The 110804-nt window shown below is 52.7% G+C and carries 126 protein-coding genes, 1 other RNA gene and 1 pseudogene (2 of these 128 cut by a window edge); 47 read left to right on the forward strand and 81 right to left on the reverse strand.

What is annotated here, in order from left to right:
* Positions 1-1264: the 3' portion of a membrane-bound lytic murein transglycosylase MltF gene (gene mltF / locus M495_RS18440; protein ID WP_041415604.1), read on the forward strand. Its footprint begins 197 nt before the window's first position; the window shows 1264 of its 1461 coding nt (coding positions 198-1461); its start codon lies off the left edge, out of view; it ends in the stop codon at positions 1262-1264.
* Here mltF and tadA read toward each other — a convergent pair whose 3' ends face one another.
* A complete protein-coding gene (gene tadA, locus M495_RS18445) occupies positions 1265-1810 on the reverse strand; it encodes a tRNA adenosine(34) deaminase TadA (RefSeq protein ID WP_373976748.1) in 546 nt (181 codons plus the stop codon).
* A 151-nt stretch (positions 1811-1961) separates the two neighbouring features.
* On the opposite strand from tadA, the gene M495_RS18450 reads away from it, so the two are divergent.
* Positions 1962-3014 carry a DUF2157 domain-containing protein gene (locus tag M495_RS18450; protein ID WP_020828192.1) on the forward strand — a complete coding sequence of 351 codons (1053 nt, stop codon included), beginning with the start codon at positions 1962-1964 and terminating at the stop codon, positions 3012-3014.
* A 199-nt stretch (positions 3015-3213) separates the two neighbouring features.
* Positions 3214-4365, forward strand: coding sequence for an L-threonine dehydrogenase (gene yiaY / locus M495_RS18455; protein WP_020828193.1), 1152 nt, complete (start codon positions 3214-3216; stop codon positions 4363-4365).
* A 40-nt stretch (positions 4366-4405) separates the two neighbouring features.
* Here yiaY and yfhb read toward each other — a convergent pair whose 3' ends face one another.
* Genes yfhb through murQ form a run of 3 tightly spaced genes read right to left on the reverse strand, consistent with a single transcriptional unit; the run spans position 4406 to position 7345 of the window.
* On the reverse strand, positions 4406-5062 hold the full coding sequence (yfhb, locus tag M495_RS18460) for a phosphatidylglycerophosphatase C (protein WP_020828194.1): 657 nt from the start codon (positions 5060-5062) through the stop codon (positions 4406-4408).
* Positions 5063-5065: 3 nt separating this feature from the next.
* Positions 5066-6433 carry a PTS transporter subunit EIIC gene (locus tag M495_RS18465; protein ID WP_020828195.1) on the reverse strand — a complete coding sequence of 456 codons (1368 nt, stop codon included), beginning with the start codon at positions 6431-6433 and terminating at the stop codon, positions 5066-5068.
* Between the two features lie 18 nt (positions 6434-6451).
* A complete protein-coding gene (gene murQ, locus M495_RS18470; RefSeq protein ID WP_020828196.1) occupies positions 6452-7345 on the reverse strand; it encodes an N-acetylmuramic acid 6-phosphate etherase in 894 nt (297 codons plus the stop codon).
* Between the two features lie 168 nt (positions 7346-7513).
* On the opposite strand from murQ, the gene M495_RS18475 reads away from it, so the two are divergent.
* Both M495_RS18475 and M495_RS18480 read left to right on the forward strand, forming a co-directional pair.
* Entirely contained in the window at positions 7514-8362 is an 849-nt protein-coding gene (locus tag M495_RS18475; RefSeq protein WP_041414843.1) for a MurR/RpiR family transcriptional regulator, read from the forward strand.
* 602 nt (positions 8363-8964) lie between these two features.
* Positions 8965-9207: a DinI family protein gene (locus M495_RS18480; RefSeq protein ID WP_020828198.1), complete on the forward strand. Its 243-nt coding sequence runs from the start codon at positions 8965-8967 to the stop codon at positions 9205-9207.
* 264 nt (positions 9208-9471) lie between these two features.
* Here the strand turns inward: M495_RS18480 and M495_RS18490 are convergent, their stop codons facing one another.
* The 4 genes from M495_RS18490 to M495_RS18505 are packed head-to-tail and all read right to left on the reverse strand — an operon-like array spanning position 9472 to position 16604.
* A complete protein-coding gene (locus M495_RS18490; RefSeq protein ID WP_020828200.1) occupies positions 9472-10950 on the reverse strand; it encodes a phage tail fiber protein in 1479 nt (492 codons plus the stop codon).
* Between the two features lie 60 nt (positions 10951-11010).
* Complete coding sequence (locus M495_RS25950; RefSeq protein WP_020828201.1) at positions 11011-12348, reverse strand: phage tail fiber protein; 1338 nt, start codon at positions 12346-12348, stop codon at positions 11011-11013.
* A gap of 49 nt (positions 12349-12397) precedes the next feature.
* Positions 12398-13387, reverse strand: a complete 990-nt coding sequence (locus M495_RS18500; RefSeq protein ID WP_041414844.1) for a DUF6453 family protein — start codon at positions 13385-13387, stop codon at positions 12398-12400.
* A gap of 1 nt (position 13388) precedes the next feature.
* Positions 13389-16604: a host specificity protein J gene (locus tag M495_RS18505; RefSeq protein ID WP_041414846.1), complete on the reverse strand. Its 3216-nt coding sequence runs from the start codon at positions 16602-16604 to the stop codon at positions 13389-13391.
* A 173-nt stretch (positions 16605-16777) separates the two neighbouring features.
* On the opposite strand from M495_RS18505, the gene M495_RS25125 reads away from it, so the two are divergent.
* Positions 16778-17065 carry a hypothetical protein gene (locus M495_RS25125; RefSeq protein ID WP_020828202.1) on the forward strand — a complete coding sequence of 96 codons (288 nt, stop codon included), beginning with the start codon at positions 16778-16780 and terminating at the stop codon, positions 17063-17065.
* Positions 17066-17159: 94 nt separating this feature from the next.
* Here M495_RS25125 and M495_RS18515 read toward each other — a convergent pair whose 3' ends face one another.
* The 25 genes from M495_RS18515 to M495_RS18640 form a co-directional block, all read right to left on the reverse strand.
* Complete coding sequence (locus M495_RS18515) at positions 17160-17762, reverse strand: tail assembly protein (protein WP_041415610.1); 603 nt, start codon at positions 17760-17762, stop codon at positions 17160-17162.
* A 59-nt stretch (positions 17763-17821) separates the two neighbouring features.
* On the reverse strand, positions 17822-18283 hold the full coding sequence (locus M495_RS18520; protein WP_169534195.1) for a hypothetical protein: 462 nt from the start codon (positions 18281-18283) through the stop codon (positions 17822-17824).
* Between the two features lie 79 nt (positions 18284-18362).
* A complete protein-coding gene (locus tag M495_RS18525; protein ID WP_020828205.1) occupies positions 18363-19064 on the reverse strand; it encodes a C40 family peptidase in 702 nt (233 codons plus the stop codon).
* Positions 19065-19066: 2 nt separating this feature from the next.
* Positions 19067-19819 carry a phage minor tail protein L gene (locus M495_RS18530; protein WP_020828206.1) on the reverse strand — a complete coding sequence of 251 codons (753 nt, stop codon included), beginning with the start codon at positions 19817-19819 and terminating at the stop codon, positions 19067-19069.
* An 8-nt stretch (positions 19820-19827) separates the two neighbouring features.
* The gene (locus M495_RS18535; RefSeq protein WP_020828207.1) at positions 19828-20163 is read right to left on the reverse strand and encodes a phage tail protein; all 336 of its coding nucleotides are present in this window, start codon (positions 20161-20163) and stop codon (positions 19828-19830) included.
* Positions 20160-23477: a phage tail tape measure protein gene (locus tag M495_RS18540; protein WP_020828208.1), complete on the reverse strand. Its 3318-nt coding sequence runs from the start codon at positions 23475-23477 to the stop codon at positions 20160-20162. The genes M495_RS18535 and M495_RS18540 overlap by 4 nt, the downstream gene beginning before the upstream one ends.
* A 231-nt stretch (positions 23478-23708) precedes the next feature.
* Positions 23709-24074 (reverse strand): phage tail protein, encoded by a 366-nt coding sequence (locus tag M495_RS18550; protein WP_020828210.1) that lies wholly within the window; start codon positions 24072-24074, stop codon positions 23709-23711.
* A 9-nt stretch (positions 24075-24083) separates the two neighbouring features.
* Complete coding sequence (locus M495_RS18555; protein ID WP_236615015.1) at positions 24084-24338, reverse strand: immunoglobulin domain-containing protein; 255 nt, start codon at positions 24336-24338, stop codon at positions 24084-24086.
* Positions 24339-24343: 5 nt separating this feature from the next.
* Positions 24344-24799 (reverse strand): hypothetical protein, encoded by a 456-nt coding sequence (locus M495_RS18560; protein WP_020828212.1) that lies wholly within the window; start codon positions 24797-24799, stop codon positions 24344-24346.
* A gap of 34 nt (positions 24800-24833) precedes the next feature.
* Positions 24834-25226 carry an HK97-gp10 family putative phage morphogenesis protein gene (locus tag M495_RS18565; protein ID WP_020828213.1) on the reverse strand — a complete coding sequence of 131 codons (393 nt, stop codon included), beginning with the start codon at positions 25224-25226 and terminating at the stop codon, positions 24834-24836.
* Positions 25223-25612, reverse strand: a complete 390-nt coding sequence (locus M495_RS18570) for a hypothetical protein (protein ID WP_020828214.1) — start codon at positions 25610-25612, stop codon at positions 25223-25225. Before M495_RS18570 ends, M495_RS18565 begins: the two co-directional genes overlap by 4 nt.
* Positions 25599-25937 (reverse strand): phage head closure protein, encoded by a 339-nt coding sequence (locus tag M495_RS18575; protein WP_020828215.1) that lies wholly within the window; start codon positions 25935-25937, stop codon positions 25599-25601. The genes M495_RS18570 and M495_RS18575 overlap by 14 nt, the downstream gene beginning before the upstream one ends.
* Positions 25934-26260 (reverse strand): head-tail connector protein, encoded by a 327-nt coding sequence (locus M495_RS18580; protein ID WP_020828216.1) that lies wholly within the window; start codon positions 26258-26260, stop codon positions 25934-25936. The genes M495_RS18575 and M495_RS18580 overlap by 4 nt, the downstream gene beginning before the upstream one ends.
* 8 nt (positions 26261-26268) lie before the next feature.
* Positions 26269-26526, reverse strand: coding sequence for a DUF7210 family protein (locus M495_RS25880; RefSeq protein ID WP_020828217.1), 258 nt, complete (start codon positions 26524-26526; stop codon positions 26269-26271).
* Between the two features lie 48 nt (positions 26527-26574).
* Positions 26575-27795, reverse strand: a complete 1221-nt coding sequence (locus tag M495_RS18590; protein ID WP_020828218.1) for a phage major capsid protein — start codon at positions 27793-27795, stop codon at positions 26575-26577.
* Between the two features lie 12 nt (positions 27796-27807).
* Positions 27808-28662, reverse strand: coding sequence for a head maturation protease, ClpP-related (locus M495_RS18595; RefSeq protein WP_020828219.1), 855 nt, complete (start codon positions 28660-28662; stop codon positions 27808-27810).
* A 13-nt stretch (positions 28663-28675) separates the two neighbouring features.
* Positions 28676-29980 carry a phage portal protein gene (locus tag M495_RS18600; RefSeq protein WP_020828220.1) on the reverse strand — a complete coding sequence of 435 codons (1305 nt, stop codon included), beginning with the start codon at positions 29978-29980 and terminating at the stop codon, positions 28676-28678.
* Entirely contained in the window at positions 29980-31725 is a 1746-nt protein-coding gene (locus M495_RS18605) for a terminase large subunit (protein WP_071846570.1), read from the reverse strand. Before M495_RS18605 ends, M495_RS18600 begins: the two co-directional genes overlap by 1 nt.
* On the reverse strand, positions 31676-32143 hold the full coding sequence (locus M495_RS18610; protein WP_020828222.1) for a phage terminase small subunit P27 family: 468 nt from the start codon (positions 32141-32143) through the stop codon (positions 31676-31678). The genes M495_RS18605 and M495_RS18610 overlap by 50 nt, the downstream gene beginning before the upstream one ends.
* Positions 32144-32267: 124 nt before the next feature.
* Complete coding sequence (locus M495_RS18615) at positions 32268-32597, reverse strand: HNH endonuclease signature motif containing protein (protein WP_020828223.1); 330 nt, start codon at positions 32595-32597, stop codon at positions 32268-32270.
* 128 nt (positions 32598-32725) lie between these two features.
* Positions 32726-32944 (reverse strand): hypothetical protein, encoded by a 219-nt coding sequence (locus M495_RS18620; RefSeq protein WP_020828224.1) that lies wholly within the window; start codon positions 32942-32944, stop codon positions 32726-32728.
* A gap of 316 nt (positions 32945-33260) precedes the next feature.
* Positions 33261-33800 carry a hypothetical protein gene (locus M495_RS18625; protein ID WP_020828225.1) on the reverse strand — a complete coding sequence of 180 codons (540 nt, stop codon included), beginning with the start codon at positions 33798-33800 and terminating at the stop codon, positions 33261-33263.
* Complete coding sequence (locus M495_RS18630) at positions 33797-34231, reverse strand: lysozyme (protein ID WP_020828226.1); 435 nt, start codon at positions 34229-34231, stop codon at positions 33797-33799. Before M495_RS18630 ends, M495_RS18625 begins: the two co-directional genes overlap by 4 nt.
* Positions 34218-34565: a phage holin, lambda family gene (locus M495_RS18635; protein WP_041414854.1), complete on the reverse strand. Its 348-nt coding sequence runs from the start codon at positions 34563-34565 to the stop codon at positions 34218-34220. The genes M495_RS18630 and M495_RS18635 overlap by 14 nt, the downstream gene beginning before the upstream one ends.
* 74 nt (positions 34566-34639) lie before the next feature.
* Entirely contained in the window at positions 34640-35668 is a 1029-nt protein-coding gene (locus M495_RS18640) for a DNA-methyltransferase (RefSeq protein WP_020828227.1), read from the reverse strand.
* 357 nt (positions 35669-36025) lie between these two features.
* On the opposite strand from M495_RS18640, the gene M495_RS18645 reads away from it, so the two are divergent.
* Complete coding sequence (locus M495_RS18645; protein WP_020828228.1) at positions 36026-36955, forward strand: hypothetical protein; 930 nt, start codon at positions 36026-36028, stop codon at positions 36953-36955.
* A 129-nt stretch (positions 36956-37084) separates the two neighbouring features.
* Here M495_RS18645 and M495_RS25885 read toward each other — a convergent pair whose 3' ends face one another.
* From M495_RS25885 to M495_RS18685, 7 genes are all read right to left on the reverse strand, one after another.
* Positions 37085-37417 carry a hypothetical protein gene (locus M495_RS25885; RefSeq protein ID WP_020828229.1) on the reverse strand — a complete coding sequence of 111 codons (333 nt, stop codon included), beginning with the start codon at positions 37415-37417 and terminating at the stop codon, positions 37085-37087.
* Between the two features lie 92 nt (positions 37418-37509).
* The gene (locus M495_RS18655) at positions 37510-37869 is read right to left on the reverse strand and encodes an antiterminator Q family protein (protein WP_041415617.1); all 360 of its coding nucleotides are present in this window, start codon (positions 37867-37869) and stop codon (positions 37510-37512) included.
* Positions 37869-38447 carry a recombination protein NinG gene (locus M495_RS18660; protein ID WP_020828231.1) on the reverse strand — a complete coding sequence of 193 codons (579 nt, stop codon included), beginning with the start codon at positions 38445-38447 and terminating at the stop codon, positions 37869-37871. The genes M495_RS18655 and M495_RS18660 overlap by 1 nt, the downstream gene beginning before the upstream one ends.
* Positions 38431-39417: a toprim domain-containing protein gene (locus M495_RS18665; RefSeq protein ID WP_020828232.1), complete on the reverse strand. Its 987-nt coding sequence runs from the start codon at positions 39415-39417 to the stop codon at positions 38431-38433. The genes M495_RS18660 and M495_RS18665 overlap by 17 nt, the downstream gene beginning before the upstream one ends.
* Positions 39414-40937, reverse strand: coding sequence for a DEAD/DEAH box helicase (locus M495_RS18670; protein ID WP_041415622.1), 1524 nt, complete (start codon positions 40935-40937; stop codon positions 39414-39416). The genes M495_RS18665 and M495_RS18670 overlap by 4 nt, the downstream gene beginning before the upstream one ends.
* A gap of 495 nt (positions 40938-41432) precedes the next feature.
* The gene (locus tag M495_RS18680; protein WP_020828236.1) at positions 41433-41942 is read right to left on the reverse strand and encodes a YmfL family putative regulatory protein; all 510 of its coding nucleotides are present in this window, start codon (positions 41940-41942) and stop codon (positions 41433-41435) included.
* 66 nt (positions 41943-42008) lie between these two features.
* Complete coding sequence (locus M495_RS18685; RefSeq protein ID WP_020828237.1) at positions 42009-42242, reverse strand: hypothetical protein; 234 nt, start codon at positions 42240-42242, stop codon at positions 42009-42011.
* Between the two features lie 55 nt (positions 42243-42297).
* Between M495_RS18685 and M495_RS18690 the strand changes: the two genes are divergently transcribed.
* Positions 42298-43113 carry a S24 family peptidase gene (locus M495_RS18690; RefSeq protein WP_236615016.1) on the forward strand — a complete coding sequence of 272 codons (816 nt, stop codon included), beginning with the start codon at positions 42298-42300 and terminating at the stop codon, positions 43111-43113.
* Positions 43114-43709: 596 nt separating this feature from the next.
* Positions 43710-43916 carry a hypothetical protein gene (locus M495_RS25625; RefSeq protein ID WP_041415624.1) on the forward strand — a complete coding sequence of 69 codons (207 nt, stop codon included), beginning with the start codon at positions 43710-43712 and terminating at the stop codon, positions 43914-43916.
* On the opposite strand, the gene M495_RS25140 is transcribed toward M495_RS25625, so the two are convergent.
* Together M495_RS25140 and M495_RS18700 are read right to left on the reverse strand one after the other, a co-directional pair.
* Positions 43876-44322: an ECs1072 family phage-associated protein gene (locus M495_RS25140; RefSeq protein WP_071846572.1), complete on the reverse strand. Its 447-nt coding sequence runs from the start codon at positions 44320-44322 to the stop codon at positions 43876-43878. The genes M495_RS25625 and M495_RS25140 overlap by 41 nt on opposite strands.
* Positions 44323-44440: 118 nt before the next feature.
* Positions 44441-44752, reverse strand: a complete 312-nt coding sequence (locus M495_RS18700) for a hypothetical protein (protein WP_020828241.1) — start codon at positions 44750-44752, stop codon at positions 44441-44443.
* Positions 44753-44937: 185 nt separating this feature from the next.
* Here M495_RS18700 and M495_RS18705 point away from each other — a divergent pair, with 185 nt between their 5' ends.
* The 4 genes from M495_RS18705 to M495_RS26285 all read left to right on the forward strand — a co-directional run bounded on the left by M495_RS18705 (position 44938) and on the right by M495_RS26285 (position 47271).
* Positions 44938-45300: a hypothetical protein gene (locus M495_RS18705; RefSeq protein ID WP_020828242.1), complete on the forward strand. Its 363-nt coding sequence runs from the start codon at positions 44938-44940 to the stop codon at positions 45298-45300.
* Positions 45301-45335: 35 nt separating this feature from the next.
* A complete protein-coding gene (locus tag M495_RS18710) occupies positions 45336-46148 on the forward strand; it encodes a DUF2303 family protein (RefSeq protein ID WP_020828243.1) in 813 nt (270 codons plus the stop codon).
* 92 nt (positions 46149-46240) lie between these two features.
* Positions 46241-47056, forward strand: a complete 816-nt coding sequence (locus tag M495_RS18715) for a ParB/RepB/Spo0J family partition protein (protein ID WP_020828244.1) — start codon at positions 46241-46243, stop codon at positions 47054-47056.
* A complete protein-coding gene (locus M495_RS26285) occupies positions 47053-47271 on the forward strand; it encodes a ParE family toxin-like protein (protein WP_020828245.1) in 219 nt (72 codons plus the stop codon). Before M495_RS18715 ends, M495_RS26285 begins: the two co-directional genes overlap by 4 nt.
* Before the next feature lie 117 nt (positions 47272-47388).
* Here M495_RS26285 and M495_RS18725 read toward each other — a convergent pair whose 3' ends face one another.
* A complete protein-coding gene (locus tag M495_RS18725) occupies positions 47389-48156 on the reverse strand; it encodes a hypothetical protein (RefSeq protein WP_020828246.1) in 768 nt (255 codons plus the stop codon).
* Here M495_RS18725 and M495_RS18730 point away from each other — a divergent pair.
* Together M495_RS18730 and M495_RS25145 are read left to right on the forward strand one after the other, a co-directional pair.
* Positions 48155-48724 (forward strand): 3'-5' exonuclease, encoded by a 570-nt coding sequence (locus M495_RS18730; protein WP_020828247.1) that lies wholly within the window; start codon positions 48155-48157, stop codon positions 48722-48724. The two genes, M495_RS18725 and M495_RS18730, sit on opposite strands and share 2 nt — an antisense overlap.
* Before the next feature lie 16 nt (positions 48725-48740).
* Positions 48741-48956: a MerR family transcriptional regulator gene (locus M495_RS25145; protein ID WP_071846573.1), complete on the forward strand. Its 216-nt coding sequence runs from the start codon at positions 48741-48743 to the stop codon at positions 48954-48956.
* 128 nt (positions 48957-49084) lie between these two features.
* Here the strand turns inward: M495_RS25145 and M495_RS18735 are convergent, their stop codons facing one another.
* Together M495_RS18735 and M495_RS18740 are read right to left on the reverse strand one after the other, a co-directional pair.
* Positions 49085-50017, reverse strand: a complete 933-nt coding sequence (locus M495_RS18735) for a hypothetical protein (RefSeq protein ID WP_020828248.1) — start codon at positions 50015-50017, stop codon at positions 49085-49087.
* A 162-nt stretch (positions 50018-50179) separates the two neighbouring features.
* The gene (locus tag M495_RS18740) at positions 50180-51577 is read right to left on the reverse strand and encodes a tyrosine-type recombinase/integrase (RefSeq protein ID WP_020828249.1); all 1398 of its coding nucleotides are present in this window, start codon (positions 51575-51577) and stop codon (positions 50180-50182) included.
* Positions 51578-51792: 215 nt separating this feature from the next.
* On the opposite strand from M495_RS18740, the gene M495_RS18745 reads away from it, so the two are divergent.
* Positions 51793-52053, forward strand: a complete 261-nt coding sequence (locus tag M495_RS18745) for a YfhL family 4Fe-4S dicluster ferredoxin (RefSeq protein WP_041414859.1) — start codon at positions 51793-51795, stop codon at positions 52051-52053.
* A 63-nt stretch (positions 52054-52116) separates the two neighbouring features.
* Here M495_RS18745 and acpS read toward each other — a convergent pair whose 3' ends face one another.
* From acpS to lepA, 7 genes are all read right to left on the reverse strand, one after another.
* Positions 52117-52497 (reverse strand): holo-ACP synthase, encoded by a 381-nt coding sequence (acpS, locus tag M495_RS18750; protein WP_020828251.1) that lies wholly within the window; start codon positions 52495-52497, stop codon positions 52117-52119.
* The gene (pdxJ, locus tag M495_RS18755) at positions 52497-53228 is read right to left on the reverse strand and encodes a pyridoxine 5'-phosphate synthase (RefSeq protein WP_020828252.1); all 732 of its coding nucleotides are present in this window, start codon (positions 53226-53228) and stop codon (positions 52497-52499) included. Before pdxJ ends, acpS begins: the two co-directional genes overlap by 1 nt.
* Before the next feature lie 73 nt (positions 53229-53301).
* Entirely contained in the window at positions 53302-54033 is a 732-nt protein-coding gene (gene recO, locus M495_RS18760) for a DNA repair protein RecO (protein ID WP_020828253.1), read from the reverse strand.
* An 8-nt stretch (positions 54034-54041) separates the two neighbouring features.
* Positions 54042-54950: a GTPase Era gene (gene era / locus M495_RS18765; protein ID WP_020828254.1), complete on the reverse strand. Its 909-nt coding sequence runs from the start codon at positions 54948-54950 to the stop codon at positions 54042-54044.
* Positions 54947-55627 carry a ribonuclease III gene (rnc, locus tag M495_RS18770; protein WP_041414862.1) on the reverse strand — a complete coding sequence of 227 codons (681 nt, stop codon included), beginning with the start codon at positions 55625-55627 and terminating at the stop codon, positions 54947-54949. Before rnc ends, era begins: the two co-directional genes overlap by 4 nt.
* A gap of 182 nt (positions 55628-55809) precedes the next feature.
* The gene (lepB, locus tag M495_RS18775; RefSeq protein WP_020828256.1) at positions 55810-56787 is read right to left on the reverse strand and encodes a signal peptidase I; all 978 of its coding nucleotides are present in this window, start codon (positions 56785-56787) and stop codon (positions 55810-55812) included.
* Between the two features lie 32 nt (positions 56788-56819).
* Positions 56820-58619 (reverse strand): translation elongation factor 4, encoded by a 1800-nt coding sequence (lepA, locus tag M495_RS18780; protein ID WP_020828257.1) that lies wholly within the window; start codon positions 58617-58619, stop codon positions 56820-56822.
* Between the two features lie 542 nt (positions 58620-59161).
* On the opposite strand from lepA, the pseudogene M495_RS18785 reads away from it, so the two are divergent.
* Positions 59162-60000, forward strand: a pseudogene (locus M495_RS18785) (hypothetical protein).
* Here M495_RS18785 and rseC read toward each other — a convergent pair.
* The 4 genes from rseC to rpoE are packed head-to-tail and all read right to left on the reverse strand — an operon-like array spanning position 59997 to position 62688.
* Positions 59997-60473, reverse strand: a complete 477-nt coding sequence (gene rseC / locus M495_RS18790) for a SoxR-reducing system protein RseC (RefSeq protein ID WP_020828259.1) — start codon at positions 60471-60473, stop codon at positions 59997-59999. The pseudogene M495_RS18785 and the gene rseC sit on opposite strands and share 4 nt — an antisense overlap.
* Positions 60470-61429, reverse strand: coding sequence for a sigma-E factor regulatory protein RseB (rseB, locus tag M495_RS18795; RefSeq protein ID WP_020828260.1), 960 nt, complete (start codon positions 61427-61429; stop codon positions 60470-60472). Before rseB ends, rseC begins: the two co-directional genes overlap by 4 nt.
* The gene (gene rseA, locus M495_RS18800; RefSeq protein ID WP_020828261.1) at positions 61429-62082 is read right to left on the reverse strand and encodes an anti-sigma-E factor RseA; all 654 of its coding nucleotides are present in this window, start codon (positions 62080-62082) and stop codon (positions 61429-61431) included. Before rseA ends, rseB begins: the two co-directional genes overlap by 1 nt.
* 30 nt (positions 62083-62112) lie before the next feature.
* Entirely contained in the window at positions 62113-62688 is a 576-nt protein-coding gene (gene rpoE, locus M495_RS18805) for an RNA polymerase sigma factor RpoE (RefSeq protein WP_012146382.1), read from the reverse strand.
* Between the two features lie 213 nt (positions 62689-62901).
* Between rpoE and nadB the strand changes: the two genes are divergently transcribed.
* Positions 62902-64503 (forward strand): L-aspartate oxidase, encoded by a 1602-nt coding sequence (gene nadB, locus M495_RS18810; protein WP_020828262.1) that lies wholly within the window; start codon positions 62902-62904, stop codon positions 64501-64503.
* 42 nt (positions 64504-64545) lie between these two features.
* Here the strand turns inward: nadB and trmN are convergent, their stop codons facing one another.
* Positions 64546-65328, reverse strand: a complete 783-nt coding sequence (trmN, locus tag M495_RS18815) for a tRNA(1)(Val) (adenine(37)-N(6))-methyltransferase TrmN (RefSeq protein WP_020828263.1) — start codon at positions 65326-65328, stop codon at positions 64546-64548.
* 99 nt (positions 65329-65427) lie between these two features.
* Between trmN and srmB the strand changes: the two genes are divergently transcribed.
* The gene (srmB, locus tag M495_RS18820) at positions 65428-66753 is read left to right on the forward strand and encodes an ATP-dependent RNA helicase SrmB (RefSeq protein WP_020828264.1); all 1326 of its coding nucleotides are present in this window, start codon (positions 65428-65430) and stop codon (positions 66751-66753) included.
* Positions 66754-66811: 58 nt separating this feature from the next.
* Here srmB and M495_RS18825 read toward each other — a convergent pair whose 3' ends face one another.
* From M495_RS18825 to grcA, 3 genes are all read right to left on the reverse strand, one after another.
* Complete coding sequence (locus M495_RS18825; RefSeq protein ID WP_041414867.1) at positions 66812-67567, reverse strand: ankyrin repeat domain-containing protein; 756 nt, start codon at positions 67565-67567, stop codon at positions 66812-66814.
* The gene (locus M495_RS18830; protein WP_020828266.1) at positions 67560-68522 is read right to left on the reverse strand and encodes a DUF2974 domain-containing protein; all 963 of its coding nucleotides are present in this window, start codon (positions 68520-68522) and stop codon (positions 67560-67562) included. The genes M495_RS18825 and M495_RS18830 overlap by 8 nt, the downstream gene beginning before the upstream one ends.
* A 186-nt stretch (positions 68523-68708) precedes the next feature.
* On the reverse strand, positions 68709-69092 hold the full coding sequence (gene grcA / locus M495_RS18835; protein ID WP_020828267.1) for an autonomous glycyl radical cofactor GrcA: 384 nt from the start codon (positions 69090-69092) through the stop codon (positions 68709-68711).
* 346 nt (positions 69093-69438) lie between these two features.
* Between grcA and ung the strand changes: the two genes are divergently transcribed.
* A complete protein-coding gene (ung, locus tag M495_RS18840) occupies positions 69439-70122 on the forward strand; it encodes a uracil-DNA glycosylase (protein ID WP_020828268.1) in 684 nt (227 codons plus the stop codon).
* A gap of 51 nt (positions 70123-70173) precedes the next feature.
* On the opposite strand, the gene grpE is transcribed toward ung, so the two are convergent.
* Complete coding sequence (gene grpE, locus M495_RS18845; protein ID WP_020828269.1) at positions 70174-70746, reverse strand: nucleotide exchange factor GrpE; 573 nt, start codon at positions 70744-70746, stop codon at positions 70174-70176.
* Between the two features lie 124 nt (positions 70747-70870).
* Here grpE and nadK point away from each other — a divergent pair, with 124 nt between their 5' ends.
* From nadK to bamE, 3 genes are all read left to right on the forward strand, one after another.
* Entirely contained in the window at positions 70871-71749 is an 879-nt protein-coding gene (gene nadK, locus M495_RS18850) for an NAD(+) kinase (protein ID WP_020828270.1), read from the forward strand.
* Positions 71750-71835: 86 nt separating this feature from the next.
* Positions 71836-73497, forward strand: a complete 1662-nt coding sequence (gene recN / locus M495_RS18855; protein WP_020828271.1) for a DNA repair protein RecN — start codon at positions 71836-71838, stop codon at positions 73495-73497.
* Between the two features lie 113 nt (positions 73498-73610).
* Positions 73611-73949: an outer membrane protein assembly factor BamE gene (gene bamE, locus M495_RS18860; RefSeq protein WP_012146393.1), complete on the forward strand. Its 339-nt coding sequence runs from the start codon at positions 73611-73613 to the stop codon at positions 73947-73949.
* A 114-nt stretch (positions 73950-74063) separates the two neighbouring features.
* Here the strand turns inward: bamE and M495_RS18865 are convergent, their stop codons facing one another.
* Complete coding sequence (locus tag M495_RS18865; RefSeq protein ID WP_020828272.1) at positions 74064-74348, reverse strand: RnfH family protein; 285 nt, start codon at positions 74346-74348, stop codon at positions 74064-74066.
* Positions 74341-74775 (reverse strand): type II toxin-antitoxin system RatA family toxin, encoded by a 435-nt coding sequence (locus M495_RS18870; protein ID WP_020828273.1) that lies wholly within the window; start codon positions 74773-74775, stop codon positions 74341-74343. Before M495_RS18870 ends, M495_RS18865 begins: the two co-directional genes overlap by 8 nt.
* 161 nt (positions 74776-74936) lie before the next feature.
* On the opposite strand from M495_RS18870, the gene smpB reads away from it, so the two are divergent.
* Together smpB and ssrA are read left to right on the forward strand one after the other, a co-directional pair.
* Positions 74937-75419: an SsrA-binding protein SmpB gene (smpB, locus tag M495_RS18875; protein WP_020828274.1), complete on the forward strand. Its 483-nt coding sequence runs from the start codon at positions 74937-74939 to the stop codon at positions 75417-75419.
* Between the two features lie 49 nt (positions 75420-75468).
* Positions 75469-75832, forward strand: a transfer-messenger RNA (tmRNA) gene (gene ssrA / locus M495_RS25150).
* Between the two features lie 99 nt (positions 75833-75931).
* Here the strand turns inward: ssrA and M495_RS18880 are convergent.
* Genes M495_RS18880 through M495_RS18890 form a run of 3 tightly spaced genes read right to left on the reverse strand, consistent with a single transcriptional unit; the run spans position 75932 to position 78119 of the window.
* On the reverse strand, positions 75932-77068 hold the full coding sequence (locus tag M495_RS18880; RefSeq protein WP_020828275.1) for an HlyD family secretion protein: 1137 nt from the start codon (positions 77066-77068) through the stop codon (positions 75932-75934).
* A 6-nt stretch (positions 77069-77074) separates the two neighbouring features.
* A complete protein-coding gene (locus M495_RS18885; protein WP_020828276.1) occupies positions 77075-77425 on the reverse strand; it encodes a DUF3302 domain-containing protein in 351 nt (116 codons plus the stop codon).
* A 40-nt stretch (positions 77426-77465) separates the two neighbouring features.
* Positions 77466-78119: a DUF3313 domain-containing protein gene (locus tag M495_RS18890; RefSeq protein WP_020828277.1), complete on the reverse strand. Its 654-nt coding sequence runs from the start codon at positions 78117-78119 to the stop codon at positions 77466-77468.
* Positions 78120-78255: 136 nt separating this feature from the next.
* On the opposite strand from M495_RS18890, the gene M495_RS18895 reads away from it, so the two are divergent.
* Complete coding sequence (locus tag M495_RS18895) at positions 78256-79191, forward strand: LysR family transcriptional regulator (RefSeq protein WP_020828278.1); 936 nt, start codon at positions 78256-78258, stop codon at positions 79189-79191.
* Between the two features lie 190 nt (positions 79192-79381).
* Here M495_RS18895 and M495_RS18900 read toward each other — a convergent pair whose 3' ends face one another.
* On the reverse strand, positions 79382-80167 hold the full coding sequence (locus M495_RS18900; protein ID WP_048761091.1) for a MipA/OmpV family protein: 786 nt from the start codon (positions 80165-80167) through the stop codon (positions 79382-79384).
* 264 nt (positions 80168-80431) lie between these two features.
* Between M495_RS18900 and M495_RS18905 the strand changes: the two genes are divergently transcribed.
* On the forward strand, positions 80432-81103 hold the full coding sequence (locus M495_RS18905; RefSeq protein WP_020828280.1) for a winged helix-turn-helix transcriptional regulator: 672 nt from the start codon (positions 80432-80434) through the stop codon (positions 81101-81103).
* A 26-nt stretch (positions 81104-81129) separates the two neighbouring features.
* Here the strand turns inward: M495_RS18905 and M495_RS18910 are convergent, their stop codons facing one another.
* Positions 81130-81582: a GNAT family N-acetyltransferase gene (locus tag M495_RS18910; RefSeq protein ID WP_020828281.1), complete on the reverse strand. Its 453-nt coding sequence runs from the start codon at positions 81580-81582 to the stop codon at positions 81130-81132.
* A gap of 161 nt (positions 81583-81743) precedes the next feature.
* On the opposite strand from M495_RS18910, the gene M495_RS18915 reads away from it, so the two are divergent.
* Positions 81744-82478 (forward strand): class I SAM-dependent methyltransferase, encoded by a 735-nt coding sequence (locus M495_RS18915; protein ID WP_020828282.1) that lies wholly within the window; start codon positions 81744-81746, stop codon positions 82476-82478.
* A 104-nt stretch (positions 82479-82582) separates the two neighbouring features.
* On the opposite strand, the gene M495_RS18920 is transcribed toward M495_RS18915, so the two are convergent.
* Both M495_RS18920 and M495_RS18925 read right to left on the reverse strand, forming a co-directional pair.
* Positions 82583-83089: a DUF1543 domain-containing protein gene (locus tag M495_RS18920; RefSeq protein WP_041414871.1), complete on the reverse strand. Its 507-nt coding sequence runs from the start codon at positions 83087-83089 to the stop codon at positions 82583-82585.
* A 211-nt stretch (positions 83090-83300) separates the two neighbouring features.
* Positions 83301-83579 (reverse strand): GNAT family N-acetyltransferase, encoded by a 279-nt coding sequence (locus M495_RS18925; RefSeq protein WP_020828284.1) that lies wholly within the window; start codon positions 83577-83579, stop codon positions 83301-83303.
* 118 nt (positions 83580-83697) lie between these two features.
* Here M495_RS18925 and M495_RS18930 point away from each other — a divergent pair, with 118 nt between their 5' ends.
* Positions 83698-84111 (forward strand): DoxX family protein, encoded by a 414-nt coding sequence (locus M495_RS18930; RefSeq protein ID WP_020828285.1) that lies wholly within the window; start codon positions 83698-83700, stop codon positions 84109-84111.
* Positions 84112-84160: 49 nt separating this feature from the next.
* On the opposite strand, the gene smrA is transcribed toward M495_RS18930, so the two are convergent.
* Positions 84161-84733, reverse strand: a complete 573-nt coding sequence (gene smrA, locus M495_RS18935) for a DNA endonuclease SmrA (RefSeq protein ID WP_041415633.1) — start codon at positions 84731-84733, stop codon at positions 84161-84163.
* A gap of 173 nt (positions 84734-84906) precedes the next feature.
* On the opposite strand from smrA, the gene M495_RS18940 reads away from it, so the two are divergent.
* The gene (locus M495_RS18940) at positions 84907-85245 is read left to right on the forward strand and encodes an MbeD/MobD family mobilization/exclusion protein (protein ID WP_020828287.1); all 339 of its coding nucleotides are present in this window, start codon (positions 84907-84909) and stop codon (positions 85243-85245) included.
* Positions 85246-85311: 66 nt separating this feature from the next.
* Positions 85312-85758, forward strand: a complete 447-nt coding sequence (locus M495_RS18945) for a DUF1198 family protein (protein ID WP_020828288.1) — start codon at positions 85312-85314, stop codon at positions 85756-85758.
* Between the two features lie 27 nt (positions 85759-85785).
* On the opposite strand, the gene M495_RS18950 is transcribed toward M495_RS18945, so the two are convergent.
* Both M495_RS18950 and M495_RS18955 read right to left on the reverse strand, forming a co-directional pair.
* On the reverse strand, positions 85786-86124 hold the full coding sequence (locus tag M495_RS18950) for a DUF2002 family protein (protein WP_020828289.1): 339 nt from the start codon (positions 86122-86124) through the stop codon (positions 85786-85788).
* Between the two features lie 267 nt (positions 86125-86391).
* Positions 86392-87396 carry a helix-turn-helix domain-containing protein gene (locus M495_RS18955; protein ID WP_041415635.1) on the reverse strand — a complete coding sequence of 335 codons (1005 nt, stop codon included), beginning with the start codon at positions 87394-87396 and terminating at the stop codon, positions 86392-86394.
* Positions 87397-87534: 138 nt separating this feature from the next.
* Here M495_RS18955 and M495_RS18960 point away from each other — a divergent pair, with 138 nt between their 5' ends.
* The gene (locus tag M495_RS18960) at positions 87535-88575 is read left to right on the forward strand and encodes an alpha/beta hydrolase family protein (RefSeq protein ID WP_020828291.1); all 1041 of its coding nucleotides are present in this window, start codon (positions 87535-87537) and stop codon (positions 88573-88575) included.
* Here M495_RS18960 and M495_RS18965 read toward each other — a convergent pair.
* Entirely contained in the window at positions 88535-89431 is an 897-nt protein-coding gene (locus M495_RS18965; protein ID WP_020828292.1) for a LysR family transcriptional regulator, read from the reverse strand. The two genes, M495_RS18960 and M495_RS18965, sit on opposite strands and share 41 nt — an antisense overlap.
* Before the next feature lie 106 nt (positions 89432-89537).
* On the opposite strand from M495_RS18965, the gene M495_RS18970 reads away from it, so the two are divergent.
* Both M495_RS18970 and M495_RS18975 read left to right on the forward strand, forming a co-directional pair.
* Positions 89538-90920 (forward strand): MFS transporter, encoded by a 1383-nt coding sequence (locus M495_RS18970; RefSeq protein ID WP_020828293.1) that lies wholly within the window; start codon positions 89538-89540, stop codon positions 90918-90920.
* A complete protein-coding gene (locus M495_RS18975) occupies positions 90917-91297 on the forward strand; it encodes a hypothetical protein (protein WP_020828294.1) in 381 nt (126 codons plus the stop codon). The genes M495_RS18970 and M495_RS18975 overlap by 4 nt, the downstream gene beginning before the upstream one ends.
* Before the next feature lie 196 nt (positions 91298-91493).
* Here the strand turns inward: M495_RS18975 and asr are convergent, their stop codons facing one another.
* The gene (asr, locus tag M495_RS18980; RefSeq protein ID WP_020828295.1) at positions 91494-91970 is read right to left on the reverse strand and encodes an acid resistance repetitive basic protein Asr; all 477 of its coding nucleotides are present in this window, start codon (positions 91968-91970) and stop codon (positions 91494-91496) included.
* Between the two features lie 231 nt (positions 91971-92201).
* Here asr and M495_RS18985 point away from each other — a divergent pair, with 231 nt between their 5' ends.
* A complete protein-coding gene (locus M495_RS18985; protein WP_020828296.1) occupies positions 92202-92510 on the forward strand; it encodes a DUF883 family protein in 309 nt (102 codons plus the stop codon).
* Between the two features lie 66 nt (positions 92511-92576).
* Here M495_RS18985 and pdxR read toward each other — a convergent pair whose 3' ends face one another.
* Complete coding sequence (gene pdxR / locus M495_RS18990; protein WP_041414874.1) at positions 92577-94010, reverse strand: MocR-like pyridoxine biosynthesis transcription factor PdxR; 1434 nt, start codon at positions 94008-94010, stop codon at positions 92577-92579.
* Positions 94011-94106: 96 nt separating this feature from the next.
* Between pdxR and M495_RS18995 the strand changes: the two genes are divergently transcribed.
* The 5 genes from M495_RS18995 (at position 94107) to nrdF (ending at position 98575) form a co-directional block, all read left to right on the forward strand.
* Positions 94107-94538, forward strand: coding sequence for a carboxymuconolactone decarboxylase family protein (locus tag M495_RS18995; RefSeq protein ID WP_020828298.1), 432 nt, complete (start codon positions 94107-94109; stop codon positions 94536-94538).
* A gap of 281 nt (positions 94539-94819) precedes the next feature.
* Positions 94820-95056, forward strand: coding sequence for a glutaredoxin-like protein NrdH (gene nrdH / locus M495_RS19000; RefSeq protein WP_020828299.1), 237 nt, complete (start codon positions 94820-94822; stop codon positions 95054-95056).
* A gap of 8 nt (positions 95057-95064) precedes the next feature.
* Positions 95065-95469, forward strand: a complete 405-nt coding sequence (gene nrdI / locus M495_RS19005; protein WP_020828300.1) for a class Ib ribonucleoside-diphosphate reductase assembly flavoprotein NrdI — start codon at positions 95065-95067, stop codon at positions 95467-95469.
* Positions 95451-97595 (forward strand): class 1b ribonucleoside-diphosphate reductase subunit alpha, encoded by a 2145-nt coding sequence (nrdE, locus tag M495_RS19010; RefSeq protein ID WP_020828301.1) that lies wholly within the window; start codon positions 95451-95453, stop codon positions 97593-97595. The genes nrdI and nrdE overlap by 19 nt, the downstream gene beginning before the upstream one ends.
* 8 nt (positions 97596-97603) lie before the next feature.
* A complete protein-coding gene (gene nrdF, locus M495_RS19015) occupies positions 97604-98575 on the forward strand; it encodes a class 1b ribonucleoside-diphosphate reductase subunit beta (protein WP_020828302.1) in 972 nt (323 codons plus the stop codon).
* Positions 98576-98651: 76 nt separating this feature from the next.
* On the opposite strand, the gene M495_RS19020 is transcribed toward nrdF, so the two are convergent.
* Positions 98652-98864, reverse strand: a complete 213-nt coding sequence (locus M495_RS19020) for a DUF1289 domain-containing protein (protein ID WP_020828303.1) — start codon at positions 98862-98864, stop codon at positions 98652-98654.
* Between the two features lie 73 nt (positions 98865-98937).
* Positions 98938-99678, reverse strand: coding sequence for an SDR family oxidoreductase (locus M495_RS19025; protein WP_020828304.1), 741 nt, complete (start codon positions 99676-99678; stop codon positions 98938-98940).
* A gap of 123 nt (positions 99679-99801) precedes the next feature.
* Here M495_RS19025 and M495_RS19030 point away from each other — a divergent pair, with 123 nt between their 5' ends.
* A complete protein-coding gene (locus M495_RS19030; RefSeq protein ID WP_041414878.1) occupies positions 99802-100695 on the forward strand; it encodes a LysR family transcriptional regulator in 894 nt (297 codons plus the stop codon).
* Positions 100696-100700: 5 nt separating this feature from the next.
* On the opposite strand, the gene M495_RS19035 is transcribed toward M495_RS19030, so the two are convergent.
* Both M495_RS19035 and M495_RS19040 read right to left on the reverse strand, forming a co-directional pair.
* Positions 100701-101645, reverse strand: a complete 945-nt coding sequence (locus M495_RS19035; protein WP_020828306.1) for an MBL fold metallo-hydrolase — start codon at positions 101643-101645, stop codon at positions 100701-100703.
* A 134-nt stretch (positions 101646-101779) separates the two neighbouring features.
* Positions 101780-103135, reverse strand: a complete 1356-nt coding sequence (locus M495_RS19040; RefSeq protein ID WP_020828307.1) for a 2-hydroxycarboxylate transporter family protein — start codon at positions 103133-103135, stop codon at positions 101780-101782.
* 326 nt (positions 103136-103461) lie between these two features.
* On the opposite strand from M495_RS19040, the gene M495_RS19045 reads away from it, so the two are divergent.
* The 6 genes from M495_RS19045 to proX (M495_RS19070) all read left to right on the forward strand — a co-directional run bounded on the left by M495_RS19045 (position 103462) and on the right by proX (M495_RS19070) (position 110589).
* A complete protein-coding gene (locus M495_RS19045; RefSeq protein WP_020828308.1) occupies positions 103462-105060 on the forward strand; it encodes an ATP-binding protein in 1599 nt (532 codons plus the stop codon).
* Positions 105061-105071: 11 nt separating this feature from the next.
* A complete protein-coding gene (locus M495_RS19050; RefSeq protein ID WP_041415640.1) occupies positions 105072-105758 on the forward strand; it encodes a response regulator in 687 nt (228 codons plus the stop codon).
* A 406-nt stretch (positions 105759-106164) separates the two neighbouring features.
* Positions 106165-107367 carry a glycine betaine/L-proline ABC transporter ATP-binding protein ProV gene (gene proV / locus M495_RS19055; RefSeq protein ID WP_020828310.1) on the forward strand — a complete coding sequence of 401 codons (1203 nt, stop codon included), beginning with the start codon at positions 106165-106167 and terminating at the stop codon, positions 107365-107367.
* Positions 107360-108478, forward strand: coding sequence for a glycine betaine/L-proline ABC transporter permease ProW (gene proW, locus M495_RS19060; protein ID WP_020828311.1), 1119 nt, complete (start codon positions 107360-107362; stop codon positions 108476-108478). Before proV ends, proW begins: the two co-directional genes overlap by 8 nt.
* Positions 108479-108541: 63 nt before the next feature.
* On the forward strand, positions 108542-109537 hold the full coding sequence (proX, locus tag M495_RS19065; protein WP_020828312.1) for a glycine betaine/L-proline ABC transporter substrate-binding protein ProX: 996 nt from the start codon (positions 108542-108544) through the stop codon (positions 109535-109537).
* Positions 109538-109587: 50 nt separating this feature from the next.
* Positions 109588-110589: a glycine betaine/L-proline ABC transporter substrate-binding protein ProX gene (gene proX / locus M495_RS19070; RefSeq protein WP_020828313.1), complete on the forward strand. Its 1002-nt coding sequence runs from the start codon at positions 109588-109590 to the stop codon at positions 110587-110589.
* Between the two features lie 29 nt (positions 110590-110618).
* Here the strand turns inward: proX (M495_RS19070) and M495_RS19075 are convergent, their stop codons facing one another.
* Positions 110619-110804, reverse strand: partial view of a LysR family transcriptional regulator gene (locus tag M495_RS19075; protein ID WP_020828314.1) — the 3' portion only. The gene runs 693 nt beyond the window's last position; 186 of the gene's 879 nt are visible here — the last part of the coding sequence; its start codon lies beyond the right edge, outside the window — the gene reads right to left on this strand; it ends in the stop codon at positions 110619-110621.

Below are 110804 nucleotides of genomic sequence, written 5' to 3' on the forward strand. Positions count from 1 at the left end.
CGACTACGAGCTGGCGAAACGTTTCGCCAACTATCTGGGGGTGAAATTGGTGGTGATCCCGCATAAGAACATCAACGACCTGTTCGACGATCTGGACGATGACGATGCCGACCTGCTGGCCGCCGGCCTGATCTACAATCAGGATCGTCTCAGTCGCGCCCGAACCGGCCCTGCTTACTATTCCGTTTCCCAGCAGTTGGTTTATCGCCTGGGTACCGCACGCCCCAAAAGCTTTGCCGATATTAAAGGCAAGCTGGCGGTCGCCTCCGGCTCGGCCCACGTCAGCACGCTGAAACAGCTCAAACAAAGTAAATTCCCGGACCTCAGTTGGGAAGCTTCCAGCGATCTCACCTCCAAAGAGCTGCTCGAGCAGGTCGCCGACGGCAAACTGGATTACACCCTCGGCGACTCCGTGACCATCGCCCTGCTGCAGCGCATCCATCCGCAGCTGGCGGTGGCTTTCGACGTCACCGATGAAGAACCTGTCACCTGGTACCTGAAGCGCGGCACCGACGACAGCCTGTACGCGGCCATGCTGGATTTTTACAGCCAGATGGTGGATGACGGCACGCTGGCGCGACTGGAAGAGAAATACCTCGGCCACGTGGGCAGTTTCGATTACGTTGATACCAAAACCTTCCTGTCGGCGATAGATTCGGTACTGCCCACCTTCCGTTCGCTGTTTGAAAAATACGCCAGCGAGATCGACTGGAAGCTGCTGGCCGCCATTGCCTATCAGGAATCGCACTGGAATCCGCAGGCCACTTCACCCACCGGCGTTCGCGGTCTGATGATGCTGACGCGGGCCACCGCCGACGGTCTGGGGGTTAACGATCGCCTCGATCCCGAGGAGAGCATTCAGGGGGGCGCACTCTATTTACAGCGGCTGATGGCCAAGGTGCCCGACAGCGTGCCGGAAGATGAGCGTATCTGGTTTGCGCTGGCGGCCTACAACATGGGCTGGGGCCATATGCTCGACGCCCGCAAGCTGACCAAAATGCAAAAAGGCAACCCGGACAGTTGGGTCGACGTCAAACAGCGCCTGCCAATGCTCAGCCAGAAGCGCTACTACCCGCAGTTGACCTACGGCTATGCGCGCGGACGCGAAGCCTATAACTACGTGGAAAACATCCGCCGCTATCAGGTCAGCCTGGTGGGGTATCTGCAAGAAAGGGAAAGAAAGGCGGCTCAGGAAGCGGCCGAACAGGCGGAGCTGGGGAAAGGCTATCCGGCCGTGGCGCCGGAGTTGGCACTTAACTTCTGATTATTCGGGATCCTTATCTGCCTGCGCGCGTTGCGCTTGCTTCAACGCCTTTTGCTGTTCACGGCGCATGCGGAAAAAGTTGCTCAAGGTAACTGCGCATTCCTCGGCCAGCACGCCGGAGAGGATCTCCACCTGATGATTCATACCGGGATGGCGTAAAATATCCACCAGCGATCCCGCTGCCCCGGTTTTCACATCGGCAGCACCGTAAACCAATCGACGAATGCGGCTATGCACCATCGCCCCCGCACACATCACGCACGGCTCCAGGGTCACGTACAAGGTCGCATTCAACAGGCGGTAATTCTGCAACACGGCCCCGCCCTGCCGCAGCGCCATGATTTCTGCATGCGCGGTCGGATCGTGGCGGCCAATCGGCCGGTTCCAGCCTTCGCCAATCACCTGATTGTCCAGTACCAACAGCGCCCCGACCGGCACCTCTCCCTCTTCCTGCGCACGCAGGGCCAGCCGCAATGCCTGACGCATCCAGTATTCATCGTTATATTCAGTCATTGCATCATTCCTCGTGCACTTTGCGGCGGGCATTATACACAGTAGGGGCGATGCTTGCTGCGCCTGTGTTAACCGGGGTGAATATATTTGTCCCCCAGAAAACGGCGGCAGTGCGACTTTCTATCGCTTGAAATTCAACCGGTATATACTTGTCTATTAACAGTGTTTTTCAAGGATAGAAAACATGAAATTCAGCAAGAAGAACGCCACCATCGTGCGCAAAGCACTGGACGGCTGGGTAGATGAAGGTGCGCTAACGGCGCAACAGCAGCAACAGCTGCTGCAACTCGTTGAAGTACAGCCCTTCGACTGGCGACGGCTGGCACGTTATGCATTTCTCGCCGCGCTGGCTTCGCTGGTGATTGCCATAAGCAGCCTGTTCGCCGACAGCATGTTACTTTACCGCTTGGGTGAATTGTTCCGTTTCGATGCGCCGGTACGTATGATAATTGCCGCCATGTTAGCCGCTCTTTGCTATGTCTGGGCGCTGAACCGTCGCAGTCAACATCCGGAGAAACGCTATGGTAATGAAGCCGCCTTGTTCGTTGCCGTGCTGTTCACCGCCTGCGCCCTGTGGCAAATGGGGGTCTGGCTGGATAACGGCAGTGGCCGAGTTTCATTGCTGCTGATGTTCGCCGCGCTGCTGTATGGCGTGATTGGCTGGTGCGGCCGCTCAGGGCTGGTATGGTGGTTTGCCCTGCTGTCGCTCGGCAATGCTTTTGGTGCCGAGACCGGCTATCTGTCCGGATGGGGCGCTTATTGGCTGGGCATGAGTTTCCCGATCCGCTTTATCGCCTTTGGCGTGGTGCTGATCGCCGCGGCGCTGCTGTTGCAACCACTGCTCGCTCGCCGTGGACTGGAGCGAGTTTCGCTGGCGATGGGCTTGCTGTATCTGTTCATCGCGCTGTGGCTGTTGTCGATCTTTGGTAATTATGGCGATCTCGACAGCTGGTATAACGCACGCCAGATTGAACTGCTCCACTGGAGTCTGTTGTTCGGCATCGCCGCCGTCGGGTGCATCTGGCTGGGGCTGAAACGCGACGATGCCATGCTGCGTGGGTTTGGATTGACCTTCCTCGGTATTAACCTTTATACCCGCTTCTTCGAATTTTTCTGGAACGCCATGCCCAAGGCAATTTTCTTTGTGGTGCTCGGCCTGAGCCTATGGGCGCTGGGGCATTACGCGGAAAAAGTCTGGCAATTGGGCCGTAAGCCGCACGACCAAACCGATGATTGAACCCATGCGGTTTTAACGGTAAGAGTTACTGCTGGGTTTGACTCTAATCGGGTTAAACCCACAAAGTGTAAATGGTTAAACTAAAACTAAATCAATCACCTGACCTAACCACCTTGATGTTGCGATAGATCATGATGACTTAATAATTAGCGGAGTAGTGTTTGAGGCAAGCAATAAAGCTTTTATCCAGGAGTGATTTATGGCTGCCTCAACTTTCTTTATCCCTTCCGTCAATATGATTGGCTCCGGCTGTCTGGACGAAGCGGCAAAGACCATGAAACAACAGGGGTTGCGCCGAGCGTTGATCGTGACCGACAAAGTGTTGAATAACATTGGCGTAGTGGCTCAGGTTCAACAGTTGCTGACCGCACAACAGATCGAAAGCTGTGTTTATGACGGTACTCACCCTAACCCCACCACGTCGAACGTGAAACAGGGACTAGCGCTGCTGCAGGAGCATCAATGCGACTGCGTGATCTCCCTGGGGGGCGGCTCACCGCACGATTGCGCCAAAGGCATCGCGCTGCTGGCCACCAACTGCGGCGACATCAAGGACTATGAAGGCGTAGACCGCTCTGCAAAACCGCAGTTGCCGATGATCGCCATCAATACCACCGCCGGCACCGCCTCTGAAATGACCCGTTTTTGCATCATCACCGATGAAGCACGCCACATAAAAATGGCGATTGTCGACAAACACGTTACGCCGATCCTGTCGGTAAACGATCCGCATCTGATGGCCGGGATGCCGAAAGGCCTGACCGCCGCCACCGGGATGGATGCCTTAACCCACGCGATTGAGGCCTACGTTTCCAGCGCCGCCAACCCGATTACCGACGCCTGTGCGTTGAAGGCCGTCACCATGATCGCCGAATCGCTGCGCGACGCCGTTGCCGACGGCAGCAATATGCAAGCGCGCGAAAATATGGCCTATGCCCAATTCCTGGCTGGGATGGCCTTCAACAACGCTTCTCTCGGTTATGTACATGCGATGGCTCACCAGCTCGGCGGTTTCTACGATCTGCCGCATGGGGTGTGTAATGCGGTGTTGCTGCCACACGTGCAGGAATTTAACGCCAGCGTTTGTGCGTCTCGCCTGAAAGATATCGCCGCCGCCATGGGGCTGGATGTAAGCTACCTTAATGACCAGCAGGGTGCCGCGGCCTGTATTGCAGCCATTAGATTACTGGCGCAAGACGTTGGCATCCCGGCCGGGCTGCGTGATTTGCAGGTGAAAGAACAGGATCTGGATACGTTGGCCACCAACGCGCTGAAAGACGCTTGCGGCTTCACTAACCCAATACAGGCCACTCACGCGCAGATTGTCGCCATTTTCCGCGCGGCAATGTAAGCCATCAAAAACGGCAAAGGGCGGAAAATCCGCCCTTTGGTTATTCCAACTGCTGCAGCTCACCCAGTTTACTGACTCGCCAGCGGTGCTCGCAGAAATACAACAGCGGGTTATCCTGCTTGCTGTCGCTATAGCCGCTATACAGCTTGAGCGGCGTGCCTAGACGTTGTTCCAACTGCGTCACCTTCTGGACACCCAGGCAACGTAACGCCAGCACCCAACCACCGTAACGCCGCAGGATGCGGCTGCCCACCAAGTGAATCTGCGGCAGAAAGGCCGAATCCTGATACACCTGCTCCACCAGCCGTTCCGGTGAACCGGTAATCAACCATACCTGCGCATCATGCGCCTCGAGGTACTGCCGCAAACGCATTTGCACCACCGGGAAAGCGGTCACCTTATTGCGGAAATAAGTCACAAAACGCTGCTCCAGCGCCTTTAACCTGGCCTCCGAACGCCCAAAGGTGATCGACCACAGCAGTACGCTCATTGGCCAACGGGCTGCACGGCCCATCACCAGCAGCGCCAACCCGACAACCGGCAGCAGCGGTACCACCAGCAGCAGATTCAACGGCAGATGGCGCAGCAAAAAACGCAAGAAACTGCCAAACATGTCTTCCTGATGCAGCGTGCCGTCCAGATCAAAGAACACCACGCGGCGGCCTTCCCCGGCCTGCTGGCTCTGTTTCTCGCTCAAGGGCTACTCCTCAGGATCGTTGAATCCCATTATCCAGGTGAAAATAAATCCAGCGGCAATGGTAATCACCAGGCCGGTCAGATACAACATCACCTTACCCGAGACGATGGTTAACGCCAAAGGTAAACCCGAGATGCCAAAGGTAATCACCGTTGCCACTTTCCAATAGCTGATCAGCGCACCGCCCACCGCACCGCCGAGACAGGCGGCAATAAAAGGTTTGCCCAGCGGCAGGGTGACACCAAAAATCAAGGGTTCGCCAATACCGAGAATGCCGACCGGCAACGCCCCTTTGATGACCTTTTTGAGGCGCGCATTGCGGGTTTTCATTAATACCGCCAACGCGGCCCCAACCTGCCCAACCCCGGCCATCGCCAAAATAGGCAATAGCGGGTTGGAACCATGCGCCTGAACCAGTTCGACGTGGATCGGCACCAGGCCCTGATGTAAACCGGACAGCACCAGCGGCAGAAACAGCCCGGACAGCACCGCGCCCACCAGTAAGCCACCTTTATCGATCGCCAGATTGGCGCCGTGAGCAATCACGTCTGAAATATAACCGCCCAACGGCTGCAGGATCACAATAGCCAGGGATGCGGTCACCAAGGTGGTGATCAGCGGGTTGAGGATCAGCTCTATCGACTCTGGCAGCCAGTTGCGCAGGCGTTTTTCGACCCAGCACATCAACGCCACCACCAACAGCACGGCAATCACCCCGCCACGCCCCGGCTGCAGCGCTTCGCCGAACAAAGTAATCTGCGCCAAAGCCGGGCTTGAGAGAATACCGGCCATCACACCGCCCATCGCCTGCGAACCGCCAAACACCCGTGCGGCGTTAACCCCCACCAAAATATTCATGATGGCAAACACCGCGCTGCCGAAAATGGCCAGCAGCCCGAGCACGTTGGGGTAATTCACCGCCAGTTCGCCGGCAATGTCCGGCCGCTTCAACAGGTTGATGATGCCGGTAATCAGGCCAGAGGCGATGAAAGCCGGGATCAAAGGGATAAAGACATCGGCCAGCTTTTTCAGCGCACCGCTCATCGGCGCGGCATATTTCTGCTTGGCCTGTGCCTTGTTGCGGGCGATGTTGTCCCCGGCAGCCGCAACCGCAGGGGCCCCCGTGAGCAATGAGCGCATCGCGTCCACCACTTTGGCGGCGGCGCCGGGCCCGACAATGAACTGATGCTGTTCGCCCTGTTTGATGTAGCCCTTGACGCCTGGCAACTGCTTGAGCGCCGCCAGATCAAGGCGTTGCTCGTCGCTAACCTCGACGCGTACCCGTGTCATGCAGTTCTCCAGCCGGAGGATATTCCCTTCCCCACCAATGCCTGCCAGAATCTGTGTTGCCAGTGCCGTTGTTTTGTCCATCGCCCGCCCCAGGTGTCGTTAGCGCGTCAACGCCGCGCGTAAATAGCCGTCGTGCTGCTTTAAGCGCAACTGCGCCTCTTCAGCGTCAACGCCGGCCAGAATCATCAGGATTGCCGGTTTAACCTCAAAACCGGTCTGTGTCAGCGCCGCTTCGGCCTGACTGCGTTCAGCACCGGTGGCCTCCACCACGATGCGGCAGGCACGATCCACCAGTTTGACGTTGGTGGCTTTTACATCCACCATCAGGTTTTGGTAGACCTTCCCCAGTTTGACCATCGCTCCGGTCGACAACATGTTCAGCACCAGCTTCTGCGCGGTGCCCGACTTTAGCCGAGTGGACCCCGTCAGGGCCTCTGGTCCCACTACTGGCGAAATCGCCACCTGCGCCTCATGGGCGATCGGTGAGTCCGGATTGCAGGAGATTGCCGCCGTCGGGCAGCCCAGTTGTCGCGCATAGCGCAGCGCACCAATCACATAAGGGGTGCGCCCGGACGCCGCCAGCCCCACCACCATGTCGGTCGCGGTCAAATTCAGTGCGATAAGATCGGCTTCACCCAACGCCGCATCATCCTCCGCGCCTTCTACCGCTTTGAGCAACGCACCCGGACCGCCGGCAATCAACCCGATGACCATGCCATGCGGCACGCCGAAGGTTGGTGGGCATTCAGAGGCATCCAACACGCCAAGGCGGCCGCTGGTCCCGGCACCGAGATAAATCAGCCGACCGCCCGCCTTCAATGCCGCCGCAGCCAGGTCCACTGCCTGTGCGATAGCCGGCAACACCTTTTCAATCGCCTCCGGCACCTTGCGGTCTTCCTGATTGAAGCAACTCACCATTTCCAACGTTGTCATCTCGTCGAGTCGAAGCGTGGCCGGGTTGCGGCTTTCGGATACTAATGCGCCTAAATTCATCTCTTCACCTTTGAATTTTTAATTCACAAACTGAAATCATTATTTGAATATTTTATTCAACAAAGCGAGCGCTTTTTGCTATTTTAAAGTCTCGCTCACAAAAAATTTTCACCGCGCGTTTTCACCTCCCACGTGGCAGAATGGCCGCTGGCCTCAAGGGAAAAATGAATGAGTACCCTTCTTCGTATTCGCCAGATGTATCCAACGCTGGCTCAAAATGACCGCAAGCTGGCGGACTTTCTGCTGCATAACGCGGAGCAGGCACGCCATCTCAGTTCGCAGAAGCTGGCTCAACTGGCTGGCATCAGCCAGTCGAGCGTGGTGAAGTTTGCTCAGAAGATGGGCTACAAAGGCTTCCCGGCGCTAAAATTGGCGCTGAGTGAAACGCTAGCCCAGCCGCAAAAGGAACCTGTGGTCACGGTGCATAACCAGATCCTCAGCAGCGACTCGTTGAAAGCCGTCGGCGAAAAACTGTTGGTGGAAAAGCAGGCTGCACTGCGCGCCACGCTGGATATCAACAGTGAAGAGCGCCTGCATCAAGCGTTGGAAATGCTGCGTCAGGCGCGGAGGGTTATTTTATTGGGGATCGGCGCTTCCGGATTGGTCGCCAAGGACTTCTCATACAAGCTGTTGAAAATCGGCGTTATTGCCGTAGCCGAGCAAGATATGCACGTTCAGCTGGCGGCGGTTCAGGCGCTGGATAAGCGGGATTTATTGCTGGCAATTTCGTTCAGCGGTGAACGGCGGGAAATCAATCTGGCGGCGGAAGAAGCCCGCATTGCCGGCGCAAAAGTGCTGGCGCTCACCAGTTTTTCACCCAACGGCCTGCAGCAACGTGCCGATCACTGTTTATATACCATTGCCGAAGAGCCCAATACCCGCAGCGCTGCCATTTCTTCCAGTACCGCTCAATACGCCCTCACCGACCTGCTGTTTATGGCCTTAATTCAGCACGATCTCGATCGCGCCCCCGAACGCATCAAACACAGCGAACAATTAATGAAAAAACTCGTCTGAGCCGTATGGTGTCCGCGTCACAAACACCAAGGTATAAAAACGCAGCTTTTTTAGGTTCCGCACAGCGCCTTCGCATTTATCAGTCTGTTTGCCTAACAGGCAGGCATGGTAGCGACATATCCGCAGCTTCATACAGCAGCAACTGGTACGGGTGAGCGCTCCATCTTCAATGGTCAGGAAATGGTTGATTTCGATCAGTTGGCCAATGACCCGCCAGAGTTATTATGACGGCCATCTCAAGGGGTGAGCGCTCTGCAGCAACGCATTGGCGGGCGCCGGTGGAAAAACGCCTAATAAAATGGGTTTTATGATAGATTGCGCGCCTGTTCGTGTGCACCGATTAAAAGATAACTGAAATGGCACTGCTGATTACCAAAAAATGCATCAACTGCGACATGTGCGAGCATTGATATTTTTACATTGTTAATCAGCAGCTTATTAATTCGTGTTATTAATTGCGTTGCTGAGTTTTATCCTCATTTTTCCCATTCTGCACCATCAGTAACACAAATCCTTCAAATTTCAGCATGCCGCTACTTGATCAAATGCCAGATCAGAGCCGATAATACTGGTTATATATACAGCATGAATTGAGGCGTGAAATGTTTGTAGAACTGGTTTTTGATAAACGTAATGTTAATGGCTTGCCTGACGCTGAAGAGATTATCAAAGCAGAATTGACTAAGCGAGTGCATCGGATTTTCCCCGATGCCGATGTGAGAGTGAAGCCAATGCAGGCAAACGGCCTAAACTCCGACGCAAACAAAAGCGACAGAGAAAAGCTGAACCGGATGCTGGAAGAAATGTTTGAAGAATCGGATCAGTGGCTTGTCACTGATGTCTGATGGGCAGTCTTAAAATAAATGGAAGGCAGATTTTCCTTCTGACAGAAAACGACCGGTACCCGTCACCAACGATCAACAGCCCTCCCATGTTCGCCTTGCGTGAAGATGAAGAAGGTAAGTTCTGGGTCTACTTTCTGCATAAAGGGCGCTGGCCTCTGATATCAGAAACTCCATTCACAACCCAAGGAAAAGCTGTTGAGGCTGCGATGGATTACGATTATTACAAACTTTTTAAATAGCCGGCATTCACCCCGGCTTTTAAATTTATAATTCTACCTGGTCAACTTGCGTCCCATTGGTCATAAGTTCCTGCACATCTGGGGTCGGCTCTTCAACCACTCCTCGCACAGGCATTTCAAGCCGTAGGTCAATCCAGCGACCGTCTGGAATATCCATCGGATCACCAGCCACAATCGCGGCTGTATCAATGTCAAAGCGGCGTTTGCTGACCTTCACATAGATTGTGCCGTCCTTGCCAGTGCTGGTTTCCACAAAGCACAGGCGGTTACCGTTAACGTCTTGGGGTACTTCGATGTTCCAGCCTTCCTCAGCGAAGCCTACCGCGCCAGTGACCTTATAGACCCCGATAGACACTCGCTCCGCAGTTACCCCTATAGCCTCACTGTTCACGGCAACGCTACCAGCCAAGGTAAATCCTTCCAGGTAATTATCGGCCATTTTTTCAGGTGCACCTGACAGCCTAGCGATCGGTGATGCTTTCTTGATGAAACCGTTACTGTCTACCGTCGTATTAGCCTCAGACCAAAGCCAGATCCACGGTGTGAAAATTGTGCCATTCCAACTGCGGACCGCAATTTTCCCTACACTTGTCGCGCTTGCCCCATAACCATAGCATGTCTGTATGGTCCGATAACTATCATCGGTCCCCGTTTGGGTAACAGCCCACGACCGCGTATCAAGGAAGTGTGTACCGGTATCTTTAAATGGATTTCCAATAGGGTCGGTAGCAACATAACCTCGCCGGCTTTGCATTTGCGCGTTGTAGTTGCCTTTGGAAGCTGCCGTTACACCCTTACTCAATCCCCAGTCTTTGAGGTTTGAAATATCGTTCACCGTAGGAAGGTCGGATGTGCTGAATAACCGTGACCATATAATAGTTGAAGGCGCGGCAGTGTTTGAACTACCAATCCATGCCTGTCGCGAAACAGAAGTAGCAAAATACGAGCAAGATGGCCCACCGTCTATGGGTAGCGTTAATAATCCGCCGCTGGTGTTTGCTGGCCTGTTCGCCGTCGCATTTGTGAACCGCTGTATTGCGGATTTATTGTCTTTAGAAAACGCATCAGCAGTATGAAGCGGGCCAGACCCAAAACCAGCAGCAACAACGGGCTTAACGTTATCAGCAGAGATCTGTTCACTCACTTTTGCGGCTGCTGCTGATTTAGCAGCATCAGCTCTCATGGCATCAACGGTTTGAATAATCTCTGGCGTGATGTCGCTTTCACCAGGACGGCGCAGGAAATCATTGAGCGTACCCGTTAGTGAGTCCGCATAAACCTCTATCGTGCCTACTCGCTCAGGCTGGGCACCATAGACAGAAATAATAACTTCATAGACTCCAGGCTCAACATTAAGCGAATACCGACCTGTATCATCGGAAACAGATTGTGACTTTGCCAGGTTAAGCACCGTTGACGATGTTTTCAGAGATCGCATCGTAATGGTTACGCCAGCTCGAGGATCGCCATAAGGTCCTTTTAACACACCGCTAATAACCGTCATATATTAACTCCCATTATAAAACCCGCTCACCACGGACTATGTTTATATGATATTATTAATTCACTCAACATCAGATTCGTTAAGTAGTTGAGAAATTGAGTCATCTGGCACATATTCAGGAAACTGACTGTTTGGCACATTTAAGCGAACCATCAGAAATTTTCCATCAGGTATATCAACCGGATCTCCATTACTATAACCATCAATATTATTTTGCAGGGATTTTATTGGGCTATCGTTAAGTCTATGATATGTTTTAAATAGAATCGAGCCATCATAATTCACTTTATAATCAACCCAGACAAGCTGATTTCCATTTTCGTCTTTTGGCACTTCAAATTTCCAACCATTATCATTATAAAATCCGAGACATCCATCAACATAATAAACACCAACATCAAGACGTTTACATGTAACATTTTCGGCCTCTTCATTATTTGAATAGGTTCCATCACGAAAAATACTAGTTACTGGCGATGCCTTTTTTATAAATCCATTGCCATCAACAGTAGTGTTTCTGCTATGCCAAATGACTTTATGTATACCCCAACCAGTTCGAAGACTTCCGCATGATACCGATAGATGATTTTCAGTAGATGCCATATTAAAAATAGCATAAACGTCTTCTGTTCTACACCATATTGACGGCCCCCACGCTGGGGTAATCCAATCTGGGCCATTATCACTTATTGGTGAATTATTTCTTAATGCTATGATGCCGCGTTCACCTACTTGCGGAAGAATATCATTTATATTCCGGGTATCTACTTGTTTATATCCTTTATAGCTACCACCAAGCCCCCACCCTCCGCCTATCATTACTTCGTTTTGGTTTGCCCCGATAGTCCCTAAAGCCGCAGTTCCAAGACCCAGATTGTCGCGGGCCTTTTCCTTCGTCGTAGCGCCCGTGCCTCCCTGCTCAAGGGTAATGGCCGTTTTCAGGCCTGATAATGCTGTAATGTCACTATTATTTCCTTTATTGGCTTTATTACCTAAAGCGGCTGTAAAGCTATTCCAAGCAGGGCCGGTAAATTCGCTGCCGTCGGGTAACTTAATAGTAATATTTCCGGTGCCGCTGAATAATTGCTGCCAATTCTGTTTATCATAATTCAGGCTGCGCAGGGCCTTGGCTGTCTCGGCCGCCAGTTGGGCGGTAATGGCATTCAACGTTTCGCGCGGTACTGCTGACCATGAAGCGCCAGCCTGCGTTGGCCCATCATAGGCTTTAATCAGCGTGGCCTGCGTGGCGCTATCAACAGTTTTCACTGGCAGCGTATAGGTTACGCCGCCGACAACGCTCACAATCATATCCCCGGCTTTCAGCTCGGTATTGAATGCCGTTCCTGCGCCCTTCACTACGGCTGAATTATTGGTAAGGGTTAGAGTGCCTGCTGGCATGATGCTCTCCTGAATTTTTGCATTAAAAAACCGGCTCAATGGCCGGTTGTTAGAAGTAGTGATCAGCGTTTATAACCATGAGTGGCATTTGTGATGAATACCATCGCGTTGACACATTCCATTTCGTTTGTATTTTACGCCCTGAATCAGCGCGCCAAAATTGCACCGCCGAGCCGTTAAATCTATAACCACAGCTGTAATAGTTATAATACCCCCCGCTCATTTGCGAGTTACCACGCATGAATGCATTTACAGCAAGGGGTATCATGGGCCTCGCAATGCCTGTATCGACTAAATCGTCCGGATTAGCCCCAACGTTTACTGAGCGCCAATCCCAAAGCAAAGGTTCGCAATCACTCGTAAATGTATTATTCCCCGCAGCATTTTTAATCACCATGCCGTAACCATTTGGTGTTGGGGGGTAATATCCACTATTCATAATTACTACCTGTACGCTAGCAGTAGTTCGGAAAGGTTCGCCACTTCCATTATCACGCGATACCGTTAATTCGTTATATTCAACTGAGTGATACACCGACACGTCTGGATCATCACATCGAACATACACAACTTTCGTATTGTCATTTTGAACAGTGGGCAAAGTCCATTGCCCGTTAATTGTCACTACCCCTTTCCACGCAACAAAACCAAGCCGCTGCGCACTGTTTATACTCATCCAGTCAACTGAGTTTTGAATCATTATTCCGTAAGTCCCGGAAACTGATTGCGGAGTTTGAACCTGATATATACTGAACTCTGTAAAAAATGCCTGATTGTTTGCCGAGGAAAAATCAACAATGATTCTATTCCCATCAGTCCGCCAACCAGTGATCCCTCCGTAAAAAGGTGGATTGGTCGAGCTACCAAAGATATAGCCAGTCTGCCCAACGATAAAAACCGGGTTCCCAGGAATATAATCCGGTGGTGTATATATCTTTTGCCTGTTACCGTCGGCCCAGGGTTCTTTATCGTTGGCTAACAGCGATGGGCTATTCACTGCCGCCAACTCTTTTCCATTCACTACAAACCCAAAGGCCATATTAAAGTTTCCCCATTCGCACCCTCAGATTTCCACCAGCGTCATAAACGTTAATCTGATCGCCGCGTATCTCCATGCGTCCACCGCCGTCGCCGCCGTTGATTTGTATCTGGCCGGCACCGGCGCCACTTTTATCAAGGCGCCATCCATTGGTAGCGCTGAAATTGTCAGACTGAATAAATCCGCTGATTTTGGCGTTGGTTATGGCCGCATCCGCAATTTTTGCCGACGTGATAGAGGCGTTCTGAATGAATGCATCGCTGATAAACACCTGGCCATTGATGACAGCAAACGGCGAATACTGCTTGTCACCACTGCCGCTCATTAACACAAACTGATTGGCGTTGAAGCCAATGCGGGTAATTACCGGTTTGCCGGTTTCCGCCAGGACAGCGATCGACATGCCCGCGTTGTAGAACACACCGTTCACCCGGACTCCGGCTTTAAGTGTGTGGATGGCTGTTGCGCCGTCAGCGTCAACCGTGGCCGTCAGCTTATCCTCCAGTACTGCGGTAACATCATCGATTTGCGCCTGCACCTGGGTAGACATCTCGGCCAGCGCCCGATCAACTTCTGCAATCGTGGTCTTCACAATGAGAATATCGGCGTGCACCGCCCCATACTGCACCCACTGGTGCTCTACCGTTGCGTTATTGGCCAGGGCGTTCTGCAGTATGGCCTCAATGTTTGTATCGATGTCACCCGTCAGCCGATCGCCATCTTTGTCCGTCAGGAATCCATCACCAATGCTCTCAAGGTAGTCGTCAGCGTTAGCGTTGGATTGCCCCTTAATCCAGCCGGTCCAGTCCCCGGTATTCCCGGTCCTGTCCTGCAGACGTGCACGGAACCAAAACTCTTGCCCCGCCTTCAACCCGGTCATGGTGTGGGTATGGAGCGGATACGGAATATCGGCCAGCAGCATCGCGTTGTTGCCGGCAGCATTGTCCGCGTACTGTATCTCGGTCTTCAGCGTGTCCTCTGCGCCGTCAGGGAAGCCCCAATCCAACTGTATACCCCAGAGCAACGGAGAAGCCCTGAACCCAACCGGCACCGGAGGTTTGCCCTCCTTACCCTTCAGCACAGTTTCCGGCGCATTCGCCCAAACACTGGAAATTTCCGCAGCGTTAACAGCACGCACACGGGCCTGATAGCGACCAGCATAAATACCTGGTACTTCGAACCCCTGACTTGATGTTCGTGCCGCCGGTATCCAGTTGCCATTATCCCGGCGCCACTCAGCCTCGTAGGCAATAGCGCTTTCTGCCGGATCCCAGGTCACACGCAGTGTGGTTATCGCTATGTTTTGGTTAATGGTCGAAAAGCTGCTGATCGTTACGTTCTTCGGTGGCGACTGCACACCCGGAGGAATGACTGTGATCGGGCGGTCCTCGATGCGAGCACCGGTATCAATGCGAGCGTATTTGTTCGGGTCATGCTCAATGGCCGTTATGTCAAAAGACACGCCGTCTTCATTCTCGGTTACGCCGGTTACCCGGAATAACTGAATAGCCAGGTCGGATGCATCCACCGCCCATACACACTCCGCCACGGGTGTTTCACTGTATGCGGTAGTTACCGTAACAATACGGCCATTTACTGCCTGTATGGTTCTCGCCTGCGACTTACCCGATGGAAGGTTAACGATCAGTCGTTCGCCCACGGCAGCCGAAGATTCTCGGTCGAGAGTGATGTTGCGACCAGAAACGGCACTGATGCGGCCACCAAGCGGACGGCCAGCCAGCGTTTCATCCGCTACACCGATAATGTAGCCAGGTAAGGGAATATTGCCGTCCATCCCCACGGTGAAATTGATCACCCGGTCTTTGTCATTCGTCAGCAGCAGCCACCGCCCACGGCGGATCGCCTCCGTCTCACGGGTGCAGCCAATCGCCGTAATTTCGGCCTGCTTAATGTTGTATCGGCGGATCAGTGAATTTTCAAACACCGGTGCCACAGCGTCCTGGTACCCGTTCGCCGGGTCGGCCCAACTGACCATCGCCATGCTGTAATGCGTCTTTTCGCTGGCGCTAGAGTCGCGAAACTCGCCATCTTTCACGTTGGCGCGGGTGTAGGTGTAATCCAGATCGCGCGGCATATCAGCCAGCGCGTTCATACTGTTCTTAGCCCAGTAGGTCATGCCACGAAAGATGTTGGCGAAATCGCGCAGAACCGTCCAGGCTTCTTCCTGTGACTGGATATAAGCATCACAAAGGAATCGAGGCTCCTGGCCGTCACCGCCCCGCCCGTCCGGCACCAGTTGGTCGCAATACTGAGCAATGGCGTACAAGTCGAATTTCGTCATTACCAGATTTTCGGCTTTGATACGTTCACCGATGCTGTAGCGGTCATTGACCAGCAGATCGTAAAACACCCAGGCAGGGTTATTTGTCCAGGCCCATTTAAACGAGCCGTCCCATGTACCGGTATATGACCGAGTGATCGGGTCGTAGGTTGTAGGAACACGCACGATGCCCATTTTCGGTTCGCACGATACTGCCGGGATATTCTGGAATTGCTTGGCGTCGAACTGCACGAACAACAGTGCAGTTTCTGGATACCTCAGCTTTACATCAATCAGTTCGGTGATGGACTCAATCACCATTTTATCGGCAATGCGGTTACTGGTGCTGTTGGGCGTCAGACGCCGTACACGTACCTGCCAACCAGTGGTGGCGACGGGCAGATCGATGCGATGGCTGCGTTCATATTTCGTTGTTGTCTTCCCGTCGATGGCTGTAGGGTACATTTGCTGATAAGCGCCGCCATCGGTCGCCACGTCGATCGCGTATTCAATCCTGTAGCCGACCACATCACCATTATCCAGTTGCTGCTGCAGCTGCTGCCAGGAAAAGCGCAGACGGAACGCCGATAACTGGGTATTCGTCAACGAGCGAACCCACGGGGTCTGGCCGGTTAGCTCTGTGCCTACAGTGATCTCATTCTCAACATCTGGCATACCCTGAATGTATTCCTGATCGGGCGTGCCTGGGCGAAACTCCCAACGCACGCCGGGGAAGTTCTGCGTACCGTCAGCGGCGACAATAGGCGTTCCATCAAGAAAAATGTTTGTGCCGTCCAGACCGCCTTCCCATTCTCCCTCACCCAGCGCCAGCAAGATTTTGGCGTAGGACGTGGATTGTAGGGAGTCAGGCGATTCTGTAGGGGTCGTGGTGTTACTTGCGCCGCCCTTGCGACCTTTAATCATTACATTTTCCATATTGCACCAATGAAAAAAGCCGCAGAAGGCGGCATTGGGAACATACTGATCAAATATCAGGGTTTACTGATTGTTTTCATGCTCTATCTTGTAGAGACTCAGCCCATCCATGTAGAAGCGTGGGTGCTTGAAATCAGAGGGATGGCTGATCAACTCTGTGATTGGAGATTAAATTGGAAAGGCAAATACAAACAATCATTCGCCAGATCGAAGAACTAAAAAGAGAAAATCAAAAGACAAAATCAGCTGCAAATTTCCTCTTATATAGCATTGTCGAACTACTTGATGAACAAAGCGGAGAGGGGGGATTCAGTAGTGCATTAAGAGATAAATTAAACTCAGAACTTGGAAAAATCACCATGGGAGGTGCGCCAATAATTAAGAGTGCAATAAATGAATTAATGCAACCACCTGTTAAAATGTTTTTCTCCCAAGAGAAATCTGAGCCATTCTTAAAGTAAAGGTCACGCCATTGCTTCTGGTAAATATAAAAAGCAATGGCGTATTTATATATAACCCATGATTAATAAGCCAACAACCGCTGATACTATCGCACTACTGCTGATCCTCGGCATAGATGCCAGCTGAAATAATTGCGCCACCAACCCGGCGTTTTCCGTAACCAATTGGAACCGGGTTGCCCTGCGCAATGGTATTAACCGGGCCGCCGAATGCATAGCTGGGTTTGTTGTCCGGGTCTTGTCTCGATGCCAGCCCCCCCTGCATAGGGGATAACATTTGGATTACGCCACCGATCATCATCGAGGCACCTGACATCATAAGCCCCGCAGCGAATGGAGTCGCTGTACCACCAGACATAATTGTCATTACAGCGCCGGCAGCCACTAGTACCGCACCTAATATTGTCTGAAATACCCCGGCCTTCTTACTGCCAATAATCACCGGTGCAATTCTAATATCTCCACGGCCAGTAAACTTAATTTCATCAAACCCGATATTCTTTTTACCGTTAAATACTGCGAACGTTAGCCCCCTCCCTTTTGCCGTTTGCAAAAAACGCTCAAATCCTGGAATGGTTATTGATAATGCCTTAATCGCCTCCCTGGGTGTATCGATAACAAGACGGTGGACGCGGCCAAAAGTAACACCCAATACTCCATAGAGTCGTACTGTTCTATATTCATTATTTGATGTCATGATAACTCCAAAAAAAAAAGCCCCTATCATGGAAGGAGCCTGTATAGCGAGGGGGTTAGTTAGTTTAAATTTTCAGTATATACTCTAAAGAATACTTCTTTTTGAGATGCATCCATTCCTGAAGTTATCCTGTCTACTTCTACCTTAAACAACTTCTTGGCAGATAATATTGAACCTCCCTTTTTATTAACATCGTTAATAAAATCGTTGTGCAACTTAGCTATACTCTCCACCTTTGGATGGGAAACAATTACTCCACCTTTAGCTATAACATCACTACCATTCCATTTTCTAACTTCATCAAGATAAAATGAGCTTACTTGTTTCCCTTCGCCTCCTGATAAAATCTCAGACTGTAAAACAAGTTGATTTAGTATTTTATTTTGCACAGCAATCAGCTCATTAACCTTCACCGCCTTACGTATCAATACAAATAAAATCACACAACTAATAACGACAACTGCAATCCAAATAATTAAAATTCCGATTAGTGAAAACCCAGAGTCATAAGTATTATACACGATACCCTCCTGTATCATTTCCAATATGCCAGCAGGAAGAAAGTCTAATCTCTTAACATTGAAAACTAAACAATTTATTTTACCCACTATACCTAAGTGTGACGATCGTCCGTGCCAACCAGTAGCCGCCATAGGGCACGCGCTGGCTCATATGGCCATACATGTGATGGACCATGACGCCATCACCCAGGTAAATCCCCGCATGGTTTGGATCATCAGCTCGCACTTGCATAATGATTACGTCGCCGATCTGCATCTCACCGGATGCTGCTTCAAAACCCGCCTCGGCGTAGAGTTTCATGTAGAGGTTTTCACCACGATCCCACCAGCCATCCTCACGCGGGTAGTTCGGCAAAGTGATTTCTCGCTCGAGCTGATACCAATCCCTGATGATGGCATAGCAGTCCCAGAACCCGTGCACAAACGGGCGGCCAAGCAACGGCTTGATACCCTCAGTGGGCATTACCTCCCGGATATCCCCTTCCGGCCAACTGGCGATAATCCACGGCAACTGTGACAAGTCACACTGAGCAAGATCAAGCTGACTGGGCTGCGTCGTTGCATCCGGGTGGCTATGGACAATAGCGACAATATCGCCGCTATCTTCCGCCTCGGCGTAGTCCTCCGGTGCCATGCTAAATTGTTTCGTAGGCTCAGGTGCCAGATTTCGGCAAGGAACATAACGTTGCTTGCGTCCGTTATGTACCACCAGCCCGCAGCACTCGTTTGGATATTCAGCTTCAGCATGCGCCATAATGGCGCTGATAATGTGCTTTCGCATGGTTACCTCTTCAGCAGAGCCGAGCCAGGGAACCCACCGAACGGAAGCGGATTACCCTTCCCCCATCGCGGCTCACAGCCGGTAGACAGCAGGCCAGAGCATTCATCTTTAGACGGGTCATCGGTTGGGTTGCCATCGGCATCAAAATACGCGGTACCGGTATAACCGCACGATGCGCCGCGATACTGGCCGCGCATACACCAGGTACAAAGGCTGTGAATTTGCCTCGTGGGGATCATGAGCCCTTCAAGGTCCGCAGGCGAAGACAGCGCAAACTCAACGACCTTGTTATTGCCATTCATTTTGTGATCGATGTACCAGACCTCAACGTCTTCTTGTGAAGGATCGGCCTCCGGGTTGCCTTCAGGGAAGTTGCGGGCATCAAGGTAATGTGAGTACGTTTTCCGTATCGTCACCTTGGCCTTTGCCATGTTCTGGAAATACAGGCAGAGGGAGGCGATCGTCCCATCGATATTACTGACGGACAGCGTAGGGCTCGGTGCTGAGCCATCACTGGTCACCTCCAGCCCTTCAATCTTCACCGGCCATGGCTTGTATTCCTGCCCCTGCCACCAGATTGATTTTGCCAGCAGTTTGCCGGGGTCATCGCCGGCGGCTTCCAGCTCATCTTCAGAATGCGGGATGGTGTGGCTGTGAAAGTACAGTTCCGGCCCGTTAAACTGAGTGCCATCCACGACAAACAGGCGCACTTCACTCCCAGGCTCAAGACGCTGGTGATCGGTGTTTATCGACATAATTTTTCCTATGGGTGATAGGCGCGGGTAAATGTAACGGAGAGGGAGAAATAAGCGCCGCTGGCTTGCACCGTGAGCTTACCGGCTTGATAGAGGCCCAGCTCAAACATCGGGTTTCTCCATTTAAAGGAGCGGTACCCTCTGTGCTCACGCAGGAATTTGACGATAGGCTTTATCTCATCCCAGACGCCAACAAACACCAACGGCCAGCTTTCATTCTCACTGTTGATGCCGTCACCGGTGCTCTGAGTGTATCCGTCGCCAAATTGGGTTGTTCTCACCACTGGCTCTATATCGCCGGATGTTCCTACCCGCGCCGGGAAATTGAACGTTTCTAATTTCATCGGCTCCCCTTGATTGCCCGGCTAAGTGTCCCGCCCTGGCTCATGCTCTTGTTCAACAATACGCGGAAACGCTGATCGACATAGTTGGCAATGTCATTGCCGGCCGACTCAAACCCACTTGTCGCTTGCACCTGGCTGGAGCCGTCGGAGCTAATGGTGATATCGACGTTTATCAACGTCTGATTGCCCGCGTCGCCATTTGCCTGCACACCAAGTGAGCCATCAGCGCCACGCTTGAGCGGCATGATAGCTTCTGGCCCAGCCTCCCCCATCAAGCCGGCGCCTTTGGCAAACGCAAACGTTGTGGGTTGGCTTACCACCTGGCCACTGTAGGCACTCAGGGACGGTGACGAGTAAACGCCACCCTTGGCGTTTGCGAACATCGGAACATTGCCAGGGTTATTACCACCGCCAGCCGCTCCACCGCCAAAGCTCATAAACGTAGATAAAATGGTTTTGGTCAGCAAAGCCTGAGCCGCCATTTCTATCAGGTTCTGAACAATGGACTGCGTGAGGGAGGAAAACAGACCCACCATGCTGTCTTTGAAGGTCTGGGTACCGGTAAGTAACCCGGTCAGCATGTTGGTGGAGCGTTCCCGCATCGTATCAATCAGCCCAAGCTGCAGCTTATTGACCTGGCTCTGCCCAGCATAAAGTTTCATTGCCTGCTGATATTGCGCGTCAGTTGATTCCTGTGTTGACGCCTGCATCAACTGCTCATAGCGCTGTTTGTCGATGTACCCTTGCTGATAATACGCCTGATATTGAGCTTGCTGCTGCGCCAGTTGGTTGCTCAGTTGAACAGAGGGATCTACATCGCCGGCGATGTTCTGCCGTGGTGCCGCAATGGCATCAGCCTCTGCCTTTAACCTCTCGCGGGCCATATCCTGCTGCAGGGTATGCCGGGCGACCAGGTAATCACGCTCCGTCAGCAAACGTGCGTCATACAACGCTTTCAGCTCTCTGCTGGTTTCCTGCTCCTTACGTACTGTCGCCTGACCCGGCGCATACTGTTCAGCCAGTTCTAACCGTTGTCGCTGGTAGTTCTCGGCATTCAGAGACATGACGCGTTGTACATCTGCCTGACTGGCGCCAGCAGCTTTAGCCGTGGCGATCAGTTTGGCCTGTGAGTTCCGTTCTTCCAGGTCAATTTTGGCAAGGCTTGTCGAGTGGGCAACCTCAATTTCCTGACGCAACTGCTGATATTGCTTGAGCCCCTGCTGGCCTTTTTTATCTGCCTTGGCCGGGTCTTCACCACCCCAAGGGCTTTCAACCGACGAACCTGCAGCCCCCACTCTCGCAATGGCATTGTTAACCACATTAGCGTCAGCAATACCACTCAGCATCATCTCGCTGAACCCAGATTTCACATAGTCCTGGGCAGCTTTTACTCTTCCCATAGAGTCAGTCAGTGTTACGAGACCGGCCTGAGCATTCTCCAGATCAGCAACCGCACGTTTACGATTGCCTTCAACACCTTGTGCTTGCCCGAAAGGGTCAAATCCTTTGAGGCTACTCAGCCGACTGTCTGCGTCAATGATTTCCTTTTTCAGCTGGTTAACCTGCGTAACCTGGTTTTTGTACTGATCATCCAAATCGAGCGCTTTCACATCCAGCTGCTTTGACGACATCGCCACAAGCGCCTGTGTTGTTTCCTGAACGGCATCTTTAAGGTTCAAGGCAGACTGTCGAGCCAGTTTGTTCTGCTCATGGAAATACAGTATTGCAGAACCGGCCAGCATCGCTGCCCCGAAAGGCCCACCAATCAACCCCAATGCGCCACGGGCAAGCCCGGTAGCCACCGATGCTGCGCGGGCTGATACTGACAGGCGTTTATTTGCCGCATCCAACTGATTTTTACCGACAGTTGCTGCACGCGTCGCCTCGGTTTCCTCACGAATAAGTCGGTTGTAGTCCGCGGTATAACTGACATTCAGGCCGTATTGCTTGGCCGTTTTTTCCATTGCACGAACGCGGCCGAATTCAGCGTTATTCTGCTGCAAGGTGGCGTTAGCAGCGTCGATCGTCTTCTGTGCCATGCGGGCCTGATCCAGCGTGGCAGCCTTAACAGCGACCTGCTGATCACGCCATGCCCCGATGCTTTCACGAATACCGGCGGTTAGCTTGGTGGACATCACCGGGATCAGCGTATATAACGCCACGCTGGCCACCATGTTGAAGTTATCCGCCAGACCGTTAATCGCCTCAGTCACACTCTGTACGCCGGTGCGCAATGGCCCGCCGCTGGCTTGCCCGACCTTGATGATCAACCCTTCAAAAGCACTGGTTAACCCCATCAGATCGCCGTTGAGGTTATTGACGCGGATCGCTGCCTGTTCGTGCGCTGTCTGGGTGCCAGTCAGGGATTTTGTCAGGTCATCTAGCTTGCTGCGGTTACTCACCAGGATAGAAGCGGCGTTAATGTTCTCCAGGCCAAACAGCTTGACCGCCTGCGCCGTGGAGAGGTTTTTCTTCGACAGGTTTTCCAGTGCAGTGCTTAGCCCCACAATGGAGGGCTTAAGCGTTTTATCCGTCCCTTTTTCAAGGTTAAGGATAACGTTACGCAACCCGGTGCCGGCCTCACCACCTTTAATTTCACGCTCTGCCAACACCTGAATCGCCGCGTTCAACTGCTCAAAGCCGATCCCGGCCTGCGCCGCTGCCACACCGCCATTCTTTATCGCGGCTGCCGTATCGGCAATTTCAGACGAACCATACTTAGCCCCGGCAGCCAAAACGTTAATGTAGCGATCAGCCTGGCTGGCGCTGGCGCCAAACTGGTTAAGCGAAAGAGCCAGCGTCTTTGTCGCATCCGGCAACGTTGTACCCGCTGCCTGCGCCAGAATCAGCGCACTGTTGGTAGCCGTAGTCAGCCCGTCCGCCGTTTTCAGCAGTTCGGGTTTGGCGCTGGCCATCAGCTTTAATGCTTCCGCCGCCTGGCTGGCACTGTACTCGGTGGTGCGCCCCATCTGCTGTGCGGCTTCATCGAATTGCTTCAGCTGCGCCCCGGTGGCCCCGGTGATAGCGGAAAGGTCAGATAACGCCTGACCATACTGCCGGGTGGTAGTGATAATACTTCCCAGCGAGAATCCCAGACCGGCAACGCCAGCCAAACCCGCCAGCGTCCCTTTCAAACTACTGACCGTTTGACCGACACGCTGATAAGCCTCGTCGGTCTTTTTCGCATCCTGCTGGGCCTGGCGGTTAAACTTGCCGGATTGGTCGCCGGCAGTGCGGTACGCAGCCACCAGCTTGTTTCTAAAATTGGCGTCATTCAGGTACAACCCGACCGCCAACGATGCTACATCAGCCATTTCCAAGCACTCGCATAACGTCAGCACACTGCGCATCAAGGGTACTTTGCACAGGCTGAGCGGGTTGAAGAACAGGGGCATCCTCCGCAGTGTCGGCTGTAATGCCCTGCAGCTTGAAGTATGCCCGCCAGTGATTCAGGACTTGCGCCGGTAACGCGGCGATTTTGCGAGGGTCCGACTCACCCCAGCGATCGGCCAACTGAAAAATCAGCATCAGCCAGGGTGAGTCAGTCAGTTTTTTTCCGCGTCTTCCAGCGTGCCGACGGCATGACGTTTGACGGTACTGATCGCCTCAACCAAAGTTGGGTTGTCGTGGGCCTTCAGCAGTTCATCCACGCTGGGCAACGCACTCGTCGGAATGCGCTTACCGTCCGGGGTCATAAAACAGGACAGCAGCAACTCAACGTTGAGGCGAGCGGCCTTATTCATATCACCGGCCTCGATGGCATCTTTCATACCATCTTCATTATCTTGCAGCTCGGATGCCTTCAGACGGCGGATAAAGGTTTTCGCGCCAAACATCGGCACTTCAAGCACGTGATCGTCAGATTTCAGCAGTGCTGCCTTGAGCGCCTTCAGGTCGTATTTCTCGGTCATCGGTGTTCCTTACTTAACGATTACTGTGGCCGCAGCGCTGTTGAGGGTGTCTGCACGTTCTGCGGACAACACCACGCGATACGTACCGGCATCAGCCGCCAAAACTGAGTTTTTGGTGTAAGTAGCAGCGGTGGCGCCGTTTATGTTGGTGCCGTTCTTCTGCCATTGGAATTTAACGGGCTTGCCGTTACTGGAGGTAGCCGCAACAGTCAGGGACAAATTGCCCCCGACCGCCAAATCAGCGTTTTTCGGCTGGGTAGTCACGCTGATCACACCTTTGGGGCCACGGCTCCCCAGGTGTTGTTGTTCTGCTTGCCTTGCACGGTGATCTGAATCACCTCGCTCGCTGGCGCGGTGATCTCATTCATCTTCCAGCCAGACAACGAAAGGATGGAGGTTGAGGTGCGGCCGTTCGGCAGCTCGACATAAAACTGCACGGTTTCGCGGTTGTCTGCGGCTGTAAGGAATGCCGCAAAATCTTCATTGGACGGATCATCGATAAATCCGATCGACTTCTCAGCGCCTTCAGGAAGGTCAGAAATAAACTGCTTTGTGGTGTCGATCAGGGTGGTGCAGTCAACAAAACTGCCGGTCTGCCCCATCTCACCGACCGCCTTACAGTTAGTTAGCGCCTTCATAGTAGCGGCAGCAGCGCCGACTGCGCCCCATTTCACAACAGTGCCAGCCGGAAGCATGGCGTATTCTGGCGAAGTTTTATCAACCATAATGTCTCTCTCTTAATGATTGTGGCAGCGGTCGCTACCGGTTTTCGATGCCGTAGCGGATTTCTGCCGCCAGGATGCGTAACACTTGGGTTTTGTTGTAATCCAGGGCGGGCCGGATGAACGGATCACCTACCTGTTTCACCGTCCCGAACTCCTGCGCCAGCGCCTTCATCTGGTGCGCTTTGCTTGGACCAACACGCAGTGTTACCTGCGCACGGCCTCGAGTGGTCGATCGGATAGTAATGCTGTCTCGCATGTGCGGACCGGGGGCTGTATCGCCATACCCTGCGTGCTGCTGCATATCTTCCAACACCGGTGCCAGGGCGGCGTGACCGGCATCACGCAGAATTTTGGTGGAGACATCCCGCCCCAGCGATTCCAACTGACGCGCCAATTCATCTATGCCGGTGATATTAATACCGATCATACGGCGTCCTCCGGGTAGCAGATGACGTAATCGCGCACCAATCGGTATTGGGTGCTGTTGTTGGTCAGCGTGGTTGCACCTTGCAACATCGTGCCACGCGTTACCGTCTGAACCGGCCAGCGGCCAATATACCCATGCTGGATACCTTCCCAGGTTGTATAGATAGCCTTATCCAATTCAATCAGGCGGGCGTAATCGTCGATCACGTACAGTGAAACCTGAAAGCGGCCCTGCACCAGCGCGGTGCTGGCCAGTCCGGTATCAAATTTCGGATCAGTGATTTTCTGATAAGTCACCCCTTCCTGTTCTGGGTCGGGCAGCAATAGCGGATAGGCCGGCAGACTGGTTAACGCCTCCAACGCCGCTTTGATTTCATACTCGATCATGACGAATATCTGCCTCCGCCGTAATTAACAACCGGTCTGACTGCGAGCGGTCAGGGGCGCGGACGGTAAAGGTTCGCTTTTGGAAGACCACTTGCCAATCAACGGTGATTTCATCACGCGGACGCAGCGTGAAAAGCATGGTTTCCACCACTTGCTCTTGCTCACCGGTACGGATTTTGCGGTTAGAAATCGGCTCGGCGTCCGCCCATACCTCCGCGACAAATTCGAAGGATTTCACCGGCGAGCCGGTTTGCTCATCGCGAATGGTGACGGGACGAAAAATCCCGATGCGAAAACGAAGCTGCCCCGCGCGTAATGATTTCATAGCCCGTAAATCCGATAAGGTTGAAGTAGAGACTCGACGGCCAACGGCAGTTTGGATGCTGATGCTCCGACTACAGCCGCCTCCCGATTGGCATACCAATGCCCGATACAGAGCAGCATGGCTGTACGAACGTCATCATCCAGCAAAAGCCGATCTTCATCGTCCTCATAACCAGGGTCTGATTTACTGGCGTAGAGGGTACGGCGGGTGTACATCTCAACATGCTTTTTCGCCGCACCAATGAATATGCCAATCAGCTTGTCGTCCACACTGAAATCAAGCTCCAGCCGGCAATGCTCTTTCACCAATTCCAGCTCTAACATGGCTCACCTTACTTTTTGGTTTTCTTGCCTGCTTCTGGCTGCTCTGGCTGCTCTGGCTGCTCTGGCTGCTCTGGCTGCTCTGGCTGCTCTGGCTGCTCTGGCTGCTCTGGCTGCTCTGGCTGCTCTGCAGGATTGTGTTCATCCACCAGCTCGGCATAACCTTTTTTGATCAGCTCGCGACCGTGCAGCTCCTGCGTATCGAATGACTCACCGTCATTGACCACCCGGCTACCGAACAAAATCGGCACAAGTGCTTTAACTTTCATGAATATCTCCTGAAAAAGCGGCCCAAAGGCCGCCATATGTGGAAGCCATTAGCCGCCGGTTGGTGGAGTTGGAACAGTGAAGGCACCCGTAACGAACGCTTCAGGACGTTTTACGGCCAGCGCTACACGCTCTTCGCAACGAATGGAGATCATGTTTTTCTCGAAGTCGTCGGCGTTTTCGGTACTGATCACCACGTTGGCCTCTTCACGGTCGAAGAGTTGCGCACCTGCACTGAATGCACCGGTCAGGAATTTACCCAGGAATGCGGAGGCTTCCGTCGCCACAACCGGCAGGCCCCAGAGCGTCGGGCCAACGAGCGCTGATGGGTTCGCGAGGATATAGCGGCCTAGCGTATCCTTGAGCAGCTCAATTTTGGCCCAGTCAGTGAAATGCAGCACATGGCCCGTTGATGGGAAGCGGGCTAACTGGGCCTGTAACATCGCCAGACGCAGATCATCAATGCCGTTTTGCATCGCCACTTCGAACGCCGCTTTATACTTCGACGCCTGCGGCATGATGCCCTCCAGGTGAGCACCGGTACCGTCACCGAACAGAATCTCCTGCTCTTCGACATATTTCAGGCCAAAGCGCAGTTCTGCATCCACCGTCGATTGCAGCTGCGCAAAGTCGTCCAGGATCTGCTTGGACGCCTTGAACATGTGCGCCAGGGTGCGAACCGGTGTGATTTTCTCCGCGAACTGGATATCGCTGTACGGTTTCGCCGTGTTTTCAGGCACTGCGGCGGCCTTGTTGGTGAAGCCGGTTTGCTGCACCCAGTAAATGGTGCTGGAACCCGTTTTGCCTGGTGCGATCAGGTCGCGGATAAACAGGCGTTGTTTCGGGGCAGTATCAATCCCCGGCAAGCGCTGCGGCGCCACAATTTGCCCCGGCACATCGGTAGAAATCAGTGCGGCATTCACCGGGATGCTGAGGCGTTGGTTACCTTGAATACCTGAAGCAAAATCCTTTAGCGCAGACGCAGAAATCACCTGCTGGCCAACGGATTGAATAACCGCTGCAGCATGACTTAATGGCATTTGCGCCACATGTTGCTCCAGCTCACCCAAGGCAGACTTCAACGTTTTCTCTGCTGCCTTCATGGCATTCAGCTCGGTGGCCATTTTATCAACGGCATCTTTTGTTTCTGCCGAAAGCTCGCCGGACTTTTTGGCCTCTTTCAGTGCATCCTCAGCTTTGGCATTAAATTTACTGCTCGCATCTTCGATAGAGGCGGTGACTTTTTTCAGGATTTCATTTACTTCAGACATAGTTTCTCCAGATTATTGGCATGCCGAAACCAGCCCACTTAATGCGGCGTCCAGTTTGGCTAAGGTTTCAGGTGATGCTTCGGCAGCGCTCGGCGTGCCAGTTGGATCGGTAACAGCGCCCGGCGTGTTACCCGTAAGGGCTTTCAGAAGTTTGCGGCGTTCTGACCGTGGGGTGTTCGCCTTGGCCAGTAAAGAATCCAGCTTGCGCAGAGCCGCTGCGGGTGACTCATCGTCACTGGTGACGGAATCGGAGGAAAGCAGGCCATCAGCCAATCCCTTCTCGATAGCATCACTGCCACCAATGTAGGTTTCGCTATCCATCATCTGCTTGATGGCATCACTATCGAGACCGGAGCGGGCCGCGTAAATATCGGCCATCGCGTTATCGAAAGGCTCCAGATAGTCCACCATGGCGGCAAAATCATGGCGGTTACCTATCGCCACTACCCAGCAGTTGTGGATCATCAGGAAGGCCCCGCGACCGATCTGAATGTCGTCGCCGGCCATCGCAATGATTGATGCTGCACTGGCAGCCAGACCCAACACTTTTACGGTCACCTTTCCCTGGTAATCGTGCAGCAGGTTATAAATCGCCAGACCTTCGAATATATCGCCGCCCGGCGAATTAATGTTTACGGTGACGTCGGCACCATTCATTGACCGCAACGCACCTGCAATACGCTTCGCCGTAACCCCTTCCCCCCAGTAGTCCTGCCCGATAACGTCAAATACAGAAATCGTATTATCGTCAGAGGCTGCGGCTTTCAGACCGCCATTCCAGCGATCAAGCGCTGAGGGTAAAGGTTCGCAGGTGACACCCGCGCAGGGGCGCCCCGCCGGCGCTGCCGGAAGTTGTTTTTTTGTCATGGGGGAGTTGCTCCTACGCCGCTTTTTTCAGCGGTGATTGGTCTTCAGGAATGTCAGGGAAAAGGTAGTTATGCAGCTTGGTAATGCTGCTGGCCTGAGCGCCGAGGTTATTCTGTTTCAAATCCTCCAGTGGGGTCAGGTTAAGCTGCACGGTGTAAATATCTCCACCCGGTATTGGCGGCAGATTTTCAAGCCTGCGGACATCGTTGCGGCTCATCCAACCATTTTGCAGCGCGGTGGTGTAATACGCAGAGCGACCGACGCTATCAGCACGCAGCAAGCCTTCAACCGAGAACTCAGCAAAGTAATCCTCGTCACCATCCAGGAGGCAGCGAGCTATTTCCTGCTCGATGTTCACCAACAGTGGGCGCAAGGTATTGGTCAGGAATATCAGGTTCATGCCCTCAACGCTTGACGCCCAACTACTCTGCTTCGTGACGTGCCCCACCATAAACGGGGGCACCCGAAACCAGCGGCAAATCTCTTCGATACTGAAAGCGCGACTTTCCAGAAGCTGTGCAGCCTCTGGATTCATCGTCACGTTCTGGTAGGAAAGCTCATTTTCCAGCACCATCAACTTACCGGCATTTTTTGAGCCGATAAACGATTGCAGGCTTTTACGCAGACGCTCTCGCTGCTCTTTGTTCAATGCCGTTTTTGACGATAAAAAACCGGTGCTTTGAAGGCCGTTTTCGAAAATCTTTGCTGCTGCTTCATCCACGGCCATTGCAGCGCCGAACACATCGCGTCCAGAACTCAAAGGCATCATGCCGCACACGCCATCCAGGCCAAAGCCGCGGATATGCATCATACGGTCAACAGGGATCACTCGCTTGGTTCCGTTCTCGGTATACGTATATTCAAGCTTGCCCGTCGGTAGGCGTTTAACCACCATGTTTTGTGGCAAGAGCGGGTCCAGCGCCACCAGCTTGCGGCCTATCATTTTCTTTTCAACGAACGCATTACCCCGCAAGCAAATGCTGGCCACCACCAGCAACATGAACCGCGATGGCGTCATTTCCAGATTGGGCCGCCGGCACAATACCTGGTAAGCAGGATGATCCTGAGCAAGCTTGCGGGAGCCATCCGCCTCACGCATATACACTTTTAGCGGCAGCGTGGAGATCGACTCACTGAGCAGGCGAATACAGGCCCAGACAGAGGAAAGCTGGATTGCCTTGTCGGCAGTGACCACCTTGCCGCTGCTACTGGTGCCAAACCATTCTTGCCAAAATGTCCCGGTGGTGAGACTGATCGGGACACCAAGCCAATTTAAAAGGGCGCTTTTCACGCGCCCCGGTTGTTTGTTTTTGTCCATCAGATACCCACTATGATCGGATCATCAAAAAAGCCTTCTAAATCGCTGTCGTCTTCCTGTATGTCTTCTGCTGCCCCCACGGACATTGCCAGCGCAACAATACCGTCTATACGCCCATTGCTGCGGCGCTTGCTGAACACCCGGTTTTCACTTTTATCGGACTCGGTCACGGCGTTGGCCGCATTCCAACGAAGGCAGGGATTAAACAGAATGGTGATTTTCTTATCGATAATGAGTTTTTCTAACAACTCGATAGAGTGCGGCATCCAGAGCCCAGACTCTTTGGATTTACCGAATCCCTGCCCGTGCGGCACAAGAGGAACGGTGATCCCTTCATCTATCAGCTCCGGCTCTAAGTAGTCCATGTGATAACGGTCAAATGCGATGGACTGCATATCAAACTGCGCCGCCAGTTGGGCGATGCGTTTTGACACTGCGCCATAATCGATAACACTGCCGACGGGGGCGTGAACGTATTCCTCACGCACCCAGGCGTCATAAGGAACACGGTCATTTCTGGCCCGGTCGAGTAACGTATCCTTCGGCGTCCAGAACTCAACGAATGCCGTTCTTATCTCTGGGAAATACAGTGATAGCGCGGTTAAATCTCGCTTGCCGGACAAATCCAGGCCGCCATAGCACATACGGCCCTGCAGTTCGGCAATATCGAATGTCTTTTCACAGGCCATCCAAACATCGCCGCCAATCCACGGATTCTCAGCATCCACCCACTCGCAGAAGTTAAGACGCCGCACCAGGCTCTCTTTGGACGGCATGCCCCGCGCATCTTCCACCTGCTCGCGTAAATACTCAGGCTGGAAGGTCTGCCCCATGGAGGGGTTAGCTTTTGCCCAACATGACTCATCCTTGAACGGATCGTCGCCCTCATCCAGCGAGCAGATAAACGCGAAGAAGGCGTCGTTTTTTTTCTGGCCGGCGGCCAACTGCTTGCCGTACTGGTGATATTCGTAACAGACGCTGGTTTTATCGTGACCACTGTTCGTGATCATGAAAATCAGTGCCTGCCGCCGGCCTTTGGTACCGGCACGCATCATCTCGACGGCTTTGTTATCTTTGTGCTCATGCACCTCGTCAATCAGTGCGCAGTGGGGGCGCGGGCCAGACTGACCATCATCGGAACTGATGGGCCGAAAGAAAGAGCCGGTCTGCAGAAATGCCAGGTTCCATTCTTTTCCTGCACCGCCAGAAGGATCGATACGCTGCGACAATGCGGGCGACTGATTAACCATCGCCACTGCGTCGCGAAACAAGATCATCGCTTGGTCTTTTTTCGTCGCTGCCGCATAGACCTCGGCGCGAGGCTCCTTGTCTGCCATCAGGCAATACAGACCAATCCCCGCTGAAAGTGGCGACTTGCCCGACCCTTTGCCAGACTCGACATACGCCGTGCGAAAGCGGCGAGAGCCGTTCGCCCTTTTCCATCCAAAAATGGAGCCGACAACGAAAGCCTGCCAGGGCAAAAGAATAAATGGTGCCCCTTCATGCTCCCCACCATTCAGCTTGAGCACTTTGGCAAAGAAGTCGATCACGCGGCTAACGGCTTCAACATCCCAGTGAAGCCCCCGGCTTTCTCCCTCAACTAAATCATTAAGGTGACGCTGGCAGGCATTACGTATGTCGGGACCGGCGAGGGTCCTGCCCTCGGTGACATCCAGGGCATACTGTGTTGCCGGATCAGGTGCCGAAGAATTCGTCGAGCGGGTCCGTTTCTTTTTTTCCACCATTTACATTTACCTTTGACCTGGCCGCTGGCGTCAGACCGAATTCCACCAAATAGCTTTTGAAGCGCCGATCTGCATCCGCCAACATGGAGACAGCAGGGTTAGCCTTAATCAGAAACCCACCCTCGGTTTGAACTGTATAGGTGCGCCCCTCATCGGTGATGGTGTTTCGCAACTGGAGGATGTCGGCATAAATATCGCAGAGGCGCTCAAGCGCAAAAGTATCAGCAACGGTCAAAACGCCCATGCCGTCGAGAAGAACGGTCATTCGGCCCCAGGCTGTTTTCCCCCAGTCGGTGAGATGCGCAGGAGGGCTAGGAATTTCGCGTGCCGGCATCGGCTCTTTATCATTAAGTTTTCTTTTGCCCGGATTGCCGGTTACCACTTTTAGGTGGGTCGGTTTCGGGCGTCGTCCTGCCATCGGAACCTCCCAGAAAAAAACTTTTCATTTCGCGGTTGTGCGCACAAATGACTAGCGGCGGTCTTTAAAAGCGAGAGGGATGAACTCTTACCCCGCCCCTCCCCATCGTGTTCAAAACCCGCTATCAGCGGCTCCAGTGCGACGCTGGGTCAAGCGGCAGGCCATCGGGCGTGCACCCTATTACCTTGCCTGTCTTCTCCATACGCTGCTTTGTGGAGTCATGGTGAGGTTTGCAGAGACCTTGCCAGTTCTTGCGGCTCCAGAATAGGTGCTGGGCCTTCTTCATTTCCTCTGGCGTCTTCGCTTCTTTCATTCGGTGCGGCTCTATGTGGTCGACCACAGTCGCCGCTTCAATACGGCCCATCTGCTGACACATGACACACAGAGGATTGGCACGCAAGAAAACCAAGCGTTCAGCCTGCCACTTGCTGCCATACGGCTTCTTGTTGCTCATGAGTACCTCCAATAGAAAAACCAACAGCAAGGTCTAAGCAAAGAGCGCTAACTACCAGGCAATAAAAAACCCGCCGCAGCGGGTCCTGTTACCTTAGCTGGCCATCTACAGCCATCTAATAGGTTTACTTATTCTGCATCCATATATGCCTGGATAGCTTCGGCTAATGTCGCAACCTCTTGGGCTGCGTACTTCAAATCATTTTCGACCTTGTCACTTCTAATGCAAGCGGTTTGAGCCGCCGCAGAAGCTTTTGCAACTTCTAACGCTGCATTCATCGCAATAATTCTTTTGTGTTGTTCGTCAGATACTCTGTTATCTGTTGACTTGAAATAACCTTGCAACATAAAACCTCCTTATGTAATCGGAGATTTAAGATTACCCCTATGTTTTTCAAGATTAAAGGAATATCTATAGCATTATCGATGGCACTCATTGAATACCATCTGTAATGCTAATCAGAACTGCAGGAGCCTGAATCGTTGCAGCCACTATCCGAACTGTTGGTGCTGTAATCATTACTGTAATCAGCACCAACGAATACCGGGCTTAGTGGGTTGAGAGGGTTCAGTAGGTCACTGCCAGTTCCAGCAGCACTCTGTTCTTCCCTACGGCGGCGCTCTTCTTCCTGACGGCGACGGCGTTGCTCATAGAAATATCTGCTCATGGTTTCTTCCTTTCATCATCAAGCTGACGAATAGCCAGCAGTTGGTTGTTCGCCTTATCGATGGCAGCAAGCAACGGGTCAATCCACAATACCGCCTGGCAATAGGTCAGCGTGCTGGCGGCAGTGGTGCCAGCACTGGCTGTGTAAGTGTTGGCGGTATCACCTGACATTGCGCCGGAACGTAAACGGTGCGTGTAGTCGAGCAGCCCACCAGCAATAGCAGCGGGAACAACCAGATCACACGTCGGCTGATTCTTGAGGATCGTACGGTATTCAATTTCTTTCCCCTGGGTGGCCGCGTTTGTGTTGATGCCGTACTGGCTTGCGGCGGCGCTGATTTCGTTAGCGCGGTGGAACTGAAACGCCTGAGTAGCAATGGTGGTCGTCTGCAGGCTGTTATCGCTTTGAAGCTGTTTAATCCTCCCGCCAGCCTCAACCGCGTTTGCGTGGAAGTAAAACGCCAACCTGCTGACGACAATCAAAGCCACCAGCAGCAACCCGATCGCCATCGTGCGCAAGCTGAATGCAGTGCTCATGACAAAAACACTTCACGTTCGCCCGCGCGGCGCTTCACAAGACCAGGCATTACCTTGCCATTACCAAATTTCCAGCGAGGGAACTGGTCAGCAGCCCCCTGAACATCACCAGCGTTGAATTTCTTCACCAGAGTTGAGCCAGCAAACGCTGGTCCGCCAATGTTGAACGCCAGCGAAACCATCGCGTCGAACTGGTTCTGTGTCATAGGGCGCTTAATGGCGCTGCTTACCGTCAGCTCAAACACGGCCAAGTCATCAGAAAGGAATTGCTCTGCCTGCTCTTGTGTGATGCGGTCGCCCTGCTTAACCCCCTTGGTATGGCCCCAGCCAATAGTCCAAGGCTTGCCGCCGGTGCCGGGGTCTGGATAAGCCACCAGCTCAAGGGACTCGAACCCTTTTATAAAGTTACGGCCCTTGTTACTTGTTCGCATCCTGATTACCTCCACCAAAGCGATTGCCTACGTACCCAGACAGGAATGAGCTGAGTTTTTTCACGCCTACGAACCCGATAAAACCACCGATGCCGACAGTGAGAGCTTTAGGCACGTCGAAATAATCCAGTGCGGAATACGTCGTTAGTGCCAGGGCACCACACATCAGCCCTTCAAAAATGGTTTCTTTCCAACCACTGCCGGAGTAAGCCATCCGCAGTACAGCCATCACTACAGCCATAATCACGCCGCCAATCGGCACATCACCGCGCCACCAGCTCGCAAACATTTCACTGAATTCCGTCCAGCCATGCGGATTGTTTGGCATTCTCATAACCTCCCCCTGCCGGGGCTGTGCCCGATCGTCGGGTGGTGGAAACAAAAAGCCCCGGCAAATGCCAGGGCGACTTAGTTACTCGGGAATATTTCCCGCTGTGTTTGTTCGAATCGGTCTGGTTCCAACTCAACCCCCAGCCCAATGCGGCCCAGCTTGATAGCCGCCTTAATCGTTGAGCCAGACCCCATGAAGAAGTCAGCAACGACATCACCTGGGCGACTGCTGGCACTAATGATGTGCTCCATCATTTCAGCAGGCTTTTCGCATGGATGTTTACCGGCATAGAAAGTCACCGGCGAATACGTCCAGACGTCGGTATAAGGCACCGCAGCAGTTACCGTGAAGGTACGCCGCAATGATTTATATTCTTGGCACAAGTCCAGATATTCGCGGTTGAGAGTTTTGTATTCCCTTACCAGCTCATGATGGGGGCGATTCAACCCACCAGCCCGATGCTTCTCATTGGCTATGCGGTCAAATAGTGCCTGAAGCTTGTGATATTGCTCTTCGCTCGGTAGCTGCCACTGACTCTCACTAAACCAATGGCTGGCCATCTGCTTACCTGTCGCCGCGTTGATGTCCTTCGTAGTGACACCAAGAGACTGCCGGGCAGATTTGAAGTAGTCGATCAGCGGCTTGAATACGTTCTGTTTCAGCTCTACGCACTTCACAGCGTAGCCGTCAATCTTGGGTTGTAGAGGCCCAGCATAGTGACCGGCGAAAATGATCCGCTCGGTAGAAGGGAAGAATACGCGTAACCCTTCTTTATGCTGACGTCTCCATGCACCTGACGGTTTCGCCCAAACGATATGGCTCAGTACGTCGAAGCGCTGGCGAACCAGCAGCTCAGTATCAGAGGCCAAACGGCTACCGCAAAACATATATAGACTGCCGTTCGGCTTGAGCACCCGCCAAAATTCCACCAGCAACGAATCCAGCCAGGCTAAATATTCAGCCTCGGTTTTCCATTGGTTATCCCAGTCGCAAGACTTCACCCGGAAATAAGGCGGGTCAGTGGCAATCAGGTCGATGCAGTCATCAGGCAGGGTTTTGATGTATTCGAGTGTGTCAGCGTTGACAAGACTTGTGCTGGATATCATAAGCGCCCTTGTTTGATAGGCTCGTCCTGCTGTTCGCAGCACGGGCAAAGGTTCGCTTGTGACCATTGACATGAGCAAACTGGTGAATAGGGTGTTACCGCACTCTATTCGCCGCCCATTCCACAAACATTAATGCACTCATGCCAAAAAACCGCCATTGCTGGCGATGTTTCGATGATAAGCTATGTGACGTAGTAACCACTCTTAGCAGATTACAACTCTTTTTGCGTACGCGTTAGTGAAAAAAAACAAAATTTTCCGTATTCTTATTAGATGGCTAGGTTACAAGTTTCCTTAAAGCCCCGCATACTATCAAACTTAAATTATCACGCATGTATATTATTTGGATTAAATTAAATGAATATTAAAAGCATTGGCTTTTCCATTGACAACTTGAATAAAAACATAAACACATCGGATATAATTAGTCATCTAATAAAGTGTTCCAGCAATGAAATTAAACGAACGGACTATGTGAGAAAGCTTCTCATTTCCAATGACAAGGACTTTTATACAGGGTTAGTGCTAACATTCAAAAACCAAAAGAAAAACTGCAAATCGACAGTCAAAAATGGGAATTTTGTAGTAAAGGTTGAAGACTTGAAGGGTGATGAAAAATTAGTTCATTTCAATTTTTTCTGTTTGAAAAAAGACACATTAAAAGGCTTGTACCTTTATTACCATGGCTCATGCTCGCTTAATATGCTGTTCTCTCACCTACAAACATCCTCTAATGAATACATTAGAAACCTTCAAGAAAAAGAAATTAAAGCTCTCGGAGAAAAACCTGACAACAAGAAAATAAAAATAATAAATAAAAAATATTCTGAAAGGCTAAATTTTTCAGTAATTCTAAATAAAAGCAATTTAGAAAAGATTTTAGCTGACTTTAAAGAAATAAAATCAGCAACATTTAGGTTCAGCAACATTGCTTTCAATCAAGCAGAAATGGTGGCTACAGAAGCATATACAAAAAATACCGACATTACATTTAATATAGATCCAACTGAAAGAAAAAAGACATCTCCAATTGCAAGGACAGTAAATGGGGTTTTAAAGGGAATGGGAAACTCTATAACCAAAGGGAAAGTGGTTGCTACAGATTATAATAACAACGAGAAAATAGTTGATTTTTTCAAATGCCCAACGTTTTTTGATAATTATGATTTTGATGAGATGGCTAATAAAGTTGATGGACTATCCAATGAAAACTTCACAACAAACGGAATCATAGCTATAATAAAAGAACAAATATTAAATGGTAAGAACAAAAATGAATTTAATTAATTATCATATATCTACATCAATGAAAGCACAGTTCGCTGTGCTTATTATCATATCTATTCTTTTTATTTTAACCACATTCATTATCTATAATGACGATCCTAGTGTAGGTGGGGATTTTTATGATTTTTATCAAAAAAATTTACGCGGATACTTGTTTTCTGGTTTTATATCTGTAGGTTCATTTCTGTTATCTTTGCATACATTTGTAATCGTCAATCTGAAAGACAAGCTATTTTCAACCGAATCATATAAAAACATATTTGCCCAATCGAACGGTATCGAAGTATCAGAAATAAATGAATCCCAACTTTTCAAACCTTTAGATAGACTCTCATGTTTTTTAAATGCATCGATATGGTTATCAATAATTACAGCCGTGAGCCAATTTACTATCGGTTTGGCTAACTTTTCACCGGCATCCATAGTTTGCATATGGCTTGCGATATTAACTATATGCTTCATGCTTAACTCATTGATTTTAATTAGAGAGAATATTAAAAAAATGCTGAATCAGAGTGTCCGCTAAGGCCGAGCAGTGCTCGACCTATTGTTAGCTAATTAATTTGAAGAGTTACGTTTAATACAGCCAAGCACCCTCCTATAAATCCTTCTGCGGTTTGCATTTCTTTTCTGACTGTACCATCCGAACATTTGCGGCTTTTAGCTATCTTACGCAGCGATACACCGTAGATATGATGCAAGACAACCAGATCATACTCATCGGGTTTGTACTTCTTTAATCTAGCTACGCAGCCATCAATCATTAAGCCGTCATCATCGCAGCAAGACTGTTTCCCAGTAGACGTTGGTGGCAACAATCCTTTAAATCCAGCAGCAATAGGTGAGTAACCAATGCCGCTATCTTGGCGAGCCCAGACCCCCCAACGGGATAGAAGTTCGTACATATCACACATCATGCTGCTCTCTCCTGCTTCAATGCTTTGCGCTTGGCTTTATATGTATCGCGGATACGTTCGTAGTCACTGCGGGTTAACTTGTCTGCTTTCGGCGGTGGGCCTATCAGCCGGTCAAATCTCACCTGACCTATCTTGGCTATCAGGTTAGGCCGGTATTCGCTCAGGTTCGCTGATTTGAAGTTGTTACAGACAGAGCACTGCTTATGGCAATTATCTTCATCAAAGCGCAGCTCTCGATTGCTCCCCACTGTGCGGTAATGCCCGGCGTGATACTGGCCTTCGTGATAGCGTCCACAACTGATGCAAGGCAGGTCAGCGTCACGTTCACGGATGTAGGCGTTAAATTCGGTTTGTGCCAGGTTGATGAAGTACTGCAACGGCTTAACGGCCAGCTTGCGAATCTTCAATTTGGCTTTGCGTTCCCTTTCAGCCAGGCGCTTACGTGCGTCACGCTGGTATGCCATAGCGCAGAACGGGCCGCAGACTTTCTGCAGGTACTTCTCCGGCGTGAATGTCGTTCCACACTGAGCGCAGACCTTATCCTTGTACTGCTTGGGCTTAGTTGGCTTTTTCATTTTTTCCCTCACGGTGGAATATCCACTCGTAGACCTCTGAGCCGTTAAGCAGCAGATCGTTGAAGTCGCCGGATTTAGGCCAGCGGACTGAGACTTGTTGGAGATCGTTTTTTGCCAGCAGATTGGCGCGGGCACATTCAAAGGCAGCAGCATGGCCAGTAGCAGACGCATCAGCGTCGGCGAAGATAATCAGGCGCTGTACTCCACGGGGTACGCGGAATTTCTTCATGAATGTGGCGTTCAGAGTCGCCCAGGTGTTGCACTGGGTGATTTGGTGACAAGACAGCGCGGTCTCTATACCTTCGGCGATGCCCAGCGTGGCGGACGGCGGAAACATGCGAATGGCCACTGATGCGGCATGTTCAAGGTAACTATCCTCTTGCAGCTTCATCATTTTCTTCGGTGCGCCAGCAACAGTGGCTTTCTGGTCACCGTCCAACAGAGTGCGGTGCAGGTAACACAGTTCGCCTTTGTCGTCCGTTGCCAACGCATAAATAGACTGGTACTCGCCACCGGCTGCGCGTTGACGTTCACAAAAACGCACGTTCTCGATCGGCAGGCTGGTGATGCCCCGCTGTTTCAGGTACTGGTCTGCGCCGGTACCGCGCAACCCTTTTAATCCCGCAAATTTGCAGCTTACGCGCTGGCGTTGGGAAGCTATGCCAGAAGAAGGCCCACCAGCCTGATAGTTCTCTTCGGGTGAATAAGTCCGGCCCACCAGAGTATCGACCTCTGACGCCAGTGTTTTGAAGTCCTTCCCGGTGGCTCCGGTCAGCAGCGCCCAGCCGTCACCGGCACCACATGAACAAATGTATGAGCCGGTACCGTTTTTGTCGTCACAACGGAACTTGCCCTTACGCCCACATAACGGGCACTCCCCTTTAAAATGATTTTTCCCTGTTACTGGAGGTAAGCCGTAAAATTCGAGTATTTTCGGCCAGTGGCCGATAGCTGCCTGTTTGGTATTCATGCGGCTTTCCCCTGCTTAGATTTTGCGTAGGCAATCTGTGTTGATTTAATGAAGTTGCTCACCACCGGCGTAATAGCCATTGGCGTTCTGTGCAGCCCGTTTGGCCATGTGTCGAATTTTTTGCGGTAGACGTGCGAGCACCAGCCGTCGCTTACAGGCTTGCCCTGGGCGCTACGGGTGCGTTGGTAATAGAGAATTTGACTCCACCAGGCTTGTTTCACCGCTGTGGTGACCACTTCCTTGGCTTGCTTAACTTTCTTGAGGCTGCGTGTCTTGTCGGTGTCGATGTCTTCACCGGCGATAGGCTTGAATCCACATTTCGGGCAGATGTAAATGCCGACCGGCTTCACGTAATGACATTGGGTGCATTCTTTCGGCAGGCGCTCTGGCTGTTCGGTTTTAACCACACGGGCCGGGGCATCTTCCATCCCGTCAGAGGTGGCAGGCAGGTAGTCATATTCGATATCGTCGGGATAGCCCATCTGATGGACAGTGCCGGTGTGGTCGAAGATGATGCAGTGATCTTTCCCAGGCGCAGGGCGAAGGCCACGGCCCAGAATCTGTATCCACCGGATTTCTGATTTAGTCGGGCGGGCAAAAATGATGCAGCGGACGTCACTGTCAAAGCCAGCCACCAGCACCCCAACGTTGATGATGATCTTAGTGATGCCCTGTTCAAAGCGGCTGAGCGTCAGTTGGCGTTCTTCATGGGGTGTTGATGCCGTCATAACCTCAACCATTACACCCGCCCGGCTGAATTCAACGGTCACGTAATTGGCGTGGGCCACGTTGACGCAGAAACAGATCGTCGGGCGGTCTTCGCCATTCTCCAGCCAGTTTTTGACGATATCGCCCACCAACGTCGGGTCACTCATGACCTCGCCGGATTGCGTTTCGTTGTAGTCCCTGCCATAACCTGCTTGTACCGACGTTTTCACATCGCTCATGTCAGGGTGTGAAGGGGCGTAAAATTCGTATTTGCTGAGTGCGCCAATTGCGATCAGCTCTTTCATCGTGGTCGGTTTGATCAGCTTCTGGTAATACGTCCCAAGCCAGGCGGAGAACGGTGTACCGGACAGGCCGATAACCTTCACGTCGGTGTTGCTCGTCAGGTGGTTGATGATTTCCAGAATCTTTTTGCGCTTCAGGTGGGCTTCATCAATGATCAGCAGATCGATGTTTTCCGGGAAGTCACGACGGATAAGCGTATCGGCAGAGGCAATTTGAATAAGGCGGCTCGGGTCATAGGCCGGGTGGTCACGCCAGATATAGCCAATCTCTTCAGCAGGCAAGCCGTACTCAATGAAGCGGTTAGCTGTTTGGTCAAGCAGGACGGTGTACGGGGCCACAAACATTATGCGCATGTTGCGGCTGATGAACCCGCTGGCGATAAGCGCAGCGATTGCCGTTTTGCCGAACCCTACCGGCGCATACATCATGAATGAGCCGTGTTGCTTCCATGCCGAGCGCAGCATATTCAGTGCAACAATCTGTTTTTCGCGTGGCTGGATAGTAAGCATCATCGTTTCATTCCTCGTTTTATCGTCTAGCCGTCTAAATTTCCGTTTGGCGCTTTTTAACAACTCGATCCCTTAAAGATCTTCCCTCTGGTAAAGCCTGTTCCTGCCCCCACACCCCAACCCGATCACCCCCCTTTCCCCCCTCTTACCCTTCCCCTCTCCCCCGTTTAAAAAAAAACCGTTAAAAATTTTCATGCCGCTTTTCCGTTCTGCCCCACCAGCGGTGGCGTGGTAGTTAATCCCTGGCCTGCCCGTGAATACCGTTCGACGAATGTCCTGAGCCGTGTATTCGCTGCCCTGCGGCCTGCGTTGTCCTGCTGGTATGAAATCTCGGCTAGGACAAACGCGGCCTGGTAAGCCTCCGCGTATGCAAGCGCAATCTTTCCACGTTGCGCAGGCGGTAACATGCCAAGCTGTTCTTGAATCCATACGGCATCCTCACGGCAAAACACCGTGGGCATGACGGTTCGAACAAACGTTGCAGACTGCATATGCTTACCTCACGGGTTTAGGTTCCTCTGCGGGGCAGAACACGCTGTAAAGCAAGATGACGTGCTCCTGGAACGTTGCCATCAGGCGGTGAGTGTTCTCGTCCAGCGCCTGACGTTCAACGTCGTCAATCTCGCCGTCTTCAGTGAATTTGCGGACTAATTCGGAGTGCTTGCCGATGTACTCGATAGCTTCCATCAGCTTGCTGTTGATATCGTCGCGGTCGACGTCTTCCACCTTAGGCAGAGGTACGTTCACGCTGTGCGATTGACGGGATACGGCGTCGGCAAAGTGGGTATTTCCACCAGCACGCTGCAACACCATGAACCAGCCAATCGGAAAAATTTGATTGCTGTTTGGGCGAAGACGGTTAAACAGCGCGTCCTCAGTAACTCCAAGCCAATTAGCTGCCTCTGCATAACCGCCAGGCAGACCAGTGATAATTTTACGGGCGGCACTGATCACCCATTCAGGCTGTTTCTCTGCCTGCCAATCCGGCGCTTTTTGCTGTGACACAGTTGTATTCCTCGGGCTGTGGTTACATCGTGCAGACCTTTAGGCCATACTTCGATACATCAGGTGTTAGGCGGCTTTCTCTTTCAGAATTGCAAACACCAAAACTTCTTTTGAAACAGGCTCAATGCCTGAAAACTTACGGGTAGCCTTCTCAATTCTCTCGGCCATATCGGGAGAGGCACGTCGATTGCTATAAGCGATCTGGTCCAGGTACCCGGTAGAGGTTCGAGAGAGCTGAGCAAGACTTTTCCAGTCGGCTTTTGAAGCTGACTGCCTCCAGCGGAGTAAATCGTTGCTCATTAAAATTTACCTTCGTGGTTAAAGATAAAGTGAGTTTATCTTTGTGATAAATTTTATGCAAGACGAATTTATCATTGCGCATATTTATCATTTTGCTAATAGATGGGAACATCTAGGAATGGAAACTAAAGACATACGCCGCAATAACTTGCGCGACCTGATGGACAGCTACGTTCAGGCAGGTAAAACGAAGGCCGAGTTTGCAGAGATGGCAGGATTGCCACCAGCACAGCTAAGCCAGCTAACAAGCAGAACACCGGCACGCAATGTCGGTGATATCGTTGCGCGTAGAATAGAGAAGAGTTTGTCATTACGTCATGGGTGGCTTGACGTGCCGCATGATGTTACAGAGGCACCACACAACAAAGAATCAGGGCAGGTACCCTCCCCGACTAATAATTACAGCTTAAATACTGTCGGAAACAATTATACTGATCATCCATACAGGATAGAGCTGTTGGATTCGGAACATAGTTGTGGGGTCGGCCATATGAATAATGATTATCCTGATATAGTTCAGTCCATTGAGATTGATCCTGAATACGCAAAGAGGATGTTTGGCGGCAGGCCTGCAGAGTCATTGAAGATATCAACTGCATCAGGTGACAGTATGAAAGGGACTATATCGCCAGGTGAACTGGTAGTTATCGATGTTACGGTCCATTCTTTCAAAAGTGATGGGATTTATGCGTTTACGTACGGCGCTGCATCTCATATCAAGAGACTTCAGATGGTCAAAGATAAGCTGGTAGTTATCAGCGACAACACCTCTTATGAAAAATGGGAAATTGATCGTAGCAATGAAGATCAGTTCCGCATAGAGGGTTTTATCGTTGGCAAATGGCTTATGGAATATTCCCGCTTAGGCTAAAGCGTCCCCCTCCCCCCATCCTCCACATCAAAAATGCCAGCTTTTAGCTGGTTTTTTTTCGTCCATGTCAAAAATTGATAAATTAATTTATCATTGAATATCAAAAAGTTAATCTGAAATCCCTTCCAGCTCACTATTTATTTATCATTTTGGTATTTACCATTATTTATCTTTGAGATAAATTAACTCCCATCAACACCGCAACGCCACCAGCAAACCACCGCCACAAACGTTACGGGAATGGCAGGAAGCCAACAGGAACACGCATCAGGTGAGCGACGTAATCACCCACAGACCCCGAGAGGGACCGACCTGTTTCGTTCTTTAAGGAGAAAGATTTGGGACATAAGCAAGGGAGCCTGACCCAGCATGTGAACAGGCAGACAACTGGAGGGCCGCATCATGTAGTGAATGAACGGGACGACCGTTCCCCCGGCGACGTAGTGAGGGAAAAGAGGCATAAAGCATCACGTAGGTCCGGCTGGCGACCGGTTAACGCATCAATCAGCCTAAAAATGAAGAGTGGATTTACCCTGCCGCTGCCAATGCGGGGCGGTAGGCATAAGACCACTGTAAAACTGACAAAGGAGCAAGAAATGGATCAGAGAGAGCCAAAAATTTTTGCTGATGGGATGACTAACGAGGCAATTTTGGAATGGATGAAAAACAAGGTTAGCGCCGCACGAAGATTACAAACAGCGCTTGCAGAGCGTGAAATCCGTAAGCAAGCGCTTGCTGAACTAGACAACCAAATCGAAGAGCTTACCAGCGAGGCGACTCTGGAAGTTCGTCAATCAAGTTAGGGTCCCATTCTTCTTCAAGAATATCTGGATATAGTTGCTTTGCTCGATGCGCACCAAAAAGAGTGATCATTTGTCTAGCTGAATCCGGCAGGGCATCGGACGCTAACTCCTCTTGAAGTAGAAAGATTGCATCTTGAAGTGACAGACTTCTTATTTCACTAAGCGGCCATTTGTATTTTTTAAGTATCAAATGTTCCAAAGCAGCCTTGCCCTTTAATGGGTTTCCTAGAGTTGCAAACTGATTCCGATGCCCCTCTAAGACACACTCAAGACTAAATATAAGTGCAGCTCTATTTTGAACTTGGTTGTAATCAGGCTGCTGTATAGCCCCGCTTAAAGTTACACCACGTACTTTACCAACTTTTTGTAAGACGAGATGGTAAAAATCTTCACTGATTACTGTCATGTGTATTCCCTTCTTGGCTGTGTGAGAACTACCAAGATACCACTGCCGCCTGAGACGGTGAAGCGTAAGACCACACTGCTCCCACGGACAACCAGCAGGACACCCCATGAAAATTACCTTAACCAAGCGCTGCCGCCGCAGGGCTCGGCGGGAAATACGCACTCAGCGCCGGAGAGCAATCAAGGAATTCGGCCATTGCAATGGTACCAGCATGCTCAACTGTTACGCCCGCTGGTACTTCTGAATTAAATAGCCCCGGCTGCAGACGCCAATCTTTGCCGGGGCCTGACCAGTAGAACGGAGATTCAACATGATCAACCACAATGCTAACACAATCGTTGTAGACGTTATGCGCGTCGCTCCATCCGTGCAGGCCGTTCGCCTCACCTTCTTCGCCCGCCTGCGCAAAATCCTCTGCCAGAAAGGCCACCCGCTCTAATAGCTTTGCTGTGTGTAGTCTTTGGCGACCAGGCCGAACTTCAACCCATGAGAGGTGAAGATAATGTTCATAGGCTGGTCGCCCTTTTTCATAGAGAAAAGAACTTAGGCATCTACTAACCGTGGAGGGCGTCACCCAGCCTGAGTTCTTCTCTGTATGTGACGAGGAGAAATATCATGTCAGAAAATAAAAGCACCCCATTTAGCCAACAACTGGCTTATATCAACCGTGGCGCACTCGACGCCGAACTTACCGAAGCGCTCGCCGAGGTAATTAAACAAGTCCGCGAAACTGGCAAGAAAGGCGCTATTACTCTGACGCTTAATTGTCAAATGTTGAACACTCGCGACGAAAACACAATGAAGATCACCCCCAACGTCAAGAAGTCAATTCCTGAACTTGATCGGGCCGACACCATTATGTTCTCAACCGCTGATGGCGACTTAATGCGTGATGATCCATCGCAAGTGCAGATGGATTTGAAAGTGATTGATACCAAGCCTGCCGCTGCGCCTATTAAATTAGCGCAAAACAACTAACCCTCGAAACCACCCATAACTGGAAAGGATATTTAATGGACATTACCAACAACAATAATGAAACAGTTAAGCAGATTGCCGAATTGGCAGTAGCAAACAGCTTAATTAAGACTGATATTCCGTATGCTATCGTGCCGGACAGTCACTCGGTAAAATCCCTGAAAGACTTTATCGTTGATGAAACACAAGTTAAACAGGCCGTAACCGTTATCTCGCCTTCTTCTCTGATCGGTTATGTTTCCCGTTTCAAAGACGAGCGCAGTGTTATCTTCGCAGATACTGAAAAAACACGTTTTTGTGCAGTATTGGATTATCACTTGGACGGAAAAACTCCTTTCAAAAATACGCACGTCGTAACGTATGACTGCCCACTGTCCGATGAGTGGAAGGCGTTTTCTCGTTTTGACGCTGAAAAAATGGATCAGGTGACGTTTGCAGAATTTATTGAGCAGTATATTAACTGTATTGCGCCAGCCTCTGATTCAAACCTCACATCAGGCAACGCACTTTTAGAAATGGTGCTGGCCTTCCAGGAAACACGCACATCTGAATTTAAAGCGGTCACTCGTCTGAATGATGGCACCTATCAAATGGCTTTCAGTAACGAAAAAACTGGCAGCGGCAATACGCAACTGCCGGAAAGAATCGCTCTGGCCATTTCACCATTCCATAACGGTACGCCATATCAGATTGATGCTCGCATTCGCTACCGTCTCCGCGAAGGGAAGCTGGCTCTCTGGTATGAGCTGATCGACCCGAAAAAAATCATTGAGCATGCGTACAACGAAATTCTGGTCGACCTGCAAAACCAACTGCCGGACGTGCCTCTTTTCGAAGGCCGCATTTAACCCTGATTAAATCCTAATAAAGTGAAGCCTTATGCGCCGCTGTGTGTGGCGCATAGTGAAGCATTTTCCCCCCTCAGAATGGAACGATAAATATGGCAACTTTAAGTCAGCGCTATGCAGCGCGTGAAAGTATTGGCTCTGATATTTCCACACGCAAAACCTTCCTGGTGCCTCTAAATGAAATTTATGCAGAAGAAGGCTATAACGTTCGCGAATTAAACCAGGTGCACGTGGAAGAGTTTAGAGACGCATTTATTGCCGGTGAGTTTATTCCTCCTCTCGCTGTTGAAATAACAGAACAGGGTGTGAAAGTGATCGACGGTCACCACCGCTACCACGGTGCGTTACTAGCGTCTGCCGCCGGTCATGAAGTGCTGCGCCTTGAATGTAAGGATTTCGTCGGTACTGAGGCGGATAAAATCGCCTTCATGGTCACCAGTTCACAAGGGCTGGCACTTTCCCCAATCGAACGTGGCGCAGCTTACCAGCGGCTTGTGAATCAGGGCTGGACCAACGCAGAGATCGCCAAAAAAGTTAAGCGATCTGAGTCTGACATTCTCCAGCACCTTCAATTGCAGGAATGCACCCCATACGTTAAAAGCCTGGTTCGCACCGGTTCAATGAATTACGCCCTGGCAATCAGCATCAACCGAGAGCACGGCGTCTATGCTGACAAAGAAGCCGCTAGATTAATGAAAAAGGCAGAGGACGCTGGTAAGACGAAAGTAACTAAGAGTATCGCCCAGCCGCAATTCAGCGCAAAAAAAGCCCGCAGGATGCTAGAGCTGCTCTTTGACGCCGTTCCCATTGTTAATGGTGATAGCGACATGCTTATGCTTTCCAAAGGCAGCAAAGACGAGGTGATGCAGATAATCAGTGATTATCGCAATGAAGCCCACCAGCAATGAGCGTCAATTTGAACAACGCGCCTTCGTGGATAACCGCCAAGGCACTGGAAATATTAAACCAGTTCAGTGCCTGTCAAATATTCCCCAGAAAAAACCGTGGTAAAAAATACTTCACCTTCCAGGTTAATAAGCGTTGGCGGTTACTTTCAAAAGATGACAGCCAGAATTTGCAGTTGCTTACCCACAATGATTACAACTCAGAGATCAATATATAACCGCCAGTCATTGAGAAGCTAAAATCCTGGATAAACCCCTTCTTATCGGCCACCAAGTAAATAGCTAGCGTAAAAACCGTCTATCATTAAGTGATAATTTATAATAATTTCATTTAATTATAAATCGTCACTCATAGATCTTCTGAAACAGATCTTCAATTGTTCTGACTCAATTTTGCTAACTTTTTTCAAAACCATAGGTTCATCCTGTTTCGTAATTGAATATTCAGAGTTCTCTTTTAAACACTTCCCCCAAACATATGTATCTCCATAGCTAGCAAGAAGAACCTTATCACCACCTAATTTAAACATACCATTTGAGTTGTTTGCTGATATCCAGCCAGAACAGTAAAACGCAAAAACCAAAGCGGTTACAGTAAAAATAGCGTGATACACCCCCGTAAATGATAATTTATTATCCACAAAAGAACTCAAAGAGAAAAATAAATAAAAAACCAAAATCGTAAGAACCAGTGCCATCAGTAAGTATTTTTTACGTCCATATTTAAATAAATAAGGTGAATTATGAAAAATCACAAACGGCAACAAAACGACAATAAAAACAAGAACGTAAAAACAAACCACTTTCCATTTATCTATTCGCTTATAGTCTATCTTTGCATTTAGAATTGCTGCAAATGAAATAATAACAACAAAGAACTGAAAACTTGTTCTCAAAAGAAAACTAACATCAATTGATATAACTTCAGAAGGATACCCATAATACTCTGCATAACCCAGACTAAATATATACCCACCGATGTATAAGATCACCAAAAAAATAGAGGCTATAGATATTTCTTTATTTATCATAAATTCCACTAAATATATTATTAGTCTGTCTAAACCAGTTTTAACACAAGTTACTTCAATAGGATTGTGCATGCAACATTTAATGCTTGACCTGGAAACCATGGGTAAGAAGCCCATCGCTCCTATCGTAGCCATCGGGGCCGTATTCTTTGCGCCACGCACCGGCGAACTAGGTGAATTGTTCTATACCCCCGTTGACTTGCAAAGCTCTATGGCCGGTAAAGCGGCACCTGACGCCGATACCATCATTTGGTGGATGAAACAAAGCAGTGAAGCCCGTGCGGCTATCTACGTTGACGGTGCACCGTCGTTGCTGTCTGCATTGTATGACTTGAATAAGTTCATCCGGGCCAATGTCGCCAATCCTCGTGGCCTGCGCGTATGGGGTAATGGGGCCGTTTTCGATAACGTGATCTTGCGTGAGTCCTACCAGCGTGAATGCGTTCCTCTTCCGTGGGAATGGTTCAACGACAGAGACGTACGTACTATAGTTGAGCTTGGACGTGAAGTTGGTTTTGACCCTAAACGTGATATGCCGTTTGACGGCGAACGCCACAATGCTATATCCGACGCAATTCACCAAGCTAAGTATGTTTCCGCAATTTATCAGTGTTTGTTTTTAGCTCACCAGCAAGATTAAAAATAAGGGATATTACATGAGTAAAAAAAGTGAAGGTGCTGAGCTGGATTTACTAACCCCTGAAGAGGTTTGTAAATTGATTGGAGGGGTTACTACAAAAACGTTGAGGGCATGGAATATTACTCATCGCCACCGAAAAATTTTGGCACCAATTCGGTTTACGCATAAAGTAGTCCGGTATGAGCGCCAAAACGTTTTAGACTTTATTGCTAAATGCAGAAGCGCTTATTAACTGCATTTAACCAGATCTGAATAGTTGGTCTGATTTGTAAGATGGCGGACAATATATCAGAAGAAGAAACATCCATGAATCGCCTATGTACTCATGATGGATCTAGGTTCTACTAAACGCCTTTTTACTCAAAACTCACTCTCTACATCCGGTAAAGCATTGTTTAAGCTTTCGTAAAGTTTATTGGCAAGTGACGTTGCATAATCTAGCAATTCTTCTAATTTTTGTTCTGTAACATTTACTGAATTTCCGTCTTTGTCCTTGCCACCTCGATGTACTAAGTGATTACGAAGGAGTGTTGCGGCTTCAATCTCTTGCGTCGGCCAGTCATTTCTCGTTTGGATGTTAAATGCAGCCTTGTAACGCTTTATAACCTGATCTATATTGTGCCAGCTTGCACTAATCAAGTTTTCTTTAATTGATTTTATTAACTCCATCCTTAGTTGCTCAATGGATTCACTTTTAAACGGCAAAGATAAAGTATCTTTACTCCATTTGAACTCCGACTTACCTTTTTCTATTAAATCCAATATATAAGACTGGTTTTTATCTAATGATTTTATGAACAATTCAACATAAAGTGTCTCTAGAGCAGTTATAACGTTGGTAAATAAGATATTAAGTAAGTGTCTTTTTTGATCTTCTTTGTATATACCACTAACCAATGATCTTATTATATGAATGTTTTCCTCAAACTTAACCATTGGTTCCTCTGAAGAGGTTACTGCACTATACAGGTCATCGTCGTACCAATCATCCATATTATTAGAGTTACCTGACCAGTCATGACACTCATCTTGCAATTCGTCTGACAATTCCTCAATATAATTATCTTTTACGTGCCCTTCAAATATCATTTCCAGCTCTTCTCGAGCATTAAAGGGGCCACCATAAATGTAAGCATATCCACCTTCACGGCCATTATAAGGACAAGAATGCACTGGATTTTCGTAGTTTTCTAAAAACCAACTTCGCATTACTTCTAGTTGATCATCTTTACTTTTGTACTTCAAGGATTGACGCGGTACCATTTTCCCTTTTACATTAAAAAGCATTTTCATAACAGAAACATTCCTTTAATCAACCAGAGGAATTTTTACCAACCTCTGAAACTTTAATCTAACGAAACCATAATAACGTCTAACTCTGGCTTAGAGCTGCCTAAAGGATTAATTTTAGTCCTGTTCCTTAACTATGCCAATAAAATTTTGTACTGAAAAATATTAACTTTTACGCCTTAATAGTGATACTTGCGCAAGTATGCTGGTCTCATGGGCTTCAAAGGCCAGTCGCTTTAATGCCATTTCTTCGTTTAAAATCTCATCTGAGAAATCATAAAACTCCCCCATCGGGTCTGATTCCTTATCAGAGTGATGCATGCAAAGAATGCTAATTTCTTTCGAGTCTCTACGAGAATGTCCCTTGTAACGCATCGCAGCAATGATATTGCTCTTGAGGAATTTACGGCACATTGTATTAAATGCACCTTCCTTTCCCTTCACAGTGCCATCATGCCTAACACCCTTCACCGCGTTCTCTGGGCTGTACGTTTTTATAAGCTTGTCCAGAGAGCGTTTGGCGAAAGGCTTCGCCGGGTCACGCGGCTGAAGGAAAACATATTCCTTATTACACCCCTCTACCGAGTCCCTCCATTTCTTCTGCTCTTCAAGAATTTGTCTGATACCAGACGTAATTGGGAGGCGGAATTCCTTCTGCGTTTTCATCGCCCCCCTCATACCAATCACCCCTGCTGGGTAGATAATCTCACCAGCCTCTTCGTTAACAAAACTCCATCGCAAATTGCCAACATTAATCGGACGAACTCCCGTTAAAATCATATACCGCATAGCGTTTTTTTGGTGCACAGATGTGGCTGCAGCTATGTTTAGCCATAAGCCTGCGATCGACTCAATATCGGTGTATAGGCGGGTCGGTGTCGGCTTCTGGACTCGCGACGAGATATAATCACTTGGTAGGCTTGCGGCAACGTTACGGCCATTGCAGTAACGAGGCGCACCGAACTTCCAGAAACGCCGAAGTTCTGCCGACAACTCCAGCGCCTGGTTATTGGACTTTGTTTCAATCCAGAGGTCGAGAACCTCAAGCAGCCTGTTGTACGTTATATCGCTGAAAACTTCACGCTCACCAAATGCGGCGGCGATCTGCTTTGTCCTGGTGCAGTAAGTTTTATAACTATCCTGACCCAGCTTTTGACGCTCAACCTTCGCCTGTAAATCCCCTTCATATTCTTTGATGGCCATCTGAACTGACTCAGCCTTCAAGCCATTATCCGCAATATCCTTCGCCTTTTCCCTGGCAATCTGAATAGCTAATTCTGGCCACTCCCCTAACTTTTTACCCTTCAAACCCATCTTTTTAGGGAATTCAGCATAGAACGTTACCTTGCCTGCTTTGCTAAAATCTATGCGGAGGTAGCTGTCCTTTTCGTACTTTGAACGCCGGGCCTGTCCGACCTGCGCCAAAATGATTTTGGCAGCAGCAACACAGACCCTTATGTGTGAGCTTGCGTAGGGCGGCTTGCAGTCTTCCCAACGGGCTGATGCGGCTAAGAACTCATCATTATTGGGGTTATCCTGCTTCTGTGTTACAGTGCGCGGCATTGATATTTCCTTGTATCAGAGGCCACCAGCATGAAGCTCACACATGAGGTTTTATCTGGAGGCTAAAAAGGGCATGTGTTGCCATTCTGTGTTGCTGAACATGGTTTTTCAATGTTTGAAACACTGTATAAATATACATATAGTGCGGAATCGTGCGCAATAGGAAATGCAGATAACTGCATGATTTGAATAGAATAAAAGCGTAAGTGATTGATATGGCATTACTAATTACAAAGCGGTGCATCAACTGCGACATGTGCGAACCGGAATGCCCAAATCAGGCCATTTCGATGGGCGATGATATCTACCAGATCGATACCGATCGCTGTACCGAATGCGTCGGTCATTACGATATCCCAACCTGCCAGCAGGTGTGCCCGATCGACAACACCATTATCGTCAATCCAGAGCACCGCGAAACCAACGAACAGCTGTGGGACAAATTTGTGGTGCTGCATCATGCCGATCGGCTGTGACACAGAAATTCAGATCGACAAGGGCGCCAACAGGCGCCCTTTTTTTCATGGCCGATCGCCGGCTTACCCTTCGATAATCACCGTCGCGCAAGCATAACGGCGTTCATCTGCCAGCGAAACGTGAATGGAGGTCACCCCCATTTGCTGCGCCAGCTCGGCGGCGCGAGCATGCAAGCGGATATTCGGCTTGCCGAGACCGTCGTTGAACACTTCAAACTGATTGAACGCCAATCCGTTTCGTATCCCGGTGCCGAAGGCCTTGGCGGCAGCTTCTTTCACTGCAAAACGCTTGGCAAGAAAGCGCACCGGCTGCTGATGCTGCTGATACACTTCCCATTCGGCATCGCTCAGTACGCGACGCGCCAGGCGATCGCCGCTGCGCTCTACGACCGCTTCGATGCGCGCCATTTCAACGATATCGGTGCCCAGCCCCAGCACGGCCATTAGCGGCGCGCTTCACGCATCAGCAGTTTCATATCCGTCACCGCCGCCGGCAGGCCGCACATGACCGCCTGGCCGATAATCGCATGACCGATATTCAGCTCATGCATTTCCGGCAGGGCCGCGATCGGCTGAACGTTATGGTAAGTCAGGCCGTGGCCAGCGTTAACCTTCAGGCCTTTCTCTGCGGCGTAGGTGGCGGCTACGGCGATACGATGCAGCTCGGCTTTGACCGCCAGTTCGCCTTCAGCTTCCGCATAGGCGCCGGTATGAATTTCAATGTAAGGGGCACCCACCGCGACCGCTGCATCAATTTGGCGATGATCGGGATCGATAAACAGCGAAACCAGAATACCGGCCTGCGCCAAGCGTTCAACGGCGATGGCCATTTTGTCCTGCTGCCCGGCAACGTCCAGCCCACCTTCGGTCGTCACTTCTTCGCGCTTTTCCGGTACCAGACAGCAAAAGTGCGGTTTCAGCTCAACGGCGATATCCACCATTTCATCGGTCACGGCCATTTCCAGATTCATGCGCGTCTGGATGGTCTGGCGCAAAATGCGAACGTCGCGATCGGTGATATGACGACGGTCTTCGCGCAGGTGCACCGTGATCCCGTCAGCCCCTGCTTGCTCGGCAATAAATGCCGCCTGAACCGGATCCGGATATTGGGTTCCGCGCGCGTTACGTAACGTGGCGATGTGATCGATATTGACGCCCAGCAGCAAATCAGCCATGACAACCCTCTAAAAAACGATTTTCAGTGGCGGTAGTTTACACGCGGGTGCAGTAGCGCAAAAGGAGAAAAGGTCAGGCGTCGTCGACCGGCGTATCCGGCTGTTTACGGACAAACTGACGGAACAGCTCGCGGCTCTTGAGCGGCTTACCGCCCAGGTAGGGTTTTAGCGCCATGCGGGTAAAGCGCTTGGCGGCACGCAAAGTTTGCACATCAGGGAACTGACGCTCCGCCAGCGCGCGTAATTCGCGGCCGGTAAAGCTGTAGTGATCCACCACCAGACTGGCGATAAAGCCTTTTTCCTCACGGTAGCGGTAGGTCATGCCATCATCGACCGGCAGACCACTGCCGGCGCAGTGCAGGAAGTCCAAGCCGTAACCCAGGTGATTCAGCAAGGCCAATTCGAACTGGCGCAGTGCCTGCTCCGGCGAAACGTCTTCTGCCGCCAGCGCCTGCAAACATTGCAGATAGTCGAAGAACAATACCGAGTAGTTGGCTTCTTGCTCCAGCACCCGTGACAGCAGCTCATTCACGTAGAGGCCGCTGTACAGCATCATGCCGCTGAGAGGTAAACCTAGGGACACCGCTTCGGCGTTACGCAGCGTTTTGACTTCGCCACGACCGCCCCAGCGGACTAACAGAGGGGTAAAGGGCTGCAGACAACCCTTCAGATTAGAACGACGGCTGCGCGCGCCTTTTGCCAGCAAGCGCACCCGTCCATGACCTTCCGTAAACATATCCAGCATCAGGCTGGTTTCACTGTACGGTCGTCCATGCAGGACGAAAGCGCGCTCCCAGCCGTCCATTGGAGAGGTTATTTCAGATCGTCGGTATAGCCCAGGCTACGCAACGCACGTTCGTCGTCCGCCCAGCCCGATTTCACTTTCACCCACAGTTCCAGATGCACTTTGGTTTCAAACATCTGTTCCATGTCCTGACGGGCTTCAATACCGATGGTTTTGATCTTCGCACCTTTGTTGCCGATGACCATTTTCTTCTGGCCTTCGCGCTCAACCAGGATCAGACCGTGCACGTTGTAACCACCGCGCTCGTTCGGCACAAACTGTTCGATCTCAACCGTCACCGAGTAAGGCAACTCTTCACCCAGGAAACGCATCAGCTTTTCACGGATGATTTCCGACGCCATAAAGCGCTGGGAACGGTCGGTGATGTAATCGTCCGGGAAGTGGTGTTCCGCTTCCGGCAATACCTTGCGCGCGATAGCGGCAATGGTATCAACATTCATACCTTTCTCCGCAGAGATTGGCACCACATCGAGGAAGTTCATCTGTTGGCTGAGGAACGCAATGTGCGGCAACAGCTTGGACTTGTCGGTGACGTTGTCGACCTTGTTGATCGCCAGCACAACCGGGCATTTCAGGCTGCGCAATTTGTTGACCACCATTTCATCGTCGGCGGTCCAGTTAGTACCTTCAACTACGAAGATCACCAGCTCGACGTCGCCGATTGAGCTGCTGGCGGCGCGGTTCATCAAACGGTTGATGGCGCGCTTTTCTTCGATGTGCAGACCCGGGGTGTCGACGTAGATCGCCTGATAGGCGCCATCGGTGTCGATACCCATAATACGGTGACGGGTCGTCTGCGGTTTACGCGAGGTGATGGAGACTTTTTGCCCCAGCAGTTGGTTCAGCAACGTGGATTTGCCCACGTTGGGACGACCGACTATCGCAATAAAACCACAGTATTGTTTTACTTCGCTCATTCAAGCTCCAGATTTTTCAGCGCTTGTTCCGCTGCCGCCTGCTCGGCTTTACGACGGCTTGAGCCGGTACCCATTACGGGCTCGCTCAAACCACTCACCTGACAGTGGATAGTAAACTCCTGATCGTGCGCCTCACCGCGAACCTGCACCACCAGATAAGAAGGTAACGGCAGATGACGACCTTGCAAAAACTCCTGTAAACGGGTTTTGGGGTCTTTCTGCTTATCACCGGGGCTGATTTCGTCCAACCGGCTGCGATACCAGTCCAAAATCAGTCGTTCAACAGTTTGAATATCGCTATCCAGGAACACGCCGCCAATTAAAGCTTCCACCGTATCCGCCAGGATTGATTCGCGGCGGAATCCACCACTTTTCAACTCACCCGGCCCGAGGCGAAGACACTCGCCCAGATCGAACTCGCGCCCCATCTCCGCCAGCGTATTGCCGCGCACCAGCGTGGCACGCATGCGGCTCATATCACCCTCGTCTACGCGAGGAAAACGATGATAGAGCGCATTGGCGATGACAAAACTAAGAATAGAGTCACCCAGAAACTCAAGACGTTCATTGTGTTTACTGCTGGCGCTACGGTGAGTTAACGCTTGCAGCAAGAGCTCCTGCTGTTGAAAAGTGTAGCCCAGCTTCCGCTGTAGCCTATTTATTACGATGGGGTTCATGAGTTACCAATAGATCAAGAATGCGTCAAAAACTTGCAGCATACGGAACAGGCCTGCTTCGCCGAAAGCCAATCCAAAGCTGTTTCGTTTGCAGTGGCTCCCAACAGGGAGCCAACTTTTTATCGCTCGAGCCGGTATTCTACAACGAGTGGAAATATAATGCTGCGTTTATAGACGCCTGATTAATGAATTCCACCGATGCGGCTAAATCTTACGCCGGTAGGCCATTCGCCTTCCTGCTTTTCAAAACTCATCCAGATAGCCGTGGCTTTACCCACCAGATTTTTCTCCGGTACGAAGCCCCAGTAACGGCTGTCGGCGCTGTTGTCGCGGTTATCACCCATCATGAAGTAATGACCCGCTGGCACAACCCATTCCGCCAACTGTTTACCCGGCTGCTGGTAGTAAGCGCCCACCTGATCCTGCGTGCCTGGCACGGTCAGAATATGGTGAGAAACCGAGCCCAGCGTCTCCTGGCGTTCACGCAGACGGATACCGCCCTGCGGCACGTTGTCGCTCAGTGGGATCTGGTAAAAGCCATTGCTGGCTTCGCCCATACCGCTGCGGCTGAACAATTGAACAAAGTCGCTTGGCTGCGCATCGTTGTAAGTCACCGCTAACGCGGTATCGCATGACTGACCGCTATTACAGGATGGCTGAACGGTTACGCGCTTATTGACCGGATCGTAACTTACACGGTCGCCAGGCAAGCCGACTACGCGTTTGATATAATCCAGTTTCGGATCCAACGGATATTTAAATACCGCAATATCACCGCGTTTCGGATGACCGGTTTCAATTAGCGTGGTCTGGGTAATAGGATCTTTAATGCCGTAGGCATATTTCTCCACCAGAATAAAATCGCCAATCAACAACGTCGGCATCATCGAACCGGACGGAATCTGGAAAGGTTCGTAAATAAACGAACGCACCACAAAGACCAGCAGCAACACCGGGAACACCGACGCGCCAGTTTCAATCCAACCCGGCTGCTTTGCCACTTTCGCCAGCGTTTTATCGTCCACGGCGCCCGCAGTTTGTGCATTGACCGCCGCAATCTTGGCGCGGCGGGCAGGCGCCCATCTAAAGCGCTCAAAGGCCCAAATGATCCCGGTTGCCAACGTTGCCAGCGCCAGGATCAGGGCAAACATATTCGCCATGCAAACTCCCTAGTTACGCGAACTTATCGCTCTTACTTACTGTCTTTGCCAACGTGCAGAATGGCCAGGAACGCTTCTTGCGGCAACTCTACGTTACCGACCTGCTTCATACGTTTCTTACCGTCTTTCTGTTTCTGCAACAGCTTCTTCTTACGGCTAACGTCGCCGCCGTAGCATTTTGCCAGAACGTTTTTACGCAGCTGTTTCACCGTGGAGCGCGCGATGATATGGGTGCCGATCGCCGCCTGAATGGCGATGTCGAACTGCTGACGCGGGATCAGCTCTTTCATCTTCTCCACCAGCTCGCGGCCACGGTATTGCGCATTGTCGCGGTGGGTAATCAGCGCCAGCGCATCCACACGCTCGTTGTTGATCAGCACGTCAACACGCACCATGTCAGAGGTCTGGAAGCGTTTGAAGTTGTAATCCAGCGACGCATAACCGCGTGACGTAGACTTCAGACGGTCAAAGAAGTCGAGTACCACTTCCGCCATCGGGATTTCGTAAGTCAGCGCAACCTGATTGCCGTGATAAACCATGTTGGTTTGCACGCCGCGTTTTTCGATACACAGCGTGATGACGTTACCCAAGAATTCCTGCGGCATCAGCATGTGACATTCGGCGATCGGCTCACGCAACTCTTCGATATTGTTCAGTGGCGGCAGCTTGGACGGGCTATCAACGTAAATCGTCTCTTTGCTGGTTGTTTCCACTTCATACACTACCGTCGGTGCGGTGGTGATCAGCTCCAGATCGTATTCACGTTCCAGACGTTCCTGGATGATCTCCATGTGCAGCAGGCCGAGGAAGCCACAACGGAAGCCGAAGCCCAGCGCGGTGGAGCTCTCTGGCTCATAGAACAGGGAGGCGTCGTTCAGGCTCAGCTTGCCCAACGCATCGCGGAAGGATTCATAATCGTCGGAGCTGATCGGGAACAGGCCCGCATAAACCTGCGGCTTCACTTTTTTGAAGCCCGGCAAGGCTTTGTCCGCCGGCTGGCGCGCCAACGTCAGGGTATCGCCCACCGGCGCACCGAGGATGTCTTTGATTGCGCAGACCAACCAGCCTACTTCGCCACAGTTCAACACGTCGCGATCGACACGCTTCGGCGTGAAGATACCCAGACGATCGGCGTTGTAGGTTTGGCCGGTGCTCATGACTTTAATCTTGTCGCCCTTGCGCATGGTGCCGTTTTTAACGCGCACCAGGGAAACTACGCCCAGGTAGTTATCGAACCAGGAGTCGATGATCAGGGCCTGCAGTGGCGCATCCGGATCGCCTTGCGGCCCCGGGATATCGCGCACCAGGCGTTCGAGCACTTCCGGCACGCCAACACCGGTTTTGGCGGAACAACGCACCGCGTCGGTCGCGTCGATGCCAACGATATCTTCAATTTCCTGCGCGGCGCGGTCAGGATCGGCAGCCGGCAAGTCAATTTTGTTCAGTACCGGCACCACTTCCAGATCCATATCCAGCGCGGTGTAACAGTTAGCCAGAGTCTGAGCTTCTACGCCCTGCCCGGCATCGACCACCAGCAGCGCGCCCTCACAGGCGGCCAGTGAGCGCGAAACTTCGTAAGAGAAGTCAACGTGCCCTGGGGTGTCGATAAAGTTGAGCTGATAGGTTTGACCGTCCTGCGCCTTATAATCCAGCGTGACGCTCTGCGCTTTGATGGTAATACCGCGCTCGCGCTCCAGATCCATAGAATCGAGCACCTGCGCGGCCATTTCACGTTCGGTCAAGCCACCGCAAATTTGAATGATGCGGTCGGACAGCGTCGACTTACCGTGGTCAATGTGGGCAATAATGGAGAAATTTCGTATATGCTTCATTATAAAAGTTTTTCTGCCTTGGTATTTCTGAATTACTCGCCTATAGAAACCCGCATGGACCTAAAGCGACAGTGAATGGGTTCGGCCGTCTTGCGCCTGAATCGCTGCATTCTACATGTCACAACACTGAAAACCTAGCGATCGGTGCAGTGAAGGCATTCTATTATGTGCACTTTAATGTTACAGAGCGCCCCGGGTTATGAAAGCTGATGTTAACAAAACTCAGCGTGCTCACAACACCGCGTTGCAACAGCCGTTGCCCTCTGCATTTCTTTCTCCGCCATCGGCGGGATCCGGCAGTAATACATAACCGCCAATAACGCAATAAACCCTCTCCGAGTTATTGATTAAATAATATCTGGATCAATATCTTAGAATTGCAGTCTACCCCTCCGGCTTTAGGAAAAACCCCATATACGCCTCCCGGTAGCTTCTATAGAAATGGAGGTGAACACCGTGACAAAACATAATTCAGGGCACTACATCGGCATGCCCACCGGGGTTCACCAGCATATCTCTACGTATTGATTGGAAGGTGCAAAATGATCGATAAAGGGCAAATGCTGAGCCGGCACGATTTTTCTAAGGTCAATTGGGGCATTCTGACGGCAGCGGCGCTGCTGTTAACCATTGGTGCGGCGCTGCTGTTGCTGCCGCTGCTGAGCAATATGGATGAAAATGCAATACTGACCCTACTGCAAACCGGCGCAGCCACTATTGTACTCGGCTGTATTCTTCTGGCGCTACGCCACTATCTGCGGCCAGCGGTGACTTACCGTCTGTACGAACATGGCGTTAGGGTGATTAACCAACATAGTCACAAAGAACGCTTTATCCCCTTTGAAAAAATTGGGGATATTTATCGTTTTCGCGGCGGGCGACTGTTTGGCGGGCTATTCGACGTAATGGCATTTCGTGCCTCGGCTGAACACCCTTGGTACCCGGTGTTCAGCAACCTGTCTCACTCCTGGCGGCTGGCTGATACCATTATTAATCAGCAGATCCAGCAACGTGGGCCGCTGGCGCTGAATGCGTTGTATCAGGGGGAAGTGCTGTCGTTTCACTATCTCAGCTGCGGAGCTCGTTGGCTAAATCATTTATTGCCCGGAAACCGACAAGGAAAACAGGTTCAAACGCTACAGTTGAGCGCAACGGCGCTTATCACGGCACAAGGATCAATCCCGATTGAACAGATCCGTGAACTCGAGAATAATCCACGACGTGGCACCATTCGACTGCTGGATAACCAGGGGAATGCGTTGTTTACGATAGGGTATTTTTCGCTGCTCAGCGCAGACCTGTTTGTCGCACTGTTAGAGCATATGATCTACAGCCGCATCCCCGCCTACCATAACCGGCGGTGATGCGGCAGCAGTTTTAACGCAGAGGTTCGTTTTCCGTCTGCAGGCGCATGGCCCCAGGCGGTAAACCAATTTGCAAAACGACAGGTTGGTAATTGGCTTGCTCGCCGAGACGATGAGCCAGACCACGCGCCAGAATAAAAGCCAGGCCACCGCCAAGCAATGCACCGAGCGCGGCAGAAGCGTCAGTACCCAGCCAGTATTGCAACAGGCTGCCACCCAGCATCATTCCCACCAGCGGCGTCAGATAAACCAGCATCGCTGAACGCAGCAAGCTGCCTTCTGCAATGCCTACTTCGACGCGTTGACCCGGCTCGAGCGGCTGCTCAATGCGCACCTGCAGTTGGTGTTCGATTTCCGGCACCAATTCGTTTAACGCGCGCGCACCGCATCCAGAGCGAGCAGTGCAGCTGCCGCATCCGGCTTTAGGTTCACAACGCAACAGCGCTACGCCCTGTTGCCACGAAACGACCGTGGCCCACTCTTTCATCATTGTGGTGATACCTTGAAGGAAATACTGTCTGCAATACGTTTGGCCGTTGCCGGCGGCAATTCGCCAACAATGGTAATCTCATTACCGTTACGCACTTCGGTTTGAATCGTGCGTCGACCCTGACGATAATACTGCTGGCCCGCACCGCTGCCCGCAGGGCTGATATTGACCGAGAAGCTGAATAAACCATCGCTGTAAAGCCGTGACTCTACCGGCTCTGTCACATTCGGCAGTTTACGGCGATTACGCGCCACCTCGTCCACCCCAGCCGGTAACCAGCCCGTGCTCCAGCTCAGCTTGATTTTATCTACCGCAGGCAGCGACAGCAATGGTGGCAGGTTAGCTTTGATCAGCCCTTCCATCACGCCCTGCACTTGCGGCCCGACCACGAACGAAATCACCCGATATTGCTCCAGCGTTTCGCCGTCGCGATCGATCAGATCCACCCGCAGTGGCAGCTTGGTATCTTCGTCCATCCAGACTATATAGCTATAGCGCGAGCCATCACGCGCAACCACGCGGATCACTTCGCAGGGACGATCGGAAATACGAGTGCTGCCAACGGAGATGAAATCGTAATATTTCGCCAGGCGGCTGAAATCGGCATAAACAATCGCCGGCAACGCATCGACGATATGATCGCCGGACAGCGTAAAGGGTTCCAAACCGGGTTCGAAATAGCTGATCCCGCCGCCGCGCTGTAACACTTCACGACGTGGACCATCCATATGCAGCAGTTGACCGAGAGGCAATTGATCGATCACCGCATGACGATAACGCAGCGATTCAATCCCCTGCTTGCTGATGCTGATATAGGCGAGTTCATAATTGAGCGAACGGCTGGCACTGCTCATCTGTTGCAACAACGCCCCGGACGCAGTGGGCTGCGCCGGGGCGATGCTTGAGTAGAGCAGGCTGCCCGTCAATAGACAGACGGAGAACCAAATTTGCTTCATTACTGCTGTTGCATTCCTAAAGACTGAGTTCCGGGAACCTGAACAGCAGCCTGCTGTGGTGTGCTTTGCTCAAGCTGCAGCTGATCAGAATGCAAACGACGTTGCAACTCATAATCTTGCAGCATAGCGTTAATGCGTTTGCGCTGTTCCTGCACCTGCTGCTGTTGTCCGCTGCCGGTAGAGAAACTGTCTGCCGGCACACCAAGGCTAACCGGTGACGCCTGCCCCATGATTGGCAATGTGGTGAATGCAGGTGATTCTGCAGCACCCGATTGGGCAGCTGGCTGATTGTACTGCTGTACGCCGACAATCACCGCTAACGACACGCAGGCCGCCATGCCAATCTGTGTGATCTGGCTGGCCCAAGGACGAACTTTGTCCCAGAACGGCATTTTTTGCCAGGTATGTGGTTGCGGCTGAGACTCAGGCACGGCAGAAGGAACCAGACGTGCGGGTTCTTTCTCAAGTGCAGCAGCAACACGATCTGCGATATCGAAATGCATGACTTGCCCGATATCACCCCGTAGTGTGTCACGTATCAGGTGATAGCTCTGCCAGCTTTGTTGAAGCGCCCTGTCTTTAGACAATGAACTCAGTAGCTCGCTGTCGAGCGATTCTCCATCCATCAGAGCGGAAAGCTTTTCTTTCTGCATGCCTAAGTACCCTTCCTGTGTCCGCCATTGCTAACGTTGAATCAGCGGTTGAACTTTATTATCGATAGCCTCCCTGGCGCGGAAAATACGCGAACGTACGGTTCCGACCGGGCAATCCATGATGGCAGCTATCTCTTCGTAGCTTAGACCATCCAGCTCCCGCAGGGTAATCGCCATGCGAAGATCCTCAGGGAGAGACTCAATGGTACGGAAAACTATCTGTCTCAGCTCTTCTGACAACATTAAGTTCTCAGGGTTCGAAATTTCTTTCAGTGCACCCGCACTTTCGTAATTTTCTGCGTCGTTGGCATCCACATCGCTGGATGGCGGACGACGTCCCTGGGCAACCAAATAATTCTTTGCCGTGTTCACGGCGATTCGATACAACCAGGTATAGAAAGCGCTATCCCCACGGAATGATTCCAGTGCGCGATAGGCTTTAATAAACGACTCCTGCACCACATCCGGCACATCGCCCTGCGGTACATACCGGGAAACCAGACTCGCAACTTTATGCTGGTAACGAATTACCAGTAAGTTAAACGATTTCTGATCGCCCTTTTGGACCCGCTCAACCAGAACTTGATCCGTTAACTGCTCGCTCATCCGAGGTAAACTCTCCCCAAATCCGTCTCCACGCGTAAAATTGTACTGCCAGCCATACATTATTTTCCTGAGCAAGCACTCGCTTGGAGTTCATACAGAACGCGAAGTTCCGTATTGCCATTGTTTTTTATGTTGATGTCACCCATCCGTGGCTTTTGCCCGGACAATTAGGCTAACATGAATTTCACTCTTCTTCTGCACACATCATACGTTATGCAACCATCATCTGAACATGTTAGCGATGTACTGATCGTCGGCAGCGGTGCTGCGGGCTTGTCACTGGCGTTGCGCCTGGCGCAGCATTGCAAGGTTACCGTACTCAGCAAGGGGCCGCTCAACGAAGGCGCCACATTCTATGCCCAAGGCGGGATCGCCGCGGTTTTCGATGAAACGGACAGTATTGCCTCACACGTTGATGACACTTTAATTGCCGGAGCCGGCCTGTGTGACAGAGACGCCGTTGAGTTTATCGCTGGCAATGCCCGCCACTGCGTGCAGTGGTTGATTGACCAAGGGGTCTTGTTCGACACCGAAGTCAACGCTCAGGGCGAAGAGCATTACCACCTGACGCGGGAGGGGGGGCACAGCCACCGCCGTATCCTGCATGCCGCTGATGCTACAGGTAAAGAAGTAGAGACCACACTGGTAGGGAAAGCAAGCGCCCACCCCAATATTTGCGTGATGGAACGCCGCAATGCGGTCGATCTGATCACCTCCAACAAAATTGGCCTGCCGGGCACCCGCAGAGTCGTCGGCGCCTACGTCTGGAACCGCGAACTGGAGCAGGTAGAAACCTATCGTGCCAAAACGGTGGTGCTGGCAACCGGCGGTGCAGCCAAGGTGTATCAATACACCACCAACCCGGATATCTCTTCCGGAGATGGCATCGCCATGGCCTGGCGCGCAGGATGCCGGGTCGCCAACCTCGAATTTAACCAGTTTCACCCGACCTGCCTGTTCCACCCGCAGGCACGTAACTTCCTGCTGACCGAAGCCTTGCGCGGTGAAGGGGCTTATCTGAAGCGCCCGGACGGCAGCCGCTTTATGCCCGATTTTGACCCACGAGGCGAACTGGCACCACGCGATGTCGTTGCCCGCGCCATCGACCACGAAATGAAGCGCCTGGGTGCGGACTGCATGTATCTGGATATCAGCCATAAACCGGCTGAATTCATTACTCAGCATTTCCCAATGATCCATGAAAAACTGCTGACGCTGGGTTTCGATCTGACTACGCAACCTATCCCTATCGTACCCGCCGCGCACTACACCTGCGGCGGCGTAATGGTCGATCAGCATGGCCGTACCGATCTGGATGGGCTGTATGCCATTGGCGAAGTCAGCTATACCGGCCTGCATGGCGCCAACCGCATGGCGTCCAACTCGCTGCTGGAGTGTTTGGTTTACGGCTGGTCAGCAGCAGAAGACATCAAGATGCGTCTGCCGTTTATCAAGTTGGCGAAACAGCTGCCGCAATGGGATGAGAGCCGGGTGGATGACGCGGATGAACGAGTGGTCATTCAGCACAACTGGCATGAGTTGCGGCTATTTATGTGGGACTACGTGGGTATTGTGCGCACCACCAAACGGTTGGAGCGTGCACTGCGCCGCATCAATACGCTGCAGGCGGAAATTGATGAGTACTACGCCAACTTCCGTATCTCCAACAATTTGCTGGAGCTGCGAAATCTGGTGCAGGTGGCGGAATTGATCGTACGCAGCGCCATGGCGCGTAAGGAAAGTCGTGGGTTGCACTTTACGCTGGACTACCCCGATATGCTGCCGGAAGCGCTGCCGACCATACTGCAACCCTAGCAGCGACACCGCAAGGGCGCCCACTGTGGCGCCCTTTTCATTTCAATAGAACAAGTAGAAATCGGTAATCAAACGGCGGAACGCCTCGGTGTAACTGCCATCAGCCAGCTTGATCGCCAGGCTTTGCGCCGCTTTTTCTTCCGTCGGTTGACGGGTCAGGGCCAGCAGCACGCGATGTAACGGCGTATCGGCGCGATCGCTGACGTTCAGCCGTTGCGCAGTATGCCATCCATGGCGTTGTGCATTACTTTCAAAGGCCTCACCAATATCATGCGGCAGCACTACGCAAAAAGTCCCCTGTGGGGCAATCAACCGTTCCGCGCTTTCCAGCAAGGCGTCGTGGGTAAGCGTTTCAGTATAACGCGCGTTGTGACGAGCCTGGTCCCGGCAGGCGACAGCCGGCTCAAAATATGGCGGGTTGCTGACGATCAGGTCGTATTGGCCGGCATGGTGCTGGGCATAATGATGAATGTCCTGCGCATGCACCCGGATACGCTCAGGCCAAGGCGATTCCTGAGCGTTGTCACGCGCCTGCGCGGCGGCAGCCTCGTCCAGCTCCACGGCGTCAATCAGCACGGACTCGGCTGAACGCTGTGCCAACATCAGCGCGATCAGTCCGCTACCGCTGCCGATATCCAGCACGCGTTGCGCCTGCGCCAAGGGCGCCCATGCGCCGAGCAGCACGCCATCGGTGCCCACCTTCATTGCACAGCGATCGTGAGCAACAAAAAACTGCTTAAAGGTAAAACCACCGCGACGCGGGGTGAAATTTGCTTTCGATTGAGTACTCACAATAACCACCTGAAGACAAAACTGGCGTAGCATAAGGCAATCTGATTTTTGGGAAAAGAGATGCTTTCCGCTTAAATAGGTGAAGAACGCGGCCAACCCGTCTATAATCGGCGCCCCAAGTAGAGGTAGACCATGACAGTAACCAATTTTTCCGAACTCGAACTCGATGAACGCCTGATAAACGCCCTGCGCGATAAAGGCTACGAACGCCCAACCGCCATTCAAGCCGAGGCGATCCCGCCTGCGATGGATGGGCGCGACGTATTGGGTTCGGCGCCAACCGGCACCGGCAAGACCGCGGCATTTTTGCTGCCGGTATTGCAACATCTGCTCGACTTCCCACGTAAGAAGTCCGGCCCACCGCGCGTACTGATCCTGACTCCGACGCGCGAGCTGGCGATGCAGGTAGCCGATCAGGCTCGTGAACTGGCTGCTCATACTTCGCTGGATATCGCCACCATCACCGGCGGCGTAGCCTATATGAACCACGCGGAAGTCTTCAGTGAAAACCAGGACGTGGTGGTCGCGACCACCGGCCGCCTGCTGCAGTATATTAAAGAAGAAAACTTCGACTGCCGCGCAGTAGAGACGCTGATCCTCGATGAAGCCGACCGCATGCTCGACATGGGCTTCGCGCAGGACATCGAAACCATTTCCGCCGAGACCCGCTGGCGTAACCAGACCCTGCTGTTCTCCGCGACGCTGGAAGGCGATGCCATCCGCGAATTCGCCGAACGCATTCTGAAAGAACCGGTAGAGGTCGAAGCCGATCCGTCACGCCGCGAACGTAAAAAGATCCTGCAATGGTACTATCGCGCCGACGACGTACAGCATAAAACCGCCCTGTTGGTGCACTTGCTGCAGCAACCGGACGTGCAGAAATCCGTTATCTTCGTGCGCAAACGTGAGCGTGTGCATGAGCTGGCCGGCTGGCTGCGCGAGGCAGGCATCAACACCTGTTACCTCGAAGGCGAAATGGTGCAGGCCAAGCGCAACGAAGCGGTAAAACGTATGATGGACGGCCGTGTGAACGTGCTGGTCGCAACCGACGTTGCCGCCCGTGGTCTGGATATCCTGGATATCACCCACGTGTTCAACTTCGACATGCCGCGCACCGCAGATACCTATCTGCACCGTATCGGCCGTACCGGTCGTGCCGGGCGTAAGGGCACCGCAATTTCGTTGGTTGAAGCACACGACCACCTGCTGCTGGGCAAAGTGGGCCGTTATCTGAACGAGCCGCTGAAAGCACGCGTGATCGATGAGCTGCGTCCATCAACCAAAGTGCCAAGCGAAAAGAGCAACGGCAAGCCTTCGAAGAAGGTACTGGCCAAACGCGCGTCAGACAAAGAAAAGAACAAAGAAAAAGCCAAGGTGAAAGTACGTCATCGCGATGCGAAAAACGTAGGCAAACGCCGCCAGCCAAAGGCCAAGCCTGAGGGCAGCGGCGCGAAGTAATACCGCCGCAGTGAAAAAAAACCGCCTCCTTTTCCGCAGGCGGTTTTTTTATGCCCCGTTACTGCTGTCCGTATTGCGCCGCCTGTTGATGGGCTTTCAGCCAGGCGTTCAGTTGACGATAGCGATCGCGCATTTCTTCATTCTGCAATGCCGTCGGCGTCTGCGATAAATAGAACTGGAAGGCCACGCCTTGCTGATTGCGCGCTTTGGCGTCCGCCCCCGCCTGCAACAGCATCAGCGCCAACTGCGGCGCATTGATTTTTGCCGCCAGGTGCAAAGGCGTATCCCCCAGCCGATCGATAAGGGTGACATCGGCACCGGACACCAACAGCAGCCGTACTTGCTCCTCACGCCCCGCCAAGACTGCCGCGGCCAGCGGCGTAGCACCGGTCACCGCATTGCGCGGATTCAGCGGCACTCCGTGTGCCAACAGCAATCGCAGATACTGCGGGTCCTGCACCGCAGCGGCGGTATGCAACGCGCTATTGCCATCCAGGCCCGGAGTGGTCGCATCGGCCCCCAACGCCAGCAGCGAGCTTAGGCTTTGCGTTTGCTGCGACAGTATGGCCCATTGCAGCAAAGTAACCTGACGGTCCCCCTGTTCATGCAGGCGCGCCTCAGTTGCCTGTTCGGCAATCCCGTTGCTATCACCACGCGCCACTGCCTGAGCCAGTGCCAGATTGCTGCGCCCGTTAAACGGAGAAATTTCCTGATTCATCTGTTGTTCCTTAGCCATCATCAGCAAACCGGCGATCGCGATTACCGCCAGCGTGGCGACCATTAACGTCTGCCATAGGCGCCGCCGTTCAGGCATTGGCCTTCATCTCCCATGGCTTTTGCTCCGCCATCGAGCCGATCACCTTATCAATCCCATGAGCAGTCAGGCTGCGATCCAGGTGTTTGCTAGGGCGCCAGTCGTCAATGCCGCTCAGGGTGTCGTTATTGGCCAGCGTGATTTTATGCCCAATGGCATCCGGGATCAGCGAAGTGGATTCCTGCGTGCCGGTCAGCATGTCGTATTGCTCGCTGTAACGGCGGATACCACCGGCTTGTGCATCCTGCTTCGCCGCTGCCGGATCGATCCCCATACGATTCAACGTATAGTCGGAAACCCCCGCAGCGTTAAAAGTCACCGCCACCGTGCCCGTTGCCAGCGCTGCCGTAGCCGCCAGACCGCCGCCAAGCGAATGACCGGTGATCACCAGCGCATCACCAAAGGCTGCCTTGGCGCTTTTCGCAAGGGATACCGCCTGATTGTACTGCACATCGTCATAGCCGGTCGCCTGGCGCACGTTGCTCAACCAGTCGCGCATATCATTGGTGCCGGCGAAGGCCAACACATACTGCTGATTATCACTGTAAATCCCGGCCTGAAAACCCGACGCTGCATCTTGCAGACTGGCAGGATCAATGCCAACCCCCAGCAAAGCATCGGCACTCAACCGATTGAATCCTTCGACGCCCTGACTGCCGGTGCTGTAAACGTCTTTAGCCAGTAACGCCAGCGTATAGTCCCCCTTCTGTGGCTGCTGACCGCGTGTCACACCCTGATTCGCCGCCGCCGGCGCTGCTGCCGACAAATCGCTGACCAGCGTGTTCAGCAGGTTCTGGGCATTCAGGCTATTCTGGGAAAGCGTGGCCGCGGGGGCCTTTGATGCCGAGGGTTCAGTAGGCTGGGAAGGATCCAAACGCTCTGGCAACGAGCGCGTTGCCGGGGGCTGAATCGCCGCAGGGCTGACCGCAGAGGTAAAACTCAAAGACATACTCATGCCGACTCCTTGTCGATAGACTTATCAATGCCGCACCTCATTGGGTGCTGATGTAGCTATCGGCAGGTCGGAGCAGTTCTGTAATGAGAAGAATTATCTTTGCGAGGAATGTGATCCGGATTCACTTTCTGGCCGTTGCGGCAAGAAAAAAGGGAGCCGAAGCTCCCTTATTAAGCGTGCGTAAAATTACAGACTTTCTGTAAAAGTACGTGTAATCACGTCACGCTGCTGTTCTGGCGTCAGCGAGTTGAAACGCACTGCATAGCCGGACACGCGGATGGTCAGCTGCGGGTATTTTTCCGGATGCTTTACCGCGTCTTCCAGAGTTTCGCGACGCAACACGTTCACATTCAGGTGCTGACCACCTTCTACGCGAACGGTCGATTGCATTTCCAATGGCACTTCACGGTACTCGATCTGGCCCAGTTCGCTGACCGGTACCACCTGATCTTCCGCATAGTTGGCTTTAGCGCAAACGCAGCGGGCTTCTGATGTTTCGTCGTCCAGCAGCCAGAAAGAGTTCACCAGCGCCTGGTCGTTCGCTTTAGTGATTTGAATACCAGTAATCATTTTGTTGCCTCCGTACAAGGGCGAAAAATTCTACTTCGAAAGAAAACCCAATGTTGGTTTCGGCCATTTGGTAAAACCATTGTTGTCTTGTTGTTCTGTATACCAGTCTGGCCGGGGCAATTCTTTGATTAAAGTCAATTTTCACGGGGTACCCACAGAGCGAGAATGGGCAAGTTTATGTTTTATGTCAATTTTCCCTGTAGAGCACATCGCAATTATTTTTGTAAATTTTAAAAAATATTTATATGCAGGAGCGCGGCGGAAAAAGAAAAGCAGGTTTCGCTGCGTGGCACTAAACGGTAAGCTATGCCCAGTGAATTGTTAACGAAAACAAAGGAGAGCGTTTATGTCCACCTCCCTCACCTGGCATGATGTTATCGGCAAGGAGAAAGAGCAGCCCTATTTTCATGAAACGCTTGCCTTTGTTGCCGCTGAACGCCAGGCCGGTAAGACCATTTACCCACCGCAAAAAGACGTGTTCAACGCCTTTCGTTATACCGAGCTAGCGGACGTGAAGGTGGTAATCCTCGGTCAGGATCCCTATCACGGCCCGAATCAGGCCCACGGGCTGTCCTTTTCGGTGCTCCCTGGCGTACCCGCTCCCCCTTCGCTGGTAAACATGTACAAAGAGCTGGCGACGGATATCCCGGGCTTTGAGCGCCCCAGCCATGGCTACCTGCAAAGCTGGGCGGAACAGGGTGTGCTGTTGTTAAACACGGTATTGACCGTTGAAGGCGGCCAGGCGCACTCCCACGCCAAACTGGGCTGGGAAACCTTTACCGACAGAGTGATCGCCGCGCTGAATGAAAACCGCGAAGGCATCGTGTTCCTGCTCTGGGGATCGCATGCGCAGAAAAAAGGCAACTTTATCGATCGCAACCGCCACCACGTGTTGAAAGCGCCACATCCATCGCCGCTTTCCGCCCACCGTGGGTTCTTGGGCTGTCGCCACTTTTCGCAGACCAACCAACTGTTGGAACAGCAGGGGCTGGCGCCTATCGACTGGCTACCGCGACTGCCGCAGGCATAACCTAGACGCAAAAAAGGCACCCGCAGGTGCCTTTTCCTTATTGAATTCGGCTTAAGCCTTGGCTTTGGAAACCGCCACCATCGCCGGGCGCAGCAGGCGACCATTCAGCGTATAGCCTTTCTGCATCACCATCATGACGTGGTTCGGCTGGTGATCGGCAGATTCCATCAGGCTCATTGCCTGGTGCACATCCGGGTTGAACGGCACGTTAATATCACCAACGATTTCAATCCCGTACTTACGCACAACGTCCTGCAGGGACTTCAGCGTCAGCTCGATGCCTTCAATCATCGCCGTCAGTTCCGGATTGTTTTTATCCGCCAGTTCCAGCGCGCGCTCCAGGTTATCCAGCACCGGCAGCAGATCACCGGAGAACTTCTCCAGCGCAAATTTGTGTGCTTTTTCGATATCCAGCTCGGTGCGGCGGCGGACGTTTTCCATTTCCGCTTTGGCACGCAGCAGGCTGTCGCGTTCATGCTGCTGGGCTTCGGCCAGTTGAGCTTCCAGCTCAGCAATGCGCTCATCCCGCAGATCGACGCCCTCAGCCGCTTCCGGCAAGACTTCCTGCTGTTCCATTTCTTCCGAGACTTGCTCGTTTGGCGTCTTCTGTTCTTTACTACTCATGAATATCTCCGCGTTTTAGCATTAATCTCGCAACTTGGCTTATTATGGGGATCAAAACCGGGGTTTCAAGTCAACCGGTCACAATGTGGGGCATAAACTGGTCCCGGTGAGGAAAATCACAACAATGAATAAAAAATTCGCCTGTATTGGCATTGTTGGCCACCCGCGTCACCCTTCGGCGCTGGCAACGCATGAGATGTTGTTTCACTGGTTAGTCGCCCGAGGCTATTCAGTGATGATTGAACGCCAAATCGCTCAGGATTTGGGGTTAAAAGATGCGGTTACCGGCAGCCTGGCGGATATTGGCCAAAAGGCCGACCTGGCGGTAGTGGTCGGCGGCGACGGCAATATGCTCGGCGCAGCCCGCGTTCTGGCCCGCTACGACATCAAGGTGATCGGCGTTAACCGCGGCAATCTCGGCTTTCTGACCGATCTTGACCCCGACAACGCACTGCAGCAACTGGCCGACGTGCTGGAGGGCGAATACATCGATGAACAGCGCTTCCTGCTGGAAACCATCGTGCACAAAGAGAACCAGCAGTGCCGCATCAGTACTGCTATCAACGAAGTGGTACTGCATCCGGGTAAAGTGGCGCACATGATCGAGTTCGAAGTGTATATCGACGATCGCTTCGCCTTCTCGCAACGCTCTGACGGTCTGATTATCGCTACCCCGACCGGTTCGACTGCCTATTCGCTTTCTGCCGGCGGCCCGATCCTGACGCCATCGCTGGAAGCCATCGCGCTGGTGCCGATGTTCCCGCATACCCTCTCGGCCCGCCCGTTGGTGATCAACGGCAACAGCACCATTCGCCTGAAGTTTTCGCAGATCGGCAGCGATCTGGAAATCAGCTGCGACAGCCAGATCGCACTGCCTATCCAGGAAGGCGAGGAAGTATTGATACGCCGCAGTGATTTCCATTTGAATCTTATTCATCCAAAGGACTACAGCTATTTCAACACGTTAAGCACCAAGCTGGGCTGGTCTAAAAAATTGTTCTAAAAATATCGCCAGCCCCTTTACTGTATATAAAACCAGTTTATACTGTATGAAACTACAGTTATGTGTTTATACACAGGAAGGTTCCCATGCTGGCGCAATTGACCATCAGCAATTTTGCTATCGTTCGTGAGTTGGAAATTGATTTTCAACCGGGTATGACGGCGATTACCGGTGAAACCGGCGCCGGTAAATCTATCGCCATCGACGCGCTGGGGCTGTGCCTCGGCAACCGCGCCGACGGTAACGTCGTCAGGCTGGGAGCCGCCCGTGCCGATATCTGCGCCCGTTTTTCACTGGCAGATACCCCTTCTGCACGCCAATGGCTCGAACAGAACCACCTGGACGACAGCAATGAGTGCTTGCTGCGCCGGGTCATCAATGCAGACGGCCGCTCACGCGGCTTTATCAACGGCACTTCCGTGCCGCTTTCGCAACTGCGCGAACTCGGTCAGTTGCTGATTCAAATCCACGGTCAGCATGCCCACCAGTTGCTGCTCAAGCCCGATCACCAGAAGCAACTGCTCGACGCCTATGCCGACGAACCTGCCCTGTTGGCGCAGATGCAACAGGCTTATCAGCGTTGGCACCAAAGCTGTCGCGAACTGGCCCATCATCAGCAACAGTCCATCGAACGCGACGCACGCCAACAGTTGCTGCAATACCAATTGAAAGAGCTGAACGAGTTTGCGCCCGTGGCCGGTGAGTTCGAACAGATAGATTCGGAGTTCAAACGCCTGGCCAACAGCGGCCAATTGCTGACCATCAGCCAGCAGACCCTGCAATTGCTGGCTGACGATGAAGAAAACAACATGCTGAGCCAGCTTTACACCGCCAAACATCTGCTGGTTGAGCTGGTCGGCATGGATGAGAAACTCAGCGGGCTGCTGGACATGCTGGAAGAGGCGTCGATCCAAATCAGTGAGGCCAGCGACGAACTGCGTCACTATGCCGATCGCATGGATCTGGACCCCAACCGCCTGCAAGAACTGGAACAGCGTCTGTCGCGCCAAATTAACCTGGCGCGGAAACATCACGTTGCGCCAGAGGAACTGCCACAGCTGCACCAACAGATGCTGGATGAGCAGCAGTTGCTGTCGCAGCAAGAGAACGACCATGAACACCTTAACGAGGCGGTCACTCTGCATCATCAGCAAGCGCTGCTGTTAGCGGAACAATTGCACCAGAAGCGCCAGCACTATGCCGCAGAGCTGACCACGTTGATTACCGACAGCATGCAGGCCCTCTCCATGCCGCACGGCAAATTTAATATCGACGTTCGCTTCGAGCCGCAGCATTTGAGTGCTGAAGGGGCCAGCCGCACCGAATTCTGTGTGTCCACCAACCCAGGCCAACCGCTGCAAGCGCTGGCGAAAGTGGCCTCCGGTGGCGAACTGTCCCGCATTGCGCTGGCTATCCAGGTGATTACCGCTCGCAAGATGGAAACCCCGGCGCTGATTTTCGACGAAGTGGACGTCGGCATCAGCGGCCCGACGGCCGCCATTGTTGGGCGCCTGTTGCGTCAACTTGGAGAATCTACCCAAGTCATGTGCGTCACCCACCTTCCACAGGTGGCCGGTTGTGGGCATCAGCACCTGTTTGTCAGCAAGCAGACTGACGGCACGGAAACCGAAACGCAGATGTCACCGTTGGATAAACGTGCTCGTTTGCAAGAATTGGCGCGCCTTCTTGGCGGCAGTGAAGTCACCCGAAACACCCTGGCGAACGCAAAAGAACTGCTTGCTGCATAGAAAAGCTCAACTTTTTTACTTTCCTGAGGTCATATTGGGGCCCTGTAAAGGTTTCCAACTGCTGCAAGGTCTATTATCATCGGCATCCTATGCCCTAAAGGAATGTGATTACTATGCGCTGTAAAACGCTGACTGCCGCCGCTGTGGTTCTTGTGATGCTGACTGCAGGCTGTTCTACTTTTGAGAAGGTGGTTTACCGGCCTGACATCAACCAAGGGAACTACCTGACGTCAACCGACGTAGCTAAAATCCAAAAAGGTATGACCCAGCAACAGGTCGCTTATACATTGGGAACCCCAATGCTGCAGGATCCGTTCGGTACTCAGACGTGGTTCTATGTGTTCCGCCAGCAGCCGGGTCATGAAAATATCACCCAGCAAACTCTGACGCTGACCTTTAACAGCGCGGGCGTATTGACGGATATTCAGAACAAGCCTGCGCTGACCAAATAATCAGTACAGGAACTATCGTCCGGCCCGTGAGGGACGAATCAAGTTCTTCATGACAGTCACAGGCTGCAACTCGGAAGATAAAATTCTGATAAAAAATAAGGCGCACTCAGCGCCTTATTTTTTTGCCTTCTCTGCCCGTTGACGGCGCAGTTCTTTGGGATCGGCAATCAATGGGCGATAGATTTCCACCCGGTCGCCATCATTGAGCACATCGCCCAACTTGGCCGGTCGGCTATAAATGCCCACCTTGTTACTTTGCAAATCAATGTCACTGCGCAGTTCCAGCAATCCGGAGGCCACAATCGCCTGCTCAACATTGCTGCCCTCTGCCAGTTTCACGTTGCGCAGATACTGACGCTCCGGCAAGGCATAAACCACCTCAACCCGTATCTCAGACACTGTAAACCTCTTTCGCCCGCTGGGTGAATGCCTGCACCATATTGCCGGCCAACTCTTTAAATACCTTGCCGAACGCCAACTCGATCAGTTTGTTGGTAAATTCGAAGTCCAGGTGCAGCTCAACCTTACAGGCTTCCGGACTGAGCGGCGTAAAGTGCCAGCCCCCCATCAACTTGCGGAACGGGCCGTCAACCAGTTGCATATTGATGCTCTGGTTATCCAGCAGCGTATTGCGCGTGGTAAAAGTTTTGCTGATACCGGCTTTGGCAACGTCCACCGCGGCGGTCATTTCATTGTTGGACGCGTTAATCACCCGGCTACCGGTACAACCTGGCAGAAAATCGGGATAAGAATGAACATCGTTAACCAACTGATACATCTGCTCGGCGCTGAACGGCACTAACGCAGACCGACTGATCTGGGGCATATCATTTCCTGTGAGACACAAAACATACAAATCATACCATTTATCTATCGGCAAACAAAAAATCTGCTATGCAAGACAGGAGCCAAAAATGCGAAAAATTGCGCAGGTGCTGAGCGGTAAAGGATTTCTTTCGCTGACGCATCCAGTATAATGAACGCACTATGACAAAGAAAAAAGCTCACAAACCTGGTTCAGCCACCATTGCGCAAAACAAGCGAGCACGTTTCGAATACTTCATTGAAGAAGAAATCGAGGCGGGCCTGTCCCTGCAAGGGTGGGAAGTCAAATCGTTGCGTGCCGGCAAAGCCAACCTCAGCGACAGCTACGTGACCTTCCGTGACGGTGAAGCCTATCTTTTTGGCGCCACCATCACGCCGCTCAGCGTGGCTTCATCGCATGTGGTCTGCGACCCGACACGTACCCGCAAACTGCTGTTGAACAAACGCGAGCTGGATTCGCTGTTCGGCCGCGTTAACCGTGAAGGCTATACCGTTGTAGCCCTGTCCATGTATTGGAAAAATGCCTGGGTCAAGGTCAAAATCGGCGTAGCCAAAGGCAAGAAAGAACACGATAAGCGCGATGACATCAAAGATCGTGAGTGGCAGACGGCGAAAGCCCGTATCATGAAGCACGCCAACCGATAAGCCTCTGGCTTAACGGGTTAAACTTCTGGTATACTGCACAAAGTTACTTGGGGCTGATTCTGGATTCGACGGGATTTGCGAAGCCCTAGGAGCATGCCGAGGGGCGGTTGGCCTCGTAAAAAGCCGCAAAAAAATAGTCGCAAACGACGAAAACTACGCCCTAGCAGCTTAATACCCTGCTAAGAGCCCTCTCTCCCTAGCCTCCGCTCTTAGGACGGGGATCAAGAGAGGTCAAACCCAAAAGAGATCGCGTGGATGTCCTGCCTGGGGCTGAAGCGTTAAATCCAATCAGGCTAGTTTGTTAGTGGCGTGTCCATCCGCAGCTGACCGGCGAATGTAAAGATTGGACTAAGCATGTAGTGCCGACGGTGTAGTAATTTCGGACGGGGGTTCAAATCCCCCCAGCTCCACCAAATAGGTCACCGGTGACCCCAGATAGATCCGGTGGCAATAACGAAAAAGCCCGCAATTCACGTTGCGGGCTTTTTTGTGTCTGTAGCGCAGACTGGTCGTTAGTGATCCAGATAGAGATAATGCAGCCAGCTGGTCATGCGCAGCAGGACTTTGCGCATGATGGAAAGATGCTCAAAGTGCTCGGTGTAGACCGCAGCCTGTGCGGTAACCCCATCGGGCAATTTGTCCAGCGCGGGAACAGGGTCTAAATCGATCATTACGTAAACCCCCTCCTGCTGAGCACCAACGTTTAGCCCTTGCATAACACCACTGGCCTGATAGCTGCCGTCGGGGACTATCGGCAGTACCCGCGTGACCGAGCCGCCATAGATTTTCCCCGGCAAGCCGTTAAATACCACCTCGGCTTTATCGCCCTGGGTTAAACGCAGGATCGAGTTTTGACGGAATACCGCCACCACCTGCCGTTTTTGCTGCGGAATAAAAATCATCACCGGCTTGAACGGCAAGCGCACTGCGGTGGTGCCAGGCCGAGCCAGCACCTGGGTAACATAACCCTCGCTGGGTGCTCGAATGGTCGTTTGTTCCAAATTGTAGGTCGCTTCCGCAATCTGTGATTTCAGGCTGGCAATGCGGGCGTCCTCACCATTGTAGTGGCCCGAAAGCCGCTCCTGCGCCTGCTGATGCTGAGCTTTGGCAGCCTGCAGCGCTGCAGATTGCGCTTGATACTGCTGCCGGGCATGACTGATGTCTTGTTCAGAAAAAGGGTTAACTGCCATTGCCGCGCCTTTGGCGTAACGCTGATAATCCTGGCGCGTGCGTTCATACTCGGCATAAACCCGCTGCACATTGGCCGAGGACTCATTTAGCGTAGCCTGTCGTGTTCTGACATCCGCCTGCGCGCTGGCAAGATCTGCCTGCAGCTTGTTCAGCCGGGCACGGTAGCGGGTATCATCCAGGCGAAACAGCACATCGCCCTTATGCAGTAGCACATTGGTCTTATCCGTAACCTCGACAATCACTCCCGATACCTGGGGAACAATGGGCACCGAAACAGCGATTTTCTGCGCCCGGTAGGTATAAGGATGGTTGTAATTCATCCCCAGAATCAAAGCTCCTACGATAAAAATGCCGCCCAATACCGCGGTCGGCACGGTCCATTTATTGATGGGAATACGGAACAGTTTGAAAACGCCGTAGCTCAGCGCTACGTAGCTGAGAATAATTAAGAGATCCATACCCTTTCAACACCCTTTATTGGACGACGAGCTTTCATCCGCAGCGGGCATCTGCATTCGCTGTAACTCGCTTTGTAACTGATGAATTCGCGCTTGCAGCACTTCAGGGTGTTCGGCCTTCTCGCTCATGCCCCATCCCCGCTCTGGCCGATATAACGTCGCCCAAATCCACAGCAGTGGCCAAATAGCATGCAGGGTAAACAGGCTGACCCAGCCTGCAACGTGAATGGCATCCTGATGGGGATGTTGCCGTTTTTTGGCCAGCAAATAAGGAATATCGTGAATAATTATCACGCCGTAAAATAAAATCAAAAACACGGCGATCAATACGCCTAAAGCAAAATAATCTAGAAACATGCTACACCCTGGCTGGTAACGCTAAATAACGCATCGAGGCTTATGTTGTCTTATACTCTTTGATATCTTTGGCAATGATATCAATGGCATTTTTAACATCGTCTACGGTGAGTTTTGCCTTTTCATTATTCAAATTATTTCCGGACGCTTTGCGCACCACTTTGATAACCGGCTGATTAGTCGAAGCATCGATAAACTCGCCTTCCATATACACAGAGCTCTCCATGGTGCGGTGACCGGTTACGCTCTGTGTTGCCGCCACCAGTAGCGTGATTGGCAGTACCTCATACACCTGAAGCCCTTTCTTATGGGTATCGATAGCCGTTATAGCCCCTCGGAAAATAAGCGTATTTTCACGTGGCACATCTTCTAAGATAAAATGGGATGCCATGGACTGCTTAAACTGCTGGTTGGTGTAGTTCAGGATATTATCAAGTGCGCGCTGGCTTACCATCTCAGTGGGTTTCGGACGCGGGAAATAGATCATCGGCTGATAAACCAAATATTTATATTTAGAATAGTCAACGTTAGTTTGTTTCCAATATAAAACGTCCTTACCGGAGGCCGATTTCCCCTGGGTAATATCATTGTAATTATTCAGGAACGTAGAATATTTTTCTTTTTCGGTGACCTTGGATGAACAAGCGGCCAGAACGAATACCAAGGGCAAAATGGCCGCACGTTTTTTTCTCATCATAACTTCCAATATTAATTTAATAAGCAATAAATAATTAATCGAAATAGTACCCGCTAGTGACTGATAAGTCATATGACAATACAGGCAAAAATGTATATCATTTTTGATATACAAAATCAGACTGGCGCGTAGAGTGAAATCAAAAGACTTCAAGATCGACGAACTCAGAATCGTTCGCTGCATTGCCGAAACAGCCAGCGTCAGCAAGGCCGCTCAGCGGCTAGACATGCCACAGTCAAATGTGTCGCGCACCCTGACGGCGCTGGAGCGTCGGCTTGGCCTGGAGATCTTCTTACGGACCCCGCGCAGCTTGTCGCTAACCGAATTTGGCGAACAATTTTTACGCCGAGCCACTCAGCTGTTAGATGAGCATAACGATCTGCTCGATATATCAGGTACCTATAAACGCAGTCTGAATGGCATGGTGACGCTGGGCGCACCTATTGGTATCCATTCATTCCTGACCCGTTATCTGCTGCCGCCGCTGTTACGCGAATCGCCGGAGCTGATCGTCGATTTGGTCACCCGCAATCCGGATGAACGTGAGAAGAAGTACGGTGCGGTATTCGACAGTGACTGCGATCTGTTGATCAGTTTCTTCCAGCCGCAAAATGAAAGCCTGATCGCCAGGCCCCTGACCCGTTTTCGCGTCGGGTTATTTGCCTCACCGGACTATATCGCGAACGCCCCTCTTGTCGAGCCAGAGGAGCTGACAGCACATCGCTGCATTACCTTGCGGGTGCTGGGAGGGAGCCACAATACCTGGAGCTGTTATAGTTCTCAGGGCCAATTGATGCAGGTAGCAGTCACCGGCAGCAGCATATGCGACAATATTCTGCCGGCCATCGAGCTGGCAAAACAGGGGCTTGGCATCGTCTATGCCCCTTATTACTCCGTCGCTTCTGCGCTGGAATCGGGGTCACTGATGCCTTGCATTGAACGTGAGCGCTGTATCGATATGCAAGCCTTTCTTATTTATCGCCAGCGTGGGGTGTTACCCCACAGGGTTCAGGTGATGATGGACAGCATCATGCATAATATGAAATTGCATGAGCAGCGCCTGATTTAGCGATAACGGCCACAAACACTAAAAGCAAAACCCCGCCGAAGCGAGGTGATGCTGTTCGTCTTTCCGAACCGTCGACAGTTACTCGTTTACCGGTCTTTCCCGATCGTCACTTCGTTCGCAACCTGGTCGCGTCGCCAGAGCAGACAGGCACGCATGCCCTGAAGGCGGCACAGGCTTACGAACATGTAGCTTAAAATCGGTATCCACCGCCCAGTAAAGCCTGGCTGGAGATATCTTTATCCACCATTGGGCTATCGGTGATTTCACTGCTCAGCTGCACGGCACGCACTGACGCCAAGGCATACCAATGTTCGTTAAACTGGTAGTTGGCGCTCAGCTCCACATAAGGGCTCCAGCTCTCTCCGGCCGAATACGTTGAGAAACCGCTGCTTTTTGCCTCCGCATGGCCAATGCCATAGTAGTAATCGTTCTGGTTACCGTTGTTGTAGACCGCGCCAATACCGGGAACAAGGCGTAGCTTGCCCGCCTTGATTGGATACAGGAAGGCCACGTCCCCTACCACACCGTTACTGTTATCAAGGGTATCACCAGCCAGCGAGGCGCGAATAACCCCCCATTTCTCTTTATGGGTGAAGGCCATCCCGGCCATTAATGTGCCATCGCGCTTATCCAGCTTTTTCATTTGGCTGTTATTGCTATCATCCGGATCAAAACCCAGGGGGGAATAATAGGTGATGATCGAAATCTGATCCTTTGGCATATTCAGCAGATAATATCCCGCCGCCAAAGAGTGAATATAAAAGTTCCCTTTCTCATAGTTTAACGTGGGCAATCCCTGGGTTTTAGCATCGGTATCAACATAACCATAATCATTCACCATCGCAGCTGCCCCTAAGGACCAGCTCGCTGCAACTGAAAAAGGCGAATAAATAAGGTAAGCAAAAATTAGCGAAAGAGAAATACTAAACTTACTCCCCCTAATGCGAGGAGTTAGAAAATCTGAGCACGGTTTCATTATTATCATCCATAGTGGGAGCATCAAACGCCGTGCATACTACTCCACCAGGGTAATTGTCTGATAGCGGCTTAAGTGTCCAAAAATGCACACCAGGCAACAAATTGATTTTTAATCACATTCACCCTATTTTACCATTCACTGCCCGCCACCACCCACCAGACAGAGCCGCATAATTGCATAGCTACAAGGCATAATATAGTATGCGGAAAAATTCGACCCTGGCTTCACCGTAATAAATTTACGCCCCTGGAACATGACATTATGGAAACAGACGTTCCCTTCACTCTTGGGAAAAGAAACTCAGCCACTTTATTTAATAAAGATGATAAGCCGATAGAGCATATCTTGGCGATTAAGCACGCCTTAATGCCCTATGGTAAAAAATGTTCTTTTCCAGCGGGCAAAAAAATTCGCTTATTTCACAATGGTATTCGGCATTGGTTCTTGCTCCAGTCCGGTGAAATGTCCGCATGCCGCGACAGTGATGGTTTGAAAATAGCCAACTTTAGAGAACCCTCGCTCGCCGGTATCGCGGAAACCTTCTTCCCTAAAGAGTTGATCTTTTTCCTGGCCGAATCACCGGTTGAACTGGTGATGTACCAGGAAAGTGATGTACTGGAAACGCTAGCACGGGAAAACCTTTGGCAAAACTTAGTGCATATACAAGCCTATGTCATCCAAGCTCTGAGCATCCGCGACAGGTTATTGTCAGGCAACGATGCCTACGAGGTTGTCTGCAATCACTTGCTGATGCTAATGAATGAAAAAGAAGCCTTTCGCTTATCCACCACGGTTCCACGCTATATTCAGCAACGAACGCAGCTCTCGCGCAGTGGCATCATGAAAATATTATCTGACCTGCGCAAGGGAGATTATATTACCGTCGAAAAAGGTATTTTGCTGGCGGTTAACCGGCTGCCAAAGCGTTATTAACTGGCTATCAGAGCCAGTTAATCCTCTTACAGATCCCGTGTATACACTCGCGAAGCCTCACCCCAGGGGTGGTAACCCAACCCATTAAAGGCAAATCCCTGTTTCTCGTAGTAGCCTTCCAAATCGGTACATAAATGCAACTGTGGGAAACCCAGCTGACGAGTCTCCTGCGCCACATGGTTAATCAACAACCTGCCGTAACCGCGGTTACGGTGGGCCTCCTCCACATACAGCGCGCACAGCCATGGATAGAGTTCACCGCGGCTAATGAAATCATTGGTGATTAATCCTGCGCACCCCAGGATCTGACTGTTATCCACCAGCAAATACCACTGCGGCAATGGATTAGCCGCACCGATGCAACGAGTGATGGCATCCTCATACATCATCAACGTTTCTTGCGAAGCCCATTGTTGTTGGAAATAACCGATCGCTTGCTGTTTAAACTCGGGGGACTGACGCACCGAAATAATCTTCATATCTTTTCCTGAGGTGATTTTTCATTCTTTTTCTGGCGTAAAATTATGCGGCAACCCGTGGAGGTTAGCACGACCTTTATCATGGAAATCAGCAGGGTGGGCAGATAATATGGCAACGCTGCCCCTTAACCGGCAGCGATTTCACCAAAACAGGAGTCATTATGACGCAAAATATTTATGACAATCAGGCCTTCTTCGACGGCTATGCCCAGCTCAGCCGCTCGGTGAACGGGCTGGACGGCGCACCGGAATGGCCGACTATCCGCAGCATACTGCCGGATTTGCACGGCAAGCGGGTAGTCGATCTCGGGTGCGGCTACGGGTGGTTCTGCCGCAGCGCTCGTGAACAAGGTGCCGTAAGCGTACTGGGGTTGGACGTCTCAGAAAAAATGCTGGGTAAAGCGCAGTCGATGACCCAGGATGCCGGCATTGAATACCGCCAGCAGGATCTGGAACAGCTTCAGTTGCCGCAGGCGTCTTTTGATATCGCCTACAGCTCACTGACGCTGCACTACATCGAAGATCTGGCGCGGTTGTTCGCCACGGTTTATCAGGCGCTGGCGGCTGGCGGGCAGTTTATCTTCACCGCTGAGCACCCCATTTATACCGCACCGCAGCATCAGGGATGGTGGGTCGATCAAAACGGGCAGAAGTCGTGGCCGGTTAACGGCTATCAGCAGGAAGGTCAGCGGATTTCAAATTGGTTGGCAGATGGGGTCATCAAGCAGCACCGCACGCTTGGCAGCTACGTAAACTTGCTGATCCGGCAAGGCTTCGTCATTAGCTATCTGAACGAATGGGGTCCTTCGGCTCAACAAATCGCAGAAAACCCGGCGCTGGACGAAGAAAAAGAGCGCCCAATGATCTTTATTCTCGCCGCTCATAAACCTGCTTAATGCTTCTTTTCCGCAATAAATCCTGAACACATCCAATATTGGGGAGGCTGCCTCCCCCCAATGGCTTAGGCCGCGGTTGCAGGCATCGGCGCCGCTATCACGTTCTACTCGCCGATCGGCAAATAGCCCTGCCACAGCGGTTGCGCCGCTTTACCCTGCGCATTGGCCTGCAAATGAACATGGTAACCTTGCAGTGACTGCAACAGCAGGCAATCGTCCACCTCAGCCAGATCATCCTTATGCTGCTTGAAGCTGCCGGTCAGTAGCGTCTGCTTGGCTTTTTCTTTGGCTTCATCCGCACTGTGCGCGACAAACAGGCCAAACTCGTGCAGCTCAGCCAACTCGTCACTGCGGTAACCGCCCACGTTAACGAAGAACAGCTTCTCCGGCCCGACGAACGGCTCAGCCTTCAGCGCCACGTCATAGCCATCCGCCCATTCAATACGCGAATAGCCATCAACATGCACCTTGTTCTTATCGCCAAACCATTTCTCGCGCAGCAAGGGATAAGCCTGTTCTGGCCGCTCCGCTGCAACGAATTGTACGTCGTGCAATTCGATATTGGCACCCGGTGCGGTGCCGCCCACATAGAACATCAATAATCCCGGCATTAGATGGCTATCCCTCTGTTTTAATAATCGTTATGTAATATATTATATAGCGATTATTATGCAACCAGCGCTGCCACAAAGAGCGAGTTCGCTATTGGGGGGAAAGCTTATCAGCATGGATTACGCGCAAAGACCGCAGGTTCCGGCCAACGCAGTGGTAGCAACTTTGGCATGTGCTGAGCAGCGGGACGTGGTTACGCCCCGCTAGGTTTCAGGCGCGTATATCCTGATATTCTGGTGTGGTGTCGAATTCGTGTTTGGCGAACGGGCATAACGGAATGATTTTGCGGTTTTCCGCGCGCATTTTGGCGACCACCAGCGCCACCAACTTTTTACCTACCCCCTGGCCTTTTAGCACTTCGTCAACCCAGGTGTGATCAATGATGGTTAATTTATCGCCGCTGGGCACAAAAGATATCTCGGCAATCATCTTCCCCTGCTGATCGTTTATATAGAAACGCTTTTCATCTTCCAAAAATTTAAGATCCATAGAATTTATTCCTATAAAAAAGTGCGTAACTCTCGGTTGTCGCTACAACAAAGCCAATATTAGTCTACTCTTTAATCAGTAACACAACATAATTGTGACAGTGGCTGAGGAGTTCAAAATGGGTGAAAGCTCAAAAGACGGCGTTATTCTGCTATCCCGAATATTGTTGATGATCCTGTTTATCATATTTGGCTGGATGAAGCTGGTTGGCTTTGGTGCAACCGTCACGGCAATGGAAGGGTATGGTACGCCCATGCCTTATTTAGCGGCGATTATCGCCGTGGTGGTGGAGTTCTTTTTCGGCATTGCGCTTATTCTTGGGTTATTTACCCGCCCTATCGCGGTTATTTTTGCCCTTTACGTACTCGGCACCGCGTTTATCGGCCACCCATTCTGGAAAATGACCGGCATGGAAATGATGGGCAATGAAATAAACTTCTTCAAAAACATCAGCATTATTGGCGGGCTGTTGCTGCTGGCGGTCACCGGCGCCGGACGTTATTCACTGGATTATAAATTCTTCAATAAATAACCCCCACCAGCCGGTGGCCCCGCTACCGGCTGGCCTTCTGTTGCCCCGTTTATCGACTACGTTTGGCGTGACGTTCGAAGTTATCGGCTTTCGCCTGTGCAGATTTGCGCAACGTCACGTAACAGGCACCTTCACCGCCATCGCGCGGCAACGCCCGACAAAAAGCCTGCACCTGCTCAAACTGGGCCAGCCACTTGGCGACATAGCTGCGGATCACGTTGGCGTGGCTTTCATCATCTCGCCCACGGCCGTGAACGATCAGCAGCGAACGCAGACTTTGCTTTTCCGCCTGCACAATAAAGCGGAACAGAGCTTGCCGACAGGCTTCCACCGGCTGTTTCAACAGGTTCAGACTGGCCTGTGGCGGGTAGCGGCCATGGCTCAGCTTGTCGAGCACGCCCTGTTGAATGCCCTCGCCTTTATATTCCAACGGTTGCTCACAGGGGATCAGTTCGAGAAAGCCGGTACTGAGAAAGTTTTCCTGCTGCAGCGCCTGCGCTTCACGGCGCGCGCGCTTATCCATGGTCTCCTGCGGCTTCAAGTACAACGTCTCGGGGCCGCGGGATAACGGAATGACATCCGCCATCGCCTGTTCAAAAAAATCTTTGTCTTGGTTGCTCATCTCAAAGCCACTCTTGGACACTAAGCCTTTCATGCCGGAATAAGCCTGATTGTAAGACCCACAGCTCCGGTTGCAAGCCGGGAATTTTCCGCAATCGTCGTCAACGGGTGAGGTTCTGTGCAGTTTTCGTTATACTGCAAAACCATTATTGAGTGCCGCAAAGGATCGATCCCATGAAAATGCGCGAGCTGGAAACCCAGTTTCAAAATGCCATGAGTGAGTTGCAGGCCAGCTTCGAAAAGCAGCACCGTGAATGGCAGCACAGCTATCAGGCCCTGCAGCAGTTGCTGGAAGAGGCTAAACAGCGCGAAGTCGCACTGCGTATGCAGAACGAACAGTTGGTACGCAAGCTGAGCACCGCCAGTTCAGTGCCGGAGCAGCACGCATTGGTGAAGCAAATTAAAATGCTGGGCGCCCATCTGGACGCACTGGCCAAAGATGCCGCCAGCTTCAACCACCACCTGCGCAATCAGCAGCGGGCAGCCGACAATTTCAGCGGCGAACAGCGTTGACACCGGGCGCTGTCCTGCAGCGCCTCCTGCCAAATACTGGCGTTCCGAGAGTGTAATAAATCATAAATGACCTGGATCATCATCGCTGCCCTGATCGTTGTATTTATTATTGGTTACCGCATTCTGACTTCCGATACCCGCAAAGCCATTGACTCTCTGGCCCACCTGTTGAAAGTGAAACCTATGCTGATTGAATCGATGATTCAGGAGATGGGTAGCCGCAACAGCCAGACCTTTATCCGCATGCTGAACAACGGTTACACCGAAGAGATGCACCAGGCGGCCTATTTGCTGTTTATCTATCTGACCTTTATCAAACAGGCAGACGACCACCAGATTGCCCTGTGGCGGGAAACCCTGCTGCGTGCCGGTCTGTCGCCAGAGTTACATGCCGAGCACACCGAAGCCGCGCTGTTTTATTTTGCCGATCTCGATATCGATGCTTTCGAGCTGGCACAGTTCCGCCGCGCCTACAACGAGCGTTTTAACCAGGAAGCCATTGCCAATTGGTGAAGATGTCCCCCGCAGGCGGGGGAGGCATTACAGAAACATGCTGTAGATATAGCGCGAAAGCGCGTCACGCGAGCTGAAACCGTGGGGAATGCCATAACGCGCACTCGGGGTATCGCTGCTTAAATCCAGGGGAAACTCAAGGTACTGATCGCTGGTGCGTATCGGCGAGGTCGGCGTGGCAAAATGCACGCTTTTCTCTTTCAGCGCCGGGTGGATCACCAACGCGGTTCTGCCCATCCGCGCTTCACGATTCACATACACGTAGTGCTCACCCTTGCGGTAACCATAGGCTTGATCGGTGACATAATCACGCTCAAATCCCGTATTCTCCAACACTCTAGCCACTTCATCCGGCCGTAAATACATCGATTTCTCCTCTCGTTCTGGACCGCTGAGCGACCTTACCGTAATCATGAGATGAAACAATAAATTTTTCGGTATGGATGTGGGTTTAGGAATATTCCTTAACCAGGTATTTTGCCGTTTTTGCAACAACAGGCGCAGCGTCAACATCACGCCCGGAAACACCCTCAGTACCGCAAAATCAAGAGATTGACGGCACGCCCGTACGGCTCATCAACAGCATTTAGCATAGTTCCGATCCAAACCCGGCAAGGGATAACAAAGTATTATTTAAAGCCGCTGTTGTTGCCTGCGCCATTCACTTGGGCTCACACCCTGAATGCGCAAGAATTCGCGGTTAAAATTCGATTTGGTAGTGAATCCGGCCTTTTGCATAATATCAGTCACCGGCTCATCACCGGCGAGCAACCACTGCGCCGCCTGACGAATACGCAGTTGATTCACATATTGCGACACATTCATTCCCGTATGCCGATTGATAGCCTGCGAAACCCGTCGCGCCGGCAAGCCCACCTTGCGCGCCAGCCGGGCCAGGTTCAGCTCAGGCTCCAGGTAGAAGTCATCTTGCCGCAGCCGTTGTTGCACCCGCTCAAACCACTCGGCCAGTTGATCCTCATCTTCCCCCCCGCTATCCGCCGTTTCCGATATGACCTCAACCGGGCTTTCCGCAGGTCGGCTGCGCGACAGCACCAGGCATAGGCTCAACGCCACCAACAGATTATCGATCGTTGCCAGCCAACCGGCGTGCCGCCCGTCAAACAGGGAAAAGTCGAGCGCAATCACCCCTTCGGCTACCGCCACCATGATCAGCAAGCCCCCCAAACCGCGCCACAGTCGATAGCTCAGCCAACTTTCCGCCAGCGCCACCTGCGGCAAAGCGTTTTCACCGCGCCGCAACGCATACAGCAATGCGGCTCCATACCCCAGATAACCCCCGACAATCATGGCATCCAGCAAAAAGGGCGCCGTCAGGCTGGCCAACAGCGTCAGGCACAGTGGCATCAGATGCCACAGTTCGCGCCGCCGCAAACGGCCCTGGGTACTCACCAAAAACGCGACATAAGCCAGTGAAGGGATCGCCATCGCGCCGAACGGTTGCAGCCCATTGAATTGCGTTATGCCGTAGCCATAACGGATACCCACCAGCAGGCTTTGCCACGCGCACAGCAACAACAATAGCTGAAAGACCCAGCGCCGCGCCGTTGGACGACCTAGGCGATACAGCAGCCCCAGGCACAGCAGGCCGAACAGAAATGTGAGAGGAATAAGCGGCATCATCAAGGTCTTGTCGTTTGCACACGGAATCAACAGTGTACTGTTAAAACAATCATTTAACGACCCGGATCGCGATCGAGGTCGCCGGATGGCACCGCCAATGCCACCCTCTCAATCTCGATACCTTGAGGAGTGAAAATGAAAACAACCTTGTTGTTATTGATGCTGTGGTGCGGTGCTGCGAGCGCGTCCCCCTATCAGGTCGCCACCCACGATGAAACCGTTCAGGCCGGCTCGCGTTCGTTAGTCAGCCGAATTTACTACCCCACCACTGAAACGGCTAAACCGCAGCTCATCGGTGCAAACCCGGTCTTTACCGGCATTGAGAGTCAGCCGGACGCGCCGGCAGCAAGTGGGCATTTTCCGCTGATCGTGATCAGCCACGGCAGCGGCGGCAATAACTCCAGCCAGGCCTGGCTGGCGGCAGCGCTGACCCAACAAGGCGCGATCGTGGTGGCGGCCAACCACCCAGGCAGCACTACCGGTAACTCGGTTCCGGCTTTATCTGCCGAGCTGTGGTTACAAACCAGCGATATTTCCGCCTTGATTAGCGCCGTCACCACCGACCCTCGCTGGAAGCCGATGCTCAACCCTCAGGCGATTGGCGTTATCGGCCACTCCAAGGGCGGTTACAGCACCATTGCAGCTATCGGCGGTAAAGTCCGGCTGAGCGATTTCATCGATGGCTGCCGACAAGCACCGCAGTCGCCCAACTGTCAGTTTTATACACAAGCCAACGTCGCACTGACGAAGCTTTCCGCCAGGGCATTTGACGCCGACTACACCGACCCGCGCATTCGCTTTGCGGTGGCTCTAGATCCCGGCATGGTACCCTACCTGCTGCCGACCAGCCTGCGTCGGCTCAGCGCACCGTTACTGATCGTCGAGCCACAGCACTTTTTGCCCGACGGCCAGGAACCCGGGCTTGGCGGTGCCACGCTGGCGGCGGATAACGGAAAGCAACCTATTCATGCACTGAGGCTATCCAGCGGCAATCATTTCGATTTCCTGCCGGTTTGTCAGCCCAAAGGCCGGCAAATCCTGGCGAGTGAAGAAGATGATGGGGCGGTGCTTTGCGCCTCTTCCAGCGAACAACGCGAAGCCGTACACCGGCAAACGCTGGCCGCCATCATGGCATTTATTCATCCGTGGCTACCCGCGCCCGCAGGAAATCGATAAACGCCCTCACCTTTTCCGGTACGTGGCGGGTGTTGGGGTATAGCGCATAAATACTCTGCGCAGGAAACTGATGGTCCGTGAGTAGCGGACACAGCTTGCCCTCGGCGAGGGCAGGCCGCACCAGCCATTCGGGCAGCAGCGCCACCCCGGCACCGTGCAAAGCAAACGCCAACAGCGCCGCGGCACTGTCGCCCATCAACGTGGCGGCATCTTCCACCTTGAACAGCACCGCCTGGCGCTCAGGGGTAATGACCTGCCAACTCAGCGGCGAACTGAGGCGACTGTGAGCAATCCACTGTGCCTGTGCCAGTTGGGCCAGAGACGCAATGGGATGGCGGGCCAGATAGGCCGGCGAGGCGACCGGCACAATAGCAAAGCTGTCGAGCAATGCTGCCCGCAGGCTGGAATCCTCCAGTTGTCCCAGCCGGATGGCCACGTCGAAACGCTCTGAAATCAAATCGGCATGATAGGAAGAGGAAACGTGCTGAATGCGCAGGCGCGGATGCAATTGGGAAAACGCCGCCAGCGTCGGTACCACCACCTGAGCGCCGTATTCCGGCGTAGTGGTGATGCGCAATACGCCGCTCAGTCCATGGTGATCCCGACGTACGTCATCCAAGAGGTTTTCCGCATCCTGCAACAACCGCAGACAACGTTGATAAAAACGTTCGCCGGCGTCGGTCAGTGCCAGCCGTCGGGTGCTGCGCACCAGCAGCGACACCCCCAGTTCGCCCTCCAGCTGTTTGACATTGAAGCTGACCACCGCCTTGGTTTGCCCCAACGCCACCGCAGCAGCGGTGAAACTGCCGGCGTCCACCACGGCCACGAAGATAGCCAAACGCTGCAGGTTAAGCATGTTGTCGCCCCTTATTGTCAAAATAATTTTGACAGTGTAATCGCTCGTAGCCGATTTATCCGCACTTTCCCGCCCGTTACACTGCTGGCCTTCAACCGGAGGCACCATGCCCTATCGCATCAAAGTCGCAATCGTCTACCTGCTCGGATTTTTTGTCGATCTGATCAACATGTTTATCGCCAACGTCGCTTACCCCTCAATCGGTCATGCGCTGCAGGCTTCGGTCGGTGAATTGGCCTGGGTCAGTAACGGCTACATTCTCGGCCTGACGCTGGTGATCCCGCTCAGCGCCTGGTTAGCGCAGCGCATTGGCGGACGGCGGGTGTTTTTGCTGTCGTTAACCTTGTTTATGCTGGCAACGGCGGCGGCGGGCTATGCCGATTCCATCGGCGAACTGGTTGGCTGGAGAGTGCTGCAGGGTATGGGCGGCGGGTTGCTGATCCCGATCGGCCAAACGCTGACCTACCAACTGTACCGTAGCCATGAGCGCGCGGGGCTTTCCGCCGCCATTATGCTGGTAGGCCTGCTGGCCCCAGCACTGTCACCGGCATTGGGGGGGCTTATTGTCGACCGGCTCGACTGGCGCTGGGTGTTCTTTGCCAACCTGCCGCTCGCCGCGCTGGCGCTGCTGTTGGCCGCACTCTGGCTGCGCCCTCAGGCACCCGATCCGCAACGTCGACCGCTCGAGATCAAGGGGTTGCTTAGCGCCTGTACGGCCCTGACGCTGATCTTACTGGGCCTCACCCGACTGGGGGAAAACGGAGGCCTTGCGCAAGGCGCGTTACTGTTGGCCGCAGGAGCGATCGCCTTGACCTATTTCCTGCGCCGTAGCCTGCGCATTACCCACTCTTTGCTGAACCTGCGCCTGGTTCAGGATCCTCTGTTGCGCACGTCGATGATGATTTATCAGTGCATCCCCGGCCTGTTTATCGGCGTCAGCCTGATCGCCATGCTGTATTTGCAAAATCAGTTGGGCATGCGTGCCGCGCAGGTCGGCAGCCTGATGCTGCCCTGGTCGCTGGCCTCGTTCCTGGCCATCACGTTGACCGGCAGAAAATTTAACCATTTTGGCCCGAAACCGCTGTTTATCTTCGGCTGTCTGCTGCAAGGGTTGGGCATTTTGGCGCTGTCGCAGATTGCGCACGCTGGGGATTACGGATTGCAGGTTGCGGCCTTCGCTCTGATGGGCTTTGGCGGCAGCCTGTGCAGCAGCACCGCGCAGAGCAGCGCCTTTTTGCATATTGCCGATGAGCAATTGGCCGACGCCAGTGCGCTGTGGAATATCAACCGACAGCTCAGCTTCTGCCTGGGTGTCGCCCTGCTCAGCTTACTACTCAACCTGCTGCTGGAACATTTTACCCCCGCCGTCGCCTACAAAAGTTGTTTTTACCTGGCCGCCGCCAGCACGCTGATCCCCATGCTGCTGTGCCTGCGCATCGCAAACCGCGCCATAGTGCGCCGTCTCAATACTCAACAGGAACACCAATGAACCAATATTTTACCGAAGTGATCGACGCACACGTCGCCATTGAAAACTGGCTTGAAAAAGGGGCCGGAGATGAACAGGGGCTGTTGGCACGTTTTGATCCCGCCTTCAGCATGATCGCGCTGAACGGCAGCCGACTCGATTTTGACGCACTGAGCGCGTTTTTCCGTGCGCATCGGGCCGCCAAACCAGGGTTGGCAATCAGCATAGAGGAGATGACGTTGGTGGCCGAATGGCCGACGGGAGCGGTGGTCAGCTATCGCGAGAAACAGAGGCTGCCTGGACAGGCGGCGACGCTGCGCAACTCCACCGTGGTGTTTGAACAAACCGAAACCGGGCTGGGCTGGCGACACCTGCATGAAACGCCCATCGCGCAGTAATCAGAGAAAACCGTCGGCCAGAAACAGTTCCCAGGCCACGATCAGCCCACACAGGGTGACGGCGCTGAAAATCACTTCGAACAGATAGCGATTGATCATCATGAGCTAGCCCTCAAAAGAAGACACCCGGCCAAGCCGGGTGTCTCAATAACGTCGGGATGATGCGGCCCCCTCAGGCACCGCATTCCTCACTCAATTAAGCGGCTGGAGTTGCTGCTTTTTTGGTGGCTTTGTGGTGTTTTTTAGCGGCCTGAGCTTTCTGCACTGGCGCTTTTTTGTGGTGTTTTTTAGCAGCCTGGGCTTTTTGAGCTGGCGCTTTTTTGCTTACTTTGTGGTGAGTTTTAGCAGCCTGAGCTTTCTGTGTTGGGGCTTTTTTGCTTACTTTTTGGTGCTTTTTAGCGGCCTGAGCTTTTTGAGCTGGGGTTTTCTTGGTGGCTTTGTGGTGCTTTTTAGCCGCCTGGGCTTTCTGAGCTGGGGCTTTCTTGGTCGCTTTGTGGTGCGCTTTCTTATGATGAGTGGCTTTAGCAGGAGCCTTCTCAGCAGCAGCTGGCGCAGCGGTAGTGGTGGTTGCAGCCGGAGCAGCCGCTGCCGGAGCTGCAGCAGTATCAGCAGCGAAAGCAACAGAAGACAGACCCATGGTGGCAGCAACGATCAGGGCTAATACTTTTTTCATCTTTAATTCCTCAGAGTGTTTTTTCAGTAAGCCCCGTTGGGCCGTTGAAGCAGATACTAGAGGAATCGATGAGCCGCTTCCGTGAGTGATTGGTTTCGCCGAGTAACCAAATGTACAACACAGACAGGCATCGCCGGTGACGTTATCCCACCAGGTATTTTACCGTGATCGCCGGCACATTTTGAGAAATGGTCTACACTTAAGAGACATGTGTCAAAAACGGAGAGTCGAATGTTTAAGAAATCAGAAAAAGTAGAACGCGACATTGATCAGGACGTCACTCTTTTGGCTGATACATTGGATGAGGTGCTACGTGCATCCGGTGACAAAACCAAAGAGGAACTGAAAGAGCTGCACAGCAAAGCCAAAGGCGTGTTACGCGACGCCCGTGCTCGCTTCAATGGTTCCAGCAATCTGACACAGCACGCCCGCGATGCCGTCGAACAAGCCGACAGCTACGTGCGCGACAAACCTTGGCAGGGCGTAGGGATCGGGGCCGCGGTTGGCATCGTCCTCGGCGTTCTGCTGGCCCGGCGTTAACACCCCTTGCAGTCATAAAGATAAAACAACAGATGTGCGTCTGGCCCGTGGGAAACCGCGGGCCGTTTAATTTGTGGCTTCAAACAACTCGGCTAGCCTGGCCACTGCCCGCTCAGCCTCGCTCTGCTGGGTAAAGTTGGCAAACCCCATCAGCAGGCCATCTCCCGCCGCACTGGCTATGTGCCAATCCGAAAGTGCCTGTATCGACAACCCGCGTTGCCAGGCCTCTTGCGCGATCCTCCGATCCAAGCCTTTTGCCGTCAATCGTGCCAGTAATTGAATGCCCCCGGCCTGCGACGATACCGTCAAATACTCCCCCAGCTGTCGTGCAAGCGCCTGCGCCAGCCATTCACGGCGCTGGCGATAGAGAGGCCGCATACGTTTCAGATGGCGATAGAAATGCCCCTGATGGATAAAATCAGCCACGCTGGCCTGCATCAGTGGCGGGCAGCCGCAACCGCGTAACCGGCTGCTGCGTCCAAAAGCGTCCACCTGTTCAAGCGGCACGACCAAATAAGCCATACGCAGTGCCGGAAACAAGGTTTTACTGAAAGTCCCGGCGTACAGCACCCTGCCCTGACGATCGAGACTTTTCAACGGCGGCAGCGGCCGACCATGATAACGAACCTCGCTGTCGTAATCGTCTTCAAGTATCCATGCCCCCTGCTGCTGTGCCCACTCCAGTAAGGCCATGCGCCGCGCCAGGCTAAGCGAGACGCCCAGGGGACTCTGGTGGGTCGGCGTCAGCACCGCCATGCGTGCTCGAGGTGCAGCGGCAACACCGACGGCGATATTCATCCCCTGCTCATCAACCGGCACGGCCACCGGCTGCATGCCGGCGGCGCGAAATAGCGGTAGGGTCACCGGGTAGCCGGGGTCTTCCAGCCACACCTCGTCACCGGTCTTGAGTAAAGTGCCGATCACCAAATCCAGCAATGCCTGATAGCCGGCACAAATAAAAACCTGTTCCGGTCGACAATTGATACCACGCGAAAGCTGCAAATAATTCACGATCGCCGCGCGCAGCTCTGGCAACCCTTGAGTTGACGGATGAGCCATGGCCGCCAAAGGAGCAGTACGCAATTGGCGACCGACAATCCGCTGCCATAGTGCGCGCGGGAAAGCATCCAGCGCCGGCAACCCCAATTGAAAAGGCTGCGTCGCACCACTCGGATGCAATGGATTAGCCGCCACCGCTGGCAACACTTCCGTCGTCAATGCTGCGCGTACCGGCAGATTCTGCAACTGCGGCGAAACATAAGTGCCAGCCTGTCCCCGGCTTTGCAGAAAACCTTCGGCGATAAGTTGGCCGTAAGCGCTTTCCACCGTGGCCCGCGCCACGCCCAGATCGCTCGCCAGCCCACGCACCGAAGGCAGCCGACTGCCCGCCTGCAGACTTCCTTGCGCAATGGCGTCTTTAATCCGCAGATAAATCTGCCGGTACAAAGGATCTGCGAGCTGAGCATCCAGCCGTAAAGAGGAGAGAAACGGACGCATCATGGCCTGGTTAAATAATTATTTTATGGCTCTATAGCATAGTCCATATCGCCTTTAAAGTAGCCTCATTATTCTGCTGTTCGCTAACTGAGGTTGACCATGATTAAGCAACGTTTGAAATATTCCGAACTCTCTCCCGCCCCTTACAAAGGCATGGTGACCGCCCTGATGGCACTGGAGAAAGGCGCGCTGGACAAGGCGACAATTGAGCTGATGTTTATGCGCGTATCGCAGATTAACGGCTGTGCCTACTGCCTGGATATGCATGGTAAAGCACTGAGAGAAAGTGGCGTTGACAACGCCAAGCTGGACCAACTTGCGGGCTGGCGCGTGAGTCATGCGTTCAGCGACCGCGAGCGCGCGGCGCTTGAGTGGGCAGACTCCGTGACCCTGATCGCCGCAACTGGCGCACCGGACAGCGCGTTTGAAGCGCTGCAGACGCACTTTAGCGAGGCGGAAATTGCCGATTTAACCTTCGCCATCAGCATCATGAACGCCTTTAACCGCCTGGCCATCAGCATGCGTCAATGACGAAACCGCACTTTCCCCCCTCTCGCCCGAGAGGGGTTTCCCGCCAACAACCGCCAAAAAAAATTTTTCCCTCTGCTTTTCCAGCCCTGATGCGGCTTCGACGCGAACCCTGCCAAAACACCATATATAGCGTGGTTGATAAATTAAATATCCACATATAGTATTTAACCCATCAACCGCAGGGAACATGTAGCGGTTGGTAACGCCGTCAGAAACGCCGTTCAATGCTCCGTTATCTGACCTGTCCGCCTTTCCTTCAGCCTAAAAGGTAAATGCGAATCATGAGCATTATTATTTACAGTAAACCGGACTGTGTCCAGTGCAACGCCACCTATCGCGCATTCGATAAACAAGGGATTGGTTATCAGGTGATCGACCTCACCCAGGATCAGCAGGCGCTGAACCATGTTAAATCCCTTGGCTATCAGCAAGTTCCGGTGATTATCGCCGGTGAAGATCACTGGTCTGGCTTCCGGCCGGACAAAATCGGCGCGCTGGCCCACGCCCTGGCGTCCTGAGGTTGCCCATGAACCCGCTGGTCTATTTCTCCAGCAGTTCGGAGAACACCCACAGGTTCGTTGAAAAACTGGGATTGCCGGCGATACGTATCCCTATCGCCGGCGCCCGCAGCAAACTGCTGATGGATAAACCCTATATTTTGATCGTGCCCAGCTATGGCGGCGGCAGCGCCGTAGGAGCCGTGCCGATCCAGGTGATCCGCTTTCTCAACGATCCACAAAATCGCGCTTTCCTGCGCGGCGTTATCGCCGCCGGGAATACCAATTTCGGCGCAGCGTACGGCATTGCCGGCGACATCATCGCCAAAAAATGTCAGGTGCCTTTTCTTTACCGCTTTGAGCTGCTCGGCACCACACAAGACGTTGCAAACGTTCGACAGGGAGTAACCGCATTTTGGCAACGACAGAACTGACCCGGCCCGCCGCAAGCGCGCTGGATTACCATTCGCTCAACGCGATGCTCAATCTTTATGATGCCGAAGGCCGTATCCAGTTCGACAAGGATCGGTTAGCAGCTCGGCACTACTTCCTGCAGCACGTGAACCAAAACACCGTGTTCTTCCATAACCTGGAGGAGAAGCTGCGCTATCTGGTGGAGGAAGGTTATTATGAACAGAGCGTGTTGGCGCAATACGAGTTCGCCTTTATCAAACAGCTTTTCCAACAGGCCTATGCGAAAAAATTCCGCTTTGAGACCTTCCTCGGCGCCTTTAAGTATTACACCAGCTATACGCTGAAAACCTTCGACGGTAAGCGCTACCTGGAACGCTACGAAGACCGGGTGTGCATGGTCGCCTTAACGCTGGCGGCAGGTGATACCGCGTTGGCACAAGATTTGGTGGAGGAGATGATCTCGGGCCGCTTCCAGCCGGCGACGCCCACTTTCCTCAACTGCGGTAAGCAGCAGCGCGGCGAACTGGTGTCCTGTTTTCTGTTACGCATCGAAGACAATATGGAGTCCATCGGTCGGGCGGTGAACTCTGCGCTGCAACTGTCAAAACGCGGCGGTGGCGTGGCGTTTTTACTGACCAACATTCGCGAGGTCGGTGCTCCGATCAAACGCATAGAGAACCAGTCTTCAGGGGTGATCCCTATCATGAAGATGCTTGAAGATGCCTTCTCTTACGCCAACCAACTGGGCGCGCGTCAGGGTGCCGGTGCGGTCTATCTCAACGCTCATCATCCGGATATTCTGCGTTTCCTCGACACCAAGCGTGAAAATGCCGACGAGAAAATCCGCATCAAGACGCTGTCGCTGGGGGTGGTGATCCCGGATATCACTTTCGAACTGGCGAAGAATAACGAAGAGATGTACCTGTTCTCGCCCTATGACGTCGAGCAGGTGTACGGCGTGCCGTTCTCGGAAATCAGCGTCAGCGAGAAGTACCGCGAAATGGTGGATGACAAGCGCATCCGCAAATCACGCATCAATGCGCGTGAATTCTTCCAGGTACTGGCGGAGATCCAGTTTGAATCCGGTTATCCGTACATGATGTTTGAAGATACGGTCAATCGTGAAAACCCGATCGCCGGGCGCATCAACATGAGCAACCTGTGCTCCGAGATTTTGCAGGTTAACCGCGCCAGCACCTATCACGATGACTTGAGCTACGACCAGGTAGGCAAGGATATTTCCTGCAACCTCGGTTCGCTCAACATCGCCAAAACCATGGATGCCCCCGACTTTGGCAAAGCGGTCGACACCGCGATCCGTGCGCTGACGGCGGTGGCGGACATGAGCGACATTCGCTCGGTGCCGTCGATTGCCGAAGGCAACCGCAGTTCGCATGCCATTGGCCTCGGCCAGATGAACCTGCACGGCTACCTGGCTCGCGAACGCATCTTCTACGGCTCAGAAGAAGGGATTGATTTCACCAACATCTATTTCTATACCGTCGCTTACCACGCCATTCGCGCCTCTAACCGGTTGGCCATCGAGCGCGGTAGCGCATTCGGCGGCTTCGAAGAGTCGACCTATGCTTCAGGTGAATACTTCAGCAAATACACCGAACGGGAATGGCAGCCGCAAACCGAGCGGGTTCGCGCGCTGTTCGCAGACGCCAATATCGCCATCCCTGGCCGCGAAGAGTGGCTGGCGCTGCGCCAGTCGGTGATGATGCACGGCTTGTACAACCAGAACCTGCAGGCGGTACCACCCACCGGTTCCATCTCCTACATCAATAACTCGACCTCCAGCATCCATCCGATCGTGTCACGCATCGAGATCCGCAAAGAGGGAAAAATTGGTCGCGTCTATTATCCGGCGCCCTATATGACCAACGACAACCTGGAGTACTACCAGGATGCCTACGACATAGGGCCGGAAAAAATTATCGATACCTATGCCGCCGCCACTCAGCACGTCGATCAGGGGCTGTCGCTGACGCTGTTTTTCCGCGATACCGCCAGCACCCGCGACATCAACCGCGCGCAGATTTATGCCTGGCGTAAAGGTATCAAAACCATCTATTACATCCGCCTGCGCCAGATGGCGTTGGAAGGCACCGAGGTGCAGGGCTGCGTGTCCTGCGCACTGTGAGGCAATCTATGAATACCCCTAAACCGGCGCAGTTGGTGCGCGCGATCAACTGGAACATCATCGAAGACGACAAGGATCTGGAGGTGTGGAACCGCCTGACCTCCAACTTCTGGCTGCCGGAGAAGGTGCCGCTGTCGAACGACATTCCGTCGTGGGCAACGTTGACGCCAAAGGAGCAGCAGTTGACCATTCGGGTATTCACCGGCCTGACGCTGCTGGACACCATTCAAAATACCGTGGGCGCGCCGGCGCTGATCGAAGATGCGATTACGCCGCATGAGGAGGCGGTGTACTCCAACATCAGCTTTATGGAGGCGGTGCATGCTCGTTCGTACAGCTCAATTTTCTCTACGCTGTGCCAGACACCGGACGTCGACGATGCCTACCGCTGGAGCGAAGAAAACCGCGCGCTGCAGAAAAAAGCCAGCATCATTCTGGCCCACTACCGCAGCGACGATCCGCTGATGAAGAAGGTCGCCAGCGTATTCCTGGAGTCGTTCCTGTTCTATTCGGGCTTTTATCTGCCAATGTACTGGTCGAGCCGCGCCAAGTTGACCAACACCGCCGATTTGATCCGTCTGATCATCCGCGATGAGGCGGTGCACGGTTATTACATCGGTTATAAATTCCAAAAAGGATTGGAGAAGGTCGACGCGGCGCGGCGCCAACAGGTGAAAAATTTCGCCTTCGATCTGATGCAGGATTTGTACGATAACGAGGTGCGTTACACCGAAGAGCTGTACGACGGTGTAGGCTGGACTGAGGACGTGAAAACCTTCCTGCACTATAACGCCAACAAGGCGTTGATGAATCTGGGGTACGAAGCGTTGTTCCCGCCGTCGATGGCGCAGGTCAATCCGGCCATTCTGTCGGCACTGTCGCCTAACGCCGACGAGAACCACGACTTCTTCTCCGGCTCAGGCTCGTCTTACGTGATTGGTAAAGCGGTCAACACTGAAGATGACGACTGGGATTTCTGAGTGAAATCGCGGGGGCGAATCACTTCGCTCTAAACCATAACCGCTGAACGGGCGCAGGCTACCGCGCCCCTACAGTTTAGATATTTCCGGTACGCTGTCGGATGCGCTGCCAAATGGCCCGTTTTTCCTCGTCATCAGCACTCGACCAGGCGGCGATTTCCTCCAGCGTGCGCCAACAGCCCCGACACCACGCGTTTTCGGTGTCGATCTGGCAAACATTATTGCAGGGTGAACGCACGCCATCGTCAATCTGACTGCCGGTTTTTCTTCTTCTGCTGCGGCCTACCATAAGGCGCTTCCTCCGGTGGATTTCTCGCGACAGGATACCCGATCCTGCCGCGAGAGAAACCGCCCCGGTAAAATCAGATAATGCCGCCGTTGGCCCGCAGGGTTTGGCCGTTGATCCAGGCACCGTCTGCACCGGCCAGGAATGACACCGCCGCGGCGATATCCTGCGGCTGACCCAGACGCTCCAATGGGGCCATTTTCGCCAGCCGGTCGATCAGCTCCGGCGTTTTGCCGTCCAGGAACAGCCCGGTGGCGGTCGGGCCCGGCGCGATGGCGTTGACGGTAATATTGCGCCCCCGCAGCTCTTTCGCCAGCACGCTGGTCAGCGCTTCGACGGCGGCCTTGCTGGCGGCATACATGCCGTAGTTCGGCTGCAGCAGCCCGACCACGCTGGATGAAAAGTTGATGATGCGCCCGTTGTCGCGCAGGCGTTTCGCCGCCTCTCGCAGCGTGTTGAAGGTCCCCTTCAGGTTAATGTCGATCAGCCGATCGACATCGGCATCGCTCATTTCTGCGACCGGAGCCAGCGCAATCACCCCGGCGTTATTCACCAGGATATCCACGCCGCCGAAAGCCTGCTCGGCCCGGTCAAACAGCTGGGCAACGGCGGCGGCGTCGCTGACGTCCGCCCTGGCGCTCAGCGCCCGCCCCCCGCTTTGTTCAATTTTGCGCACCAGCTCATCGGCCAATGCCTGATTGCCTGAATAGTTGACGATCACGGTAAAACCGTCGGCAGCCAGGCGTTCGGCAATGGCCGCGCCTATACCGCGCGATGCGCCGGTGACAATGGCAACTTGCTGAGTCTTGGTGTTCATGCTCTCTATCCTCGTCGGCTATGCGCCGGCGACTTACCGGCGTGACAACATCATGCACCTTTCGCCTTGGCGAATAATCCCCTACTCTTCGTTATCACTATCCGAATTTAGCGAACAATAACCATGGACAGAATCGATGCCATGCGCTTGTTTACCCGCGTGGTGGAACAACGCAGCTTTACCCAGGCCGCACAGGATCTGAACCTGCCGCGATCGACGGTGACCGATGCCATCAAGCAACTGGAAGCTCGGCTGCAGGTGCGGTTGTTGCAACGCACCACCCGTCACGTCAGTCCAACCCTGGATGGCGAAGCTTACTATCAACGCTGCCTGACCATTCTGGCGGATATCGAAGATGCCGAGATGGCGTTTGCCGGTGCCAAACCGCGTGGGCTGCTGCGCATCGACGTGCACGGCACGTTGGCACGGCACTTTTTGCTGCCGGAACTTCCCGACTTTTTGACGCAATATCCGGATATCGAACTTTTTATGAGCGAGGGCGATCGGCTGGTAGATCCGGTGCGGGAAGGTATCGACTGCGTGGTGCGGGTCGGCAAACTGAAAGACAGCGATATGGTGGCGCGTCGGTTAGGCGAGTTTGAAGAGGTCACCTGCGCCGCCCCGGACTACCTGCAACGTTTTGGCACGCCGCATTCCATCAGCGAACTTGAAGGCCACCGCATGGTGGGCTTCCGTTCCACGGCCAGCGGCACCCTGATGCCGCTGGAATTTACTGTGGCTGGCCAGACGCGGCAGGTGACATTGCCTTGCACGGTGTCGGTCAGCGCGGCGGAAAGCCTGGTTGCTGCGGCACGCATGGGGCTGGGGATCATTCAGGTGCCGCGTTATCACCTGCGCGACAGCCTGGATAACGGCAGCTTGCTGCCCCTGCTGCCGCAATTCCCCTCCACTCCGATGCCGGTCTCCTTGCTCTACCCGCGCAACCGCCAACTTTCACCGCGGGTTCGGGTCTTCATCGACTGGTTCAGCAAAGTGTTCGCCGCCCGTAACCGATAAACGCCTTACATGGCGCCATATTCCAGCGGCACCCAGTCGTAACCTTCCCCCTGTTTATTCAGGTAACCCAACCCGGGGAATGACAGATGCGGTCCGCCCACCAGCACACTGCGTTGAGCGCTATCACTAAACACCCGCAGCCGCTGGGCTACTGCCGCTTTGGCATCTTTATCAAAGCTTATCGCGACACGCGGATGGGCGAACTGCACCGCCGCCACGTGGATCAAATCCCCCAGCAGCAACAATTTTTTACCCTGGCTTTCCACCAGATAGATGCTGTGGCCTGGCGTATGACCATGGGCGGCAAACGCACTGATCCCCGGCGACAGCTCACCATCATTACTGAACGTTTTAAAATGTCCGGCGGCCTGATAAGGCTTGAGCGCGGCGATAACATTCTCGAACGAGGCTTTCTCCTTCGGCGGCGCCTGTTTCAACCGACTCTCGCTAAGCCAAAAATCCGCATCCTGCTGCCCGGCACGCACCACTGCATTTGGAAAAGCAGCTTTACCGTTTTGCGTCAAACCGCCGAGATGATCCGGGTGCATATGCGTCAGGTAAATTTCATCCACCTGCTGTGGCTGATAACCGGCAGCCTTGAGGTTTACGACCAGTTTGCCCAACCCGTCCCCCAGCAGCGAACCCGCACCGGTATCAACCAGGATCAGCTTGCTGCCGGTATTGATCAGGTAAGCATTAACAGAGGTGACGACCGGCAGGCCCTGATGGTGCTCGGCCAGAGCGGTCTCTATCAGCTTTGGCGAACTGTTCAGCAGCAGTCTGTCAACCGGCAAGCGGAGTACGCCATCAGACAAGGCTGTGACTTCATAGCTGCCCAGCATGATGCGATAAAAACCCGGCGCGGGGGTTTTCACCTGCGGCGCGGCGGCCAGGGTTTGCAGCGACATAACGGCCAGCGCCGCCCCCAGCAGGTAACGTTTCCAGAACATGGTGACTCCTTGTTGTCATTTGAGCGCTAAGTATTAACCCAAAGCGGAAATGACGCCTGCCGGAGGCAAAAAATGAATAAAAAAATCCCCGCGGGGGCGGGGAAAGGCAAAGAAACACTAAGGATTTTTTTGAGTTATACGAAGAATTTGGCCAGTACCAGCAAAGAGAGCGAGACATTGATCGCGCCGCCGATACGGGTAGCTATCTGCGCAAAAGGCATCAGCGACATACGGTTGCCGGCGGTGAGGATGGCAACATCGCCAGTGCCACCCTGCCCACTCTGGCAGCAGGAGACAATCGCCACATCGATCGGGTGCATGCCAATTTTCTTGCCGACGAAGAAGCCAGTCGCCACCAGTGCAGACACGGTGCTGACGATCACCACCAGATTTTGGAAGGTGAAGGCGTTAACCAGTTCCTGCCACGGAGTGATCGCTACGCCGACGGCAAACAGAATCGGGTAGGTGACCGCAGTACGGAAGAATTTATAGACCACCTGCGAACCTTCCTGAATGCGTGGGGACACGCCATGTGCCAGCTTCACCGCCACCGCGGCGAACAGCATGCCAACCGGTGCCGGCAGGCCAATCATGCGGTGCAGCAACATCCCTACCATGTACAGCAGGATGGCCAGCAGCGCACCGCAGGCAATGGTGCTGACATCCACCTTACCGCTGATTTTTTCCACCGCGCTCATCTCGCTTTCGCCCTGCTTGCTTGGCATCAGGCTGCCTTCGCCGGTCAGGTGCGGGTAACGTTTACCCAGTTGGTTAAGCAAGCCGGCCAGAACAATGGCGGTCAGGCTGCCAAGCATGACGATAGGCAGAATGCGCCCCAAGGCTACCCCCTGCTCCATATGCAGAATCGCCGCATACCCCATCGACAACGGGATCGCGCCTTCACCGACGCCACCGGCCATGATCGGCAAAATCAGGAAGAAGAAGATTTGGAACGGCTCCAGCCCCAGCGCCATGCCCACCGCCATTCCTACCAGCATGCCGACAATCTCACCGCACAGCATCGGCGCGAAAATGCGCAGAAAGCCCTGGATCAGCACCTGACGGTTCATGCTCATAATGCTGCCAACGATAATGCAGCAGATGTAGAGGTACAGAATATTGGTCGATTTATAGAATTTGGTGGTCGATTCCACCACCACGTCCGGCAGCAAGCCGTAATGCACCAACGCAGAAGGAATAAAGGTGGCGCAGATCGCCGCGGCCCCCATTTTGCCGATCAGCGGCAGGCGTTTGCCAAACTCGCCGCAGGCAAAACCAAAGAACGCCAATGTGGCAACCATGACCACGATATCGCTCGGTAATTTCCCTTCCAGGCAATCCAATAAAATAAGTACGCCGGCCAGAACAAAGAACGGCAACGGAATAATTCCTACTTTGTAATTGTCCAGTATATGCCACCATTTCTCCCGCAGCGGTATTTCAGCGGTTTTGTCTTTGGCGGCGAGGAAAGAATCATCTGTTGTGCTCATAATCTGGCCTCTTATTAGTTTGTTCAGCCATCATAGAGAAACGCACGGATTATCTGCTGTGATTTTGTTCAAAGTTAAAAAGGGTTTTTAATGGTGGTTATGGTTTCTATGGTGTTAATTAGGATTATGTAAAATCTGCTGTGGTTTTAATGGTGTTAACGTTATTTTTACTTTAAGAATTATCAGTTTTATTGCAGCTGCTGCATTAACCACCCCGACAAGAATAATCCCGTGGCTGCGATCACAAGTTGATCCGGCGCAATATTACATTAACGGCCACTCATGATAGGGTAAGCCTTCAGGATTTATCAGGGCGAACCCCGGTCATGCGTATAAAACTCTCATTTCAAATCAAGCTATTCCTGTGCCTGGTTGCCTTCTCCTGCCTGCTGTTGACGTTTATTGGTGCTTACACCTACTACCAGCTCGATGCGCAACTGCACCGCGACCTCGGTGCACGAGCGCAGGTGCAGGCCCGAGAGATTGCCCTGATCCCTTCCCTGATCACCGCAGTGGAAAAAAAAGACCCGGTTAAAATTGCAGCGCTAATGAAGAAAATTCGCGCCAGCAGCGATGCCAGCTATATCGTTATCGGCGATAAGCAAACCCGGCATCTTTATCACTCTGAATATGCCAACCGTATCGGCACGCCGATGGTCGGCGGCGATAATAAAGAGGTTCTCGAAGGCAAAAGCATTATTTCCATTCGCAAAGGCGGCATCGGCATTTCATTGCGCAGTAAAGCGCCCATTTTGGACGAAAATAATAACGTCATCGGCATTGTTTCGGTGGGTTATCTCAAATCACATATCGACAATTTAAATTCCAGAACTCTGACGCAAATTCTTGGGTCGATAGTGCTTTTATTAATCGCGCTGTTCGTATTTTCGTGGCTGTTATCGAAGAATTTAAAACGCCAAATGTTCTGGCTGGAACCGAAAGAAATTGCCCTGTTGGTACGTCAACAGAAAGCGTTGCTGGAAGCAATCTATGAAGGGGTGATTGCCGTCGATCCTCAGTTGCGGATCATCACCATTAACCACGCGGCCCGTGAACTGCTGGATTTGCGTCAGCCCGCCGCCGCCCTGATGGGCAGAGAAATCGGTGAGGTGATCCAATCCCAGCCGGATTTCTTCGGCGCCTCACAGTTAGGGCATGACACCCATGACGAGGTCTGTCGTTTCAACCATGTCCGGGTTATCGCCAGCCGGGTACGCATCATGCAGGAAGAAGAGCTGCAGGGCTGGGTGATCAGCTTCCGCGACAAAAACGACATCAACACCCTGAGCAGCCAGCTTAGCCAGGTGAAGCGCTATGCTGACAACCTGCGCATCATGCGCCACGAACAGCTGAACTGGACCGCCACCCTCGCCGGCCTGCTGCATATGCAACGCTACGACGAGGCCATCCGCTATGTGGAGGCGCAATCTGAAGGTGCGCAGGAGATCCTCGACTTTATCTCACAGCGTTTCAGTTCGGCGGCATTATGCGGCCTGCTGCTGGGCAAATACTCCAGCGCGAAGGAAAAAGGCGTGGAGCTTCGCTTCGACCCGGCCTGCCAGCTGCGGCAGATCCCGGCGGCATTGAATGAAACCGAATTGATGTCGATCATCGGCAATTTGCTGGATAATGCGGTAGACGCTACGCTGCATTACGGCGCGCCCTATGAGGCGGTAGAACTTTATATCAGCGACAGCAGCAATGAACTGGTGATTGAAGTGGCCGATCGCGGCACCGGTATTGCCCCTGAGGTGCGCGATACGCTGTTCGAACAGGGCGTCACCACCAAAGATGACAAGGGTGACCACGGCATCGGCCTGCACCTGGTTGCCAGCCACGTGGCGCAGGCGCACGGCAGCATAGAAGTGTCGGACAACGATCCGCACGGCGCTATTTTTTCTTTGTTTATCCCTAAACAATCTTGAGCACCCGAATGATGCAACCAGAAGCACTGGACGTTTTGATCGTGGAAGATGAGCCACAGCTGGCGACGCTGCACGCGGAATTTATTGAGCAGAACTTTGCTCTGCGGGTGGTGGCCTATGCTGCCACGCTGGCCGAGGCCAGAGTCAAAGTCAATGCCCACCAGCCACGGCTGATCCTGCTGGACAATTTTTTGCCCGACGGCCAGGGCATTGAACTGATGGAAGAGGCGGCGGTGAAAAACCCCGGCTGTTCAGTGATTTTTATTACCGCCGCCAGCGACATGAATACCTGCAGCCAGGCGATCCGCAATGGTGCCTTCGATTACATCATTAAGCCGGTCTCCTACAAGCGGCTGCGCAACTCACTGGAGCGCTTTATGCAGTTTGTGCAAACCCAGCGCACCTTCAAGGTAATCGACCAAAGCAACGTCGACGCGCTGTATAACCTGCAATCCAAGCAGTTCTCCAGCGAACCCAGCGCCAAAGGCATAGAAACCAACACGCTGGAGCTGGTGCAGGCGCTGTTTATCAAGCAACCGGAAGCCGCGCATGCGGTAGAAGACGTGGTCGAACAGGTCGGGATCAGCAAAACCACGGCCCGACGTTATCTGGAATACTGCGTCGCCACCCAGTTTGTGCGCGTCGAAATGATGTACGGCAATATTGGTCATCCGCGGCGTCTGTATCGCAAGGCATAAGCTGCCATCTGGCTGTCATATTTAAGGGGTAATATAACTTCGGCGATATCCCCTCGATATCGGCACCTGTCGTTGAAAATTGATGAAATACTGATGACTTTTACCCGGCCTCTGGTCGGGTTTTTTATTGTCCGAAAACAGGCTTGGGCAGGCAAATAACAGCAATAATCAGAGCGGATTATTCTTACTTAAAACCAACCGTTTATCGGAAATATCAGCCACTGATAATTGAGCACTCACCTCATTACCATAACTAATCGAAAACTTGATGTAAATCGTCAATATCCCATTCATCGGACATTGAGGGTTGTCTCAGATATTCACTGTGTTAGGGTATAGGGGACTATTATTTTCTATTGGGAAATTTTTATCGTTTGATAATTCATCAGAGGAAACAGCAAATTGCATGGCAATTAAACTCGAAGTAAAGAACCTGTATAAGATATTTGGCGAACATCCGGATCGCGCTTTCAAACTGATTGAAAAAGGCCTGACAAAAGACCAATTGCTTGAAAAAACCGGATTATCACTGGGCGTAAAAGACGCCTCTCTGGCCATTGAAGAAGGCGAGATATTTGTCATCATGGGGCTTTCCGGTTCTGGAAAATCTACCCTGGTACGCCTTCTCAATCGTCTGATAGAACCCACCCGCGGTCAGGTGCTGATTGATGGCGAGGATATATCTAAAATATCCGACAGCGCACTGCGCGCCGTACGCCGTAATAAGATCAGCATGGTGTTTCAATCATTCGCTTTAATGCCGCATATGAATGTATTGAATAACACCGCGTTCGGTATGGAATTGGCCGGCATTCCACCGCAGGAGCGCCAGGAAAAAGCCCTGGAAGCATTACGTCAGGTCGGGCTGGAGAATTATGCCTATTCTTATCCCGATGAACTTTCCGGCGGGATGCGTCAGCGCGTGGGATTAGCCCGTGCCATGGCGAATAATCCGGACATATTATTGATGGATGAAGCCTTCTCGGCGCTGGATCCATTAATCCGTACCGAGATGCAAGATGAGCTGGTCAAATTACAGGCCCAGCATCAGCGCACCATCGTCTTTATTTCCCATGATTTGGATGAGGCAATGCGTATTGGCGATCGTATTGCCATTATGCAAGGCGGAGAGGTTATTCAGGTCGGTACGCCGGAGGAAATATTAAATAATCCGGCCAACGATTATGTCCGCACCTTCTTCCGTGGCGTCGATATCAGCCACGTTTTCAGCGCCAAGGATATCGCCCAGCGTCGTCCTGTCGCCCTTATTCGCAAAACCCCCGGTTTTGGTCCGCGTTCAGCACTACAGCTGCTGCGCGATGAAGACCGCGATTATGGTTATGTTATTGAACGCGGCAAGAAATTTATCGGCGTGGTGTCGGTAGATTCACTCAAGCAGGCGCTGGCGGCCAACCAGACGTTGGATGACGCCCTGCTGGAAGCCCCTGCCCCGGTCCCGGCCGACATGCCGCTGAGCGAACTGATTTCATTGGTTGCCCTGGCGCCCTGTGCGGTCCCCGTGGTCTGCGAAGAAAATAACTATATCGGAATTATTTCCAAGGCCATGCTGTTGCAGGCCTTAGATAAAGAGGGCCCAGCGAATGAGTGACACTACACAGGATCCATGGGCGACTGCGCCTGCCGACCCCAGCACCGCACCGGCGACTGACGCCGCAACCTCGACAGCGCCCGCTGGCGATGCCTGGTCCAGCGCACCGCCACCAGAAACCCATGACGCCGCCAATCAGGCCGCTCAGGGTGCCGACTGGCTTAACAGCGCACCGGTCCAACAGGAACATTTCAGCCTGCTGGATCCGTTCCACAAAACCTGGGTGCCGTTTGACTCCTGGGTGACCCACGGCATCGACTGGCTGGTGCTGCACTTTCGCCCGCTGTTTCAGGGCATTCGCGTACCGGTCGATTTTATTCTCAGCGGCTTTCAGCAGTTGCTGCTCGGCATGCCTGCCCCGATCGCCATTTTGCTGTTCTCGCTGATTGCCTGGCAGCTCTCCAGCCTTGGTATGGGGGCTGCGACGCTGGTCTCGCTGATTGCCATTGGCGCGATTGGCGCCTGGTCACAAGCCATGGTGACCCTGGCGCTGGTCCTGACCGCCCTGTTCTTCTGTATCGTCATCGGTCTGCCGCTCGGCATTTGGCTGGCGCGCAGCAAACATGCCGGCAAGGTGATCCGGCCACTGCTCGACGCCATGCAGACCACGCCGGCCTTCGTCTATCTGGTGCCGATCGTCATGCTGTTCGGTATCGGTAACGTGCCGGGGGTGGTGGTGACCATTATCTTTGCGCTGCCGCCGATCGTGCGACTGACCATTCTGGGCATTAACCAAGTGCCTGAGGATCTGATCGAAGCCGCCGAATCCTTTGGTGCCAGCCCGCGCCAACTGCTGTTTAAAGTGCAACTGCCACTGGCAATGCCAACCATTATGGCCGGCGTAAACCAAACGCTGATGTTGGCGCTGTCGATGGTGGTTATCGCCTCGATGATCGCCGTTGGCGGCCTGGGCCAGATGGTATTGCGCGGTATCGGTCGTCTGGATATGGGGCTGGCCGCCGTTGGCGGGGTCGGTATCGTGATCCTGGCGATTATTCTCGACCGCCTCACCCAATCGCTGGGGCGCGATCGCCGCAGCAAAGGCATCGGCCGTTGGTATGCTCACGGCCCGATCGGGTTAGTCACCCGGCCCTTCATCAAAAAGCCTTAATCGCCCTGCCCCCGGCCAAACGTCGGGGGCACCGACAGCATTTATAAAAACGAAGGAACCACTATGCGCTCGACAGGAATTTGGGCTCTGGCCCTGACTTCATTGCTAAGCACACAGGCGTTCGCCGTCGAATTACCCGGCAAAGGCGTCACGGTAAAACCGTTGCAAAGCACCCTCGCCGAAGAAAGCTTCCAGACCGAATTGGTCAACCGCGCCCTGGTCAAGCTGGGCTATGACGTCCAGCCTACCGACGAGGTGGAATACAATATCGCCTACACCTCTATCGCTTCCGGCGACGCCACCTACATGGCGGTGAACTGGGATCCGCTGCAAACCGACATGTACCAAAGCGCCGGCGGCGACAAGAAATTCTATCGTCAGGGAGCCTATATCACCAACGCGGCCCAGGGTTATTTGATCGACAAGAAAACCGCCGATCAATACCACATCAGCGATATCTCCCAGTTAAAAGATCCCAAGCTGGCGAAGTTGTTCGATGCCGACGGCGACGGCAAGGCCGATCTGGCCGGCTGCGAACCGGGCTGGGTGTGCGGCAACGTCATTAACACCCATATCAAAGCCTATGGCCTGAGCGACACCGTCACTCAAAACCAGGGCAATTACTCCGCCATCATCGCCGACACCCTGACTCGCTACAAACAGGGTAAACCAGTGCTGTATTTCACCTGGACGCCGTACTGGGTGAGCGACGAGCTGGCACCGGGTCGTGATGTGGTTTGGTTAACCGTGCCGTTCTCCGCCAGCCCAGGTTCGTTGAAAGATAACGATACCGCCTTGCCGAACGGCAAAAATTACGGTTTTTCCGTCAACAACGAACATATCGTCGCCAACAAGCAATGGGCCGAGGCTAACCCGGCCGCCGCCAAACTGTTCGCCATCATGAAACTGCCGTTGGCGGACGTGAACGCGCAGAACCTGCGCATGCACAAAGGCGAGAACAGCGCCGCCGACATACAACGTCACGTAGACGGCTGGATCAAAGCGCATCAGGCCACTTTTGACGGTTGGATCACTACGGCTGCGGCAGCAGCGAAATAATCCCAGGGTGCCGGAAATCCCGGCTTCATAACATAAAAAGGTATTTCACTATGCGCACTACAGGAATCTGGGCGGTTGCCCTTACCACACTGATTAGCTCACAGGCGGTTTCCGCCGCCGACTTGCCCGGTAAAGGCGTCACCGTTCAGCCGGTGCAAAGCACCATTTCAGAAGAGACCTTCCAGACGCTGCTGGTCAGCAAGGCGCTGGAAAAGCTGGGCTATGACGTTAAAGACACCCGAGAAGTGGACTACAACGTCGCCTACACCTCCATCGCCTCCGGCGACGCGACCTTCCTGGCGGTAAACTGGGATCCGCTGCACGCCGATCAATACAAGGCTGCAGGCGGCGACGCCAAGTTTTACCGTGAAGGGGTTTACGTCAACGGGGCGGCCCAGGGGTATCTGATCGACAAGAAAACCGCCGATAAATACCACATCACCAACGTTGAACAGTTGAAAGATCCCAATATTGCCAAGCTGTTCGATACCAATGGCGACGGCAAGGCCGACCTGACCGGCTGTACGCCAGGCTGGGGCTGCGAGGCGGCCATTAACCATCACATCAAAGCCTACGGCCTGGAGAAAACCGTCGAGCACAACCAGGGCAACTACGCGGCGATGATTGCCGATACCATTACTCGCTACAAAGAAGGTAAGCCGGTGCTGTACTACACCTGGACGCCGTACTGGGTGAGTGACGTGCTGGTGCCGGGCCGCGACGTTGTTTGGTTGCAGGTGCCGTTCTCCGCCATGCCGGGCGAGCAGAAAAACCTCGATACCAAGCTGCCTAACGGCGCCAACTATGGTTTCCCGGTCAACACCATGCGCATCGCCGCCAACAAGCAGTGGGCCGAAGCCAACCCGGCGGCCGCCAAGCTGTTTGCCATCATGAAGCTGCCGATTGCCGACGTGAATGCGCAGAACCTGCGGATGCATGAAGGCCAGGCCTCCGAAGCCGATATCCAAAACCATGTAAATGGCTGGATCAAGGCGCATCAGGCCACCTTCGACGGCTGGGTGAAAACCGCCGCGGAAGCCGCGAAGAAATAATCACCCTGGGCGCGGCAGCCTGTCGCGCCCTATTCGCTGATTTCAATCCCGCTAAACTGTAAAAAACGCTCGGCGGTCCGTGGCAGCGGCTGTGGCCAAACGCAGTACACCTGACGCCGTGGACCATCTTCTATCGGAATCGACACCAGCGTGCTCAAGCGCTGTGCCGTCGAAATCGGCACAATGCCCGTCGCCAACCCACGGCGTACCAAATT

Source organism: Serratia liquefaciens ATCC 27592 (assembly GCF_000422085.1).
Classification (GTDB): domain Bacteria; phylum Pseudomonadota; class Gammaproteobacteria; order Enterobacterales; family Enterobacteriaceae; genus Serratia; species Serratia liquefaciens.

What these genes read in the sequence shown, in the direction of transcription:
- proV (WP_020828310.1), top strand. Translation starts at nt 106,165, where the DNA reads ATGGCAATTAAACTCGAAGTAAAGAACCTGTATAAGATATTTGGCGAA.
- M495_RS18465 (WP_020828195.1), bottom strand. Translation starts at nt 6,433, where the DNA reads ATGGACAAAACAACGGCACTGGCAACACAGATTCTGGCAGGCATTGGT.
- M495_RS18450 (WP_020828192.1), top strand. Translation starts at nt 1,962, where the DNA reads ATGAAATTCAGCAAGAAGAACGCCACCATCGTGCGCAAAGCACTGGAC.
- M495_RS18715 (WP_020828244.1), top strand. Translation starts at nt 46,241, where the DNA reads ATGGCAACTTTAAGTCAGCGCTATGCAGCGCGTGAAAGTATTGGCTCT.
- lepB (WP_020828256.1), bottom strand. Translation starts at nt 56,787, where the DNA reads ATGGCGAATATGTTTGCCCTGATCCTGGCGCTGGCAACGTTGGCAACC.
- M495_RS25885 (WP_020828229.1), bottom strand. Translation starts at nt 37,417, where the DNA reads ATGAAGCATATAGTTAATATCGCAAGCCATATGCAAACTATGGATGCC.
- M495_RS18905 (WP_020828280.1), top strand. Translation starts at nt 80,432, where the DNA reads ATGGAAACAGACGTTCCCTTCACTCTTGGGAAAAGAAACTCAGCCACT.
- M495_RS18610 (WP_020828222.1), bottom strand. Translation starts at nt 32,143, where the DNA reads ATGGCAGGACGACGCCCGAAACCGACCCACCTAAAAGTGGTAACCGGC.
- M495_RS18690 (WP_236615016.1), top strand. Translation starts at nt 42,298, where the DNA reads ATGCAAGACGAATTTATCATTGCGCATATTTATCATTTTGCTAATAGA.
- M495_RS18930 (WP_020828285.1), top strand. Translation starts at nt 83,698, where the DNA reads ATGGGTGAAAGCTCAAAAGACGGCGTTATTCTGCTATCCCGAATATTG.
- M495_RS18710 (WP_020828243.1), top strand. Translation starts at nt 45,336, where the DNA reads ATGGACATTACCAACAACAATAATGAAACAGTTAAGCAGATTGCCGAA.
- M495_RS18890 (WP_020828277.1), bottom strand. Translation starts at nt 78,119, where the DNA reads ATGAGAAAAAAACGTGCGGCCATTTTGCCCTTGGTATTCGTTCTGGCC.
- rseC (WP_020828259.1), bottom strand. Translation starts at nt 60,473, where the DNA reads ATGATGAAAGAGTGGGCCACGGTCGTTTCGTGGCAACAGGGCGTAGCG.
- M495_RS18870 (WP_020828273.1), bottom strand. Translation starts at nt 74,775, where the DNA reads ATGCCCCAGATCAGTCGGTCTGCGTTAGTGCCGTTCAGCGCCGAGCAG.
- M495_RS19020 (WP_020828303.1), bottom strand. Translation starts at nt 98,864, where the DNA reads ATGGTAGGCCGCAGCAGAAGAAGAAAAACCGGCAGTCAGATTGACGAT.
- recN (WP_020828271.1), top strand. Translation starts at nt 71,836, where the DNA reads ATGCTGGCGCAATTGACCATCAGCAATTTTGCTATCGTTCGTGAGTTG.
- rseA (WP_020828261.1), bottom strand. Translation starts at nt 62,082, where the DNA reads ATGCAGAAAGAAAAGCTTTCCGCTCTGATGGATGGAGAATCGCTCGAC.
- pdxJ (WP_020828252.1), bottom strand. Translation starts at nt 53,228, where the DNA reads ATGGCTGATTTGCTGCTGGGCGTCAATATCGATCACATCGCCACGTTA.
- smrA (WP_041415633.1), bottom strand. Translation starts at nt 84,733, where the DNA reads ATGAGCAACCAAGACAAAGATTTTTTTGAACAGGCGATGGCGGATGTC.
- M495_RS18540 (WP_020828208.1), bottom strand. Translation starts at nt 23,477, where the DNA reads ATGGCTGATGTAGCATCGTTGGCGGTCGGGTTGTACCTGAATGACGCC.
- M495_RS18910 (WP_020828281.1), bottom strand. Translation starts at nt 81,582, where the DNA reads ATGAAGATTATTTCGGTGCGTCAGTCCCCCGAGTTTAAACAGCAAGCG.
- murQ (WP_020828196.1), bottom strand. Translation starts at nt 7,345, where the DNA reads ATGAATTTAGGCGCATTAGTATCCGAAAGCCGCAACCCGGCCACGCTT.
- acpS (WP_020828251.1), bottom strand. Translation starts at nt 52,497, where the DNA reads ATGGCCGTGCTGGGGCTGGGCACCGATATCGTTGAAATGGCGCGCATC.
- yiaY (WP_020828193.1), top strand. Translation starts at nt 3,214, where the DNA reads ATGGCTGCCTCAACTTTCTTTATCCCTTCCGTCAATATGATTGGCTCC.
- M495_RS18965 (WP_020828292.1), bottom strand. Translation starts at nt 89,431, where the DNA reads ATGCTTAACCTGCAGCGTTTGGCTATCTTCGTGGCCGTGGTGGACGCC.
- M495_RS18830 (WP_020828266.1), bottom strand. Translation starts at nt 68,522, where the DNA reads ATGAGTATGTCTTTGAGTTTTACCTCTGCGGTCAGCCCTGCGGCGATT.
- nrdI (WP_020828300.1), top strand. Translation starts at nt 95,065, where the DNA reads ATGAACCCGCTGGTCTATTTCTCCAGCAGTTCGGAGAACACCCACAGG.
- M495_RS18475 (WP_041414843.1), top strand. Translation starts at nt 7,514, where the DNA reads ATGAGTACCCTTCTTCGTATTCGCCAGATGTATCCAACGCTGGCTCAA.
- M495_RS18920 (WP_041414871.1), bottom strand. Translation starts at nt 83,089, where the DNA reads ATGCCGGGATTATTGATGTTCTATGTGGGCGGCACCGCACCGGGTGCC.
- nrdH (WP_020828299.1), top strand. Translation starts at nt 94,820, where the DNA reads ATGAGCATTATTATTTACAGTAAACCGGACTGTGTCCAGTGCAACGCC.
- M495_RS18605 (WP_071846570.1), bottom strand. Translation starts at nt 31,725, where the DNA reads ATGGTGGAAAAAAAGAAACGGACCCGCTCGACGAATTCTTCGGCACCT.
- M495_RS18640 (WP_020828227.1), bottom strand. Translation starts at nt 35,668, where the DNA reads ATGATATCCAGCACAAGTCTTGTCAACGCTGACACACTCGAATACATC.
- rnc (WP_041414862.1), bottom strand. Translation starts at nt 55,627, where the DNA reads ATGAACCCCATCGTAATAAATAGGCTACAGCGGAAGCTGGGCTACACT.
- M495_RS18985 (WP_020828296.1), top strand. Translation starts at nt 92,202, where the DNA reads ATGTTTAAGAAATCAGAAAAAGTAGAACGCGACATTGATCAGGACGTC.
- grcA (WP_020828267.1), bottom strand. Translation starts at nt 69,092, where the DNA reads ATGATTACTGGTATTCAAATCACTAAAGCGAACGACCAGGCGCTGGTG.
- M495_RS25145 (WP_071846573.1), top strand. Translation starts at nt 48,741, where the DNA reads ATGAGTAAAAAAAGTGAAGGTGCTGAGCTGGATTTACTAACCCCTGAA.
- rseB (WP_020828260.1), bottom strand. Translation starts at nt 61,429, where the DNA reads ATGAAGCAAATTTGGTTCTCCGTCTGTCTATTGACGGGCAGCCTGCTC.
- M495_RS19035 (WP_020828306.1), bottom strand. Translation starts at nt 101,645, where the DNA reads ATGTTCTGGAAACGTTACCTGCTGGGGGCGGCGCTGGCCGTTATGTCG.
- M495_RS18620 (WP_020828224.1), bottom strand. Translation starts at nt 32,944, where the DNA reads ATGTTGCAAGGTTATTTCAAGTCAACAGATAACAGAGTATCTGACGAA.
- M495_RS18705 (WP_020828242.1), top strand. Translation starts at nt 44,938, where the DNA reads ATGTCAGAAAATAAAAGCACCCCATTTAGCCAACAACTGGCTTATATC.
- nadK (WP_020828270.1), top strand. Translation starts at nt 70,871, where the DNA reads ATGAATAAAAAATTCGCCTGTATTGGCATTGTTGGCCACCCGCGTCAC.
- M495_RS18570 (WP_020828214.1), bottom strand. Translation starts at nt 25,612, where the DNA reads ATGATCGAGTATGAAATCAAAGCGGCGTTGGAGGCGTTAACCAGTCTG.
- M495_RS18975 (WP_020828294.1), top strand. Translation starts at nt 90,917, where the DNA reads ATGAACCAATATTTTACCGAAGTGATCGACGCACACGTCGCCATTGAA.
- M495_RS18950 (WP_020828289.1), bottom strand. Translation starts at nt 86,124, where the DNA reads ATGTATTTACGGCCGGATGAAGTGGCTAGAGTGTTGGAGAATACGGGA.
- M495_RS18660 (WP_020828231.1), bottom strand. Translation starts at nt 38,447, where the DNA reads ATGAAAAAGCCAACTAAGCCCAAGCAGTACAAGGATAAGGTCTGCGCT.
- M495_RS18735 (WP_020828248.1), bottom strand. Translation starts at nt 50,017, where the DNA reads ATGAAAATGCTTTTTAATGTAAAAGGGAAAATGGTACCGCGTCAATCC.
- M495_RS18880 (WP_020828275.1), bottom strand. Translation starts at nt 77,068, where the DNA reads ATGGATCTCTTAATTATTCTCAGCTACGTAGCGCTGAGCTACGGCGTT.
- M495_RS18725 (WP_020828246.1), bottom strand. Translation starts at nt 48,156, where the DNA reads ATGCACAATCCTATTGAAGTAACTTGTGTTAAAACTGGTTTAGACAGA.
- M495_RS18635 (WP_041414854.1), bottom strand. Translation starts at nt 34,565, where the DNA reads ATGAGAATGCCAAACAATCCGCATGGCTGGACGGAATTCAGTGAAATG.
- M495_RS18745 (WP_041414859.1), top strand. Translation starts at nt 51,793, where the DNA reads ATGGCATTACTAATTACAAAGCGGTGCATCAACTGCGACATGTGCGAA.
- M495_RS18925 (WP_020828284.1), bottom strand. Translation starts at nt 83,579, where the DNA reads ATGGATCTTAAATTTTTGGAAGATGAAAAGCGTTTCTATATAAACGAT.
- srmB (WP_020828264.1), top strand. Translation starts at nt 65,428, where the DNA reads ATGACAGTAACCAATTTTTCCGAACTCGAACTCGATGAACGCCTGATA.
- M495_RS18505 (WP_041414846.1), bottom strand. Translation starts at nt 16,604, where the DNA reads ATGGAAAATGTAATGATTAAAGGTCGCAAGGGCGGCGCAAGTAACACC.
- M495_RS18670 (WP_041415622.1), bottom strand. Translation starts at nt 40,937, where the DNA reads ATGCTTACTATCCAGCCACGCGAAAAACAGATTGTTGCACTGAATATG.
- M495_RS18560 (WP_020828212.1), bottom strand. Translation starts at nt 24,799, where the DNA reads ATGGTTGATAAAACTTCGCCAGAATACGCCATGCTTCCGGCTGGCACT.
- M495_RS18630 (WP_020828226.1), bottom strand. Translation starts at nt 34,231, where the DNA reads ATGCGAACAAGTAACAAGGGCCGTAACTTTATAAAAGGGTTCGAGTCC.
- M495_RS18625 (WP_020828225.1), bottom strand. Translation starts at nt 33,800, where the DNA reads ATGAGCACTGCATTCAGCTTGCGCACGATGGCGATCGGGTTGCTGCTG.
- asr (WP_020828295.1), bottom strand. Translation starts at nt 91,970, where the DNA reads ATGAAAAAAGTATTAGCCCTGATCGTTGCTGCCACCATGGGTCTGTCT.
- M495_RS25140 (WP_071846572.1), bottom strand. Translation starts at nt 44,322, where the DNA reads ATGACAGTAATCAGTGAAGATTTTTACCATCTCGTCTTACAAAAAGTT.
- M495_RS18995 (WP_020828298.1), top strand. Translation starts at nt 94,107, where the DNA reads ATGATTAAGCAACGTTTGAAATATTCCGAACTCTCTCCCGCCCCTTAC.
- M495_RS18480 (WP_020828198.1), top strand. Translation starts at nt 8,965, where the DNA reads ATGTTTGTAGAACTGGTTTTTGATAAACGTAATGTTAATGGCTTGCCT.
- M495_RS18525 (WP_020828205.1), bottom strand. Translation starts at nt 19,064, where the DNA reads ATGCGAAAGCACATTATCAGCGCCATTATGGCGCATGCTGAAGCTGAA.
- M495_RS25950 (WP_020828201.1), bottom strand. Translation starts at nt 12,348, where the DNA reads ATGCCAGCAGGCACTCTAACCCTTACCAATAATTCAGCCGTAGTGAAG.
- M495_RS25880 (WP_020828217.1), bottom strand. Translation starts at nt 26,526, where the DNA reads ATGAAAGTTAAAGCACTTGTGCCGATTTTGTTCGGTAGCCGGGTGGTC.
- M495_RS18500 (WP_041414844.1), bottom strand. Translation starts at nt 13,387, where the DNA reads ATGGCCTTTGGGTTTGTAGTGAATGGAAAAGAGTTGGCGGCAGTGAAT.
- proW (WP_020828311.1), top strand. Translation starts at nt 107,360, where the DNA reads ATGAGTGACACTACACAGGATCCATGGGCGACTGCGCCTGCCGACCCC.
- M495_RS18685 (WP_020828237.1), bottom strand. Translation starts at nt 42,242, where the DNA reads ATGAGCAACGATTTACTCCGCTGGAGGCAGTCAGCTTCAAAAGCCGAC.
- M495_RS25625 (WP_041415624.1), top strand. Translation starts at nt 43,710, where the DNA reads ATGGATCAGAGAGAGCCAAAAATTTTTGCTGATGGGATGACTAACGAG.
- recO (WP_020828253.1), bottom strand. Translation starts at nt 54,033, where the DNA reads ATGGACGGCTGGGAGCGCGCTTTCGTCCTGCATGGACGACCGTACAGT.
- proX (WP_020828313.1), top strand. Translation starts at nt 109,588, where the DNA reads ATGCGCACTACAGGAATCTGGGCGGTTGCCCTTACCACACTGATTAGC.
- M495_RS18575 (WP_020828215.1), bottom strand. Translation starts at nt 25,937, where the DNA reads ATGAAATCATTACGCGCGGGGCAGCTTCGTTTTCGCATCGGGATTTTT.
- M495_RS18960 (WP_020828291.1), top strand. Translation starts at nt 87,535, where the DNA reads ATGAAAACAACCTTGTTGTTATTGATGCTGTGGTGCGGTGCTGCGAGC.
- M495_RS19045 (WP_020828308.1), top strand. Translation starts at nt 103,462, where the DNA reads ATGCGTATAAAACTCTCATTTCAAATCAAGCTATTCCTGTGCCTGGTT.
- M495_RS19050 (WP_041415640.1), top strand. Translation starts at nt 105,072, where the DNA reads ATGCAACCAGAAGCACTGGACGTTTTGATCGTGGAAGATGAGCCACAG.
- M495_RS18595 (WP_020828219.1), bottom strand. Translation starts at nt 28,662, where the DNA reads ATGACAAAAAAACAACTTCCGGCAGCGCCGGCGGGGCGCCCCTGCGCG.
- M495_RS18730 (WP_020828247.1), top strand. Translation starts at nt 48,155, where the DNA reads ATGCAACATTTAATGCTTGACCTGGAAACCATGGGTAAGAAGCCCATC.
- M495_RS18515 (WP_041415610.1), bottom strand. Translation starts at nt 17,762, where the DNA reads ATGACATCAAATAATGAATATAGAACAGTACGACTCTATGGAGTATTG.
- M495_RS18955 (WP_041415635.1), bottom strand. Translation starts at nt 87,396, where the DNA reads ATGCCGCTTATTCCTCTCACATTTCTGTTCGGCCTGCTGTGCCTGGGG.
- M495_RS18825 (WP_041414867.1), bottom strand. Translation starts at nt 67,567, where the DNA reads ATGCCTGAACGGCGGCGCCTATGGCAGACGTTAATGGTCGCCACGCTG.
- lepA (WP_020828257.1), bottom strand. Translation starts at nt 58,619, where the DNA reads ATGAAGCATATACGAAATTTCTCCATTATTGCCCACATTGACCACGGT.
- M495_RS18885 (WP_020828276.1), bottom strand. Translation starts at nt 77,425, where the DNA reads ATGTTTCTAGATTATTTTGCTTTAGGCGTATTGATCGCCGTGTTTTTG.
- M495_RS19040 (WP_020828307.1), bottom strand. Translation starts at nt 103,135, where the DNA reads ATGAGCACAACAGATGATTCTTTCCTCGCCGCCAAAGACAAAACCGCT.
- nrdF (WP_020828302.1), top strand. Translation starts at nt 97,604, where the DNA reads ATGAATACCCCTAAACCGGCGCAGTTGGTGCGCGCGATCAACTGGAAC.
- era (WP_020828254.1), bottom strand. Translation starts at nt 54,950, where the DNA reads ATGAGCGAAGTAAAACAATACTGTGGTTTTATTGCGATAGTCGGTCGT.
- M495_RS18655 (WP_041415617.1), bottom strand. Translation starts at nt 37,869, where the DNA reads ATGTGTGATATGTACGAACTTCTATCCCGTTGGGGGGTCTGGGCTCGC.
- M495_RS18535 (WP_020828207.1), bottom strand. Translation starts at nt 20,163, where the DNA reads ATGAAATTAGAAACGTTCAATTTCCCGGCGCGGGTAGGAACATCCGGC.
- grpE (WP_020828269.1), bottom strand. Translation starts at nt 70,746, where the DNA reads ATGAGTAGTAAAGAACAGAAGACGCCAAACGAGCAAGTCTCGGAAGAA.
- proX (WP_020828312.1), top strand. Translation starts at nt 108,542, where the DNA reads ATGCGCTCGACAGGAATTTGGGCTCTGGCCCTGACTTCATTGCTAAGC.
- M495_RS18740 (WP_020828249.1), bottom strand. Translation starts at nt 51,577, where the DNA reads ATGCCGCGCACTGTAACACAGAAGCAGGATAACCCCAATAATGATGAG.
- M495_RS18900 (WP_048761091.1), bottom strand. Translation starts at nt 80,167, where the DNA reads ATGAAACCGTGCTCAGATTTTCTAACTCCTCGCATTAGGGGGAGTAAG.
- M495_RS18645 (WP_020828228.1), top strand. Translation starts at nt 36,026, where the DNA reads ATGAATATTAAAAGCATTGGCTTTTCCATTGACAACTTGAATAAAAAC.
- pdxR (WP_041414874.1), bottom strand. Translation starts at nt 94,010, where the DNA reads ATGATGCGTCCGTTTCTCTCCTCTTTACGGCTGGATGCTCAGCTCGCA.
- M495_RS18590 (WP_020828218.1), bottom strand. Translation starts at nt 27,795, where the DNA reads ATGTCTGAAGTAAATGAAATCCTGAAAAAAGTCACCGCCTCTATCGAA.
- M495_RS18530 (WP_020828206.1), bottom strand. Translation starts at nt 19,819, where the DNA reads ATGTCGATAAACACCGATCACCAGCGTCTTGAGCCTGGGAGTGAAGTG.
- M495_RS26285 (WP_020828245.1), top strand. Translation starts at nt 47,053, where the DNA reads ATGAGCGTCAATTTGAACAACGCGCCTTCGTGGATAACCGCCAAGGCA.
- ung (WP_020828268.1), top strand. Translation starts at nt 69,439, where the DNA reads ATGTCCACCTCCCTCACCTGGCATGATGTTATCGGCAAGGAGAAAGAG.
- M495_RS18665 (WP_020828232.1), bottom strand. Translation starts at nt 39,417, where the DNA reads ATGAATACCAAACAGGCAGCTATCGGCCACTGGCCGAAAATACTCGAA.
- M495_RS18550 (WP_020828210.1), bottom strand. Translation starts at nt 24,074, where the DNA reads ATGACCGAGAAATACGACCTGAAGGCGCTCAAGGCAGCACTGCTGAAA.
- M495_RS18600 (WP_020828220.1), bottom strand. Translation starts at nt 29,980, where the DNA reads ATGGACAAAAACAAACAACCGGGGCGCGTGAAAAGCGCCCTTTTAAAT.
- nadB (WP_020828262.1), top strand. Translation starts at nt 62,902, where the DNA reads ATGCAACCATCATCTGAACATGTTAGCGATGTACTGATCGTCGGCAGC.
- M495_RS18915 (WP_020828282.1), top strand. Translation starts at nt 81,744, where the DNA reads ATGACGCAAAATATTTATGACAATCAGGCCTTCTTCGACGGCTATGCC.
- M495_RS18565 (WP_020828213.1), bottom strand. Translation starts at nt 25,226, where the DNA reads ATGATCGGTATTAATATCACCGGCATAGATGAATTGGCGCGTCAGTTG.
- rpoE (WP_012146382.1), bottom strand. Translation starts at nt 62,688, where the DNA reads ATGAGCGAGCAGTTAACGGATCAAGTTCTGGTTGAGCGGGTCCAAAAG.
- bamE (WP_012146393.1), top strand. Translation starts at nt 73,611, where the DNA reads ATGCGCTGTAAAACGCTGACTGCCGCCGCTGTGGTTCTTGTGATGCTG.
- M495_RS18970 (WP_020828293.1), top strand. Translation starts at nt 89,538, where the DNA reads ATGCCCTATCGCATCAAAGTCGCAATCGTCTACCTGCTCGGATTTTTT.
- M495_RS18940 (WP_020828287.1), top strand. Translation starts at nt 84,907, where the DNA reads ATGAAAATGCGCGAGCTGGAAACCCAGTTTCAAAATGCCATGAGTGAG.
- trmN (WP_020828263.1), bottom strand. Translation starts at nt 65,328, where the DNA reads ATGCTACGCCAGTTTTGTCTTCAGGTGGTTATTGTGAGTACTCAATCG.
- smpB (WP_020828274.1), top strand. Translation starts at nt 74,937, where the DNA reads ATGACAAAGAAAAAAGCTCACAAACCTGGTTCAGCCACCATTGCGCAA.
- M495_RS19025 (WP_020828304.1), bottom strand. Translation starts at nt 99,678, where the DNA reads ATGAACACCAAGACTCAGCAAGTTGCCATTGTCACCGGCGCATCGCGC.
- M495_RS18615 (WP_020828223.1), bottom strand. Translation starts at nt 32,597, where the DNA reads ATGAGCAACAAGAAGCCGTATGGCAGCAAGTGGCAGGCTGAACGCTTG.
- M495_RS18490 (WP_020828200.1), bottom strand. Translation starts at nt 10,950, where the DNA reads ATGACGGTTATTAGCGGTGTGTTAAAAGGACCTTATGGCGATCCTCGA.
- tadA (WP_373976748.1), bottom strand. Translation starts at nt 1,810, where the DNA reads ATGCCCGCCGCAAAGTGCACGAGGAATGATGCAATGACTGAATATAAC.
- M495_RS19030 (WP_041414878.1), top strand. Translation starts at nt 99,802, where the DNA reads ATGGACAGAATCGATGCCATGCGCTTGTTTACCCGCGTGGTGGAACAA.
- M495_RS18580 (WP_020828216.1), bottom strand. Translation starts at nt 26,260, where the DNA reads ATGTTAGAGCTGGAATTGGTGAAAGAGCATTGCCGGCTGGAGCTTGAT.
- M495_RS18945 (WP_020828288.1), top strand. Translation starts at nt 85,312, where the DNA reads ATGACCTGGATCATCATCGCTGCCCTGATCGTTGTATTTATTATTGGT.